The sequence below is a fragment of the Roseburia amylophila genome (genome assembly GCF_025567465.1).
GTDB classification, from domain to species: domain Bacteria; phylum Bacillota; class Clostridia; order Lachnospirales; family Lachnospiraceae; genus Roseburia_C; species Roseburia_C amylophila.
The window spans coordinates 1-115343 of the sequence record NZ_JAOQKI010000007.1 but is presented as its reverse complement, the minus strand read 5'-3'; the positions used below and the strand labels follow the sequence as shown (position 1 = coordinate 115343).

Sequence of the window (115343 nt, the reverse complement as noted above, 5' to 3'; positions counted from 1 at the left end):
GGCTATTGAAGAAGTAAAATTTTCACTGGTCAGTAACCGTGGCTGCTTTGGTGGCTGCAGCTTTTGTGCTTTAACTTTTCATCAGGGCAGAATTATTCAGACCAGAAGTCATGAATCCATTCTTGCAGAAGCAAAGAAGATGACACAGGATAAGGATTTTAAAGGATATATCCATGATGTAGGTGGTCCGACTGCTAATTTCAGGGCACCGGCATGTACGAAGCAGCTCACAAAGGGTGTTTGCAAGAACCGGCAATGTCTGTTCCCGACACCATGTAAAAATCTTGTTGCTGACCATAGTGATTATATCAGTCTTCTTCGTAAATTACGGAATATCAAAGGCGTGAAAAAAGTATTTGTCCGTTCCGGTATCCGTTTTGACTATCTTTTATGTGATACGAAAAATAATTTTCTGGAAGAACTTTGTAAATATCATGTCAGCGGACAGCTAAAGGTGGCACCGGAGCATATTTCAGACCCGGTATTACAGAAAATGGGAAAACCTCCGGTTTCCGTTTATAATGAATTTGTCCGCAAGTATCATGATATGAATGAACGGTTAGGATTAAAACAGTATCTGGTACCATATCTGATGTCCTCCCATCCGGGTTCGACCCTGCAGGAGGCAGTAGATTTGGCTGAGTATTTAAGAGATTTAGGTTATATGCCTCAGCAGGTACAGGATTTCTATCCGACCCCATCCACCATATCGACCTGTATGTACTATACGGGTTTAGACCCGCGGACCATGGAGCCGGTATATGTAGCAACCAATCCGCATGAGAAAGCCATGCAACGAGCACTGATACAGTATCGTAATCCGGAAAATTATGATTTGGTGCATGAGGCGTTAGTTAGGACGAACCGGACGGATTTAATCGGCTTTGATGCCCATTGCCTCATCCGTCCAAGAAAGCTTGCCAAAGAAGAAGTATTTTCGGGTAAGAAAAAGACGAAGCGGACACCGAATCAAAATCAGACAAAATATAAAGCTGGAAGTTCCAGAAATACTGAAAATTTTTCAAGAAAAACTTCCAGTCAGAATACGAAGAAGAAGCATACGATTCGAACCGTTCATAAAAAGAAATAGTAAGGATATGTTATGAAAACATTTATCATTAAAGAAAATGAAGCAGGACAACGTTTTGATAAATATTTAAAAAAGCTTTTAAAAGAAGCACCGTCAAGCTTTGTCTATAAAATGCTTCGGAAAAAGAATATTGTATTAAATGGAAAAAAGGCAGATGGATCCGAAAAACTGAATGCCAGAGATGAGGTAAAGCTGTTTTTAGCAGATGAAACTTATGATAAGTTTGCAGGAGCAGAGGTAAAAGAAAGTTTTCCAACCACAGCACTGGATATCGTTTATGAAGATGAAGATATTTTAATCATCAATAAACCTGCAGGAATGCTGTCACAGAAGGCACAGCCATCCGATATTTCTGCCAACGAATATATTATCGGATATCTTCTTCAAAGCAGAGCTCTTAAGGAAACGGATTTGCGGACCTTCCGGCCGTCCGTCTGCAACCGTCTTGACCGCAATACTTCAGGACTTCTGACAGCCGGAAAGACGTTAAAGGGATTGCAGGATTTATCCGAGACATTGAAAAAAAGAACCGTAAAGAAATATTATCTCTGCCTGGTAGCCGGATGCATTACAGCACCGCAGCATTTAAAGGGTTATCTTATGAAGGATGAAAGGCAGAATCGAGTATTTATTTCAAAGGAAAAAACAGCGGATGCACTCTGTATCGAGACAGAGTATGAGCCACTGGAAGTATATCAGGATGTCACACTGCTGCAGGTGCATCTGATTACCGGACGCAGCCATCAGATCCGTGCCCATTTAGCATCCATTGGTCATCCGATTATCGGAGACAGTAAATATGGTAATGAAAAAATCAATCATTTTTACCGGGAACGCATCGGCGTAAAACATCAGCTTTTACATGCTTACCGGATGATATTTGCAGATGGCAGATGTGTAGAAGCAGCTCCACCGGATGATTTTAATAAGGCTATTTGTTATGCAAATCAGAATGTCACAGAGCAGTAATTATTTTTAATGAAAGACTGTGGATGTTACAGGAAGGATAAATAAGTAAGATGAAAGTATATCTGATGCGGCATGGAGAAACCGATTACAATAAAAAAGGACTGATACAGGGAACCCTTGACATTCCATTAAATGAATTCGGACTGGAATTAGCCGAAAAGACCAAAGAGGGATTCAAAAAAGAAGGATTGACTTTTGACTACTGTTATTGCAGTCCGTTAATTCGTGCCAGACAGACGGCAGAGATTATTCTGCGAGGAACGGATACCCCTCTTTCCTATGATGAACGTATCCGTGAAATGAACTTCGGAGAAGGGGAAGGGCAGAAGCTTGCTGATCTCAGCTGGAATCCGGCCCTTAAAAATATTGATGCTTTATTTCATGCGCCGGAACAGTATCGTGCCACGGAACAGGGCGAAAGCTACGAAGCGTTACTTGCCCGGGTGGAAGACTTTTTAAAGCATGAAATTTTTCCGCTGGAAGAAAAAATGAAGCGTGTGCTCATCTGCTGTCATGGTGGAATCATCCGCGCATTTCTTGCATACATAAAAGGACTTGAAATCAAGGATTTCTGGAACAGCCACCAGCCAAACTGCAGTGTAAATATATTAGAAGTAAAGAATCAGAAAATAAGGATTCTCGAAGAACATAAAATTTATTACACACTGCCGGAAGAAAAGAAAGGAAGTATACTCTGATGCCAACTTGGAATTCCAGAGGATTAAGAGGTTCTACGTTAGAGGAATTTATCAACCGGACCAATGAAAAATATGCAGAGCATAATTTAGCAATGATACAGAAAATTCCGACACCGATTACACCAATTAATATTGATAAAGAAACAAGACATATTACCCTTGCCTATTTTGACCAGAAAAGTACCGTAGATTATATCGGGGCAGTACAGGGCATTCCGGTCTGCTTTGATGCCAAGGAATGTCACACCGATACGTTTCCTCTTGCCAATGTGCATGCTCACCAGATTCAGTTTATGCAGGATTTTGAAAATCAGCAGGGTATTTCCTTTATTCTGATATTTTATACCCAACGGGATGAATTTTACTATATGCCATTCCGACAGCTTTATGAATTCTGGGAGAGAGCCCAGAATGGCGGACGGAAGAGCTTCCGGTTAGAAGAATTAAATCCGGAATTTTTCCTGCCAAAGAAGTCAGGAATCCTGGTTCCTTATCTGGAAGGCTTGAAAAAAGATTTGGAGCTAAGGGATTGACAATTATTTCCAGGTAATATATACTAGGAAAAGCAATTCACCGTGGTAGCATGGTAGCACGCTAAAGTGTTTTGAGAAAAACTGGAGGTTTATATGAAAAATCAATTGTTACATACACCAGAGGGTGTCCGGGATATTTATAATGAAGAGTGTGAAAAAAAATTAGAGCTGCAGGATCGGCTGCATAAGGCTTTAAAACGACACGGATACCACAGTATTCAGACACCAACCTTTGAATTTTTCGATATATTTGGAAAAGAAGTTGGAACCATTCCATCCAACGAATTATATAAATTTTTTGATCGGGAAGGAAATACCCTTGTATTAAGACCGGATATTACACCATCTATTGCACGGTCTGCCGCAAAATATTTTATGGATGAGGATATGCCAATCCGCCTTTCTTATATGGGAAATACCTTTATCAATAACCATAGCTATCAGGGAAGATTAAAGGAATCTACCCAGCTTGGTGCAGAGTTAATCGGCGATGATACCGTAGATGGCGATGCAGAGATGATTGCTATGGCAATTGATGCATTAAAGAGCAGTGGTTTAAAGAATTTCCAGATTAGTGTGGGACATGTGGAATTCTTCCGTGGCTTAATGGAAGCGGCAGGGCTTTCCGAAGAACAGGAAGAAGTTATCCGGGAACTGATTGCTAATAAGAATTTCTTTGGCGTGGAAGAAGAGATTTCCGACTGCTCCATGAACCAGAATTTAAAAGAATTATTCGGAATGCTTGGAACCATTTATGATAATGCAGCTTCCTTTGAAGAGGCAAAGACCTATGCGGCTGATTATCCAAAGGTTTATAAAGCAATACGCAGACTGGAAGACTTAGATGCGGTGCTTAAAGTATATGACGTAGACAAATATGTGACCTATGAATTTGGTATGTTAAGCAGCTATCATTATTATACCGGAGTAATTTTTGCCGGTTATACTTATGGAAGCGGTGAACCGATTGTAAAGGGTGGTCGTTATGACAAGCTTCTTACTTATTTTGGAAAAGATGCAGCTTCCATTGGATTTGCGATAGTAGTAGACCAGTTAATGGCAGCAATTTCAAGACAGAAAATTGAGATTACCGTAAAACATGACAATCAGCTGATTGTATACAAACCGGAATACCGCAGGGAAGCAGTAAAGAAAGCCATTGCACTGAGGGCAAAGGACTGCAATGTGGAACTGATTGCCTGGGCAATGGATAAATCAAAAGCAGATTATGAAGCATATGCATTGCGAAATCAGATTGCAGAACTGACATTTATGGATGGAGAATAGAAATGGAAGATATGAGATATTTAACCTTTGCATTAGGTAAGGGAAGACTGGCAAATAAAACCTTAGAGACTTTTGAAAAAATCGGCATTACCTGTGAAGAAATGAAAGACAAGAATACCAGAAAACTTATTTTTGTCAATGAAGAATTAAAGCTTCGTTTCTTCCTTGCCAAGGGACCGGATGTACCAACTTATGTAGAATATGGTGCGGCAGATATCGGTATTGTGGGAAAGGATACAATTTTAGAGGAAGCAAGAAATATTTATGAAGTATTGGATTTGGGCTTTGGAAAATGCAGAATGTGTATCTGCGGTCCAAAAGAATCCAAAGAATTATTACAGCATCACGAACTGATCCGTGTGGCAACCAAATATCCGCGCATTGCAAAAGACTATTTTTATAATAAGAAACATCAGACTGTAGAAATTATCAAATTAAACGGTTCCATCGAACTTGCCCCGATTGTTGGACTTGCTGAGGTAATATGTGATATTGTAGAGACAGGCTCAACCTTACGTGAAAACGGACTTGAAGTATTAGAAGAAGTTTGTCCGCTTTCTGCCCGGATGGTCGTAAATCAGGTTAGTATGAAAATGGAACATGAGCGGATTACGAAATTAATTACAGATTTAAAATCGGTATTAAAGGAGGCATAAACATGCGTATTTTAGAGTTGACAGAAGAGACAAAGGGTAATATATTAGAGAATCTTTTAAAGAGAAGCCCCAACAGCTACGGCAAATTTGAAGCCAGCGTACAGGAAATCATCGAAACGGTACGTGCCAATAGAGATGCTGCATTATTTGACTATACAGCGAGATTTGATGGTGCAACGATTAATAAAGATAATATTTTAGTAACAGAAGATGAGATTAAGGAGGCTTATGATGCAGTAGATCCGAAGCTCCTTGAAGTCATCCGGAAATCTCTTGTAAATATCCGCACCTATCATGAAAAACAGCGTCAGAACAGCTGGTTTGACAGCCAGGATAAAGGTATTATCTTAGGTCAGAAGGTAACCGCATTAGCCCGTGTCGGTGTTTATGTACCGGGTGGAAAAGCCGTTTATCCTTCTTCCGTACTGATGAATATTGTTCCGGCCAAGGTTGCCGGAGTTGATGAAATTATTATGACAACACCGCCTGGAAAAGATGGTAAGGTAAATCCTTCTACCCTGGTTGCAGCAAGAGAAGCCGGTGCAGACCGCATCTATAAAGTAGGAGGCGCACAGGCAATTGCAGCTCTCGCCTTTGGTACCGAAAGCATTCCAAAAGTAGATAAAATTGTTGGCCCTGGAAATATTTATGTAGCTTTAGCGAAAAAAGCCGTATTCGGTTATGTCAGCATAGACTCCATCGCCGGACCAAGTGAGATTTTAGTATTAGCAGATGAAACAGCCAATCCAAGATATGTTGCAGCCGACCTTTTATCCCAGGCAGAGCATGATGAAATGGCTTCCGCAATTTTGATTACCACAAGCCGTGAACTGGCAGAGCGTGTTTCTGAGGAAGCAGCAAAATTTACTGCACAGCTTTCCAGAAAAGAAATCATCCAGAAATCCTTAGATAACTATGGATATATTTTAATTGCAGATAATATGGAGGAAGCCATTGCTGCAGTAAATGAAATTGCATCCGAACATATGGAAATTGTAACAAAGAATCCATTTGAAGTTATGACCAAGGTAAGAAATGCCGGAGCAATTTTCATCGGTGAATACAGCAGTGAACCGCTTGGAGATTATTTTGCAGGACCAAACCACGTTCTTCCAACCAATGGAACCGCAAAATTTTTCTCTGCATTATCCGTAGATGATTTCATTAAGAAATCCAGCATTATTTCCTATTCCAGGGAAGCATTAGAGGAAGTATATAAAGATATTGCCCAGTTTGCAGAGTGCGAACAGTTGACGGCACATGCAAATTCCGTTAAAGTAAGATTTGAAGACGAAAACTAAACGGAGGTTTGTTTCATGGAACAAAGACGTATTGCAGAATATACAAGAAAAACAAAAGAAACCGATATTTACCTTTCCTTTGATTTGGACGGCAGAGGGGATGCAAAGGCAGATACCGGAATTGGATTTTTCGACCATATGTTAGATGGCTTTGCAAGACATGGATTATTTGATTTAAATGTCAAAGTGACCGGAGATCTGGTGGTGGACTGTCATCATACCATTGAAGATACCGGAATCGTCCTTGGCAATGCCATTAAAAAAGCAGTCGGTGACAAAAAGGGTATCAAACGTTTTGGAAGCTGTATGCTTCCCATGGATGAGACACTGGTGCTTTGTGCGGTAGATTTATCCGGAAGACCGTATCTATCCTTTGATGCAGAATTTACCACAGACCGCGTAGGCTATATGGATACCGAAATGGTAAAAGAATTCTTTTATGCCATTTCCTATAGCGCCGGAATGAATTTACATCTTAAGGTCATTACAGGCGGAAATAACCATCATATGATTGAAGCCATGTTTAAAGCATTTGCAAAGGCATTGGATGAGGCAACCATCATTGACCCGCGTATTACCGATATATTATCAACGAAAGGCAGTTTATAGGTGAGCATATGAAACACAAGAATATAGTAGCAACCATTTATCTGAAAAACGGAGAGGCAGTAAAGAGCCCGAGTGACCTTAGTTCTGCAGGAGATTTAAAAGAACTTACCAAGCTTTATAATGACAGTGGAATTGATAAGATTTTAATCTATGACTTATCAACCGGTGATGAAGAGCATGAGAAAAATATTCATACGGTAAAAGATATTTTCCGTACTGTAGAGATTCCGATTTATGCAGGTGGAAATATCAACCGTCTGGAAGACATTAAGAAATTTATCTATGCCGGATGTAAACAGGTTGTTTTAAACGGTGCCAAATCTGTCAGCATGTCTTTGGCGGAGGAAGGTGCAAAACGATTCGGAAAAGACCGTATGATAGTTTCTGTAAAGAATATTGATTTCTTATTCAAACACAAAGATGAACTGGATGAATATTTCCATGAAATGATTGTTCTTGATCCATCCATGATGGACGGAGTAGAAAATATTACAAATCTGCCATATGTCGTTCAGTATGATAATTATGACAAGGATGCACTGGTGGATGTATTAAACCGTGAAAATGTCAGAGGAATCTGTGGTGCATTTATTAATGATACCAGGACAGATATCATGAAATTAAAGACAGAATTTGCAGCCAGCGGAATCCGTATGGACAATTTTGCTCCGGCATTAAAATGGAGTGATTTCAAATTGAATTCGGATGGAATGGTACCTGTTGTAGTACAGGATTACCGTACCGATGAAGTACTTATGGTAGCTTATATGAATGAAGAAGCGTTCAATACCACCATTTCCAGCGGAAAGATGACTTATTACAGCCGCAGCCGTAAGGCGTTGTGGATGAAGGGTGAGACCAGTGGTCATATCCAGTATGTGAAATCTTTAACGGCAGACTGTGATTTTGATACCATTCTTGCAAAGGTATCCCAGATTGGCGTGGCATGTCATACCGGAGCACCAAGCTGCTTCTTTAATGAAATTGTCAAGAAAGAATATGCTGAGAAAAATCCACTGCAGGTATTTGAGGATGTCTACTCCATTATTGCGGATCGTAAGATTCATCCAAAGGAAGGCTCTTATACCAACTACCTTTTCGATAAGGGAATTGATAAGATTTTAAAGAAGGTCGGCGAAGAAGCAACCGAGATTGTCATTGCCGCAAAGAATCCGGAACCGGAAGAGATTATTTATGAAATTTCAGATTTCCTTTATCATGCAATGGTATTGATGGTAGAAAAAGGCGTAACATGGGAGGATGTTACCCAGGAACTTGCCCAGAGATAACATACATAGTTCCTGCACTTTCTGCATAGATTACAGCAGAACAACAATCAGGCGATGATATGCAGAAAGGTGCGATTTATTTGGAACAGGATTATATTGCAAACAGACGGGAATATATTCTTCGTGCCAGAAATTCTTTTTCGGAATCACGGAAAGACACGGACGAGGAGTTAATAAACACAGGAAAAGCAGCCATTTGGAAAGTAAAATGGCTGCTTTGTATTTGTCTTTTTGTGGTGTTTGTTTTATGTGATAAAGGAAAGCTTCCTTTTCCGGGAACTGCCGGTGAAAAAGATACCAAATGGATGTACCGGCAATTAGAAGAAAACTATGATTATACAAAACTGCAAAAGTATGTTATGATAATTTCGGATTTTGCAAAAAATATATAAGCGTTATTTTTTTCACAAATCGGATTATGATATTTAAGAATGATTGAGGTACCAGATGAACACTTTAGCATTAAGTGATGAAATACTTTTAACAATTGATAAACCGGCCCGTTATATCGGAAACGAGCTGAACATGGTAAAGAAGAATCCGAAGGATGTTGACATCCGTTTTGCAATGTGCTTTCCGGATGTCTATGAAATCGGAATGTCTCACCTGGGCATTCAGATTTTATATGATATGTTTAATAAACGGGATGATGTATACTGCGAACGGGTTTATTCTCCGTGGCCGGATTTACACAAGATTATGAAAGAAAAAAATATTCCTTTATTTGCACTGGAAAGTCAGGAGCCGATTAAGGATTTTGATTTCCTTGGTATTACCATCCAGTATGAGATGTGCTATACCAATATTTTACAGATTCTTGATTTATCCCAGATTGCCATGCTGTCTTCTGAGCGAAAAGAAGATGACCCGATTGTAATCGGTGGCGGTCCTTGCAGCTATAATCCGGAGCCGATTGCCGATTTCTTTGATTTGTTCTATATCGGAGAAGGCGAAATTTCTTATACGGAATTATTTACGTTGTATAAGCAGTGCAGGAAAGAAAAGGTCAGCAGAAAGGAATTCTTACGCCGTGCAGCGTCTATTCCTGGAATCTATGTGCCTTCCATGTATGAGGTGGCTTATAAAGAAGATGGAACGATTGCATCCTTTACACCAAAATATGAGGATGTGCCGGCAACGGTAAAGAAACAGATTCAGATGGATATGTCCCATTCTGTTTACCCTGAGAAACCGGTTGTTCCTTTTATTAAAGCAACCCAGGATCGTGTGGTATTAGAGATTCAGCGTGGCTGTATCCGCGGCTGCCGTTTTTGTCAGGCAGGAATGATTTACCGTCCGGTCCGTGAAAAAGATGTAGAAGTCTTAAAACATTATGCTTACGAAATGTTAAAGAATACCGGACATGAAGAGATTTCTTTAAGTTCTTTAAGTTCCAGTGATTATTCGCAACTGGAAGAACTGGTTAATTTTCTGATTGATAACTTTAAGGATAAAGGCGTAAATATTTCTCTGCCATCTCTTCGTATCGATGCATTTTCCTTAGACGTTATGGGAAAAGTGCAGGATATCAGAAAGAGCAGCCTTACCTTTGCTCCGGAAGCCGGTTCCCAGCGTCTTCGTAATGTTATTAATAAAGGACTGACGGAAGAGGTGATTTTAAATGGTGCCGGAATGGCGTTTGAAGGCGGCTGGAATAAAGTAAAGCTTTATTTCATGCTAGGACTTCCGACCGAGACGGAAGATGATATGCGTGCCATAGCAGAACTTGCCAATAAAATTGCAGTCCGTTATTATGAGATTCCAAAGGAAGAGCGGAATGGAAAATGTCAGATTACTATCAGTACCTCTTTCTTTGTACCAAAGCCATTTACTCCATTCCAGTGGGCAAGAATGTATGATAAGGACAGCTATCTTGGCAGAGCCAAGGTGGTAAATGATGCTGTAAAAGAACAGTTAAACCGCAAGAGCATCAAGTATAACTGGCATGAAGCAGATGTTACGGTATTAGAGGGTATTCTTGCAAGAGGAGACCGCCGGATTGCCCCTGCCTTGCTTAAGGTTTATGAAAAAGGTGGTATCTTTGATGCCTGGACGGAATTTTTTGATAATAACCGCTGGGTAGAGGCTTTTGCGGAATGTGGCATCGATACCGATTTCTATACCATGCGGGAACGTCCTCTGGATGAAATTTTCCCATGGGATTTTATTGATGATGGCGTTTCGAAAAAGTTCTTAATCCGCGAATGGGAACGTGCCAGAAAAGAAGAAGTGACTCCAAACTGCCGGATGCAGTGTCAGGGCTGTGGAGCTGCTCAGTTTAAGGGAGGTGTCTGCTTTGAAAATAAGAATTAAATTTCGAAAATATGGTGTAATGAAATTTATCGGACACCTTGATATGATGCGTTATTTCCAGAAAGCAATGCGTCGTGCTGAGATTGATATTGCATATTCCGAGGGATTTTCCCCGCATCAGATTATGTCTTTTGCGGCACCGCTGGGAGTTGGAATCACCAGTGATGGAGAATATCTTGATATTGAAGTACATTCTACCAGAAGTTCAATTGAATCCGTTAAGGCTTTAAATGATACCATGGTGGAAGGTGTTGAAATCGTATCTTACCGGATGCTGCCAGAGCATGCCAAAACAGCGATGTCCATTGTTGCAGCAGCGGACTATAACGTATTTTATAAGAATAAAGGAAATTGTCCATTCACTTTGGATGAACTGAAAGTTAAAGTAAAAGCATTTTATGAAGATGCTCCGGAGATTCTGGTTACGAAAAAGACGAAAAAAAGCGAAAAAGTCATGGACTTAAAGCAGCTGGTATATGATTTTCAGGTTGAGGAAGCAGATGGCTGTCCATTCTTTTATCTTAAAGTATCTACAGGAAGCGTAGATAATGTAAAACCAGAGCTTTTGTTAGAAGCCTTTTACCGGTATCTGGAACTTCCTTATAACGAAATGCAGTTTCAGATTCATCGTGTGGACGTATATGCCCGAAAAGAAGACGGCACTCTGATTGCATTGGATGAAATGGGAGATGACATTCTTGAATAAATTTATCATTACAAGGCAGCATTATGTAGGCGACTCCTTTTTTACGGCACTGTTAGATGAAAAGGACAAGTTTAGGGAAATTGCATTTCATCCGTTATCCGAAGAAAATCAGGTTGTACCGGGAATAATTTGTATTGCCAGGGTAAAAAAGATTGCCGCGAACTTAGATGCCGCTTTTGTGGACATTGCAAAGGGAGTAACCTGTTATCTGGAAACAGCACATATAAAAGATGCCTGGTTTTCGAAGCAGTGCAGAAGCGGAAAGCTGACCGAAGGGGATGAACTTGTGGTGCAGATTACCAAAGAGGCAATCAAGACCAAGTATCCCATTGCAGATACTAAGCTTTCCCTTACCGGAAAATATTTTGTCCTGACAAATGAAAAACGTCCCCTTGCCATTTCTTCTAAATTAAGTGCGGATGAAAAAGAAAGGTTAAGCAGTCAGGTACAGCTTTTCGAACAGATGCAGCTTTTTGAAAAAGAAGCAGTTACTGATACAAAGCAGAATGCCGGACAGGAAGAAAAAAGAAAGCCGCATAGTCTTATCGTAAGAACCAATGCGGCAGGAGCTTCTCCGGAAGAATTAGAAACAGAATACCGGAAACTTTTATCTGACTATCAGAAGTTAGCTGCAACTTTTCATTTCCGTACCTGTTACAGCATTCTGATGCCGCCAAAGAAATTTTATGAAAATGCCATTAATCACCTTTACCAGGAAGAGCTTGGTGAAATTATTACGGATGATAAGAATATCTTTGAAGAGCTTCAACAGCTTTATGCCGGAAATCCTGATATTTTATCTAAGATACGGTTCTATGAAAATGATGCCATTTCATTAGGAACCCTTTATTCCTTTGAGACGCAGATACAGCGTGCAATATCGGAACGGGTCTGGATGAAGTCTGGTGCTTATCTTATCATTCAGCCAACGGAAGCTCTGACAGTTATCGATGTAAACAGTGGAAAGAATACTTCCGGAAAAAATGCAGAAGAATATTATTATAAGATTAATTTAGAAGCTGCTGCAGAGATTTCAAGACAGCTCCGGCTTCGTAATATTTCAGGAATTGTCATTGTGGATTTCATCAATATGGCAAAAGAAGAGCAAAGAAAAGAGCTGATGCACCAGTTCCGGTTATCCTTAAAAGAAGACCCGGTTTCGGTACGGCTTGTGGATATTACAAAGCTTGGCTTAGTGGAGCTGACCCGGAAGAAGGAACGTAAGAACCTTTTGGAGCAGGTGGCTCAGCTAAGATGATAGCAGCTGCAAAAGCCACATTAAGGTATATATCAAGATATGCAAAGAAATATCTGAATACAATACCCGAAAGTACCTGAAAAATAATTAAAATTATAGCGTAAAATAGTTGACGAATCCTAATTCGTGTGCTATGATATAACAGTATGCCGCACAGTGAGGTATAAGTCTATCGTAAGGATAGCACCACAACTGGCGAGTAATGATAATAGGAGGTGCCATATGTACGCAATTATAGCAACAGGTGGTAAACAGTACAAAGTATCTGAAGGCGATATCATTACCATTGAAAAGCTTGGTGTTGAGGCTGGTGAGAAAGTAACTTTCGATCAGGTTTTAGCAGTATCTGACAACGGATTAAAAGTTGGTGCAGACGCAGCTAACGCAACTGTAGAAGCTTCTGTAGTAAAAGAAGGCAGAGCTAAGAAAGTTATCGTTTACAAGTATAAGAGAAAAACCGGCTATCACAAGAAGAACGGTCATAGACAGGCGTTCACACAGGTGAAAATCGAAAAAATTAATGCGTAATCGATAGGAAATTGTTATGACAAAGATAACGATTTTTCGAAACCAGAAACAAGAGTATCTTGCTTTTTCCTGTGTCGGACATGCTGAATATGCAGATGCCGGAGAGGATATTGTATGTGCAGGAATTTCGGTTCTTGTGATTAATACAATCAATGCCCTTGGAATGTTCACAAAAGAACAGTTCAAGACCAATCAGGACGAAGAGACCGGATTGATTTCCGTATCTTTTGAGCAGCCGGCAGGACATGATGCAAAGTTACTTTTGGACACAATGGTTTTAGGCTTACAGGGAATACAAAACAATTATGGAAATGATTACATCATTTTAAACTTCAAGGAGGTGTAGAACATGTTGAATATGAACCTTCAGTTTTTTGCTCATAAAAAGGGAGTTGGTTCTACTAAGAACGGTAGAGATTCTGAATCCAAGAGATTAGGTGCAAAAAGAGCAGACGGACAGTTCGTTAAGGCTGGTAACATTTTATACAGACAGCGTGGAACAAAGATTCATCCAGGCGTTAACGTTGGTATCGGCGGAGATGATACTTTATTCGCATTAACAGACGGTGTTCTTAGATTTGAAAGAAAAGGCAGAGATAAGAAACAGGCTTCTGTTTATCCAGTAGCAACAAACGAATAAGATGCATGATAGACCCGACACGAAAGCGCCGGGTCTATTTTCACTTATAGGAAACTATATTTTAACTTGAAGTAATTTAGAAACAATTAAAGTTATCATTTGATTACAGTAACTGATATTTAATCACAATCAATAATGAGGTAGAAAATTATGTTTGCCGATAGTGCAAAAATTATTATAAAATCAGGAAAAGGCGGCAACGGTCATGTGAGCTTCCGCCGTGAAAAATATGTTCCGGATGGCGGCCCGGACGGTGGCGATGGTGGAAAAGGTGGCGATATCATCTTTGAAGTAGATGACAGCATGAATACATTAAATGATTTCCGTCATAAACACAAATGGACTGCAGAAAACGGAGAAGAAGGAAAAAAACGAAACTGCCACGGAAAAAAGGGTGAAGACCTTGTCATCCATGTTCCTGCCGGAACCATTATCCGTGATGCAGCTACCGATAAGGTAATTGCAGATATGTCCGGTGAGAATAAAAGACAGATTATTTTAACCGGTGGAAAGGGTGGACTTGGCAATCAGCATTTTGCAACCTCTTCCATGCAGGCACCGAAATATGCACAGCCGGGGCAGGAAGCATTGGAACTTGAAGTTCGACTGGAACTTAAAGTAATTGCTGATGTTGGTTTAGTCGGCTTCCCAAATGTGGGAAAATCAACTTTATTATCCTGTTCCACCAATGCAACACCAAAGATTGCAAATTATCATTTTACAACTTTAAATCCGATTCTTGGTGTCGTTGATTTAGGCGAAGGTGCCGGATTTGTCATGGCTGATATTCCGGGGCTGATTGAAGGGGCATCCGAAGGAATCGGTCTTGGACATGAATTCTTAAAGCATATAGAGCGAACCAAGGTTATCATTCATGTCGTGGATGCTGCCGGAACAGAAGGCAGAGATCCGATTGCAGATATTCATGCCATCAATCAGGAGCTGGAATCCTTTAACCCTGAATTGTTAAAGAAACCTCAGGTTATTGCAGCCAATAAAATTGATGCTATTTATGAAGGCAATAATGAAATAATTGAGAAATTAAAAGAAACCTTTGAACCATCCGGCATTAAAGTATTTCCAATTTCTGCGGTCAGCCGTCAGGGTGTACGTGAGTTAATGTTTTATGTGAAGAGTCTTTTAGATGAAATGGACGATACACCGGTTATCTATGAGCAGGAATTCTTCCCGGATTCGAGAGCATTAGAGGGTGAACCTTATACCATTGAGATTGATCCGGAAGATGGTGCTTATGTGGTGGAAGGACCTAAGATTGATAAAATGCTGGGTTACACCAATATTGATTCGGAGAAAGGTTTCCTTTTCTTCCAGAAATTCTTAAAAGAACAGGGTATCTTAAAGGAATTAGAGGCAAAGGGTATTCAGGAAGGTGATACAGTCCGTATGTATGGACTTGAATTCGATTATTATAAGGAGTAAATCATTATGGAATTAACGAGTAAGCAGCGTTCCCATTTAAGAGGAATGGCAAGTACGATAAATCCAATTTTCCAGATTGGAAAGGCATCTCTTACACCGGAAATTATTTCAGCAGTAGATGATGCCATTGAAAAACGTGAATTAATCAAGATTTCTGTATTAAAAAACTGTGCAGATGATCCTCGCGAATTAGGCGAAATGATTGCAGAGCGTACGCATGCACAGGTGGTTGCGGTAACTGGTAAAAAAATCGTTCTTTACCGTAAATCAAAGAAACATCCAAAGATTGAATTGTTATAAACGAAAGCTTTTATACCTTGGAAGGGTGGTAGAAGATTGAAGAAAGTGCGTATTGGAATTATTGGCGGAACCTTTGATCCGATTCATATCGGGCATCTGATTATTGCACAGAATGCGGTAACACAATATCATTTAGACCAGATTCTTTTTATTCCAACGGGACATTCGCCTCATAAGGATGATAAAGAGATTGAACAGTCTGCCCACCGGCTGGAAATGATTCGCCTGTCGATTAAAAATAATCCGGATTTTTATTTTTCGGCCATGGAGATTAATGCAGCCCGCACCAGTTATACGTATCTGACGCTGCAGGAGCTTCATCGGACCTATCCGGACTGGGAACTCTATTTCATTATGGGAGCAGATTCCCTTGATTATCTGGATAAATGGATGGAGCCGGCAGAAATTTGCCGTCTTGCAACGCTTTTAGTTGCCATCAGAGACGATTTGGATATGAACCGGATAAAGAATAAGGCTGCAGAGTTAAAGCGGCTCTATGAGGCAGATATAAGGCCGATTATCACACCAAATGTTTCCGTTTCTTCTCATAATATCCGGGAGCGGGTAGCAAAAGGGGAACCGATACGTTATCTTGTCACACCGGAAGTGGAAGAATATATTGCCCATCAGTGTTTATATCAGGAGGATGAAGGTCAGACACCAATGAACGAAAGATTAAATCAGATAAAAAAAACATTAAAAAAGGAATTGGATAAAGACCGTTACGAGCATACTTTAGGGGTCATGTATACTTCAGCCTGTCTTGCCATGGCAAATGGTTATGATATGGAAAAGGCTCAGCTTGCAGGTCTGCTTCACGATTGTGCCAAATGTATTCCAAACGAAAAGAAATTAAAAATCTGTGCGAAGAATAACATTCCTGTCACGCAGGTGGAAAAGGATAATCCTTTTTTACTTCATGCTAAAGTCGGTGCATTTCTTGCCAGAGTATTATATGAAGTAGAGGACGAAGAGATTCTTCATGCAATTTCTGTTCATACCACCGGGGCACCGGCAATGAATACACTGGATAAAATCGTATTTATTGCTGATTATATCGAACCAAAACGGGATAAAGCAGCAAACCTAAAAGAAATCAGAAAAACAGCCTTTGAAGATTTAGATGAAGCACTGAAAATGATTTTATGTGATACCATTCATTATCTCAATGGCAGTAAAAATGATAAAAATATCGATCCAATGACACTTGAAACATATCATTACTATACAGGAGGTTCTCATGAATAAACAGTCGAAAGAAATGGCGAAACTTGCATATCAGGCTTTATCGGAAAAGAAGGCAGAAGATATCCGTATTATTGATATCAGTGAAATATCTGTTATCGCAGATTATTTTATTATCGCCAGTGGAAGCAATGCCAACCAGTTACAGGCTATGCAGGACAGCGTAGATGAACAGTTATATAAAGCCGGTTATCATGCAAAACAGATTGAAGGAAATCAGCGTTCCAGCTGGATTCTGATGGACTACAGTGATATTATCGTTCATATCTTCTCAAAAGAAGATCGTCTCTTCTACGATTTAGAGCGCATCTGGAGAGATGGAAAAGATATTGACCCGGAAGAACTTTAAGAAATATATAGTTAAGAAGTATATTATGAAAAGGGATATATAAAAAGTTATATAATAAGATGTTCATATCAGGAAGGCACTATCGTACAAACACAGTCTGTATGGTAGCGCCTTCTTTCTAAAATATACTTACTTAATAAGCCTGAAATTATTACTAAGCCAGGAAACGGAATACGCCGAATACCTTTCCGAGAATAGAACATTCTTTCACAATAATTGGATCCATGGAATCATTTTCTGGCTGCAGGCGATAATAACCATCCTCCTTATAAAAGGTCTTAACCGTTGCAGAATCATCTACAAGAGCAACCACAATATCACCATTAGATGCAGTAGACTGACGCTTTACAAGAACATTATCCCCGTCGAAAATACCTGCATTAATCATACTTTCTCCCTTAACTCGAAGCATAAAGCTTTCTGCATTTGGCATAAACTCTGCCGGAATAGGAAAATAGCTGGTAATATTTTCTACTGCAAGAATCGGCTGTCCTGCAGCAACACTTCCTACCATAGGAACATTAACAACCTCACGTCTGGTTAAATTAAAGCTGTCATCAATGATCTCAATTGCTCTTGGCTTCGTAGGGTCACGTCTGATATATCCATTCTTCTCAAGAGTTTCCAGATGAGAATGAACCGAAGAAGTTGATTTCAGATTAACTGCTTCACAAATTTCACGAACAGCAGGTGGGTATCCTTTATTTAAAATTTCCTGTTTAATATATTCAAGAATTTCCTTTTGTTTTGAACTGATTTTTCCGTATGCCATCTCATTACCTCCTTTTTATATTCTAAGTCTAACATATGTTCACAGAAAAAGCAAACACATATTCCGAAAATTTGTTCGCTTTTCTTCTTGACAAACGAATGTTCCCTATATATAATGCATATATAAACAAATGTTCGCAACAGATGTTCGAAAGGAGATAGAACAATGAATCGTGATAATAGAGTATATGGATACAACGAATATAAAAAATACTACGGAAGGGGAAATAAAATAGACAACAGACGCAGAGATATGGATAGAACTCAGTATACATCGAATCGTACGATGGCAATTCGTGCAAACGGAAGAAGAAACAGAGCATATGTGTGCCAGATTCAAAGATATCTTATTATTTCTTTTCTGGCAGTGCTTTTAACCATCCTTGGTGTTATTTTAGGAAGCAACCTGCTTGCTTCTTCACAGAGCAAAGCTTCCAATGAGGTAAATACCTATAAATATTATACCAGCATTGAAGTACAGAAAGGGGATACTCTCTGGACTATTGCCCAGCAATATGCCGGTGATGACGCCGATTATGCATCCTATATCGAAGAAGTAAAAGAGATGAACCAGTTGACCAGTGATACCATCCATGCGGGAGAGTACCTTACTGTTTCTTATTCTTCCAGTGAATTTAAATAGGATTTCAGATATGACAGAACACAGACCGCTTTTAGATAAATTAGATACCTTTCTGGATAAATAAGATATGCAAGAAGAGATTTTGTTTTAATGCTATTTTAAATATTATTTTTAATTTTATATTGACTTTTCATAGTAACCATATTAATATAGTAGGAAATTAGAAAAAGTATTATTTTCAACTACATATATCAAATTACATTGTTTTAGACAAATGGAGGTTTACTATGAAAGAAATATTATGCTTTGGCGATTCAAATACTTACGGTTTAATTCCAGGCACAAAAGAGAGATATGGACGTGATACCAGATGGACAGGTCTTTTAGAACAACATTTATATGAAAAAGGTTATCGTATTATAGAAGAAGGTTTATGCGGTAGAACCACCGTCTTTGAAGATGAGCTAAGAGAGGGACGGAAGGGGGCTGCCTTACTTCCGACACTGTTAGAAAGCCACGCTCCAATTGACCGGGTTGTTCTTATGTTAGGAACGAATGACTGCAAAAGCTTATATAATGCATCAGCAGAAGTAATCGGACTTGGAATAGAACAATTATTAAAACAGATCCGGAAAATTGATTCAGATACCCGTATTTTGTTAATTTCTCCAATCCAATTGGGAGAAGGAGTTTGGGAGCCGGAGTTTGATCCTGAATTTAATCAAAAATCTGTTGAAGTATCTAAAAAATTAAAATCCGTTTATCAAAGAATTGCCCTAAAATACAACTGCGATTTTCTTGCTGCATCTGATATTGCAGCACCAAGCAGTGCTGATAGAGAACATTTAAATGAAGAGGGACATCAGAAGCTGGCAGAAGCAGTCCTTAAAGTGATTGCAGCATAATATGCTAAGAAATTTAAAATAAAAATTTATCAGAAAAGAAAGAATAGTTGTCGAATTTTCGGAATGTGGTATAATAGTTATGTATTATTTTATACATAGTACAAGATTAAAATATCAAGGAGTTAGAAAATGTTACGTTTTATATATGTTATTCTAATGAATCTTTTTCGAGCCCCATATATTATACCGAAAATGAGAAAGTGGGCAGATCATCCGGAAAAATATTCGGAAGAAGAACGATATAAACTGGTTCGTCATGTCATTTATTTAATGAAGCGTTCCGGTAAAATCAAGACTGTAGCCTATGGCGAAGAAAATCTTCCAAAAGAAGGTGGATATGTTATGTATCCGAATCATCAGGGTAAATATGATGCTCTTGGTATCATAAGCACTCATAAGGAACCGTGTTCCCTTGTTATGGACGAAGCAAAATCCCATACCATTCTGGTAAGTGAATTTGTTGACTTACTTCAGGGTAAGCGTTTAATAAAAGATAATGTCCGTCAGGCTTTGAAAATTATTACCGAAGTTTCAGAAGATGTAAAGAACGGAAAGAAATACATTCTTTTTCCAGAAGGTGGTTACGAATTCAATAACCGTAATCGTGTCTGTGATTTTAAAGCGGGTAGTTTTAAATCTGCAATAAAAGCACATGTACCAATTGTACCAATTGCGCTGATTGATTCCTACAAAGTCTTTAACAGTTTTTATCTGTGGCCGATTACTACACAGGTTCATTATTTGGAGCCGATTTATTACGAAGAGTATAAAGATATGAAATCCAAAGAAATTGCCGAATTAGTAAAACAGCGGATTCAGGATAAGATATCAAGTATTTTATAAGATTCCTTTTATTATCTTATATTAAAACAGTTTCCCTTCTGGTGATTATAAATATATTTCTACTTTTATAATACCGGAAGGGAAACTGTTTTTCTTATAAAATATTAATTATAATATAATGATAAGAATGCTTATTTTTATTCATCCCGCAAATGAATATATTTTGGAGCAGTTCTTCGACGTTCATCCTCTAAGGCCGCATAATGCTTTTTCGTGGTATTTACATCTTTATGGCCTAAGACATCAGCCACCAGGTAAATATCGCCTGTTTCGCGATATAGTGACGTTCCATAGGTACTTCTCAGTTTATGCGGTGTAATATTCTTCATCGTGGTAATTAATTTCGAGTATTTTTTTACCAGATTTTCTACTGCCCGGACACCGATTCGTTTCTTCTGCAGGGAAAGGAAGAGGGCATTGTTGCTTCCTTCCACAGCTTCAATGGTATTTCTTTCTTCCAGATAATTCAAAAGAGCAGTGCGAACCTCATCACCGAAGTATACAACGACTTCTGCACCACCTTTTCGATGTACTTTGATTCCGTTGTTACGAAAGTCTACATCTGTGATATCAAGTCCCACACATTCAGAAACACGGATTCCTGTTCCTAAAAGCAATGTCATAATTGCAAGGTCACGACATTTGGTCTGTTCATGAAACTTTTGCTGGCGTTCGGTTAATTTTTCACCAGATTCAACTTCATCTAACAGCATAGCAACTTCATCTACATCAAGTCTCGTTATGGTTTTTTCATGTTTTTTTGGCATCCGGACAAGCTGTGCAGGATTTTTTGTTATCATTTCTTTACAGAAATAGTAATTATAAAAGCTTCGTAAGCTTGCCAGTTTACGTGAAATGCCTCTTTCATCATTGGTATGCGCAACACCATCTTTTTCATAAACCCTTAAATAATCAAGATATTCCTCAATATCCATAGGCGAAATCTGGTCTAACAAATCGATGGTGAATTCATTTACCGGCTTTTTCGCACAAATGGGATTATTTTGATGTATAAAATCAAAAAATATACCTAAATCATATGCATAAGCCAATAGGGTCCGGGACGAAACAGACGCCTTCATTCCTATAAAAAACTCTCGGCAGAAGGGGGGCAGCTCCTTCTGAAGTTCACGTAACTTTAATTCATTTTTTGTATTTACCGATTCATAATATGCTTTTTCATTCATTAGCTGATTGCCCTCCAATCGGGAATATTCCCATTTATAATTGCTGTAAATAAACACTTCTTTACACCAGGATGCTCCTTATTAAGCTGCTGTAATAAATCCTTGGCATATTGGCGCTGCGTTTTTCCGTCAAATGCACATGAATTTTTGACTATAGGAAGATTGTAATGATTTTAAAAACCAATTACATCGACTTCCGGAACATACATCAACGGCCGGATAACATCAAGATTACTACGGTCGAGATGTGTAACCGGTGGAAATGCATAAAATCTTCCTTCAAACATAAGAGAAAGCAGCATCGTTTCTATGATATCATCCTTATGATGCGCATAAGCAACTTTGTTGCAGCCAAGCTCAATGACCGCCTGATTCAATGCTCCTTTACGAAGCTTTGCACAAAGAGAGCAGGGGCTATTCTTTTTGTTCTGCTCTTTTATAATTGCCCCAATCTGTGTTGGAATAATATGATATGGCACATCCAGTTTCTGACACAATGCTTTGATTTCTGTTAAATCAAAATCCGGATATCCCAAATCAACTGTTATGGCAGTAAGAGAGTAGTGCACCGGATAAAATCTGCGTAGACCAGCCAGGGCATATAGCAGCGTAAGACTGTCTTTTCCTCCGGAAATACCAACCGCAATAGAATCATTTTCTTTAATCATCTGAAAATCATCAATTGCCTTTCTAGTATAACTATATAATTTTTGAAGTTTCATGAATAGCCTCCAAGTTTTGTGTTTTACGAATACATTATACATGAAAACTACTGGAAAATCCATGTCTTTACATATATAATAGGATAAGAATATGTAATGAAAGGAATTTTAGAAGAATGAAATTCGTAATACAGCGTGTTACACATGCCAAAGTTGAAGTTGAACAGAAAATTATTGGTTCCATTCAGAATGGCTACCTGGTATTAATCGGAATTGCTGAGGATGATAATGAAGAAATTGCAGATAAATTAGTTAAAAAGCTATTGGGATTAAGGATTTTTGCAGATGAGAATGGCAAGACAAATTTAAGTCTAAAGGATGTAAATGGATCCCTCTTGTTAGTTTCACAATTTACATTATATGCAGATTGTCGTAAGGGAAATCGACCGTCCTTTGTAAATGCAGGTAATCCAGAAAAAGCCAATGAATTATATGAATATATCATTGAAAAATGTCGTGACGAAGTTCAGGACGTACAAACTGGTTCCTTTGGAGCCGATATGAAGATAACTTTGCTGAATGACGGTCCATTTACAATTATATTAGATTCAAAAGACTTGATGTAAAGGCTGCTTTGTGCGTTAGTATGGTATATATAGGGTGTGAGTTATTTATTCGCAAAACTCATGTTTTACGAATAAATACTGCCATTTTAAGCCGGTTAGCACCGACGCACGCATAAATGCCTTTGACCTATGCAGGCATTCCCTTATGGCTGTTTCAGAGCTTTTTATAGCCCCTTTGGCAGTTCTGCTTTATAGCAAATGAGGGAAAAATATGAATGAAAAATAAAAAGTGCATGAACTCTAAAGTTTCTTTTGAAATACTTTAAAAGTTCATGCGCTTTTTGGTTCTTATTTCATAAGATATAATGCACGATACTGTAAAATCATTTCTACACATTTATCAATGCCAAGAGCGCTGCTGTCTAAGGTCAGATGATAGCTTCTTGAGTCGCCCCATTTCTTGCTGGTATAGTAATTGTAGTAGCTGGCACGCTGTTTGTCCTTTTTCTGGATTGCATCCTTTGCTTTGGATTCATTTACCTGCAATTCAGCAGCTACACGTTTTGTCCGGAATTCCTTGTCAGCATGAATAAATACATTGATGCAGTTTGGATTTTCTGCCAGTGCATAGTCGGCGCAGCGACCAACAATGACACAGGATTCTTTTTCAGCAATTTTCTTAATGGTTTCAAACTGTGCTAAAAATACTTTATGATTTAAGGGCATATCTAAAAACGGTGCGGATGAATAGCCATTTATGGAATATGTATCCATAACTAAAGAATATAAGAAACTGTTCGTTGGCTTTTCGTCCTGATTTTCAAAAATTTCACGGCAGAAACCGCTTTCTTTTGCAGCTTCCTGTAAAAGCTCTTTATCATAAAACTTTATGCCGAGACGATCTGCAACTTTCTTGCCAATTTCTCTTCCGCCACTTCCAAATTCACGTCCGATGGTTATAACAACATTATTTCCCATAGCAATCACCTCTTTATGCAAAATATATAACTTGATAGATGAATTATAACATATTTAGTGCACTATTCCTAGTATTTTCTGAAAATAAATAAGATTTTTTAAAATTAAACACAGCCAAACACTAAATATTACCGAAAATAATACCGGAGAAAGCAAAAAAATTGAAGAAGATTCCCGAACTAATTCTTCCTCAATTTATTTAAAAGTTCTTCAAAATATTCCGGAATCGGTGCTTTAAACTCAACATATTCTCCGGTTGTCGGATGCACAAATCCAATGATATAAGCATGAAGGGTCTGTCCTTGCAGATGATATGGATTCTTCAGACTGCCATATACGGTATCGCCCAGTAAGGGATGACCAATACTTGCCATGTGAACACGAATCTGATGGGTACGTCCCGTTTCCAGTTTGAATTCCATATAAGTTGCATCTTTTAGACGCTCTATAACACGGTAATGGGTAATTGCCGGTTTCCCATTTCGTTCATTCATTGCCATTTTCTTACGGTCTTTTGGATGACGGCCGATTGCACCTTCAATGGTGCCGGAATCTTCTTTTACAATCCCCTTTACAATGCCGCGATAAAGCCGGTTAACGGAATGCACTTTAATCTGTTCTGCAATCAGACGATGGCTCTGGTCATTTTTGCAGATAATCAGTGAACCGGTGGTATCCTTATCAATTCGATGAACGATGCCCGGCCGGATTTCACCATTGATTCCGGAAAGATTTTCCCTGCAATGGTGCATGATTGCATTTACAAGGGTTCCGCTGTAATGTCCGGGACATGGATGTACAACCATATCTTTGGGTTTATTAACGATAATTACATCATCATCTTCATATAAGATGTCTAATGGAATAGCTTCTGGTAAAATTGTTGTCTTTACCGCATCTGGTATGGTCACAGAAACCATATCTTCTATATGCATCCGATAATTTGCTTTTGATTGCGGCACATCATTAACTGATACCAAACCATCCTTTATCAATTTCTGAAAGAAACTTCTGGACTGTTCCGGGTAGATAGCAGCCAGAAACTTATCCAGACGTTCCTCTTCATATTCATCCGTAACTTCAAAAGTTTCATTATGCATAAAAGAAATTCCCCCTACTCTTCCGCTTTTTTGCTTTTCATAAATGGGAAAATCTGACCTAATTCCTCTTCCTTATAATAAAACAGCATCAGCAGAATAAAGAGAATACATGCTACTACCACATAAATATCTGCAACATTAAAAATCGGGAAATTAATCAGCTTAAAATAAAAGAAGTCAATGACATACTGGTGTACAACACGGTCAATCATATTTCCAATAGCACCGGCAACAATCAGTACAGCAACAATGCGGATTGGTGTAAATCTTTTCGTCAGTGGAATATTATGATAAAGAATTACCACTATTACAAGGAAAATCAATGTCCCAATTACAAAAAGAGTTTTCTTTCCCTGCATAATACCAAAGGCTGCCCCTTGATTTTCAAGATACTGCAATTCAAAAACGTTCTTAATAATTGGAATCGCAGCCTGTCCTTTGAGATGAAGCACGGCTAAATATTTTACTATCTGGTCGAGAAAAAGTAATACTGCTGTACTCAATATAGTAACTATATACATGATCTTCTTATTCATAAATCTATCGCCTTTCGTCTTTTTATGAAACATACTGCTGGAAGTGGATTTTCATCATTAATCAAACATGCTGCCGGAAGTGGATTTCTTCATTAATCAAACATACTGCCGGAAACGGATTTTCATCTTACTTTTCTTTGTGGTGCCAATTTCCCCATCAAAAATAAATTTTCCGGTGCCGCGGATGGAAATCACATCATTTTGTTTACATAAGTATGTGTTATGTAAACACTCTGCACCATTGATAAAAATTTTACCGGATTGTATCAGCACAACCGACTGGCTTCTTGATTTTCCGCTCATGGCAGCTATCACACTATCTAAGCGATTCGATGCCACAATTTTTTCGAATTCTTTTAATTCTGGCCCCACTGCCATAGCTGATGGTTCTTCTAAAACACAATGTACTATAGTATGACATACCTGTTGAAGTTCCTCGGCTATGTAATCGGCAATTTCCCTTTTTACAAAAAGGTAAGCCTTATTATCCTTTATCAGAATGTCTCCAAGCTTCTCTCTTGCAATGCCAAGATTCATCAATGCTCCCAATACATCCCGGTGGGAAATTGTATCTGCAAATTTCGGATAAGCCGGTGCAATTTCAATACATTTAATCGGATAACTCCATTCATAATAAAGAGCATCAGGAAGAAAAGCTGCTATCTGACGCTCTGCATAAAAACAGCCGCCCGATAATTCATAGGTAATTCCCAATGATCCGGCGCAGCTATTTAAGATATTCTGTTCATTCAGGGTAAGAAAATCGCTGAAACAGACAATCCCCTTGCGTTGTGCCTGCTGGAACAAGTCCAGGAAGCGTTTTTTTATTAATTGTTCATCCTGCATCATAGCTATATCACATCATATATTTTGATTGTAATACTATTAACGAAAATCTGTCTGAATGGACGAACCGGAGAAGCTGTCTAAAATCTCCTGGAAGTCACCTGAAATATCAACAGATTCCGGTGTAATAATAAAGATATAATTGGATATCTTCTGCAAATTTCCATTGATTGCATAACAGGAACCAGAGGTAAAGTCAATAATTCTCTGGGCAATCTCAACATCCAGACCCTCTACATTCAATACAACGGTACGGTTCATAAGAAGAGTCTCAGTAATCTCTCTTGCATCCTCAAAAGAGGTTGGCTTAATCACACAGACTGCCATATTACCATTCTGCTTCCGGCTGCTGCGCATTGGAGTAATCTTGCTGACTGCTTTTGGTTTCTCCTTTACAACAGGCTCATCGAAATCGTCATCCTCTTCCTCATGCTTATGGAAAAGCTTTTTCTTTGGCTTTTCTTCTTCCTCATCATCATAATAATCGTCATCATAGAAATCATCGTCGTCATCATCTGAGTTCAAACGCATAACATCCATAAATTTATCAAAAAGACCCATTGTTCATTCTCCTAACTACTTATTTATTATAATTTCTTTCACCAAAAATTCCGGTACCGACACGAACCATTGTAGCACCTTCCTCAATGGCAACCATATAATCTCCTGTCATACCCATGGACAGGACATTCATAGATACATTATCAATGTTTTTTGCGGCTATGTCAACAGATAATTGGCGGATATTTCGAAAATATTGACGGTTATCTTCTGGATTTTCTACAAACGGAGCAATGGTCATAAGTCCTTTTATCCGTACATTTTCAAGCTGTGCAATCTGTTCTACCAGTGCAATGGCATCCTCTGCATGAACACCAAATTTGCTGCTTTCTTCAGCAATATTGACTTCCACAAGAATCGGAACTGTGATATTTTTCTTCTTTGCCTGAATATTAATTTCTTCAGCGAGACGGTAAGAATCTACAGAATGAATCAGGCAGACCTTATCAACGATATATTTCACTTTATTTCTCTGTAAATGACCAATCATATGCCATTTGATATCCTGTGGAAGCTCATCATATTTTTCTACCAGCTCCTGCACTTTATTTTCCCCAAAGTCACGGATGTTTTCATCGTAAATTTCCTGCAGCATTGGTACCGGCTTGGTCTTGCTGACAGCAATCAAAGTTACATCTTCCGGATTTCTTCCGGACTTTTCACATGCCTTTAAAATATTTTCCTGCACTTCTTTTAAGTTTTCTTTCAGCATTTTATACACCTCTTAATCTCATGATATCATTTTATGATAATGTTACTTTTTTACCAATATTAATTAATCAAATCATCCTCGGAAACAGCATCGCCCTCTAATGCAATGTGATCATAAATGGAGATTCCAAAATCTGTTCCAGCCTTTACAATGGTATATTCTTCATTCTGATACAAAATATCAATCTGCTTGAATACCGCATATCCCTTGTTGACATTGTATACACCCTGAAGTGTGGACTGCGCCTGCACCTCAAAAGTATCGTTGGAATCCGGCTTTTGAATGATACTGCCTGCAGTAATTTCTTCTTCGTCAATATAATAATCCGTTTCAGATTCCTGGAAAATAGCTGTTGCAACGAAATTAACAGCATTTGTCTTACTGTCCCTTACATATAAGCCTAAGGAGTTAGAATCGCCTCCACGGGTAAAATATTCCTTCGGAACAGTATAGAACGCCTTTTCTGTGATGGAAGAATTTGGAATCTTAAGTCCACTCCGCTCTGTCAGCAGTAATTCCACATCAGTAAAACGGTCTCCTGCAAAGCGAACCATGTTATTATGCAGAGATAATATCACATAATAATCATTCCCCTGGGCTTTTAATTCATAATTCACCCAGCAGCTCGTATTGTCTTTTTTAAATTTGATTTCAATAACATTGCTGTCTGTTAACCGGTCATAGGTTGCTTTCTGGACCGGAAGAATGATATTCCAGTTTTCACTGGTAATCTGCTTATAAATCGGGTCACCTGCAGCAATCGTACTGTTATTTTTAATGGTTGTCTTCTTATAATCCAGCGGCTGAATATCATCTGCCGTAAAATTATCTGTCGTGATATTTTCATAGCCATCGGTATAATAAGCAATCAGCCCCGGAGTCTGGGCATAACTGATATGGAAGGTATCACTTGCCGTTGCCCCGGATGCTGTCAAATCGGATAATGCACTCATATTTACCGATTCCATGACCTGAGAGCTTACATTTTCTTTAAAATCATATACATGATAAAAAGACAATGAATCATAGGACTGGGTAAACTGTGATACATTGGACTTCAGATTTTTAAAATAATCACTGTCAAGCCCCGTGGTATCTGAAGCAGCTGCGGCCGCCAACTGATCACTGACAGAGCCTGTCTCATCCACAGAACAGATAATATTGTTCCAGCCAGCCTGGGCATTGTCTGCAATGTAATAATTAAAGGTACCACTATAGTCGGAAGTATAAACACTTTCTGACCTTACAATCAATCCGGTATAAGTATTATTCTCGGCAATTGTACCCTGGGTCACTTCATATATTCCAATGTGTTTTTCGGTGAAATAAGAAAATACATAAAAAAGAATATATACAAGAATAATGACAAAAATGACAATCTCTATATTTAAATGAAATGGTTTTCGATACTTTACAATCTTTTTTGTTTCAGCCACAATCGTTCCGCCTTTATAAAGAATAAATAGAAACTGATGTATAATGTCATCCACTTTGCACCATACTACATAGTAAAGGAGGACTTTGGCTATGAGTTCAAAAGGATTAGATTATACATTACTAACACTTGTAATCATTGGAGCCATCAACTGGGGACTCATCGGATTCTTCCGATTTGACCTGGTGGCATTTCTGTTTGGTAATATGAGCTGGCTTTCCCGCATTATCTATGCACTTGTCGGAATCAGCGGTCTTTATCTGCTTTCTGCCTACGGACGAATCCGCTCTATCGAACAGGCTTAGTAAAAAAGGTGTCTTAAGCATTTTAAGGACTTAAGACACCGCTTTTACTGCCAATTCAGGCATTTTTAAAGTGCTGCAACTACTTTTGCTTTTGCACATTCTGGAAGTTTTGAAGCATCCATAGAAATACTTAAAATAAATTTAACTTTATACTTCTCACTGATGACATCAAGTTTTTCAATAGCATGAGTAAATTCTTCGTCCTTCATACCGGAAATCGTAAGAAAACTATCCAGATACATCTCATGTAAATCATGATCAGATGAAACGATACCACATATAAAACCTAAAAACTCATCACAATTGGATATTGGAAAATCTGCAACATTGACAAGTCTGACTTTATTGTCCAGCTCATACATATGTTTCTGGCTCTTATCCAGATATACAATGTTGCCACCGACTGTTTTTACAGCTTCGTTTACCTTATCCAGTAATACTTTTGTCTTTCCTTTACCCTTTTCTCCTGCAATTATTTCAATCATCGCATTTCCTCCCAGACATTATTTTCTTCAATGAAGAACTATATAAATTCATTATATAATATGTTGCTGCTTTATACAATGCCTAGTTACCACATCCGGCAAGTATTTCATTCATCATAAGATACAGATTGGATTTACAGTCTGCCTTTAATACAATGGATATCACCGGTTGTCCACCGGCATTATCCGTAAGTAACACAAGACAGAATCCTGCGTCCCCGGTGGTTCCTGTCTTCCCGCCCACCAGTGTAAATCCATCCGGTAATTTGGATTCACCGGTTTTATACTGATTGGTACTGCTCCAGTCCTGGGTCTTAGCACTGCCATCTGCCGCTGTATAATTGGTGGTATAGGAGCTGGTAGAAATCAGCTGGTAAAAGGTCTCGTCCTGTAATGCCTTTTGGAAAATCAGATACAAATCATAAACGGTTGTATAATGATTCTCATCCGGCAGTCCATTTGGATTCATAAAATGAGAACCGGTTGCACCAAGTTGCTGTGCTTCCTGATTCATCAAATCCACAAAAGCTTCTACGGAACCGGAAATATGTTCTGCAATTGCAATGGCTGCATCATTTCCGCTTCGCAGCATCAGACCATAAAGTAAATCCTGTAAAGTCATCTGGTCTCCCGCCTGCAATCCGCATTTAGAAGAATCAGATGCCAGATTTACGGCATTGTCACTGATTGTTACCACATCACTGAGATTTCCATATTTGATAGCAAGATAAGCGGTCAGTATCTTTGTTGTACTGGCCGGATACATCCGCTCATATATATTCTGGGCATATGTAATTGTATTAGTTGCCGTGTTAAATACTCCGGCGGCCTCTGCCACACTGTTATGTTCTACGGATTCCTGCCCGATATTTTCAGTTCCGCCAACACATAAATTGGCACCAAAATAAGAGCTGACCGTATCCTCTGCACCGGATAGCACATTTACGCTGCTGCTTTCTCCATATACCGGATAGCCATTCTCTACAACGCTTTTGGCTTTCCCACAACCCGTTACAGATACGAACACACATACAACAAGCAGACCTGCCAGTACACGTTTATTTATACATTTCACGCCACTCAAGGTCTCCTCTGTCTAATGATTTAATCAAAAGCTCTGCAGTAGCAAGATTTGTTGCCAGCGGAATATTGTGTATATCGCATAAACGAACTACACTGTTTACATCCGGCTCATGTGACTTCTGTGATAATGGATCACGCAGGAAAATCACAAGGTCAATCTCGTTATGCTCAATCTGTGCACCAAGCTGCTGTGCACCGCCTAAATGACCTGCGAGATATTTGTGGACATTCAGATTTGCTACTTCCTCAATTAGTCTTCCTGTAGTTCCCGTTGCAAAAAGTTCATTTTTACAAAGAATTCCCCGGTATGCAATACAAAAATTCTGCATAAGCTTTTTCTTCGCGTCGTGTGCAATCAAACCGATATTCATTCGTTTAGTCCCCCTGTCCATATTTTCTAGGCTGAAGCCCTACATTCAGTACCAGACCAATTCCCGCAAACAGCGTGACTAACGATGTTAATCCATAGCTTACAAAAGGAAGTGGAAGTCCGGTGTTTGGCATCAAACCTGTGACAACACATATATTTACAAAACTCTGGAAACCAATCAATGCAGCAATTCCGCTGGCAATCAACCGGCCTGCCATGTCTTTTGCACGTCTTGCAACCAACAGACATTCTATGGTAATAAGAAACAGTAATACGATAATAATAACACTGCCGATAAAGCCCATCTCTTCACCTACTATAGAAAAAATAAAGTCTGTCTGTGGTTCTGATATAAAGTTACCGTTTTTAACAGAAACAATATTCGTATTATTAAGTCCCTTGCCCCAGAGTTGTCCGGAGCCCACTGCCATAATCGAGTTCTGCTGCTGATATGCAATGTTAGGATATTTATCGGGTTCCAGCCAGCCTAAAATACGAAGTGCCTGATTTCCTGTCAAAAGTTTCTGCCCCGGCTGTAATACCAGCGTTAAGACCACAACCAGTGACGGAACCGCCACTGCCAGCACACCCATTACTATTTTATAACTTAATCCGGCAATAAACAAGAGGGATGCAAAAATTAATGCTGTAACAATTGTGGTAGAAAGATCCGGCTCCTTAAAAATCAGAAGAAGCGGTACGGCTGCCAATACCAGCGTGCAAAACAGCGTCCGGATATTATTCAGTTTATCTTTATTTTTGCTTAGATAATAGGCAAAAAACAGAACTAACAGAATCTTGCCTAATTCGGAAGGCTGAAAGCGGATTCCAAGCTTCAGCCAGCGGCGTGCTCCTTTTGTCTTTTCTCCAATGACAAAGATAGCTGCCAATAAAGCCACATTAATAAAATAGAATATCCAACTGAATTTCAATATAAAATTGTAATCAATCAGCGATACACCAACCATTACAATCAGACCTAAGATTAAACCTGCAATCTGCTTATTCTGTACGGAAGGCTTTGCACTGCCAACTACCATAATTCCAATGATGGTCAGTGCCACCACATAAAATACCAGTCGGAAACGGTAGTCTTTTAAGCGGTATTGTTTTAACATAAATCACTACTTCCAATCTGAAGTCTGTTATTTTCCGGAATGCTTCAAATCCTTAATCGGAATATTTGCAAACAATGCCGGAACAGCTCCGTTATTACCATCTGATTCGGTCTGGGTAATCTGAATATCAAGCCCTTCCGCATCAATTTCCATATATTTTGATATTACCTGGATAATATCATTTTTGATATTTTCCATTACATCCGGCGAGCAGTCAGCACGGTCTGAAATTAACAATAATTTCAGACGGTCTTTCGCTACATTACCGGAATTCTTTTTCTTAAAAAAATCCATGAATCCCATAATTATTATCCCCCTAGTTTTTCTTAAATAAACTTACGAATTTAGACCATACGCCATTTTTAGACTCTAAGTCAAGAAGCGGTACTTCTTCTCCCATGATACGTTTACAGATATTTAAATATGCCTGTCCTGCAAGGCTGTCAGAGCCTACTAACGGCTCACCCTGGTTGGTTGAGATTACAATCTGTTCGTCATCCGGAACTGCACCGATTAAATCGATAGCAAGAATCTCATGAACATCTTCAATGGACATCATATCGCCACGTTTTACCATATCCATACGCAGTCGATTTACGATTAACTCGATTTTCTTAATTTCATTTGCCTCTAAAAGACCAATGATACGGTCTGCATCACGGATTGCAGATACCTCCGGTGTGGTAACAACCAGTGCACGGTCTGCTCCTGCAATTGCATTTTTAAATCCCTGCTCGATTCCAGCCGGGCAGTCTAATAATATGTAATCAAATTCTTCTCTTAATTCTTCTACTAATTTCTGCATCTGCTCCGGTGTAACAGAGGTTTTATCTCTGGTCTGGGCAGACGGCAATAAGAAAAGGTTCGGATATTTCTTATCTTTGATTAATGCCTGTTTGATTCTGCAATTGCCTTCTACAACATCTACCAGATTGTATACAATACGGTTCTCAAGACCCATAACTACATCAAGGTTACGTAATCCGATATCGGTATCAATCAATACTACTTTTTTATTTAACTGTGCAAGACCGGTTCCTACATTTGCAGTAGTTGTTGTCTTACCAACACCGCCTTTTCCTGATGTAATAACAATTACTTCGCTCATGATTTATTCTTCCTCCTAAATCTTATATATTCATTAATAATCCACTTGTAATCGGTTCGATTAGTATGGAATCATCCATAACAACAGCTACCTGCGGTTCTAAAGTCTTCCGCCGGTTCTTAATGGCACTCAGTGGTCCGCGGTCAGAGCTTCTTCCAATTACATTACCTATTTTAATCTGTACCGGGTCCATATCAAGGGCAGCTACAAAGGTATGCTCATCTCCTGCCGCTCCAGCATAGGCATTGCCACGAAGCGAGCCTAATACCACAATATTTCCTTTTGCAATAATTTTTGCACCTGGGTTCACATCGCCAAGTACAACAATGCTTGTCTTACATTCAATGACCTGTCCACTTCGCAGAGTTCCCTTATAGAATTCACCGGTTCTTCCAGACTGACTTTCATCAAATTCCTGAATCTTTCGGGCACAGATTTCATCCCGCAGGGAATTATTATCTAAAATACATACCACATCAATGCTGGTATTTCGACTGATCAAATCAACGATTGCAAGTTCTTCTTCCTGACTTAATTCCCTGCCCTCAAAAGACAAGGCAATTCTGGCATTTTTAAAGAATTTGTCGGATTCTTTAAATTTATGAAGTATCTCGTCTAATAGCTCCTGAAATGGAATTCTATCATCTAAAATCAGATTGATTCCATGGGGATTACTCTTTAAAACAACTGGTTGCGACATATACTTCCCTCCTGACATTTAATCATTAAAGGCATTGGCAGCAGCTCCAACATCTTCTGCCTGACCATCTAACAAGGTAGATGTATCCTCCAAATGGAAATAATATTTATATACTGATGCAGCAAGTTCTGCAGTATTGGCTGATGTATATCCGTATGCAATACGGGTTGCAATGGAAATCTCAGGATCATTATATGGTGCATATCCTACATATAACGCATGGTTTGGTCTGGTTGGTACCTGCTGTGCGGTACCCGTTTTACCGGCAGAATCTACAGTAAGTCCATCAAACTGCTCATGGGTTTCTACCACCATCTTCATACCGGAATGAATGGCATCCCAGGTACTCTCTGAAATATTGTCCATCGTGTTCTTTATGGTCGGTTCATAGGTTTCTAATACGTTACCATCGGAATCTGTAACCTGTTTTAACAGGGTATAATTATATACGGTTCCACTGTTTGCAACTGCGGTTACATAACGGGATAACTGTACCGTAGTAAAACTGTTGTTACTCTGTCCGATTGCAGAAGTAATCGGGAACTCTGTGGTCTGCTTCGGTTTACTTTCTGCAATTTCAATTCCGGTTTTAGAATCAAGACCATACATGGATGAGTATTTATTAATCATTTCCACACCATGGTCTTCATTATAAGTTCCATTTACCATACTTAAATCGTAACCAACTTTATAAAAGAAATAGTTACAGGAATCTCTTAATGCCTCTGAAACATTGATGGAACCGTGACTGCTTGGATAAATCCAACATTTTGGTCCATTTGCCACTTCTTCAAACTGTCCTTTATCCAAAATAGTTGTACCAGGTGAAATAATACCCTCAGTAAGTCCTGCTGTTGCAGTAACCATCTTAAAGGTAGAACCAGGTGCCGTCGTCTGCTGTGTTGCATTATTATAGAACGGATTTGATAAATCCTGATACAGCAAATTATAATAATTACTGTCTACTGTATTTGCCAGACGGTTGGTATCATAGCCCGGATAAGTAACACAGGCCAACAGTTCGCCGGTCTTTACATCTGTAATGACACAGGAGCCGGAACAAGGATCCAGTGCAAGCTGTGCCGGTGTAATCTCAAGATTCTTCACCTTTTCTTTTACAAAATTAAAGGCACTGATGCTGCCGGACTGTAACCCACTTACTGCCGTGTCATCATAGTTTAACACTTTTTGGTCAAAAAGTGCAAGACAAAGCTGCGTTCCATTAATCAGGTCATCGTGAATCATGTACTTATACATAATCTTTGAAAATCCCTTATCTGATGCCAGTTCTTCTACAATATAGCTGACCAGTGCATCATAGATTTCGGAAGAATCAGAATACTTCTCGTCTACGGAAAACTTCGTGATATCAATCCATTTCTGGCTGATGGCATAATTTAAATATTCATTTACACTGATTTTATTACCTGCATAATTTTTATAGGTTTCATCCGATTTGTCAATGGAATCTGTAAGCAAAATTTTATTATTGACCAGCATTTTCGGAATATAGGTCATATAATTCTGCATTTCCTCAGGCAACTCATCCACTGGAGTTGCTGCTGAACTGCTAAGGCTGCTTTCCACCTGGGTTAATACTGTTTGCTGTTTACTTCCAAAGGCACTGAAAATCTGTTTTTCCACATCGGAAGCATCTTCAGTACTAAAGTGGTTTAAATCCAATACATTATTATTAATCAATGCAAAATACACATCATCAATTGGAATCAGAATATCGGACGCTGTTCCGGCTGCGGTATTATATTCTTTGATATTCACAATTTTAGAATATAAAATTCCGGCAATTTCCTGTTCCAAAAGATTATAAACCGCTTCCTGCAAATCTTTATCAATAGAAAGATAAACGTCATTTCCGGCCTGTGGCTCAATCCGTTCGGTTGTCTCCATTACTTTTCCGAGACTGTCGACATAAACGGTTTCACTGCCCTTTTTGCCCTGTAGTGTTTCGTCCATAACCTGCTCAATTCCGGATTTTCCAATGACATCATTTAAAGAATACTCATCATTATCAGCAGATAATTCATCATATTCTTCCTGGGAAATCTTTCCGGTATATCCGATAATATGGGAAAAATACTTGCTGTCTACATATTTTCGGATGGTATCTTCCGAGATATCCACACCCTGCAATGCATTCATATTTTCTGTAATATATGCTACGGTTTCATCACTAACATTTTGGGCAATGGTTGTGGAAATGTATTTCTGATAGCTGTTTTCTGCAATGGCACAACGCAATACCACAATCCGGTATAAGTCTTCTCTGGCATAATCATCTTCTGATAAATCATAGCCATTCTGTTTACTGGATCTGCAAAGGTAATCCATTACCTGCTTTGGGGTTGCTTCTGCTTCGTTATATTTCAGCTTCTTATTATAGGCTAAATCATCCGCAGAAGAATGTCCATAAGTGTCAGCAAGGAAACGCTTTAATGTGGTTCCCTCTACCGTATAATAATAGTTCCCGTCATCATCCAGTCCGATTTCAAAATCATTTTCAATGACATCGCCGTTTTTATCCAGCTCTTTGATAATATTGTAAAGTTCTGTATTAAGAGCCTCATTCTTTTCTGAAGTCTTGTCATAAGAACCATTATCCTCAATGGTTACGCTGTTTGCCAGTTCGTTGTAGGCTAAAAGATTACCATTACGGTCATAAATATTGCCACGGGAACCATTTAAGATACGTGGTTTCTGGATTTTTAAACTGTAATTATCCTGATACTCTTCACCTTTGATAATCTGAAGGTAAAATAGTCTGCCTATCAAAGTCGATGACAAAAGAATCATGACAACGCAGAGTACAAATATTCTTGATTTTGCAACTTTATGAAGTATTTCTTTCAGTGTATCAAACAAATTTCGCTGCACTCCTTTTTTCAATACGCTCTAACCGCTGGTTAATTTTCAAAATAATGAAATATAAAACCACAGAAATCAAAAGCGTGTATACAAGTTCCGGTATGATAATGTGTAACATATAATATCCAATTGCAAACTGCTTGCGGAATAAAAACCGGAAAAAGTAGATAAACAGATTATAAGATAAATCACTTCCGGCAATCAAAAGCATTGGAAGCTTAATATCGTCCGGGTAAAACATCTTCTTAAAGCATCCGTTTAAGAAGCCTGCATACATATATAAAAGGGCATAAAATCCAATCATCTCCCCAAAAAAGATATCTATCAGCAGTCCACTGAAGAAACCGATAAATATCCCTTCTTTTCTTCCGCGCATAAATCCAAAAGATGCACAGACCACAATCAAAAGATTCGGGGAAATAGACGCAAAGGATAACGCCTTAAATAATGTGCTTTGCAATAAAAAGCATACAACAATAATTAATGTAACGGTGATTTTTCTTCTCATCAATCAGACCCCGTTTCCTTTTTATCAAGTATTACCAAAACCTGCTGAAGATGTTCAAAGTCAACTGCCGGAGTAATGGTTCCTGATTTGGTCAGGTGGTTGGAATCTTCCGAAATACTGCTGACATATCCCACCAGAATGCCCTGCAGATATTTATCACTGACATTGGAGGTTACAATCTGATCTCCTATCTGAACCTTGTTTTCGCTGTCGTTTAATCCGGAGAACTCGATTACCTGGTCTTCATTCATACTCTGAAGATTACCATTTATAATACAGTTATCTGACGTATTTAATATCATGCCGTATACCTTGGCAGAATCATCAATCACAGAACGCACCTTTGCATAATGCGGTCCCACATCGATAACAATTCCTACCAGTCCGTTTCCGGCAATGACATTCATATCTACTTCAATTCCATCTTTGGAGCCTTTGTCAATGGTGAAGACGGAAAACCAGTTGCCCGGGTCCTTTCCGATAACATTTGCTCCGGTTTTCTTGTAATCCGAATACTGCTGGTCTAAAGCTAACAGTTCCCTTAAATTATCCAGTTCATACTGTTCTAATTTAATGGTGTTTAATTCGTTGGTCAGTTCTTCTACCTGTCCCTTCAACTGTTCGTTTTCTTCCATGACGTCATTCAGATTTTTTAAATTATCTGCCTTGTCAGAAAGCCATGTACCAGCATAATTGATTCCCTTCTGCATTGGTTCAAAAATTGCACCGGCAATCGAATTCAACGGTCCGCCACCAAGATTCAATGAAAAACTGACATACATTGCCAGAATACATAATGCGGTCATGGACAATAATATATACTTTGTTGGAATTTGATGTTTTGGTCTACGTCTCATTTTATGCCTCTATTTATATATTTTGGATTTCATACTGAATCCTAAATGTTTATATTTCTCATCTGAAACAATCTTATTCAATCCTCGAACTGCACATTCTTCCGGATTCTCGCAGGAATTTACCTTTATATTGGTAATCTCAGTAAATAATTTATCCAGATTATGTATTTTAGAACCGCCACCGGTAATATAAATACCGGAATGAATAATATCTTTTGCAAGTTCAGGCGGAGTCTTCTCCAAAATCATTTTAATAGAGTTACAGATAGAATTAAGATTATCCTTAATTGCAGCATAAATGACTTCTGCAGTAATCTCCATCTCAATCGGCAGACCACTGACTACATCACGGCCAACTATAACCATACTCTTTTCCATGCCAGGTGTACCGGAACCAAGTTCTTCTTTTAAAGTCTTAGCAGTTTTGCGCCCGATCACAAGATTAAAGTTCTTTTTGATATAACTGCTTATGGAGTCATCAATGCGGTTTCCACCAAAATGCAGTAAGTCACTTAATACAAGTCCACCCAGGGAAATTACTGAAATTTCTGTGGTATCTGCTCCGATATCTACAATCATGGCTCCGGTCGGCTCATTGACATCAAGTCCCAAACCAACAGCATCAGCCAATGGCTTCTCACATAAAAGGACAGACTTCGGTTTCATTTTGCTCTTATAAAAGATATCAAAGAAAGCTTTTTTCTCAACTTCCGTAATATCTGTTGGTACCGCAACGATAAATTCTGCACCACGGGTCTTGCCCTTTGCGTGTTTTTCTAAAAATTCCTGTATCATGGTCTGCATATTATTAAAATCTGCAATAACACCACAGATAATCGGAAAAGAAACCTGAATCTGCTCCGGTGCCTTCTCATACATTGCATACGCTGCATCACCATAAGCATACATCTGATTCTTATTTATGATGGCAATCGTATTTTTTTCATTTAGTATTTTCCCAGTTGCCTTGCAATATACCTTCATATTAGAGGTTCCAAGATCAATTCCATAAATGTTATTCGACATTTCTTTCTCCCTCCGGAAATCATAGCATTTCCTGTTCTTTAAAACTAAAATATTTTTTATCACCAATAATAATATGATCAGCAAGCTCAATTTCAAGAAGCCTGCCGCCTTCCACTATCTTTCTGGTAACTTCAATGTCCTGCCTGCTTGGTAGTGGATTTCCGCTGGGATGATTATGCACTAAAATCACATGTACTGCATGATATTCAAATGCTTTTAAGAAAATCTCCCTCGGGGAAATCAGTGAGGCATTTACTGTGCCGATTGAAAGAATGGAATCTGCAATCAGATGACACTTCGTATCAAACATGCAAAGCATCAGATGTTCCTTTTCTTCATGCCGAAGCTGCTCCATATAATAGTCTGCTACGGAAAAAGCATTCTGCATTACAACTGCCTGCTGGCGTCCGGTCTGTGCAATCCGCTTTGAAAGCTCTGCGATACACTTTAACTGGATTGCTTTTACTTTCCCGATACCCGGAACCTCCTGTAATTCCTTAAGACTCATCTGATAAAGCCCTAAAAGATTTCCGGTGCGTTTGCTCAATACATGCTTTGCTACTTCTGTTGAAGAACTTCCATTTGTGCCACAGCGGATAATTACCGCTAAAAGCTCTGCATCCGATAGGGATGCCGCCCCGGATTTCAAGCACTTTTCATAGGGCTGTTCGGAGACTGGCAGATTTTTTGCTGTCATATTATAACCTCTTTCTACTCTCACCGGTAACCCATTTCTTCCAAAAAGGCATATACTTTATATTAACACATCATATCTTCATTAACAAGTTTCTGTTCATAAAGTTTTTGTAAAGACATCAGGATTCCAAGTTTTGCATGATACCAGGTCAGTCCACCCTGAAAATATACGGCATACGGCTCTCTTAATGGACCATCGGCACTTAATTCAATGGAGGAACCCTGTACAAATGCCCCGGCAGCCATAATGACATCACTGTCATAGCCCGGCATTGCCCATGGCTCCGGTGTTACATAGCTGTCCACCGGCGCTGCAGCCTGAATTCCTTTGCAGAATGCAATCAGACCTTCCGGGCTGTTTAAGGTAACTGCCTGAATAATATCGTGACGGCTCTCTGTGCCATTCGGTACAACGGCAAAGCCCAGTCTTTCGTAGATATTTGCAGCAAAAATTGCACCCTTTAATGCACCTGCTGTAACTACCGGTGCCTGAAACAGTCCCTGATAGAAAGAAGAAATTACATTTAAGGAAGCACCCACTTCTTTGCCGAGACCCGGAGAAGTCAGGCGGTATGCTGCATTTTCCACACATTCTTTTTTGCCGACAATATAGCCGCCGATTGGTGCCAGTCCGCCCCCCGGATTCTTAATCAAGGAACCTACAATCATGTCTGCTCCTACATCCAGTGGCTCTCTTTCTTCTACAAATTCACCGTAGCAGTTATCTACCATACAGATAACGTCAGGTTTTATGGATTTGATAAAGGAAATCAGTTCTCCAATCCGCTCTACGGATAAGGTAGGTCTTGTCTGGTATCCCTTGGAACGCTGAATGGTCACAAGATGTGTTTTCTCATTGATTGCTTTTTTGATATTCTCATAATCAAAGCTGCCATCGGAAAGTAAATCTACCTGGCGATAAGTAATGCCATATTCTGCCAGTGAGCCTTTGGATGGTCGGATACCGATAACTTCCTCTAAGGTATCGTACGGTTTTCCTACCGGTGATAATAATTCGTCCCCCGGTCTTAAATTTGACATCAATGCCAGTGCCAGTGCATGGGTTCCGCAGGTAATCTGCGGACGGACCAGAGCATCTTCTCCATGGAAACAGCTTGCGTATACTTTTTCCAGTGTATCTCTTCCCAGATCGTTATATCCATATCCATTGGACATGGCAAAGCATTCTGCGGAAACTCTGTTTTTCTGCATGGCATCAATTACTTTCATCTGATTATATTCTGCTGTTGCATCAATTGCTGCAAAACGTTCTTTTAATTCATCCTCTATCTTTTTTCCAAAACGGTATACTTCTTTGCTGATACCCATTTCTTCATATTTCTTTTCAATCATTTCTTCTCTCATCATTTTCCTCGTCTTTCCGACTGCAATTTCTTTCTAAATTACAGCAAGTCTATCATATAATGTTCTCTTTCTTTTTGTATGAATAAAAACTTAAGAAATAATAGCTTTTTCCTTAAGTATCTTTATCATGTATGCAAGAATTGCCTCATTTTTATAATCAAACTCATTTTTGTTAAGCCAGATGACATCCCGTTCCCGTTTAAACCATGTAATCTGCCGTTTTGCGAAATGTCTTGTTTCCCGCTTGATAATATAAACTGCTTCTTCCAAAGAATAACCGCCATCAAGATAGGATAACATTTCTTTATAGCCAATTCCCTGCATTGCCACCATATCTTTGGTGCAGCCCATTTCCTTTAAGCGGCAGACTTCTGCTTCCAGTCCATCTTCTATCATTTTATCTACTCTGGCATCGATTCTTTTGTATAAGTGGCTGCGCTCATCATTTAATACAAAATAGGCAAAATTATAAGGTGAAGTCCGCATCTGCTCTTTTGCATTATGCTCAGAAATTTTTCTACCGGTCTCCTGATAGAATTCCAACGCACGGATGACGCGTTTTCTGTTATTCGGATGGATGGCTTCGGCAGATTCCGGGTCCACTTCCTTTAACCGGTCATGAAGATACTGATTGCCATGTTCTTCTGCCAGCGCTTCCAACTCTTTCCGGTATGCACTGTCACTTTCCTGTTCCGTAAAATCAATATCATTTAACAGCGCCTGGATATAAAATCCGGTGCCGCCGGCAATAATCGGAATCTTTCCATGGGCATATATTTCATTTAAATATTTTTTGGCATATTCCTGAAATTTTACCACATGAAATTCATCGAAAGGCTCTAATTCATCCACCAGATAATGACGTACACCATCCATTTCTTCCGGTGTGATTTTTGCGGAACCTACATCCATATGTTTATACACCTGCATGGAATCGGCGGAGATAATCTCTCCGCCAATGACCTTTGCAAGCTGAATGGATAATTCTGTTTTTCCTACCGCAGTAGGACCTGTCAGTACTACAATTGGTTTCTTCATCATCTTTTCCTACACAATCCGCTTGAATTTTTTCTCAATTTCATATTTTGACATGGCAATAATCGTTGGTCTTCCATGTGGACAATTATATGGATTATCAAGCTTCATCAAATCTTTCATAAGCTGTTCCATTTCCGGCAGGCTCAGTCTCTGGCTTCCCTTTACTGCAGCTTTGCAGGACATGGATGCGATTTTGTCTAAAATAACATCCGTCGTTGCCCGCTCGGATATGCCATCGGTAAGCTCGTCTAACATGTCAATCAATACATCCCTGGTATTCAGCCGGTAAAGATTACCCGGAACTCCGCAGATACTGTATTCTGCACCACCAAAGTGCTCAATTTCGAAACCTAGCTTCGTAAACTGTTCTTTGAATCGCTCCAGTACTTCTGCCTCACGCATGGATAATGTTATGACAATCGGCGGGCTGATAGCCTGAGAAGTAAACTCTTTCTTCTCAAACTGCTTTTTTAATTTTTCATACATGACTTTCTCATGGGCAGCATGCTGGTCTACAATAAACAGTCTGTCATTATATTCTACCAGCCAGTAGGTATCAAAAAGCTGTCCGATAATCTTCTGCTTTGCCATCTCCTCTTCTTTTAAGAAAGAACCCTGTTCATAGCTTCCTTCCGGCTTTGCTCCGTAGGTTTCTTCCTCCCGGAGGACATAGGCTTCTTTTGCCAGTTCTTTTTCCGTTTCTTTTTTCGATTGTTCCGGAAGCGGCTCTTTCCGGATTCCTTCCGGTTGTGTCAGAATCTGTTCTTCTGGTTGTTCTGGCTGATTCTTAATATCCGCTTCAGGTGTCTGCTCCGGCTGCATCGATTTTATCGTAGTAAGAAGCTTTTCCGCAGAGCTGACTGACCCGGTTCCCATTGGCCGGCTGACAGGATATTTTATTTCGTAAGGACTGTCTTTTCGTACTGCCTTCCGGATTTCTTCCAAACGTTTCTGCTCAAATGGCTCTGGCATTACCTTCTCTATCTTAGGAACTTCCATCTCGTTTTTCTTTGGTGTATCCACCGGAACTTCCGGTATAATATCACGGTGCACTAGCGCTGCCGATAAAATACTCTGCACTTCCCGGTACAGCTCCTGCTGGTTGGAAAAGCGAAGTTCCATCTTGGTGGGATGCACATTTACATCCAAAAGACTGCTGTCAATCTCAAAATAAAGTACCGTAAAGGGATACTGATGCTGCATCAGAAACGGTTTAAAGGCATCCTCTATAGCCTTGGATAAAATCTGGCTCCGGATAAATCTGCCATTGACAAAATATAATTCGTAGCCCCGGTTTCCTCTGGAAATCATCGGCTTTCCAATAAATCCACTGACTTTAAAAAGCTCGCTTTCATGTGCAATCGGAAGCAGTGCTTTTGTAATATCCCTTCCGTATAAATGGTAGATAATATCCTTGATATTTCCATTTCCGGATGACTGCAGTTTTACCTGATTATTCATAATAAATTTGAAAGCTACGTCTGGATGGGATAAAATCATCCGCTGCATCAGTTCATGAATATAGGTGCCTTCTGTCTGGGCGGATTTTAAGAATTTCTTTCTTGCCGGTGTATTATAAAAAAGATTCCGTATAATAAAAGTGGTTCCATCCGGCGCACCGATTTCTTCCAAAGAAACTTCCTTTGAGCCTTCAATGAGATAACGGGATCCGGTAAAATCACCATTCGTCTTTGTAATGAGTTCCACCTGGCTTACTGCTGCGATACTTGATAATGCTTCACCTCGGAACCCTAAGGATGTAACGGTAAACAAATCTTCTACGGATTTAATCTTACTGGTGGAATGACGCAAAAATGCCAAAGGAATCTGTTCCCTTTCGATTCCGCAACCATTGTCCGAAATACGGATAAAGGATACTCCACCTTCTTTGATTTCAACCGTTACTGCACTGGAACCTGCATCTATCGCATTTTCCACTAACTCCTTTACCACCGAGCTTGGTCGTTCGATGACTTCTCCTGCCGCAATTTTATCAATTGTTTCCTGACTTAACAGTGCAATCTGTGGCATAACGCCATCCACCTCCTTTACCATCTGTTTTTCACTTTATTCTGTAATTCGTATAACTTATTCATTGCTTCGATTGGTGTCATCTGACCCAAATCCAGTTCTTTTAATTCGTTTAATATCGTATCGTTGTCCATGGTATCAAGCAGTGATATCTGTTCTAAATCCACCTCGTCTAACTTCGGTTTGCTGCGTTTACTGCTTCCCTCCGCACTGATATTCTGAACGATTTCCGTAATATCATTATTACTTAATTCTTCTACAATTTCTTTGGCACGTTCAATGACATTATCCGGCACTCCCGCAAGCTTTGCTACCTGGATACCGTAACTCTTATCAGCTCCGCCTTTTACAATCTTGCGCAGGAAAACGATATCATCACCCTTTTCTTTTACTGCAATGCAGTAGTTATTTACGCTGTTTAATTTGCCTTCCAGCTCCGTCAGTTCATGATAATGGGTTGCAAATAATGTCTTTGCGCCAAGAAGCCTTGGATTACTGATATGCTCTACCACTGCCCAGGCAATACTCAATCCATCAAAGGTACTGGTTCCACGTCCGATTTCATCTAAAATCAAAAGACTGTTGGAAGTGGCATTCCGTAATATGTTTGCCACTTCTGACATTTCAACCATAAAGGTACTCTGTCCGCTGGCGAGGTCATCAGAAGCCCCTACTCTGGTAAAAATACGGTCTACAATTCCAATTTTGGCTGATTTTGCCGGAACAAAGCTTCCGATTTGAGCCATCAGGACAATCAACGCACTCTGTCGCATATAGGTAGACTTTCCTGCCATATTCGGACCGGTAATAATGGACACACGGTTGCTGCCATTATCAAGATAAGTATCATTTGCCACAAACATTTCATTCTGAATCATCCGTTCTACTACCGGATGTCTGCCGTCTTTGATGTCGATAAGACCTTTTTCGTTTAATTTCGGACGGCAGTAATTATTCTGTTCCGCTACCGTTGCAAGAGATGCAAATACATCAATCTGTGCCACTGCTTTGGCGGTCTTCTGGATACGGACCACTTCATCCGCCACCTTCTGGCGGACTTCCCGGAACAGTTCATATTCTAAGACAATCAGCTTGTCTTCCGCACCTAGGATAACATCCTCTAATTCTTTTAATTCCGGTGTGATAAAACGCTCAGCATTTGCCAGAGTCTGCTTTCTGGTGAAATATTCCGGCACCATGTCTTTAAAGGAATTGGTTACTTCAAGATAATAGCCAAATACTTTGTTATATTTGATTTTCAGATTCTTGATTCCGGTTTTCTCACGCTCTTTTGCCTCCAAATCAGCAAGCCAGCTCTTTCCATCGGTCTTTGCTTTCCGCAGGCGGTCCACCTCTTCGTTATAGCCCTCTTTTAAGATGCCGCCGTCATGAAGGGTAAGTGGCGGTTCTTCCGCAATGGAACGTTCGATTAATTCGTATAATTCATCCAACGTATCCAGCTGCTCATATAAACGTTTTAAAAGTGGTGACTGAAAATCACTCATCAGTGTCTTAATCGGTGGCAGCATATGTATGGAATTGCGAAATGCAATCAAATCCCTTGGATTTGCGGTCTGATAAGTAACACGGGTAATCAACCGTTCCAGATCATAGACCGGATTTAAATATTCCCGGATTTCTTCTCTTGTGATGGCATTGGTATTAAATTCGTCAATGGCATCATAACGCTCTTCTATTTCCGTACGCTCAATTAATGGCTGTTCCACAAAGCTTCTTAAGGTTCTTGCTCCCATGGCTGTCCTGGTCTTATCCAATACCCAAAGGAGAGAACCACGCTTTTGCTTTTCCCGGAGGGTTTCAACCAGCTCTAAGTTTCGTCTGGTAGAACTGTCAATAATCATGAATTTTCCGGTGGTATACGGATGAATTGCCACCAGATTGGAAAGGGTTGTTTTCTGTGTCTCGTAAAGGTATTTTAATAATGCACCGGCTGCAACGACGCCGCTGTCATAATCTGCAAGACCAAGTCCTTCTAAATCCCTGACTTTAAAATGATCCTTTAAAGTCATCTGTGCTGTCTCATCAGAAAAATACCATGCATCCAGAGAATAAATTACGATTCCCATACGGTTTTTCATATCATCGATATCAATTCCGCTGATATAAAATGCTTCATTACAGATGATTTCTGTCGGCTGGTATTTATTGACTTCGTCCAATAATTTCCGTTCCGAATCCACTTCTGTCACATAGTAATCTCCGGTGGTAATATCTGCAGAAGAAATACCATAATGGTCACCGATATATGCGATACACATGATATAATTATTTTTCGTTTCATCCAGTGCCTGTGCATTTAAGGTAGTTCCCGGCGTTACAACTCTTGTTACTTCACGCTTTACCATTCCCTTGGCAAGCTTCGGGTCTTCCACCTGCTCACAGATAGCAACCTTATAACCTTTTTTCACCAGTCTGGTCAGATAAGTTTCTGCTGCATGATATGGGATTCCGCACATGGGTGCCCGTTCCTCTGCACCACAGCTCTTTCCGGTTAAGGTAAGCTCTAATTCTTTTGATACAACCTTTGCATCATCAAAAAACATTTCATAAAAATCACCCAGACGGTAAAATAAAATACAGTCCTTGTATTCTTCATGGGTTTTTAAATAATGCTGCATCATTGGTGTATATTCCGTCAATGTTCTGTATCTCCTTTTCTATTTCAAAACACCTGTTGTTTTAATCTATTTTAAGTTTTGCATATTTTCCTGCAATTGCTTCCGCTACTTTCAATCCGTCCATGGCTGCTGACATAATACCGCCGGCATAACCGGCACCTTCTCCGCAAGGGTAAATGCCTGCAATATTACTTTCAAAGGATTCATCCCTTGTAATCCGCACCGGAGAGGAAGTTCGGCTCTCCACGCCGGATAAAATGGCATCCTCCCTGTTATAGTCCGGAATGTATTTCGGAAAGAGCTCCATTCCAGCCTGAAAAGATGCTGCTAATTCTTTTGGAAAAATTTCCCTGAGATTTGCAAATATATGTGCACCCTTTGTGGTACTTTCAAAAGCCCCATATCCTGTGGATATGCGATTCTCTTTAAAATCTCCGTAAAGCTGCTGCGGAATTGCTCCGTTTCCAATGCGGTAGGCATTTTTTTCCAATTTCCGCTGAAACTCAATTCCAGCTAACGGTCCATTCCCTTCAAAGTCATCCGGTCGAACCGATATGATAATGGCACTGTTGGCATTCTGCCCGGCTCTTGCATGATAGCTCATGCCATTGACTGCCAGCATACCTTCCTCCGAAGAAGCATTTACTACATAACCCCCCGGACACATACAGAAAGAATATACCCCGCGGTGATTCTCAAGATTTGCAGTCAGCTTATAGGATGCAGCAGGCAGCAGGGCATTTTTATGTCCGTTATACTGGCATGCATCAATCATCGCCTGCGGATGCTCTACACGAAATCCCACCGCAAATGCTTTGGCTTCCATCATAAGTCCCGCTTCCTGTAACATTGGGAAAGTATCTCTGGCGGAATGTCCGATTGCCAGCACCAGAACGTCTGTTGCTACTTCCTTTTCTCCGTTAATCCGGATGGCTTCTACTTTATCTTTCTTCCCATTCAGCGTAATGTCTGTAAGCTGGCTGAAAAAGCAGTAAGTTCCACCCATTCTTTCAATTTCCAGCCGGATGTTTTTTACGACTGTTTTTAAAATATCAGTTCCGATATGAGGCTTATTTATATATATAATTTCTTCCGGAGCGCCCATTTTCACAAAGATATCTAACACTTCCCGGTTTCTTCCTGCCACATCTTTTACCAGCGTATTTAATTTCCCATCGGAAAAAGTACCTGCTCCGCCTTCGCCAAACTGTACATTCGTCTTTGGATTTAAGATGCCGTCCTTCCAGAACCGTTCTACTTCAGCAGTCCTCTCTTCCACACTGCTTCCACGCTCCAAAATAATTGGACAATAGCCATGCTTTGCCAGTTCATAGGCACAGAACATTCCTGCCGGACCGCTTCCTACAATAACCGGTCTGTGGGACAGCTGTTTCTCTCCGGCATCCGGGAAATGATAATGTATATCCTTTGCTTTACTGATATTGGAATTTTTATTCTTATGTAAAATCATACTTTCCTGCTTCAATTCCACATCCACTGTGTATACAAAGGAAAGTTCATTTTTTCTTCTTGCATCAATGGATTGCTTTCGAATCTGATAACGGATCAGATCCTTTTCATTTTTTAGATGAAGTGTTTTGATAATCTGTCTTCTTAACATCTCTTCCGAATGTTCAATCGGAAGCTTTAACTGATTTACTCGTATCATGATAACTCCCTTGCCACATGTATCCCGGCTACTGCGCCGCTGCTCCATGCCCATTGCAAATTATAACCACCGCAGATTCCGTCAATATCCACCATTTCTCCGGCAAAATAAAGTCCCGGACAAAGCTTTGACTCCATGGTTTCTGCATCTATTTCATCAGTGTCTACGCCACCGGCAGTCACCTGTGCCGTATCAAAGGTATTCCAGTCAGTAATATCCACCCGGAGTCCCTGCACCGTATCTATAAATCTCTCTAATTCTTCTGTCTGCAGCCGGTTCGCATATTTTGCAGCTTTTATATGTGACTCTTCTAATAATACCGGAATTAATTTTTCCGGGAAAAAGCCGATTAAGGCTTCCCCGATGCGTTTTTCATCTGCTTTCTTAAATCTTTCCTTGAAATAGGTTAAGCACTGTTCTTTCTCCCATAATGGCACAAAATTAAGTGTCGCATAGACTTTTTTCTGTTCTGATAACGCTCTTGCGGCAACTCTTGAAAGCTGAAATACCGGAATGCCGGATATTCCATAATTCGTAAGCTGCAATTCTCCCTGTTCGCTGCATACATGCGTGCTTTCTATGTATAAATCGACCTTTACATCTGCACGAATTCCTGCAATATCAGCAAAAAATGACTGTTTTCCCTTCAATCCGATAAGCCCCGGTACTAAATCTATGATATGATGTCCCAGACTTTCAAGATATAGGAAACCGCTTCCGTCACTGCCACTTTTCTTTAAGGTCTTACCACCGGTTGCCATTATGCATTTTGTTGCATAAAAATCACCGCCCTTGGTATGAAAAGTGAAGCCCTTTGCGGTCTTTTCTATGCCTCTTATGCCACAGCCACAGACCACTCCAACGTTCTGTTTCTTTAATTCCATCAGCAACACATCCCTGATTGCAGTTGCCTGCTCGCTCTGAGGATAATATCCGCCGTTACGCTCCTTTGGATATATGCCAAGTTCTTTAAAGAACTGCAGTGTCTCTTCCAGTCCAAACTGCTCAAATACAGGTGCAACAAAAGCAGGGTTCTGTCCGTAATATTTGTCCACACCCTGCACTTTATTTGTATAATTACATTTACCGTTTCCGGTTGCTAAAATCTTCTTACCAGGTACTTCGTTGTGCTCTAAAATAAGAACTTTTGCACCGTTTCGTGCCGCCATAATGGCTGCCACCAATCCGGCAGCACCTCCACCGACTACAACGACACCTATGCGTTCTGTATGCTTACTCATGCCAGTTATTTACTCTTCTCTCTATTTCTTTTGGACTGCTATGCAATCAGACCCATTCAGCCTTTTAGATTGTATCATAACAGTCTGAAACAATCAACTTTTTAACTGGAATAGCTTTCTAAGAAACGGTATAAATCTTCCAGTGTATCAAAGGTTTTCCCATTGCTGATTTCTTTTTTCAATTCTTCCGGCAGTCCCTGATACGCAATTCCAGTATACATGTATAAGGCATCCTCTTCGCCGAAATAGACATTCAGGTACCCGTCCTCTTCCCGGATAACAAATGCTTTTTTATTCTGAATGTTTGCACTTTCTACGCTATCCTCGAATTGCTCCGTTTCAGCTTCCTGAATCTCTATTATTTTTTCCTGTTCTTTTTCATTCAGTTTCAGATAATACTGTCTTCCACCAATCCATGCAGAGATAGATAATACCAGTGCTCCAAGGAAAAAAGTGCGCATACGTTTTGTGTTTTTCATATTCATCACCACAAACAGTATGCGCAGGTTTTTTCTTTTTATACAATTTTTTCAAGAATTCTATGTTTTGCCCTTTTATTGCATTTTTATAATAAATGTAATTTCTTGGCAATACGGACGAAAAGGTATCCCTTCGGGAATTTCTTTAATTCTTCCTCACTTAAGCCTTTTAATAATAAAAGCATTGCACCGTATACAACAGCTCCGATTACAATTGCAAGTATAGCTGCAATGGCATTTACCTTAATAACAGCAAAAATTCCTTTGTAAACGCCAAAGACTACGACACCCATAATGGCAGAAGCTGCCACCGGGATTAAGAAAGTTTTCACAACTTCCTGACGATAACCACTGTATTTCCGTAAAGACATTGCGTTAAAGAGGCACATAAAGAATGCAAATAAAGCATTCGAATATACCACTGCATAAATACCAAGATGTAAACCAAACATCATCACTAATAGTGCAATCAGATGCAGTCCCAATGCGATAGCCGCATTTTTAACAGGCTCTCTCATCCGGTTAATTCCTTGTAACAATCCATTGGATAATGTAGAAAGGGAATAGAATAAAATTGCCACTGCTCCCGTTGTCAACATGGTTGCTGCGGTAGTTCCTGTACTGCCATAAAGATGAAGCAGCTTTAATATCGGTCCTGACAGCACTGCAATTCCAATGGTACAAGGGAATGCAATCACCATAATAAAGCGGATTGCAATATTAATCTGGCTTCGTACGGACTCTCTGTCCTTTCTCGCATACGCACCGGTAAGATTTGGTACACAGGAAGCCGCCATCGCAGAAGCAATGGAAATCGGAATATTGATAATGGTCTTATATTTTCCGGAAAAGATTCCCCACCAGACATCAATATCATCCGGCTTATAGCCCTGTAGTTCCGCTACGTTCTTATAGATACCCTGATCTAAAATTGCACTGATATTATAAATTGTGGTACTTAAAAGTACCGGAACAATGGTCATAATCAGTACACGAAAGACATTCTGATAGGATTCTGTTTTGCTGCTGGTATCCCGGCGCATCTGTCGTTTAAAAATACGTTTGTATGCCAGAAACAACATTCCAAGGAATAAAAGTGCAAACACTGCTCCCATATTGGTACCCAGTGTTCCACCTGCAGCACCGTAAGCAGAGCCATACTTTTCCTTATTTCCAAGCACTGCTCCGATTCTTGCCCCATATCCATAGAGGATATAGGCAGCTGCAATACTGACAATCGCATTGACAATCTGTTCGATAATCTGTGAAATGGCACTCGGCATCATGGTACCAAGTCCCTGGAAAAATCCACGTAAGACTCCTAATACAGCAACTACCAGTATCGTCGGTGCCAGAACCTTCAATGCAAAAATACTAAGGGGCGTATTCAGCATGTTTGTGAAGAATGACGCACCAAAGAAAAGAATCAAACTTGCAGTAAGTCCGGTACCGGTTGCTAAAAGCAGGGCCCCTTTTACAATTCGATATGCATTTTTTCTTTGCCCCTTCGAGACACGGGCAGATACCAGCTTGGATACCGCCAATGGCAGGCTGTATGCAGAAATAATCAGCAGGATATTATAAATTTCAAAGGCTGCACTGTAATAACTGTTACCGGTATCTCCAATGATATTGGTCATCGGGATACGATAGAGCAGACCGATTATCCTGCTGACTATAGAGGCAATTGCAAGAATGGAACCCTGTACTAAAAAGTTGGAGTCACTCTTTTTTCCTGAACTCATAAATTTACCTCAAGTAATTTTTGAAATAATTATTTTGCGGAAGGTGGTGTAAACTCATCTTCTGTTGCATAGATATTTAATTTCTTCTCCATATCATTTAACAATACACATACCATGGTTTTACCCTGGTTTAATGTGATTTCATTTCCGGAAGCGTCATAGTATCTGGTTGGCTCGTTTTCGCTTGCTTTCTTCCATGTCACATCAATTACTTTACCGTTAGTAATATATTTTCCTGTTCCTTCACCGGTGCTCTCAACATCCAGATAACCATGTGCATCATCTAACTTGGTATAATCGCAGTACTGAAGCAGAATGTTCTTAAAAGCAAGCTGTGTGCCTGTATTTTCATCCATATGCTCTTTTTTATACTGGAAACGATAGTATAAACCATCTTCACTGTTATATACAAACCAAGGATTGTTTACATAATATCCCGGCTGAACCACTGCTGCATCTGCTCCGTCTGTAAGTTCAATTTCTTTTTCATCATCTTCATTAAACTGATAATGTCCTTCATAATCGGAAGGCAGCTCGGTATCATAACCTTTTAATTCAATTCCGGCATCAATACCATCTGTGCTTACAAATGCATTGTGTGGAGCCTTTCTTGACTTGTCACGATAGAAAGTAGCAGAATCAATGGCACCCTCTAAACCGTTTAAGTCCTCAACTTTGCCACTCTCTAACAGCTCAGTTGCGTAAATTGCCTGTCCGTAATGAACATAAATTGCATCAAATTCCATTGCATAATATGCATAGTAGTGACGACAGCTTCTTACAGAACCAATCTTGTCTAATCCGGAGTAATCCTGGAAAATTGGCATCAGACGGGTAATTCCGCCTTCAGCAGGAGCTTCGTAAAGTACGTCTGCCTGCGACAGCCCATACTGTGGCAATGCATCATTGGTATTTCCAATCATGATTGCAACCGGTTTCTTCTTTGCTAAATCTGCATCAATCCATTCACCGGTCAGGTAACTTCTTGCCATACCATCTTTGCCGGTTTCGGTTTCGGTTTCCTCTGCTTCAGAAACGGTTTCTGTCGGTTCCGGAGCTTCCTCTTTTTTCTTACATCCAGCTAAAAGACTGGTTGCCATCAGTGTCATGCATAAAACAATACTTAATCTCTTTTTCATGATGTTCCTCCATTTTTATCTTAAAATATTTAAGCATTCTAAAATCTCGCGCTGCTTTCCTTCCATCACTGCAGCTTCCTGTTCTTCCATGTGGTCGTAACCAAACAGATGCAACATACTATGTACAATCAGAAATGCAAATTCTCTTTGCATGCTGTGACCATATTCCTCTGCCTGTTCCCTGACCTTGTCCACAGAAATAATAATATCCCCCAGCAGAATTTCCCCTGTATCCGGATTAAAGCAATCCTCCGTCTGATTCTCTATCTGGGAAAAATCTCCCGGTACATCATATTCTAACATTGGAAAGGATAAAACGTCCGTCGGGCGGTCTATCTCCCGGAACTCTTTATTAACCTTCCAGATACCTTCGTTATCTGTCAGCGTAAGGCTGATTTCTGCTTCAAAAGGAAAATGCTCATGTTCCATTGTAAACGATATTACATCTTTTGCAAGTGTTTCATAATCAAAATCGAAGGTAACCTCCGCTTCTTTCTCTATCGCAAGGCTCAAAATAAATCCGCTCCTTTCGTTAAAAACTCTCTGATTTTAATAAACTGGTTCATGCCAAGATTCGCTTCATCATATAATCCGGCAGCCGATTTTTCGTTTAATGTCTGATAAATAATAATATCATGATTCCAGCTGTTCTTCACGGTTTCCTTGTCCAAAAGTTCAAATTTGGTAACAATACTGTCCACAATATGTACGATTGCGGACTCTATGGAACTAATAGCATTTAATTCACCATTGTATTCACTTAGAATCTTAACCACGTTTTTCGGGAAACAGTTAATCTCAGCAAGACGAACTCCATTTTCTACAAACGGTTCTCCCTCCAGCTTGCCAATCCGGTAGTAAAATCCTGCCGCAGCTACCGTTTTATCATCTGCCCCAAGCTCCTTTGCACATTCTTCTGCCACACTCGAAACTTTACGGGCATGTGCATAATCAATTTCCGAATAGTTTTTAATCTCCTGTACCAGTGGAAAATTTTCTGCAATAATTTCAGCTAAAGTACGTTCTTTTTCATGCTTCGTATAATAATACAGCCTGTCTGCAAAAAAGTACGAAAAAACTGCAGTCAGTATCATGCTGCATCCTGCGGATAAGTACTGATGATAATTGATTTCAAAGCTGCTGATGTAATAGAAGATACTCGGAACAGCAAACGACAATGCAACGGTCATGATGCATCCATAAATTTTATATTTTTTCTGGCTGATTACCATAAGCAGAATTCCGGAAAGTACCGTCAGCATAGTATATGCCGCATATTCATAAAAACTGCCGCTGGAACACATGCAAAGCAGTGTATTAAAATAAATTCCGCCTAAAATACCAATCAGCTCATTTCCGCCACAGGAAAGAATCATGACCGGAATCATGACCGGTGCCATATATGCCGGCATAAAAAAGAAACCCACATAACAGGCTGCTGCTGCAAGAAAGCAAAGAAACAGCTGATGAAAATCACTTTTTTCATTCCGGTTCAGATGCCCTCTGATACGTTCCATTTCAATCACTGCAATCAGCAATGGCAGATATAAAGCATTTATAAAAACAAGCACCAGTACACGGTCTATGGTAAACTTGCAGATTATTGCCAGAAAAACAGAATAAATCGCAACGGAAATAAGGATTCCCAGCATACGAATCATTCTTTTGGGTGAAAATCTATCTTCCTTCATTTTTCGTTACTCTTTTCGTTCTTTTATTTGCTTTTGATTCATAATCGTCATAGGCTTTTACAATCTTCTGTACCAAAGGATGTCTTACTACATCAGCGCTGGTCAATTTGCAGACGGATATCTCATCTACATTGCGAAGTACACGTAATGCCACATCCAGTCCCGACTTCGTTCCCGGAGCCAGATCCTTCTGGGTAGCATCTCCGGTCACCACAACCTTGGAGCCAAATCCAATACGTGTTAAAAACATCTTCATCTGTGCCGGTGTAGTATTCTGTGCCTCATCCAAGATAATAAATGCATTATCTAAGGTACGACCTCTCATATAAGCCAATGGTGCGACCTCAATAAGCCCCTTTTCCATATTCCGCTGAAAGCTTTCTGCTCCCATAATCTGATACAGTGCATCATACAGCGGGCGAAGATACGGATCTACCTTGCTCTGTAAATCTCCCGGAAGAAATCCTAATTTCTCACCGGCTTCAATTGCAGGACGGGTTAAAATAATACGATTTACTTCTTCATTCTTAAATGCAGTAATTGCCATTGCCATGGCAAGATAAGTCTTTCCGGTTCCGGCAGGCCCGATTCCAAATACAATCATCTGCTTACGGATGGCATCCACATAAGCCTTCTGGCCTAAAGTCTTTGGTTTCACCGGTTTGCCGTTTATCGTATGGCAGATGCAGTCCTTATCGATTTCTACCAACGAGCCTTCTTTATGTTCTCCCAAAAGAGAAAGTGTATATGCAACCTTCTGCTCATCAATCATGTTTCCTCTCTCTGCCAGTTGTAAAAGTTCTGCAAACACCTTGCATGCACCCTCTACATTTGCGGTATCTCCAATGACTTTGATTCCTTCATTGCGGGGCACTACCGTAACATTTAAGGTCCGTTCAATCAATTTTATATTATGGTCAAATTGTCCGAAAATATTGGAAACATGCTCTGCCGGTATATCAATTCTTGTTTCATTCAAGCTCATTTAATACTAGCCCTTCCTCTGTGTCTTCTGTATCAGGTGCTGTAAGCTGTTCCGTTTCGTGCCTTAAAGCAGCTTTTGTGCGCACTTTGATGATTCCTTCCATGATACAGTTTTTATCGTCCATATCTATAATAACATTTTTTTCTAAAATTTGAATATTTTTTTCTGCTAAATGTGACAAATAAATATTAAAATTTTCTGTAGCAACCGCTTCTGCCTGCTCTTTCGTATAAATTTCCTGTTCTGTCCGATACTCTTTTAAAGTACTAGAATAGATTCCAAGTGGCAGATAAAAGTCCCCATGGAGGCAAAGCTGCTTATAATCCGTGGTTTTGTCTGCACATTCAAATTCACCGCTTAATGCCGGAAGTGTTATTATTTTTCCAAAGAAATCAATGGAATACCGTTTCTTTTCTGCACCGGTCATTCTTTTTTCTTCGTGGGCAAGGGAAAATTTATCATGGTAGGGATATTCCGTCAGTAGATATATATCCGCATCTGCATTGCAATATTCATAGGCATACCGTTCCCCACTGTCATTGGTCAAATCAATCCTACCACTTACTAATATATCTCCTGCCTTTACTGCATCGCCGTTCTTTACTAGTGGCGTTCCATTTCTTGTAATAATTGATTCCACTGTCGCATCCTCTTCTGCTATCAGGTCTGAAGCTTCATACGGCAATTCTTCCATTGCTTCCTGCTGTACCAGATTTTCCTTGATTAATACCGTCATTTTCGTTCCGTAAATCTGTACCGATGCCCAGATGATTTCCGGAAACTGTGCCCGCAGATCCCGTTCTAACTGTTCGCAGTCAATTGTACGAATCCGGTCTCCGTAACCACTATCCTCCTCATCAAGAAATGTTAAAACGGTTTCTGTCGTAACAGATGAATTACCATCTACCTCCACATTCCAGAGAAATCGTGATAAAAACCACACCAGACCAGCTGCGAGAATTACTCCCATCAGGAAGCATTTTCGTTTCCGGTAACGGTTCATCCAGAACGGAAATCCTATTTTGCGCAGAATCCGAATCCTGCATCCGGTCTTGCTTACGAACGGACGGATACTCCAAAATGCACGAATGCTGATAAAAAAGCGATAAACATCTTCCTCTTTTCGAAGATTCCAGATTAAAATATTGTGATTGCCACACAGATTTAAAAATCGTTCCGGGGCATAACCACTTAAGACTACCTCAAGGTAACCGCCTATATATTTAAGCAGGGAAAGTGTTGTCATAGAAAACCTCTATTCATACTCAATACTTTGGATGATTCCTGTTATTTTCATCTCTTCATTCGTATAATAGGAAATGTTGAGATTTTTCCCACGAACAAGAATCCGGCAGCTTTTCGCCTGAATCCTGATATATTCTTTCTCGTATTCTAAGATTCCCTTATAATTTTCCAACAGCAGTTCCCTGTTACCCATAACGGTTACAATTGCTGCCCGGTAGACTAAGTCTTTCGGCAGTTCTAAGGATTCCACCATATGATTTTTAAAATCTTTTTTTAACTCTTTCTTATTGTTTTTCCTCATATATAACTATATGAGTTTTTTTCTTTTCTATGCGGTAATATATTTTAAAACTGTTTCCGGTGCATCCAGTGGCTCTTTACTGAAAAGAAATGCATTTTGAACCAGTTCCTTTGCATCGTTGCATTTTGCTGCATCATTACCATATAATTCGGCCAGACATTCTCCTTTTTTTACGCTGTCTCCTATTTTTTTCTTGAGGCGGATACCGGCAGTTAAATCAATCTGACTCTCCTTTGTCTCTCTGCCGCCGCCAAGGCTCATGCAGGCAGTTCCAATTGCCATAGCATTTAAAGCTTCTACATATCCATCTTCCGGTGCGGTGATGGTCTCTGTAATTGCTGCTTTTGCCAATAACTGCGGATGATAAACCTGTTCCTTTCTGCCACCCTGTGCTTCTACAAAGTCTGCAAATTTATCCAGTGCTTTTCCGCTTGCAATGACTTTCTCCATCCTTGTTCTTGCTTCGTTTTCATCTTCTGCTACACCGGCAGCCTTTAACATAAGATACCCTAATGCATAGACAACATCCATCAGATCCTTTGGCCCTTTTCCATTCAATGCTTCAATGGCTTCCTGCACTTCCACAATATTGCCTACTGTATTGCCAAGAGGCTGTGACATATCTGTAATAACCGCATAAGTTTTCTTTCCTGCACTATTTCCGATGGCCACCATAATCCGGGCAAGTTCCTCTGCCTTTTCCACAGTCTGCATGAATGCACCGTTTCCGGTCTTTACGTCAAGGACAATGGCATCCGACCCGCTGGCTAATTTCTTACTCATAATGCTGCTGGCAATTAAGGATTTCTCCGCTACCGTAGCAGTGACATCCCGGAGTGCATACAGCTTCTTATCTGCTGGTGCAAGATTAGCAGTCTGTCCCGCAATTGCAACGCCAACCTCTGATACCTGCTTTAAAAAGGCTTCTTCTGATATGGAAGTGCTGAATCCTTCAAAGCATTCTAACTTATCAATGGTTCCGCCGGTATGACCCAATCCTCTTCCGGACATTTTTGCTACCGGAACACCCAGTGCAGCAATGATTGGTGTCAGAATCAGGGAGGTCTTATCTCCTACACCACCGGTGCTGTGTTTATCCACCTTTACGCCTTTAATACCGGATAAATCAAGCACATCTCCGCTATCCCGCATAGCAAGTGTTAATGCCAGTGTCTCATCGTGATTCATTCCCTGAAAACAGATTGCCATCAGCATGGCTGACATCTGATAATCCGGAATTTCACCGGTTGTAAATGCATTTATCATCCACTGGATTTCTTCTTTGCTTAAAGCAGCTCCTTCCTTTTTCTTTAAAATGAGGTCGTACATCCTCATAAAATCTCCTCCTTTTATCCGTTTCTTCTATTTATGATACGGTTGCTTATTTGTGATACGGTTCATGATTGATAATCCGATAGCTCCGGTATAACTGCTCCAATAAAATAACACGCATCAGCTGGTGCGGAAATGTCATCTTCGAAAAGCTTATTTTTTCATCTGCACGTTTTAATACTTCATCCGCAATTCCAAGGGAGCCTCCGATCACAAGAACGATATGGCTGTTGCCCTTTACCATCAAGTCACTGACTTTTTCCGATAAAGCAACAGAATCCAGCATTTTTCCGTTGATTGCAAGGGCAATGACGTAGCAGTTCTTTCCCTCTAAATATTTTAAAAGACGTTCCCCCTCTTTACGACGAATCTGCTGTTCCTCTGCCTCGGATGCTCCATCCGGTGTTTTCTCATCTGCCACTTCCACAATTTCAAGCTTACAGTATCTGCCCAGTCTTTTTTCGTACTCGGCAATGGCATCCCTGAAATATTTTTCTTTGATTTTTCCTACGCATAATATTGTTATCTTCATACTTGCAGTATACCTTATTTCAGAAATACAGACAAGGTTATTGTATCGTCGGATGAAATCACTTATAATAGTATTATTATAACGAAAGGTCAGGTACATAACATGGTATACAAGGAGAAAGATGCCCAGCTGGAAGATAATCGTTCTACCGCTTATACATTCCTTGGAGTTGGAATTGCCGGTCTGATTTTTGTCATTCTTTTTGCTCTGGACATCATCAAATTACCAATGGCTGATTATATGCGTGTTATTATGATTGTTGTAATGTCTGTTCTGTTTGTTATTTTTCTTGGAATCGGAATTACACATTTCCGTAAAATCAACCAGATGTCTGCGGATGCAGATATGGAAAGCAGACGCACCAGCGAAATTATGGAATGGTTCTCTTCAAACTATACTGCAGAAGAAATCGATCATGTCAGTGGTGCTGACAGCGAGCCTTCCATGGAGCAGCGTTACTTTATCCGTTCCGACAAAATTGCCGCACTTCTTCATGCTAAATTTGCCGGTCTGCCGGAGGATTATGAAGAACATATCTTAGAAAAGATTTATGCCGCTTACTATTCAGACAACAATGAATAAACAGCAGATTTCTGCTTAAATATAATACAATCAAAGGAGTAACAAAATGAAATTATTAGAAGACAAAATTCTTGCAGAAGGAATCGCAGAAAGCGAAAACATTTTAAAGGTTGACAGCTTTATTAATCATCAGGTGGATCCTGAATTAATGAAGAAAATGGGCAAAGATATTGCAGAACATTATAAAGGAAAAGGTATCACACGTATTGCTACCATCGAAAGCTCCGGTATTGCTCCGGCTCTTATGGCTGCAGAAGCATTAGGCGTTCCACTTGTTATTTTAAAGAAACAGCCTTCTAAAATTTTAAATCATGATTTATATCAGACTGTTGTAACTTCTTATACCAAAGGAACCAGCTATGAATTAACCATTTCCGCAAAATACATCAGCGAAAATGACCACATTCTTATCGTGGATGATTTCCTTGCCAACGGCGAAGCTGCTACCGGTGCTATCCGCCTAATCCGTAAAGCACATGCCACCATCGCAGGTGTCAGTGTCTTAATCGAAAAAGCATTTCAGCCTGGTCGTGAAAAATTAGAGGAACAGGGCATCGATGTTTATTCTTTAGCAAGAGTATCCAGACTTGACAAGGGTGTCATTGAATTTGTAAAAGAAGACTAATTTTAAAAGCTCCGCGAGGATGCGCACTGCGGCGTATAAGGTAGATGTCGCAAGCGACCGCCGCAGGCGCAAGAATGTGTCAAGACACATTCTTTGTTCATCCGCCATAGCTTATTCCGGGAGATAAATGTAATTATATCTTATCACCGGGCTTGCCAGTCCATGGTCATCTACCACAAGAACAGACAACACATTATTGCCCTGTGGCATTTCAAGTGGTTCACTGTATACATCAGAATCCTGTGTTGGTGTTGAGCCATCCCAGGTATAGTAAGCAGTGGAACCGGCGGGAACCTGTATACTGATGCTCTGCGCATCATAATATGTTCCGGCAGCAGGTGTTACATTAGCAGAATCTGGAGCTTCAAAAGTAATTTCATAATCTGCTTCTGCAATCTCACTATAAAAGCCTCTTGCGTCCTTTGCTACTGCTTTGATGGTATATTCTTTCTCATCCTCTAAAGAAATCGGTTCTGTATATTCCATTCCCTTTTCAATCGGAGAATCACCGTTTAACGTATAATAAATAGTACAGTCTGAGTCTGCCATCAGTTCGATTTCTATCGTATCATTGTATTCCCCGGCTTCTTCCGAAAACTCCGGAGCCTTTACTTCATAATTATCAAACAGCGCTTTTATTTTATCAGAGTCTGATTGTTCATATAAATCCTGTAGTTTATCATATTCCTTTTGCTTATCATATAAGGCAATCAGCATCTGATACGCTTCTTCATTGTTCTTATCAAGGGTAAGTATCTGTAACAAATACGCTTCTTCTGATGTTTCATCTTTTCGGAGACGGTACAAATCAGCCATCCGGAGTAATACATCCACATTATCCGGCTGCAATTTCTCAGCCTGTTCAAAATAGGTCAATGCCTTGGTATAATTCTTCTCTTCCGTGTAACTGATTCCCTTCTGATACTGATAATCAAAAGATTTCTTATGGCTGTTCTGCACCAGAAGCACAATGATAACACCAATGATTGCAATAGCAATCAGAACTGATACTGTAATCAGAAGTCTTTTCTGTTTCTTTTTCTGTTCTGCCTCTTTCTTTTTCTTCTGGCTGTTTTTCAATGATTTTTTCTTCTTTCCGTTGGAAGAGGTATTCTTATTCGGTTTATCGTCTTCTTCTAATAATTCTTTTAAAATATCCTCTTCCACATTATAATCCGGAACAATCTGTGCTTCTTTTCCACATACAGAACAGTACACACAGCCTAATTTTATTTCTGCTCCACAATTTGCACACTTCATAGCCTTCTCCTATTCATGTCTCATAGCTTCCACACAATTGTTCATTAACATTGCAATGGTCATTGGTCCGACTCCACCCGGAACCGGTGTAATCGCACTACAAAGCTGCTCTACTTCATCAAATTTTACATCACCGGAAAGTTTATTGTTCTCATCACGATGAATTCCTACATCAATGACAACTGCACCATCTTTTACATAGGATGCATCAATAAATTCTTTTTTCCCAATTGCAACAATCAGAATATCTGCCTCTTTACAGATTTCCTTTAAATTACGGGTTTTTGAATGCGTTACTGTAACAGTTGCATTCTCACGCAGCATTAAGATTGCCATCGGTTTTCCAACAATATTGCTTCTTCCAACGATAACACAGTGTTTTCCCTCAATATCAATGTCAGAACGCTTCAGAAGCTGGATGATTCCGGCAGGTGTGCAGGAAATATATCCTTTCTGTCCAATCATCAATGCGCCGACATTTTCCGGATGGAAACCATCTACATCCTTCTTCGGAGAAATGGCACGGATTACCGCATCCTCATCAATGCCCTCTGGCAATGGAAGCTGTACCAAAATGCCTTTTACATGTTCTTCTTTATTCAATTTATCGATTAAAGCCAGTAATTCATCCTGGGAAGTCTCTTCCGGAAGCTCATAAGAAAGAGAATCTATCCCAATATATTCGCAGGCACGCTTTTTGTTTCTGACATATACACTGGATGCAGGGTCATTTCCCACCTGGATTACAGCAAGTGCTCCTGTGATTCCCTGTTCCTTTAACTGTGCTACTTCTTCTTTTAATTCATCTTTTATTTCAGCAGAAATTCTTTTTCCATCAATTAATAATGCCATGATACCTCCTAAAATAATCCTGTAATTACGCCGTCATTAGTTACATCAATATTATTTGCAGCCGGTACTTTCGGAAGTCCAGGCATGGTCATAATAGAGCCGGTAATAGCTACTACAAAGCCTGCTCCGGCAGATACATATACTTCACGGACATTTACGGTAAAGCCAGTCGGTCTGCCAAGTTTTGATGCATCATCAGAAAGAGAATACTGGGTCTTTGCCATACATACAGGGAAATTGCCCATTCCCATTTCTTCAATATGTTTTAATTCTTTTAATGCAGCCTTACTGTAAGTTACATCATCTGCTCCATAAATCTCAGTTGCAATCGTCTTAATCTTATCCATAAGAGACATCTCATCCTCATACAGAGGTTTGAAATGTGCCTCTTTATGCTCTAAAGTATCCAGTACTTTCTTTGCAAGTTCGATTCCGCCTTCGCCACCTTTTTCCCATACTTCAGATAATGCGAATTCACAGTTTCTTTCCTTACAGAAGTTCTCTACAAATGCAATTTCTTCTTTGGTATCGGTTACAAATGAGTTTAAGGTAACTACTACCGGTACACCAAATTTTTGAAGGTTCTCGATATGTTTCTCTAAGTTTACAATTCCCTTCTTTAAGCTTTCCAAATCATCCTTTGCAAGGTCTGCCTTTGGAACCCCACCGTTATATTTTAATGCACGGATGGTTGCTACCAGTACCACTGCGTCCGGTTTAAGTCCAGCCTTACGGCACTTGATATCAAAGAATTTCTCAGCACCAAGGTCAGCACCAAAACCGGCCTCTGTAATTGCAATATCACCTAATTTTAAAGCTGTCTTTGTAGCACGGACACTGTTGCATCCATGAGCAATATTTGCAAATGGTCCACCATGAACAATGGCCGGATTGTGCTCTAATGTCTGAATCAGATTTGGTTTGATGGCATCTTTTAAGAGTGCTGCCATAGAACCGGTTGCATGTAAATCATCTGCCGTAATCGGATTTCCGTCAAAGGAATAGGCAACTATGATTCTGCCCAGACGGCGTTTCAAATCTTCCATATTGTCCGCCAGACATAAAACAGCCATAATTTCAGATGCCACTGTAATGATGAAATGGTCTTCACGTACCATACCATCCATCTTGCTTCCAAGACCGATTACAATATTTCTAAGTGCACGGTCATTCATATCCATACAACGTTTCCATACTACCTGACGTGGGTCAATTCCAAGCTGGTTGCCCTGCTGGATATGATTATCTAATAATGCTGCCAACAGGTTATTTGCGGATGTGATTGCATGGAAATCTCCGGTAAAATGCAGATTTAAATCTTCCATCGGAACTACCTGCGCATATCCACCACCTGCAGCTCCACCTTTGATTCCAAAGCACGGTCCTAAAGACGGCTCACGAAGTGCAAGTACCGCTTTTTTACCAAGTAAAGCCATCGCCTCACCAAGTCCGATACTTGTTGTGGTCTTTCCTTCGCCGGCAGGTGTCGGGTTAATAGCTGTTACAAGAACCAGTTTGCCATCTTCCCTGTCTTTTACAGACTCCCATAATTCATCGGAAATCTTTGCTTTGTATTTTCCGTAAAATTCCAGCTCATCCTCGTTTATTCCGAGCTTCTCAGCCACTTCCTTAATATGTACCAGTTCTGCTTCCTGTGCAATTTCAATATCTGACTTCATCTTCATTTCCTCCTCATGGATTGTATTCTATAAATCTTTCTTAATTACCCTCTTCAATAAATGCTTCCAGCTGTTCCGGAGACATTAACACCTGTCGCGGCTTGGTCCCTTCATCCGGTCCTACTACACCAGCTTCTTCCAGCTGATCCATAATTCTTGCCGCCCGGTTAAAACCAACTTTAAAATAACGCTGAATCATTCCAATGGAACCTTTATCTTTATCAATCAAAAGCTTTGCAGCATCCAAGAAATAAGCATCTCTGTCATTTCCATCACCAGATGCCGCATCAGCACCAGTGCTTGCGGATACAGAAATATTGTTCATCCGCTCTTCAATATCACTGCTGTAGCCTTCCCCCTCATTGTGTTCCTTTAAGAATTCAACCACATCTGATACCTCTTTATCGGATACAAACGCACCCTGTACACGAAGCGGTTTCTGTAAGCCCTGCGGATAATAAAGCATATCGCCTTTTCCTAAAAGCTTTTCCGCACCGTTCATATCAAGAATGGTTCTTGAATCCACACCGGACGTTACAGAAAATGCGATTCGGGATGGCATATTTGCTTTAATCAGTCCGGTAATGACATTTACGGAAGGACGCTGTGTTGCAATGACAAGATGGATTCCTGCGGCTCTTGCAAGCTGCGCCAACCGGCAGATAGCATCTTCCACATCCCCCGGTGCAACCATCATCAAATCCGCCAGCTCGTCCACAATAATTACAATCTGCGGCATCTTCTTTGGCTTATCCGGGTCATCAATATCTTTGATTCCTTCTATTTTCTGGTTATAGCCCTTCAGATCACGGACACCGTATTCTGCAAATTTCTGATAACGGTCTGTCATTTCAGCTACCGCCCAGTGCAATGCACCTGCCGCCTTCTTCGGATCTGTAACAACCGGAATGAACAGATGTGGGATTCCATTGTATACACTTAACTCAACCACCTTCGGGTCAATCATGATAAGCTTTACATCCTCCGGATCTGCCCGGTACAAAATACTCATAATAATTGTATTGATACAGACAGATTTACCGGAACCGGTAGCTCCTGCAATCAATAGATGCGGCATCTTTGCAATGTCTGCAATCATGACCTTTCCGGCAATATCTTTTCCGGCTGCAAAAGCAATCGGTGATTTATTGGCATGAAATTCCTCTGACTCTACTAGATCACGGAACATAACCGGAATACTTTCTTTATTCGGCACCTCGATACCAATGGCTGCTTTGCCCGGAATCGGTGCTTCAATCCGGATATCTGCCGCTGCAAGATTCATCTTAATATCATCAGATAAGTTTACAATCTTGCTAACCTTTACACCCATTTCCGGCTGGAATTCATATCTCGTTACTGCTGGTCCGCAGTTGATAGCCGTAATTGTAATATTAATTCCAAAATTCTTTAAGGTCTCTTTTAATTTTGCTGCTGTCTGATTCAGATAATCTCTGGTATCACCGGATGCACCGGCATTTCCCTTTTTCAGTAAATTCACCGGAGGGAATACATATCTGCCACCGGAATTTTCCTGTTTTACGATAGATTCTTCTACAGCCGCCACTTCATCTTCGATTTCCATCTTGTCCTGCTTCTTATTCTTCCTTGGCTTTTCTTCTTCCATTACAGGATGCGCCGGTTCTTTTGGCAGATTGCTTTCTGCCTTTTTCTCTGCAATTGGTTCCGGCTCAAACGCAGGTTCAGATGCAGGCTGAATGATCGGTTCTACCGGTTTTACCTCTGCTCTGTGTATCGTTGCCACCGGCTCATTCATCGTATGAATTACCGGCTGTTCCATTTTCTGGCTGCCGTTGGTTGCCGTAAGCACAACTTTATTTTCTTCCTGTACCACCGGCATATCTTCGATATCACTCAAAGTAATTTCATTAATATCATCTGATTTGACTTTCTTTTTATCCGGGGATGGTAATTTGGTATCCAATGCCACACCGCTTACCTTCTTTTCCATCCGTCGTCTTGCCTGCTCTTTTTCTCTTTCTTTCTCCCGCTCTTCCCGGCGTTCCTTTGCAGCATCCATACGACGGATTGCATCATCCTTTGCTGAATCGTAAATGACTTTTCCGCCTTTTTGCATGCCCTTCATAATAGAGCGTTCTGTAATCAGCACCAGCGATATTATCAAAACAATAATATCAATGACATAAGTACCCGGCACACCAAAATTCGGACACAGAAGCTGTTCTAATAATCCGCCGATAATACCGCCACCGGCTTTATTGTCAAAGCCATATTGGAACGCAGATATTGCTCCGGCTTCCTTGCTGCTGTCTGTTACCATCTGCACAAACAGGCATAAAAAGGATACAAATAATACCGCCGCTACAATTTTGACTGCTGCTACTTTATTTTCCCGGTTAGACACTGCGAACACCACTGCTAAAAAGAAACAGATTGGGAATACATATGCCATTAATCCAAATATTCCAAAGAAAAAGGAACTGACTCCGCTTCCGATTTTTCCGCCGATTCCAAAATTAGCAAGCAGCAAAACAATACAGACTGCCAGTGCAATCCAAAGAATCACTTCATTCCGGAAGGATTCCTGCTGTTCCCGCTGTTTTCTTGCCTTTGATGCTGTTGTTCCCATTGTTTTCTTCTTCTGAGTTGTCTTTTTTCTAGTTCCAGTTGCCATTTCAATCTCCCGTTTACATATAAAAATATCCTCCAATTGATACCAGTCCCATTATGAGACAGTAGATGGAAAATATCGTGAATTTCTTTTTGCGCACTACTACCAGCATGGTCTTAATGCAGATATAACCGACTACCGCTGCCACCAGCGTTCCAACTATGTAATTTAAAATATCTGCAGACTGTAATGCTGCAAATTCAACATCCTTAATCTCTACTACCAGTGCTCCAAGTATTGCCGGAATAGACATGATAAAAGAATATTTTACCGCAAATTTGCGGGTCATTCCGGTAGAAAGACATGCTGTGATTGTGGTTCCTGACCGCGATAAGCCTGGCATGGTTGCGATTCCCTGACTGATACCGATTAAAAATGCATTGGTATAAGTTACCTGCTTTGGTGTCTTGCCGCCATCCGGAATCCGGTCTGCAATAAATAAAAGCACTGCCGTAATAATCAGGCAGATTCCAGGAACCAGTAAAATCTGCTCTGCCGCAGACACCAGATCTTTCGCTGCAATTCCAATAATTCCGGTTGGAATCGTGGAAACAATGACAAGCATCACAAATTTCCGGTAACTATTATGCACGATTTTACGGTATGGTAAATCTTCTTTTGTTATCACACGTTTAAAAAAGGTTGCCACATTTACAAAAGAATCACCAATAATGGCAAAGCCTTCTTTAATCATGCGGAATATATCCTTATAATATACAATAAATACGGCAATCAGCGTTCCGATGTGAAGCAGAATATCAAAAAACATTCCGCCGGTTTCTATTTGAAAAAACTGTTTAAATATTGCCAGATGACCGGAACTGCTTACCGGCAGAAATTCGGTTAATCCCTGTATCAGACCTAATAAAACAGACTGTAATAATGACATAGCTGCCTCCTTGGTATCTCTCACTACAGTTACTTGTATAAAATTATCAACACTGTGCATTAGTATACCATATTTTGATGCGTTTGTCATTACAGGCATTCGTTTTTCTGTTCTCGTATAATCTCATGCAATTTATGAAGTGCCTGGTCGATTCCCCCCACTTCGTCAATCAGTCCTTCTTTTACTGCATCCGCTCCTACAAGAATGGTTCCAAGATCCTTTGTCAGCATGGCGGTATTCATCATGAGCTGCTCTAATCTTTTTTCATCCGCTCTGCTGTGAGATGCTATAAAATGAATAATCCGATTCTGCATCTGCTGGAAATAATCATAAGTTGGCGGTGCTCCGATTACTGTCCCGCTCATACGCACCGGATGGATGACCATGGTTCCCGATGGCACAATAAAAGAATAGTCCGTTGAAACCGCCAGCGGCACACCAATGGAATGACTTCCGCCTAAGACAAGGGACACTGTCGGTTTACTTAAGGAAGATAGCATTTCTGCAATGGCAAGTCCGGATTCCACATCACCGCCTACTGTATTCAAAAGCACAAGAACACCATCCACCTGATCAGAATCTTCTATTTCTGCAAGCTTCGGCAGTACATGCTCATATTTCGTTGTCTTGGTATTGGAAGAAAGACATTCATGACCTTCAATCTCACCAATCACCGATAATAAATGAATCTTCTGATGCCATCGGCTGTCAGATAAGGAAATCTGCCCGGATTCCCTGATCAGTTCTTGTTCGTCTAACTGTTCCTTTTTCGATTCATCTTTTTTCCGTTCTTTGTTTTCTGTTTTTTCTATTTTTGATTCTGTATTTTGTAATTCTGCATTTTTGTTTTCTGCATTTTTCAATTCCACATTTGGGACTTTTTTCTTTGGCAGCACTTTGTTTTCTTTCTGCTCCATATCAGATGCTCCCTTCTTTCTTTCTGGATTATTTCTCGCTACTCGCGAAAAAATAAGACAGGCAGTTTTACACTGTCTGTCTTATTATCTACATGATATTCTTTTTTATACCGGCCAGCCTTTTAAATAATTGTAAAGGTTCTCATAACGGCACTTAGAACTCTTCCAGGAGAAGTCTTTTGCCATGCCACGGTCAATAATCTGGTTCCACTGTTTCTTCTTGTCAAAGAAAATGTGTTTGGAATAATTAATGACAGAAAGCATTTCCTCCCCATTGTAATTACTGAATGAGAATCCGTCTCCGGTATTCTCATATTCATTATATGGAATAACAGTATCTTTTAATCCACCAGTCTCGCGGACGATTGGCACTGTTCCGTAGCGGAATGAAATAAGCTGTGTCAGTCCACATGGCTCAAACCGGGATGGCATTAAGAAGGCATCGGCAGATGCATATAACTTATGTGCCAGGTCATCGGAGTAACAGATATTTGCAGATACACGATCCGGATATTTCCATGCATAATAACGGAACATGTTCTCATACTGGCCTTCACCGGTTCCAATTACTACAAGCTGTGTAAAGTCATCTACAATACGGTCGATAACGAAGTTAATCAAATCTAAACCCTTCTGGTCTGTCAGACGCGAAATAAGACCAATCATATATTTCTTCTTATCTACGGTCAGTCCTAAGTCTTCCTGCAATTTCAGCTTGTTATTGACTTTCTTCTTGCGGAATGACTCAGCATCATAGTTACAGTAAATCTTATTATCTGTTGCCGGGTTGTAAACCTGATAATCGATACCGTTTACAATTCCCTGCATATCATAATGACGGGCGGAAAGCAGACCATTTAAACCTTCCCCATAATATTCTGTCTGAATCTCATTGGCATAAGAATCACTGACTGTGGTAATGTAGTCTGCATAAACCAGACCACCCTTTAACATATTAGCATCTTTCTTATATTCCAGCTTATCCGGTGTAAAAAGTGATGCCGGAAGTCCGGTTAACCCCTGCATGGTCTTAATATCCCATACACCCTGGAATTTTAAGTTATGAATAGTCATAACAGATTTCATACCCCAGAAGAACATATCTCCCTGAAACTCGTTTTTCAGATATACCGGAATGAGACCTGTTTCCCAGTCATGACAATGGATAATATCCGGCTGGAAGCCGATAACAGGAAGCATAGATAATACTGCCTTATCAAAGAAACAGAATTTTTCGATATCCTGTCTGATATTTCCATAAGGTGAAAAACAGTCAAAATACTCTTTATTATCAATAAAGTAATATGTAATTCCATCTAATTCATATTTTAATACGCCCACATATTTGCTTGGGATATAAGAACCTGTTCCCATGTAAAAATGTGTTACATATTCAAACTGGCTCCGGAAATGTTCCGGTATACAACTATAGTTTGGAATTACCACACGAATATCCCAATACTGAGGGTCAAATTCCTTTGGCAGTGCACCACACACGTCCGCAAGCCCTCCGGTTTTAATAAATGGTACACATTCTGATGCTGCAAATAGAATTTTCTTCATTTTGCTACCCCTTTCTGCTTATACATTCTCCAATGCCTGTTCCAGGTCTGCAATGATGTCTTTTACATTTTCTGTTCCAACGGAAAGCCGGATTAAATCCGGTGCTACACCTGCTTCAATTAACTGCTCATCTGTCATCTGACGATGTGTATGGCTGGCAGGATGCAGGACACAGGTTCTGGAATCTGCTACATGTGTTACAATTGCAGCTAATTTCAGATGATCCATAAAGGATACGGATACTTCCCTACCACCCTTTAAGCCAAATGCAATAACACCACAGGTGCCATTTGGCATATATTTTTCTGCCAGTGCATGATATTTGTTATCCCTTAAGCCCGGATAATCTACCCATGCCACTTTATCATTTGCATTTAAATATTCTGCTACTTTCTGGGCATTTTCACAATGTCTTGGCACTCTTAAATGTAAAGTTTCCAGCCCGACATTCAGTAAGAAAGAATTCATTGGGGATGGAATGGAACCAAGGTCACGCATAAGCTGTGCTGTTGCTTTTTCGATATAAGCCAGCTTACCAAATTTCTGAGTGTATATAATTCCATGATAGGATTCATCCGGCTGTGTCAGCCCCGGATATTTATCCTTATATTTTTCCCAATCAAAATTACCACTGTCAACGATACATCCACCCACTGCCATGGCATGTCCGTCCATATACTTGGTAGTAGAATGAGTTACGATATCTGCTCCCCATTCAAAAGGTCTGCAGTTAATCGGTGTTGCAAATGTATTATCTACGATAAGTGGTACCCCATGTGCATGGGCAACATGTGCAAACTTCTCAATATCAAGTACTACAAGGGATGGATTAGATAAAGTCTCCGCAATCACCGCCTTGGTATTTGGTAAAAATGCCGCTGAAAGCTCTTCTTCCGATGCATCCGGATCCACAAAGGTACAGGAAATTCCCTGTTTCTTAAGTGTGGTTCCCAGCAGATTAAAGGTTCCACCATATAAGGAGCTGGATGCCACAATATGGTCTCCTGCTTCACAGATATTAAATACTGCAAAATAGTTGGCTGCCTGTCCGGATGAGGTCAGCATTGCTGCTATACCACCCTCTAAATCTGCAATCTTTGCAGCTACTGCATCATTGGTCGGATTCTGAAGTCTCGTATAAAAATATCCGGCTTCCTCTAAATCAAATAACCGTCCCATCTGGTCACTGGTATCATACTTAAATGTAGTGCTCTGGTAAATCGGTAATACTCTCGGTTCCCCCTTGGTTGGTTTCCAGCCAGACTGAATACATTTTGTCTCAATCTGATAATTCTCTTCCATCTTTCCTTCTCCTTTATACCATATGTAATATATTATTAGAAAATACCTGCATCTATCTATCATTGTCTCTGATAAATGCAGGTATCAGTTTTATTCCTCCCAGTTGTGATATACTTCCTGTACATCATCATCTTCATCCAGAAGATCTAGGATTCTCTGGATATTGGTAATATCTTTCTCGTCTGTTAAAGAAACATAAGTCTGAGGAATCATGGTAACCTCAGCACTTGCCATTGGAATATTTTCTGCTTCCAAAGCTTCACGTACTGCACTGAAATCATCCGGTGCTGTAATTACTTCAAAGCTGTCTTCCTCTTCTGAGAAATCCTCTGCTCCGGCATCCAATGCCATCATCATCAAATCGTCTGCATCCATATTGCAGTCTTCCTTGGCAATGATAATCTGACCCTTCTGGTCAAAAAGGTAAGATACACAACCCTGTGTTCCGATATTTCCCTGTCCCTTTGTAAATGCATTCCTTACATTTGCAGCGGTACGGTTCTTGTTATCGGTTAATGCGTCTACAATAATTGCAGTTCCGCTTGGACCGTATCCTTCATAAGTAACCTGTACATAATTTACGGAATCACCGTCTCCGGCTGCTTTTTTAATACCACGCTCGATGGTATCGTTTGGCATATTATTCGCCTTTGCTTTTGCAATTACGTCTCTTAATTTACTGTTGTTAGCAGGGTCTGCTCCACCCTCTTTTACCGCAATTGCAATTTCACGTCCTATAATTGTAAATATTTTTCCTTTTGCCGCATCATTTTTCTCTTTCTTATGTTTGATATTGGCAAACTTGGAATGTCCTGACATAATAAATCCTCTTTTCTATCCATATTTCGTGTATTATTCTACCATTTTTTCATCCTGCTGACAAGTCGCAGTGTCAGACTCGGCAGATTCTGACCTTTCTGGAACAACATGTACATATTTTATCATCTTATCTTCCACGGAAAGTACTTCGAAAATATAGCCTTTGTATTTTACTTCAAAGACTTCGTGCTCCGATGGAATTTTATCAATAAGCGAAATCAGAAGACCATTTAAGGTGTCATAATCCTCATCTTCAAAATCAAGATTCAGCGCTTCCCCTACTTCCTCTAACGGTGTCATTCCATTCATTACAAATGTTCCGTCCGGTTTCTTCTCTATATAGGTATCTTCCTCATCATGTTCATCTAAAATATTTCCGACGATTTCCTCTAAGATATCCTCCATGGTGACCAGTCCGGCTGTCTGACCATATTCATCCACAACAATTACCATATGCTCTTTTGCCGACTGCATCTCCTGAAACAATGCATTGATGTTGCGTGTCTCCGGTATGAAATCCACCGGACGGATTAACCCGTCAATTTCCTTAATCGGCTTCTTTAAAAGCTCCGGTTGTCTGCTGTAGGATAAGGTCTCTTTGATATGTAATACTCCGATAATATTGTCTATGGTATCAGAGTATACCGGCATTCTCGAATAATGGCTGTCTATCACCAGAGTGATTACATCTTCAAAAATGTCATTTCCATCCAGTGCAGAAATATTTTTACGGTGTGTCATAATATCACCGGCTTCTTTATCACCAAATTCAAAGATATTATGTATCATCTCCGCTTCATTTTCCCGAAGGACTCCCTGCTCATGGCCTTCATTTACCATGGAAATAATTTCTTCCTCTGTTACATCCTCGGAATCTTTGAATGGAAGTTTATGAAAAATTTTTTTAAAAAATCCTGTATTCGGACTCCCTCCGTCATCCATTTTTGAATACTCTCCTTTTTATACATATTTCTGAAAAATATAACATTTTAGGCAAAAATAGTCAAGTTATGTATATAATTCCAGACTAATCTTCAGTGCTTTGTCGATTTTCGACAGAATTTTTCCATCCAGATGACACACCTTATCTTTTAATCGTGTCTTGTCAATGGTACGAAGCTGTTCCAATAAAATAACCGAATCTTTTACAATGTCATATTCATGACAGGACAGCTCCACATGGGTCGGCAGCTTCGCTTTATTCATCTGTGATGTGATTGCGGCACAGATAACCGTAGGACTGTGCCGGTTTCCTACATCATTCTGTATAATCAGAACCGGTCTGATTCCGCCCTGTTCCGAGCCTACTACCGGTCTTAAATCCGCATAATAGATATCTCCTCGTCTGATAATCATAATATACACTCCATAGAATAGGTTTTACTGAAAGTATTACCAATTTTATCGAGTGTATACTGTTCTAATCCTGAAAATAATCTTTCTGTTCTACTTCTTTGTTGTTTTCGAAATAGATTCTTGGAATACGTTTACCAAGACAGCAGACAAATTCATAATTGAATCTGCCGGATAAATCCCCGATTTCTTCCGCTGTAATGATTTCATCGCCGTCTCTGCCAAGAAGTGTTACCTCTGTTCCAACGACAACATCCGGCACATCAGTAACATCCACCATAAACTGATCCATGCAGACTCTGCCAAGAATCGGTACTCTTTTTCCCTGAATCAGTACAGAACCTTTGTTAGATAAAGTTCTCGGATAACCGTCTCCATAACCGACCGGAATCGTTGCCACCTTCGTCTCTCTGGTTGTGGTATAGGTTCCACCATAGCTGATTTCCCTTCCAGCCGGCAGTGTCTTTACATAAGAAACATGACTCTTTAATTCCATTAACGGGTGCATTGGCAGTCTGTCTTTTTGCACTTCATCCGATGGCCAGAGTCCGTATAATGTAATTCCCGCTCTTACAATGTCCATATTTGCTTCCGGCAAATCAATAATTCCTGCACTGTTTGAACAGTGTGCATGATGGAAAATAACGCCTTCTTCTTTGCACATTGCAATCATTTTCTGAAACAGTTCAAGCTGCTTATGGGCACCCGTTTTGTCTTTTTCATCTGCCCTTGCAAAGTGGGTAAAAATCCCCTCCATTATTATATGTGGCAGCTTACTGATTTGCGCTATCTCTCCTGCATTTTCTTTTTCCACCTGATAACCAATCCGGCTCATTCCAGTATCCACTGCAATGTGAATTGCCACATCCTGATTTTTCTTTGTTGCAGCTTCAGAAAGTGCAACTGCCATATCATACGTAAATACGGCAGGCTCTAATTTCTGTTCTACAATAATATCATATTCATCCGGGAATGCAAAACCAAGAATCAGAATCGGCTTCTTAATTCCATGATTTCTTAAAATTACGCCTTCTTCCACTGTGGCCACACAGAAGCCATGGAGATACGGAAGCGGTTCTAATACACGGGCAAGTTCCGTTGCACCATGTCCGTATCCATCTGTTTTAATTACCGCAAACATGCTGGTATCTTTCTTTAAAAGCCGGTGCATTGCCTCCATATTCTCAATGGCCGCATCCAGATTCACGCTGGCATATACCCTGCTATATCTTTTCATTTCATTCACCTCAAATTATTATTATGACAACACATCGGATAATCCGTTTATAATTTCGCCTGCAGTCAGTCCATGCTTTGAAACTGTTTTGCTCCGTTCATCTGCTGCCGCCGCATGTACATATACCCCAAGCGGTGCCGCCTGCTCTGCAGATAAGCCCTGCGCCATCAGACTTCCAATAATTCCGCTCAGTACATCACCACTTCCCGCAGTAGCCATTCCGCTGTTACCGTTCCGGTTAATAAATGTTTTCCCATAAGGAATTGCCGTTACCGTTCTGCTGTCTTTCAAAACACAGATTACATTATATTCCCTTGCGAAATCTTCCGCAACCTGCTCAATATTTTCTTTGATATAGGAAACGGCAAGCTGTTTTAACCGGGACATTTCCCCCAGATGTGGCGTTAATACCAGTTCTGTATGCGGGCGAAGAAGCTGTTCGGTCTGCTCTGCTATGATATTTAATGCATCGGCATCTACTACCATTGGTACTGCCGCATTCTTAAGTACCGTCTTTACAATACTGTGTGCCACATCACTTTTGCCAATTCCAGGTCCTAAAATAATAACATCTGCCCAGGACAGACATTCTATCAGTTGCTGTGTATCAGCCTTTTTTGCAGAATAGGTAGTAAGAATTGCCTCCGGCACTGCTGTCTGTAAGATAATACGGTTTTCTTCCGGTGTATATATTCTCACCAGACCACAGCCACTGCGATAAGCTGCCTTTGCTGCAAGAACCGCCGCACCTGCCATATTCACGCTTCCGGCAACCAGAAGGACTTTTCCAAAGGTTCCCTTGTTCGAATCAGCAGCACGATTATTTAAAAAATTTAAATCTTCCTTTGTGATTGCATAAGCTGCAGGTCTTTTATCTAACCAGCTTTCTTCTCCAATTCCGATATCCTTAACCGTAATATTTCCGCAGTATTCTGCACCAGGAAATAACACCATTCCGGTCTTGCAGTAAGCAAAGGTTACAGTATCATCTGCTTTGAATGCACCACCTAATACAGCTCCATTATCTGCCGAGACACCGGATGGTATATCCACTGCCAGCCTGTGGGCACTGCTCTGGTTTAGCCGTTCCATCAAATGCACCAGTTCATCATCTAATTTTCGTGATAATCCTATACCAAATAACGCATCAATAATCAGGCTGTAGGAATTTGCATCCTCCATTTCATCAATAAATGGTACACCATATGATGCCAAGATTTCATACTGTTCTTTTGCCTGCTTTGAAAAATGCGTTTTATTTCCATAGAGATATACTTCAACCGGAATGTGGGATAAGTATAACAATCTTGCAATTGCCATACCATCGCCGCCGTTATTTCCGGTTCCACACACTACCAGCACGCGGTTACATGAAATTTCTTTTTCCTGTATTACTTCTATCGCAGAAAGTGCTGCCCGCTCCATTAGAACCATGGATGGCACTTTAAAATGTTCGATTGTATTGGTATCACATGTTTTCATTTCCCGGGAATTTACAAGATATTCCATAAATTAATTCCTTTCGTCCGCATTTTCCACCGCTTTTTTTCCCTGCAGTCGGTCTTCATCTTCCTGCCGCAGATCAAATATATTTAAAATATCCACACCAAAAATATCATGCATATAAGAATAAATCTGCCGGTTGTTGATTTCACGATTCTGTTTTTTGATGATATTTTTCTTAAGTTCTACCCTTACCTTATCAATCCAGGCCGTAATTTCATCTGCTTCTTTGCTGTTCTGTCTTAGTCTCTCATAGCAATAACGCATGCTTTCTAACATAAGTTCCTGATTTGCACTGTTTATATTTCGTGGAAGTTCAATTAATTCATCCTCAATTTCTTCCATTTTGACATTGACTTCATCAATCAGTCTCTTGTCTTCATCTAATTTTCTGGAAGAAATATCCCCCTCATTTTCCTCATGAGTTCCTTCCATGTTGACAACAATGCTTTTCATCAACCGATTCTTTGTCTTTTTCAGTTCTTTCAAATCATTATTAAGCTTTCCCTGCTGTTCTAACAACTGATTTACCTTTTCTTCCAGCTGCTTGATTTCACTGGTTTTTCCACTTAAAGCAAAAAGCCTGTGCCATTTCTGATCCAATACAAGTATTGGTACTTTTCTGCTTTCTAATGCTTCCAGAAATTCCTTGTCATCTTTCATGCAAAACACCTCTATTCCAGCGTTTCCTTTTCCCTTTTGTTCTTTGTCATATTATAGGATAACTGCATCAGGCTGTCTGATAAATGTACATTTTCCACTACAACATTTTCATCCAACACTTCCAGATCCACATGGGCAAAATTCCAGATTGCATGTACACCAAGGCTTACCAGCTGGTTTGCCACAGCATCTGCCTTTTCTTTCGGCATAGTCAGTGTAGCAATATCTACCTTATGTGTCTTTACAAATTCTTCCAGTTTATCAATCATTTCGATTTTATTGCCACGAATGGATTTTCCGCATAACTCCGGATTCACGTCAAACAATCCTACTATGACGAAACCGAGTTTTTCAAACTTCACATAATTAGCAAGCGCCTGTCCTAAGTTACCAGCTCCAATAATAATAATATTATGCTGTTCATTTAATCCCATAATCTTTCCGATTTCTTCATACAGAAATTGTACATTGTAACCATATCCCTGCTGTCCAAAACCACCAAAATTATTTAAATCCTGTCTGATCTGCGATGCGGTCACTTTCATTCTTGCACTCAGTTCATTCGATGAAATACGTTCTACCCCTTCATCTAAAAGTTCCCCCAGATATCGGTAATATCTTGGCATTCTACGAATTACTGCCTGTGATATTTCTTTGCTCATTCTGCCAGTTCCTCCTGCTCTCAATACCCTACAATAATTATAGTTTCTTGCCGAAAGGATGTCAATGTGTTACAACTTTAACAATCTTTCTGTAAACTTAATTCTTCCCATTTTGCATAGAGTTCTTCCAGCGCTGCCTCTTCCTGCATCTGCTCCTCATGGATTTTGTTTAATTCATAGGAATTTGATGCTACCTCCGGCTTTGACAGTTCATCATTTAATGCTTCTATCTTTGCCTCTCTCTTAGCAATTTCATCTTCTGTACGCTTTAATTCATTTTCCAGCTTACGTTTTGCTGCCTGCTGTTTCTTCATTTCTTCCCAGCTTAACTTCTGTTTTCCTCCGCCGGATATCTGCTCTGTTCCATTTTTTTCTCCAGTTCCATCAGAAACAATGACATTTCCTTTTGCTGCTGAATTGTCTGCACGATCCTGTGTGGCTGTGCCAAACGCCGCTAACTCCTGAACTTCCTTTTTCTCCAGATAATAATCATAATTTCCAATATAATTTAGAATTGTTTCATTCTTTAAATCAAGAATTCTGCTGGCAGTTTTATTAATAAAATAACGGTCATGGGATACATAAAGCACCGTTCCGGTATAGGAATTGATGGCTGACTCTAAAATTTCCTTTGACATAATATCAAGGTGGTTGGTCGGCTCGTCTAAAATTAAGAAGTTCGCATTGGATAACATCAGTTTTGCCAGTGAAACACGACCTCTTTCTCCACCACTGATATCACGAATCCGCTTAAACACATCATCATCCGTAAATAAAAATGCCGCTAACACATTTCGAATCTTCGTTGCCTTCAGATTCGGATAAGCATCTGCAATTTCATCAAATAACGTCTTATCCGGGTCTAAGTTCTGATGCTCCTGATCGTAATATCCGATTTCCACATTGCTTCCAAGCTTTATCTCCCCGGCATCTGCGTCTACAATTCCATTGATAATCTTTAAAATGGTGGTTTTCCCGGTACCGTTATTTCCGATTAAGGCAACTTTTTCCCCTCGCTTAATCTGAAAATCAATGTTTGAAAACAGTTTATGCTCATAAGATTTTGAAAGTCCTTTCACCGAAAGTACATCATTTCCACTGGTAATTTCCGGCTCCAATGTAATATGCATATCTGTTTTTTCATCGATTGGCTTCTCAATACGTTCTATTTTATCCAATGCCTTCTCACGGCTTTCCGCACGCTTAATGGACTTTTCCCGGTTAAAGGATTTTAACTTGGATATTACTTCTTCCTGGTGCTTGATTTCCCGCTGCTGGTTATAATACTGTCGCAAAAGACTTTCCCGCTGTATTTCCTTCTGCCTCGCATATGCGGTATAATTTCCCGGAAATACCGTTGCCGTATGGCGGGATATTTCCACTACCTTCGTAACAATCCGGTCTAAGAAATAACGGTCATGGGCTACGATAATTACGGCTCCTTTATAATTCAAAAGATAGTTTTCAAGCCATGCAATCGATGCCATATCAAGGTGATTGGTCGGCTCGTCGAGCATGATAATGTCAGGCTTGGTTACCAGAAGTCTGCCTAATGCAACTCTGGTCTTCTGTCCTCCGGATAACTCTGACATTTTCTTTCCGAAATCATTTTCCGAAAAACCAAGTCCCTTTAACACACCGTTTATCTCACTGCGAAAAGTCAGTCCGCCCTCTAATTCAAAGGCATGGCTGAAACGGTTATACTGCTCCATATATTTTTCTAATTCATCTGCGCTTACATGCTGCATGTCTTCTTCCATTTTACGAAGCTTTTCTTCTTTTTCGATTAATGCATCGCAGGCATGAAGCACTTCATTATAAATGGTCTCGTTGCTGTCTTTATCCTGATATTGGGCAAGATAACCGATGGTTTTTCCTTTTGCAACGGTTACCTCGCCACTGTCCGGTGCCAGCTCTCCCACTATAATTTTCAATAACGTAGATTTGCCGGCACCATTGATGCCGACAATTGCTGTTTTCTCATTATCTTCTACATGAAAAGAAACATTCTGTATTATGGTGTCTGTCCCAAAGGATTTACTGATATTCTGACAGGCTAAAATCATGGAAGTCTCCTCACTTTTTCTCTTCACCCCATAAGTAAAGCATTCTTTACAAGGGCTTTTTATAGCTGAAAATTCCGGGACGGCACACTATTCTGCCCTCCCGGAGTATAAAATTTATAACATTTTCTCTAATGTAGCACGGATTGCCTTGATAAAGTCTTCACTGTTTAATACAGTCGGATTTTCAATTGTAGTAATCAGTGCAAGGTCTTTGGTCATCTTTCCGGATTCAATCGTATCTACACAGGCTTTTTCCAGTTTATCGGCAAATGTGCTTAACTCCTGGTTGCCATCTAATTCACCTCTCTTACGGAGTGCTCCGGTCCATGCAAAAATAGTTGCTACGGAGTTGGTGGATGTTTCTTCTCCCTTGAGGTGTTTATAATAGTGACGCTGAACTGTTCCGTGTGCAGCTTCATATTCATAATATCCTGCCGGTGATACCAGTACGGAAGTCATCATGGCAAGGGAACCAAATGCAGATGATACCATATCACTCATAACATCTCCATCATAGTTCTTACATGCCCAGATAAAGCCGCCCTCTGCTTTCATCACACGGGCTACCGCATCATCGATTAAGGTATAGAAGTAGGTAATTCCTGCTTCTTCGAATTTTTCTTTATATTCTGCATCAAAGATTTCCTGGAAAATATCTTTGAAAGTATGGTCATATTTTTTGGAAATGGTATCCTTGGTTGCAAACCATAAATCCTGTCTGGTAGAAAGTGCATAGCTAAAGCAGCTTCTTGCAAAGCTTTCGATAGAATCATTTAAGTTATGCTGTCCCTGGACAACACCTGCTCCGGTAAAGTTATGAATCAGCTCTCTTGTTTCTGTTCCGTCCTCTGCTGTATAAACCAGTTCACATTTTCCCGGTCCCGGAATCTTCATTTCAGAAGCCTTGTATACATCACCGTAAGCATGTCTTGCAATGGTAATCGGTTTCTTCCAGTTCTTAACACATGGCTCAATTCCCTTTACAACGATTGGTGCACGGAATACCGTTCCATCTAACATTGCACGGATAGTTCCATTCGGACTCTTCCACATTTCCTTTAAGTTGTACTCCGTCATACGTGCTGCATTTGGTGTAATGGTAGCACATTTTACTGCAACACCGTATTTCTTTGTTGCATTTGCAGAATCTACAGTTACCTGATCATCCGTTTCATTACGATGTTCAAGACCCAGGTCATAATATTCTGTGTTCAAATCAATAAATGGTAATAACAGTTCATCCTTAATTATTTTCCAAAGGATTCTTGTCATTTCGTCTCCGTCCATTTCAACCAAAGGGGTAGTCATTTTAATTTTGTCCATCTTTCTATCCTCCATTTACTATTTCAGCAGATTGTCCCAGCCATAATTATCCATATTTTCAATAGTATTTAACATATGACTTGTCGCAAGCAGTTCTGCTTCTTTTGCATTGCGCTGCTTCAATGCTTCTACAATCTTTTTATGTTCATCATTTGATTTTACCACACGATCCGGCATTGACAAAGTGATTTTTCGAACTCTTTCCACATAATGATGAAATGCAGACAATTCATGCTTTAACATTTTGCTTCCGGAAGCTTCATAAAGCACCTCATGAAACTTATTATCCAGCTCCAATATCTGTGCATAATTTTTCTTCTTAGCATGAAATTCCACCAGAAAAATGTTTTCTTCCAGTTCTGCTATCTGATCCTTGGTAATTCTGTCTGCCGCCCACTTTGTGCAAAGTCCCTCCAGCCGTGCACGGATTTCATAGATATCTTTTACATCTTCTTTCGTAATTCCCTCTACGAATGCTCCGCGGTTTGGAATGATTCTGACAAGGCCTTCCAGTTCAAGCTGCCTTAAGGCTTCTCTTACCGGCGTACGGCTGACACCAAGTTCATCACCCAGGTTTTTTTCTTTCAATTCTTCATCGCACTTGTATTTTCCGGATAAAATATTTTCACGAATCGTATGAAATACTCTTCCGCTTAAAGAATATCCTTCTTCACCCACGATAAAGCCTCCTTAATTTATAATACAATTCCGAGTTTTTTACAACAGTCAGTTATCTGTACTACAAGTTCGTTATCTGTAATTACAGTTACACGTCCCTCATCATACTGCTCGTCTACCCATTGTTTGATGGTCTTTACCAGTTCCGAATTCTTATCTACTTTGCGGTCATCACTGAGACGGTAATAGGTATTAATCCAGTGTGCAATTCCAGCAAGTCCTGATGTATTGGAAACAGATACCAGTGCCGGACGATTTAAGAATTTTTCGGTATCAAAAATGTTATAAATTTCTTCATTTTTCAAAAGTCCGTCTGCATGGATACCTGCTCTTGTAACGTTAAAATTACTTCCGACAAACGGTGTACGGCTTGGAACCTTATAATTCAATTCCTTCTCATAATATTCTGCCAGTTCTGTGATAACTCTGGTATCCATTCCATCCAGGGTACCCTTTAACTGCGCATATTCAAATACCATTGCTTCCAGAGGTGTGTTACCGGTTCTCTCACCAATACCAAATAAGGAACAGTTTACGCCGGATGCACCGTAAAGCCATGCTGTGGTCGAGTTATTGACTGCTTTATAGAAATCATTGTGTCCATGCCATTCAATCAATTCAGAAGGAACTCCTGCATGTGTGGTAAGTCCGTAAATGATACCCGGTACACTTCGCGGAATTACTGCTCCCGGGAAGTTTACACCATATCCCATGGTATCGCAGGCACGAATCTTAATCGGAATATTGTATTCTTTCATTAACTTCATCAGCTCTAAGCAGAACGGAATTACAAATCCGTAAATATCAGAACGTGTAATATCCTCCAAATGACATCTTGGACTGATTCCAGTCTCTAAGCATTCACGAATCACACTTAAGTAAAGATTCATAACTTCGCTTCTGGTCATTTTCATTTTATAGAAAATATGATAATCGGAGCAGCTTACCAAAATACCGGTTTCACGCAGTCCCAAATCTTTTACAAGCTGGAAATCCTGTTTGCTGGCACGGATCCAGCTGGTGACTTCCGGGAATTTATAACCACGCTCTAAGCATTTATATACGGCATCACGATCCTTCTTGCTATATAAGAAGAACTCGCTCTGACGAATTTTACCCTTTGGTCCGCCTAATTTATGTAAGTAATCATAGATGGTTACAATCTGTTCTGTGGTATATGGTGCTCTTGACTGCTGACCATCACGGAATGTTGTATCAGTAATCCAGATATCCTCCGGCATATTATGCGGAACGATTCTGTCATTAAATGCAATTTTCGGAATTTCCTCATATGGAAAAAGATTGCGGAATACATTTGGTTCCTCAACATCTACAAGCTGATAAAAATGCTCTTCCAACTGTAATAGATTAGTTTTTTCATTCATAACGACTTCTCTCATGGAACACACTCCTTTTGATTCACAAATATTCTTGAATAATTGTATACAATTATACTTGTATGTGTCAAGAGCTTTTTCAAGATTATTCCAAAAAAGTGAATATTTATTAGTATTATCCTTTTTTATCGGTAGATAATAGTATTGTAACCATTCGGTTATATACAAATGCTAAGGAGGAAATTTACTATGTCTAATCGTTCGAAAAAATCTTCTGTTCCAGAAGCACAAAGTGCATTAAACCGTTTCAAATTCGAAGTTGCAAGTGAGTTAGGTGTACCACTGTCTGAGGGATATAATGGGGATTTAACTTCCCGTCAGAATGGTTCCGTAGGCGGTTATATGGTAAAGAAAATGATTGAGGCGCAGGAAAAGCAGATGGCTGAACGTTAACGCATCTTTTTCATTGCACGCTTAGATGTCAGAAGAGGCTGTCCACCGGAATCGGTGAACAGCCCCTTTCTCAGGTTCCCCCTTTTCTTTCTATATCATTTTTCTATCATGACACATGCAGTAACACTTATTACAATACGAATTTTCCGACAACCTCTTTTAATTCTCCGGCAATCTTTTCCTGCTGGGAAGACATTTCAGACACTTCTCCAACAACTGCAGATACTGAATTTACAGACTGCATAATCTGTCCACTATTATCCACTGTATTCTGGGAAGATTCCGCTACACTGGATACTGCCTGGCTGACTTCATGAATGATTGTCTCGATGTTTACTGCCATCTGGGCAATATCATTGGAAAATTTTTCGATTGCCTGGGCATCATCTCCATACTGCTGTGCTACATTGACAAAAGTATCGTAGTCCGGTGCAACCGTATCTGTCACGAAGTTTAACATAGACTGTGACTGTTCCACAATTCCGCTAAAGGCATGTTCTACTTCGCCAATTGTTTCTTTAATCTTATTAACTGCAGCTGTAGTCTCACCTGCCAGATTGCCAATTTCTCCGGCAACAACTGCAAATCCCTTTCCCTGTTCTCCTGCCCGGGCGGCCTCAATGGAAGCATTTAAGGACAGTAAGTTAATCTGATCTGCGATTTCAGAAATCACTTCTGCCAATGCGCCAATGGATTTTACAACATCTGCATTCTTAATACTCTCCTCCAGACCAGCTCTGTTCTGCGCTGCAAGCTTATTGGCAAGTTCATAAGCATTGCGGCTGGTATCTTCAATTCCATTTGCACGCTTCTTAATTTCTCCTGCCAGTTCCAGACTCTTTTCTGTCTCAGAAGCCAGCATATTAACAGAGGAATTCACTTCCTCTACCGCAGCATTTACTTCTTCCGTCGCTGCACTGGAAGATGTCATATCGGAATTAACCTGATTCATCAGTGACTCTATCATCTCATAATCCTTCTTTAATTCCTCTACCGAACGCTTCAGTTCAATGCTGGAATCACTCAGAAGTTTTGCATGACCACTGATTTTTGAAATCATGTCCTTATTATTTCCATACATTTCATTTAAAGACTGTCCCATTGCTCCTAGTTCATCACTGCGTCTGCTCTCAAGCGACTGTACTTTAAAGTTACCCTCTGCCAGCTGTACAGCAAAGTTCTTAACTCTATTAATCTGTCTGGAAACTGATTTTACCTGTGATAAAATCACAAGTATCATAATAATAAGAATCACTGCCGCAATGATTGCCAGCTTAATTCCAAGGCTGATAACCGGTGCATTCAGTTCTGAATTTTCAATCGCAATTCCAAGCTTCCAGTCCAGATCCGGAATTGTCTCATAATATACCGTATATCCGGTAATTCCTTCTGTAAAGCAGGCTTTTCCACTATCAGAATCTAACATTTTTGTTCCTACTTTAGCAAGAGAACTATTTTTAGAATCCGTTATTTTCTCATTCATGATTTTACCGGAATCCTGTGTATAAAGATAGGTTCCATCCGACGAAATCAGAAATGCTTTTCCTGTTTTTCCTACTGACATCTGGCTGACCAGATTCTGAATCTCATCCAGCGTAATATCAACAGTTACGCATCCCATATAAGTTCCATCTGCATTATACATCGGTGCAGAACAGTTTACCATATCACAGTCTAAAACCTCATCATGATATGCCTTTGTAAACTTTGGTTCTGTTTCACCATTCGAAACAATCTTGTAGAAATCCCTGCTTACATAATCATAAGAGGACTGGCTCCTGTCATAAGTCAGAATCGGCGTATCTCCATCCTTATATACATAAGGTCCTACAAAACGCTGTTTGGAGTCATACTTATTCGGTGCAAAATAAATTCCGGCACCATAAATAAAATCCTCCTCATAAATCATGGTATTTAAGAAATTAACATATGCCAGCAGTTCCTCATTTTCATAAGTAATCCCAACAATTCCAGCCATATGTTTTGCAAGGCTTGCCGCAGACTGCATCTGTGACTCTACCTCTGTCTTCTCGTTTTCCAGACTCAGCGTCATTTCCTTCCCAATCTCATCGTCAATAATCTGCTTACTGGAAAATACACTGACTGCCCCTAATACAGCCATACCAAGAATCAGTACCGGGAGCATTGCACTTAACATTTTCGTGCTAATTTTCTTCCCTTTTTTCTTCTTAGCCATAAAAATATATCCCCCGCTTTCACTAAATTGTAATTTTGTACTTATTGTATCAACATTTAGGCAATTTAGCAATAAAAACGAGGGATTTTGCGTTAATTTTCGTAAATATTTCACAAATTGTTTCTTATTTTTCGAAACTTTCTAAATATTTGTGCTATATTCTGTCATTTTATACGCATTTTTCAGTGTTGTTTCAAGTCTCATGTCTTTTTCGCAATCGTTTAAGTTACACTTTTCGACATATTCTTTTGCTTCTTCGGATGCAATAGAAAGCATATCGGCATCCGAAAAGACATCTGCAATTTTAAATTCCATCAAACCACTCTGACGTACCCCGAAGAAATCTCCTGGTCCACGCATTTTCAAATCTTCACTGGCAATATAGAATCCATCATTAGAGCCCGCCAGAATATTCAATCTCTCTTTGGCATTCTTTCCATTGGAAGAATTCATAAGAATACAATAGGATTGTGCATTTCCTCTTCCGACACGTCCCCGCAGCTGATGGAGCTGTGCCAGCCCGAAACGCTGTGCATCCTCAATCATCATAACGGTGGCATTCGGCACATTTACACCTACTTCCACTACCGTTGTAGAAACCAGAACCTGGATTTCACCAGTGACAAAGGCTTCCATTACTTTATTCTTCTCTGCCGGGCGCATTTTTCCATGAAGTAATCCTACGCTGATTCTGTCTCCATAATATTGTTCTAATTTCTTTACATATGAAGTAACATCCTGCAATTCCAATTCCTCATTTGCTTCTACCAGAGGACAGATGATATATGCCTGATGTCCTTTTTGAACTTCATCTAAAATAAAATTCCAGGATTTCTCCCGCATTTTTGGTCCGACGACACAATTTTTGACCGGAAGACGTTCTGCCGGAAGTTCATCTACTACCGAGATGTCCAGATCTCCGTAAAGAATTATTGCAAGGGTCCGCGGAATCGGAGTCGCACTCATAACCAGTACATGTGGCAGCCGGCTGCTCTTATCTGCCAGTGTCTCCCTCTGTCTTACCCCGAAACGATGCTGTTCATCCGTTACTACCAGCGCCAGCTTCTGATAAAGTGCCTTTTCCTGTATCAATGCATGGGTTCCAATTATCATGGCATTCTGTTCTGTTTCCATTCTCGCATATGCTTCACGTTTTTCCTTTGTGGTCAACGAACCAGTAAGAAGAATAACAGGAAAGTCCAGTTCAAACATGGCAATCCATTTCTGAAAAGTGTCATAATGTTGTCTTGCCAGAACCTCAGTTGGTGCCATAATAGCAGTCTGATAACCTTCATGAGCAAATTTTGCCATAATTAGGAATGCAAGAATGGTCTTACCGGAGCCTACATCCCCCTGTATCAACCGCTGCATGGCATAAGGACTGTATATATCTTTTTCCAGATCTTCCAGTGTTTTCTTCTGGGCATTTGTCAGTGGAAACGGAAGCTGTTCTGCCACCACTTCAATAAATTCATCCCTTACTACCGGAAATCCATTCGGCGTCTGCTCATGATGTTCCTTAAACCGCTGTATCTGTAGCAGAAATAAGAAAAATTCGTCAAAAGCAAGACGTTTTCTTGCTCCGGTCAGTTCTTCTAAATCTGTTGGAAAATGCACTTTTTCCAATGCCTCTCTCAATCCCATAAACTGATGGCGGGCTAAGATTTCTTCCGGAATATATTCACCATCTTCTTTTACACTGTCAAGGGCTGTATGTACAAGTTTACCAAACTGCTTGCTGGATATTCCCTTAGTCAGAGAATATACCGGTTGCAGGGATATCTGCATTTTCCTGTATTCATCCGGCTTCCACACTGCCGGCTGTTCCATGACATATTTCTTATTTTTTAAGGTCAGCTTTCCATATAATATTACTTCCGGTTCCCGGTTCAGCTGATTACAGATATAGGGCATCCGAAACCAGACCGCCTCTACTTTCCCTGTTCCATCGCTAAACTGCGCAGTAGATATCTGCATGGCTCTGGTATTTCTCGTTACCGGAGAAGAACACAGCCGTACATGAAAAGCATAGACTTTCTCCGGCTCTGCCACACTGATATGCTCCGGCTCCGGCATCCGCTTATAATCCCTTGGAAAAGCAAGGAGTATATCCCCAACGGTATATACTCCAAGTTTTTGCAATATTTTTTCAGTTTTTGGTCCAACTCCATTCAATTCCTGAATGGGTGCATTTCTGTCCATAAACACTCCTGTTACTCTACTGATATTACATAATAGTAAATTGGCTGTCCGCCAAAGTGAATCTCCACTTCTACCTCCGGATACTTCTCTTCTAAAGCAGCACCTAATGCATTGGCATCTTCTTCTGTTACTTCTTCACCATAATAGATACAGATAATCGCAGATTCTTCATCTACCATCTCAGCAACCATATCTTCTGTAGTGCTCTTGATATCCTTACCAACAGCAAGGATGCTCTTGTCGCCAATTCCCATATAATCGCCCTGTTTAATCTCTTTGTCATCGATTACGGTATCACGGACTGCATAAGTTACCTGACCGGTCTTTACATTTTCTAATTCCTCGGTCATACGTTCTGCATTTTCCTCTGCCGACTGATCCGGAATAAAGTTAATCAGTGCTGTAATTCCCTGTGGAATTGTCTTGGTTGGAATAACAATAATCTTCTTATCTTCTACTAAAGATGCTGCCTGATTTGCAGCCAGTACAATATTCTTATTATTTGGAAGAATAAAGATGTTATCTGCATTCACATGGTCGATGGCATTTAACATATCCTCGGTACTTGGGTTCATGGTCTGACCACCTTCGATGATATAATCCACGCCAAGTCCGTTGAAGATTTCATTGACACCTGCACCTATGGATACGGAAATGAAGCCCATTTCTTTTCTTGGTTCCTCTGTCTTTTCTTCTTTGGTTTCTTCCTCTTTCTGCTCTTTTGCGAGTTTCTCAGCATCCTTGATTAGTTTTTCCTGATGCTCTTCACGCATATTATCAATCTTGATTTTGCTTAATGAACCATGTTTCAATGCTTCCTGGATGGCAAGACCAGGGTCATTGGTATGTACATGGGTTTTCACAATCTCATCATCTGCCACAACAACGATAGAATCACCAATGGACTCTAAGAAGTTTTTATATTCATGCTCCTGCTTCTCTGTTAATGGCTGATTTAATACAATGATAAATTCGGTACAATAACCAAACTTAATATCAGCTTCTGTCTCAGCAGTAATCTTCATAACACCTGCAGATGCTACAGAACCTTCAATGCTGTAATCAATTTCTTTGCCAATCAGGGAATCATAACCGCCCTTTAATACCTGAACCAGTCCCTGTCCGCCGGAATCTACTACGCCAGCCTGTTTTAATACAGGAAGCATATCCGGTGTCTTGCTTAACACATGGTCTGCTTCTTTAATAACTTCATCTACAAAGAATACAATATCATCAGTATCATCACAAAGTTCTAATGCTTTGTTGGCTGCCCCCTTAGCAACAGTAAGAATCGTTCCTTCCTTTGGTTTCATAACTGCCTTATATGCAGTCTCAACAGCCTTCTGCATAGCTTCTGTCAGAATCACTACATCAAGCTCATCATATTCTGCAATCACCTTGGTAAATCCACGGAATAACTGGGAAAGGATAACTCCTGAGTTTCCTCTTGCTCCTCTTAATGAACCCGAGGAAATTGCCTTTGCAAGTTCCTTCATGGTCGGATTTTCAAGCTCGCTTACTGCCTTTGCTGCTGACATAATTGTCATAGACATATTGGTTCCTGTATCTCCATCCGGTACAGGGAAAACATTCAGTTCATTAATCCACTCTTTTTTTGCTTCGAGATTCTTTGCTCCGGCCAAAAACATTTTAGCAAATACCGCAGCGTTTATTGTACTTACTTCCACTTCAACAGTTCCTCCTTAATCAATCACTCTGACGCCTTCAACTAAAATGTTGACTTTCTTAATCTGCATTCCGGTAAACTCTTCCACTTTATATTTTACCGTATGAATCAGATTGTCTGCTACTGTCTCAATACTTACGCCATAGGCAACAATTACATGGAAATCAATTGTAATTTTATTATTTTCATCCACATCCACATTTATACCATGTGTCAGATAATCTCTCTTTAATAATTTAACCAGGCCATCTTTCATATTAACTGCAGCCATTCCCACAATGCCAAAGCACTCAACTGCAACAGAACCGGCATAGGTTGCAATTACTTCATTATCAATTACGACTTTACCTAATTCGTTTTCCATTTTACCTGTCATTCTATAACCTCCAATTAAAATTAATCTTCTCGCATTTCCGCCAGTATATACATAACATGAACTATATTATAACCTCTTTTTCTGAAAAAAGAAACAGTATTTTTCTTTATTTTCAAAAAATGCAATTTTTTTCTTGCATTCTGTCTGTATTTCTGTTAAGATAGCTTTGTTGTGAGCTTGTGTCATAACAGGCTTAGTGAAGAATTTAAAGGAGGTGCTATCATGGCAAAATGTGCAGTTTGTGGAAAAGGCGCTCATTTCGGTAACAATGTGAGCCATTCTCATAGAAGATCTAATAGAATGTGGAAATCAAACATCAAATCTGTAAAATGTAAAGTAAACGGAACTCCAAAAAGAATGTACGTATGTACTTCCTGTTTAAGATCCGGATCCGTTGAAAGAGCTTAATTAGCATTTTCTATCTGGACTGTCCTTTTGGACAGTCCTTTTTTTACTTTACAGGAAATTGCTTTCCTGTAAAGTAAAAACGCTCCGCGAGGATGCACACTGCGGCGTATAAGGTAGTTGTCGCAAGCGACCGCCGCAGGCGCGAGAATGTGCCCAAGGCACATTCTTTGTTCTTTTACAGGAAATTGCTTTCCTATTACTTACAGCAGAAAAGATTATACCCTATCAACAGCAATATCAATATAATAATAATCCCAATCACGTCACTTGGAATAATAAACATAAAAAACATACCAAATCCCACCATGAAAAAGGAATACCCCATCAAGCGTTTCATGTTTTTTCTCCAATCAAAAAGACATATACCATTATAGTATATGCCCTTCTTTTTCACTTAGCACGCTGTACGTTCTTCTGTTACTATTCTATACTGTTCTTATTCTTCATCCTTATTTACTGCATCAGATAAAATTTCATTCATCTCAGACTCTGCTGCTTTCTTGGATTCTTCATCTAACTTTGCAGTTGCTGCCTCATCCTTCTTTCCCCTGGATGCAAACTTATTTACGAAATCTGGTACCATATCAAGAATTTTGGTCACACCATCCTGATTCTTAATATTTACAAGCTTGGTGGTGCCATTCTGAATGACAAGAACCGCACTCGGTGTAATCTTTCCACCCATTCCTCCTGCTCCGTTGTTCTTCTTCTCCTGGGAAAATGCACCTGCGCCTACACCAAAGGATACATCCACTAATGGAAGAATGATGGTATCTCCGATATGAATGGCATCTCCTACAACCGTCTTGGTTGTAATGAAACTGTCCATTCCTTTGAATAAAGATTCTACCGTATTGCGAAATGTGTTATTACTGTCTGACATAATAATTCCTCCTGATTCTACTTCATATTGATTCTGTTAAAATTGCTTTATAAAGTGTTTCACATCCGGATTTCTCCAGATTTGAATTGCAGCCTTTAATAAATGAATCACCTGTATCCGTCCCCTTATATCCCAGCTGCCTTCGATATAAAAATGTTCTGCCTCAAAATCCGGCATAATAGATACCTTATCATAATATAAAAATGGTAATACGCTGAGCACTGCTAAAACCTGCCCTGTGGCTGCCGGATCTTCCATACCATAAGCAACATCTGCCTTCATATGCTTTGGTCCGTATTTTTTTAACAGCCTTATTACAGCACCCAGGACAAAACGGACGGCACTTCTATTCTGCTCATCCTGTATCCACTGATTCACTTTTTTTATTTTACTGCCGATATTTTTAAATTTCTGCGGAATTGCTTTTATCTTTTCTACTATCGAGCGTATTGTCTTGCTGATTTTACCAAATACGGAAACAAACTTTTTCTTATATGTCTTCTTATGGTGTTTCTGTTCATACTGTTTTTCCGTCTGTTCTTCTTGTACTTCAGCCGGTGGATTCTGTTCTTCCAGCCCCGTTACATCTATCTTTTTTTCAATCGCCGGTGCTGTTTGTTCTTCCGGCTTCTGACGTTTCTGCACTAAGTCTTTTTCCGGTTCCTTATGGGATTTTTCCCCGGATTTCTTTTTCGGCTTTTTCTTTACTTTCTTTTTCTCTAATTTCTTTTTGGATTTTTCATCCGATGGATACTTCCATGCTTTTATGCCAAAAATCTTTAAAACTGCAAGCTGCTTTCCCTGCTCCATCAGAAAGGAAAAACGCAAAGCCATAAGACACCATGCTCCATGCACTTTTAACGTAGTCTGTCCCTGCCTTGTCTCTCCACGAATCCGGTAAGATACCGGAGCAAACAGCAAAAGCATGATAAGTAAAACCAGTAAACCTAATATGCATAATAATATTATGCCCAGGATTTTCAAAATAGATAACAGCACTGTCATCCTCATGTCTCCATTTCAGTATTTTTACGAGTCTGCTGTTTCAGTACAAATTTACGCACTTCAAATGTTCCTGTTTTATGATAAATATCATTCACAATTGCTGCTGACATCTCTAATGCTGCGTCATATCCTTTTTCCAGACCGATAATAAAAAGTTCTTTCTTCGGATATGCCTTTTGTAATAAATCTGTTGCCGGTATAATATCCAGAAGATTCTCTTCATTTGACGGAAGGGTCAGAAGATAAAGCGACGGCTGTGGCACATTCCGCTCCACTCTGCTTTTTACCTTTGCTTCCTGATTTTTCAACCTTTCTCCCAGATATAAATTAGAATACCAATGCATGCTACACCTCATATCTGATTTAAAAAAGCAGTCAGATGGCTGCTCTAATAATATTTGTGGGTTCCCCACAGATTACACTTTTTCAAATCCAGATATTCATTATAAGCTTTTTCCAAAATCTGCTTCTCATTGGCAAATTTTAAAAGATGATAGGCTTCATGATATTTATAATATCCGGAATCTACAAAGAACTCTTCACGTTGTGGCTTACTGTAATAACTGTCTGCCATCATCAGATACCAATGTACCTGTTTCTCCACCGTATCTTCTGGCACAGTAAAGCTATACTGGCTCTTCCCGACATATTTGATTATGGATGCATCTACGCCCGTTTCCTCCAATACCTCTCTTGCTGCGGTATCTTTGAATTCTTCCCCGGGTTCTACTGTTCCCTTTGGAAGCACCCAGCCTTCGTACTTATTCTTATAATTCTTATAAAGGACAAGCACCTTACCCCGAAATATTACCACACCACCACAACTTGTTGCTTCAATCATTGCAATACCTCCTGATGTGGTCACTACCTTTTGTTTAACAAACAGTATACCCCTTTTTTCATAAGGATGCAACAATCCATTTCAGAAGTCCCGGATGATTCCTGACGCAGCATGTCATCCTATCTGCTTTCATTTATCTGTAATATACATCAAAAACCTGTTTTGCTGCTGGAACTGCAACGGTACTGCCTGCACCTGCACCTTCTGCAATTACAACAACTGCAATATCTTCCTTATCCTCCCGGTGTGCATATCCAACAAACCAGGAATGGCTTTCTCCCTTATTGTTATTAAACTCTGCGGAGCCAGTCTTGCCGTATGCAGTATAACTCTGCCCATTTAACTTGGATGCAGTACCATCTGCAACTACACCTGCCATAAATTCCTGCATGGTCTTTGCTTCTTTTTCCGAAAGAAGCTGCTTGCTTGCAGCCGGCTCATATTTCTTTACTTCTATACCATTTTCATTTTCCGTATGGTCTACCACATAAGGTTTCATCAGAATTCCATCGTTGGCAATTGCACTGGTAATCAATAACATATGGAGTGGTGTTACCAGCGTCTCTCCCTGTCCGATTGACGTCTGCATTTTCATACTTTCCGGGGATTCATCTGTTAATTTAAACTGACTTTTACTTGTTTCAAAGTTTCCCGGCAGTGTCTTATCAAACATCAGATCTGAACAAAGGTCCGAAAGAGAATCTGTGTCCAAAGATAATCCGATATTGGCATAAGATGAATTACAGGAATTTGCAAAGGACTGCTTCAAATCCTGCGTTCCATGCACGGCATTATTATAACAGTGTATTGTAAAATCATTCTCTGTAATACTTCCGTTACAGCTATAGCTGTAATTCTCATAATCCGGATTTTCCCGGATATATTCTAAAGTTGTAATTATTTTAAAAGTAGAGCCAGGCGGATATAATCCCTGGGTCGCCCGGTTTAAAAGAACCGAGTTATTATTATCTTCTGAAATAATGGAATCCCAGTCTGCCGCAATAGTATTCGGGTCAAAATCCGGTTTGGACACCATGGCAAGCACTTTTCCGGTGGAAGGCTCCATCACAACAACTGCACCATCATAATTACCCAATGCCTGATATGCAGTTTCCTGCAAAGTGGAATCCAACGTGGTAACCACATTGTCTCCCATGCTTTTTTCATCTTTAATCTCGTTAAACATACGCTCTAATACAAAAGAATGGGAACGTAAAAGATTAAAGTTCATATTGGATTCAATACCTGACTTTCCATTGGTGGAAAAACCGACCACATGCGCATACATATTACCATAAGGATATTTCCGGGTTTCATTACCGGCAGCATCCACTACGGTCTCGGCCAAAACTTTGCCATCTGCTGACATAATCTTTCCTCTGACCACACGGTCTGCAAAAGTATCCTGTCTGCTATTATATGGACTATTGATAAAATCTTCGCTTTTTACCGCCTGAAAATATACCATATATCCCATCAGGCAGATAAAGATAGCAAGGAAAAGATAAGTAATCACTGCAAATTCTTTATTCTTACTAACTGAGGTCCCTGACTTCTGTTTCGAATCCCGATTTTGCTTTCTTTTTTGCTGGTTTATATTCTCCTTTTTCATTATGTGACACTCCTTCGTCTTCCCGCAAAATATATAATCCCTGAATAATGCCAAATATAATCAATGTACTTAACATGGAGCTTCCTCCATAGCTGACTAACGGAAGGGTTACTCCGGTGGATGGAATAAATTTTGTTACTCCGCCAATGGTTAAGAATACCTGAAATCCGTAAATCGTTCCAAGTCCAAGTGCCACCAGCTTATAAAAGGAATCCTTTAACTGCATGGCAATATTTAAAAACATCAGGAAACAGCTTACACAGACCAGAATCAGACACAGAGCAAACATTCCACCCAGTTCTTCTGAAATTGCTGCAAAAATAAAATCCTGCTCTACTACCGGAATTTTATTTGGCATGCCTTGATATAACCCCAGACCGAAAAAGCCTCCGGTCCCGATTGCAAAAAGCGACTGGCAGATCTGATAGCCCTCTTTGTCAATTACTTTTAGTGGTGTTTTCCATGCCACCACACGGACTCTGACATGATTAAATAATTTATAGGCAATTACTGCCGCTACACTTCCCGCCAGCAGTCCACCGGCAAAATAGAGTGGTTTTCTCGTTGCCACATAAAGCATTGCCATATAAGCCACAAAGAAAATCAATGCGCCACCTAAATCCCGGGATAATACCAGAATCAATACATGCAGTGCTGCAATCAAAGTGGTAATTACCACCTGACGGAATTCCGTTGATTTATGATACATGGCAGCCACAAAAAACACAAAAAGAATCTTAATAAATTCAGACGGCTGTACCGTAATTCCTGCTATGGTAAAGGAAATCTTTGCTCCATAGCTGGTGCTTCCTGCGATACATACAATACCAAGTCCCACAATACCGATTGCCGCATAAATCCAGGTGAGATTCCGGAAAAATCCCATCCTCCGTATCATCACCGGAATCACAAGGGAAATCACACAGGATACCGCTGCAATCGCAAACTGCTTGATAGCATGTCCAAAATTCAGGCGGGTCAGAATAATAAACCCGATAATCATAAGCATACACATATTATTAACCAAAAGTCTTGAAGCCTTCGGATAACATAATTTGTACACATTCCGTACCACAACAAGAAGAATTATCTGCGCCAGATAAAAAATAAAAGTATATGCATCCTCTGTCACCGCAAATATGACTACATATGCCGTAAAATGAATCGCATACAAAATCCTTGCCTGCCGTTTAAATTTCTTTTCCTGTTTTCGTTCTGATATATTCCGGAATACCGAAAAACATTCATATGTATACACAGAAAACAGAATAATAAGTGCATATTTTGATAATTCCACAATCAAATGAACCATAAATACCTCTGCTTTATTCTACGCCTCGTTTAAAATGTCCATTGGTGCATTCCATTGGCATCTGCCCCAAAATGCCACCATTTTTATAAATATCGCCATAAATTGTTAAAATCTGTTCTGTCTCTTCTTCAGTTTCTGTCGTAAAGGAAAGCCTTACGGCAGCCGGTGCAATCTTTTTCACGGTTACGTCTTCCTTAAAGAGACAGACCGGAAGCGAATTATAAATTACGTTATAACATTCCGAGCAGAAATTTTTCACCGGAAAATGTACAGAATAACGGTCTTTTAAGTTCAGCACCTTGTGCTGATGCATACAGCCTAACATGTTCTTATGAATACACTGCGCCGTTATCATAAGTGGAAGTCTGCCATAGATAATCATTTCAGACCGGCTGTTTTCTCTTCTTAAAATCTCCTTCCGGTTCAATTCCACCGGAATTGTATCCTGTATCATTCCAAGACGATAAAAATATTCTGCCGCTTCATTGGAATAGGTATATAAATTACTGTCGGATACCATCTGCCAGTTTTCATTGCCCCATTCCTTTATAAACGCAATCTCATCAAGACTCCGCACCATAATACCATTTAATGGAAGCTTTTTTAGCTCCGGCATGATTTTTTCATAAAAAAGACTGGTCTGCTGCCGGAAAATAAACGGGAATACATAAAATACTTTCTTACCGGATGCATGTACCCTGTCTATATCCTCACTTAACTTGTGGATCAGATTTTCTCTTGTATACAACATACAATCAAGATAAACCGTATCCACGAAATCGGCTTTTAATACTGCCGGAAGCTGTTCTGCGTCTTCAATCAGTACCCGGACTTCTGTGGATGAACCGGCGGATTGTTGTCCAGAAGTCTGTGATAATGACTGTCCGGAAATCTGCTTTTCTTTTATGGCATTTCCTGTTGTCTGCCTATCTGTTTCAGCGGAAGAAGTTTCCACCAATTCTGGAAGCGTTCTTTCATAAGGTTTCAACAACGCTTCTTCTAATGCTTCCAACGCACCTCTTCGCAACTGGTTCAACTGGTTTACCGGCATAAAAATATCATCATCCATTGTAACTTCAAGATTTTCAAAAACAAATGGTGTATTCCCGGTCTTTGTAATCTTTTCTGTTACAACTTCTTTCGTCAACGGACGATTCTGCGCTACAAGAACCATATCTCCCTGATAAGAAACTTTTATTTTTCCATATTGCACTTCTATCTTAGCAGGGCATTCTTTATTTAATATTAACTTTCCTTTAATCTTTTCTTTTAATTCGGTGTCTACATATTCTCTACGGATGTTATCCTGAAGAACACCTTCGCTCTTATTATGGGAAGCACTCTCTCCGCTTAGCATATCACTGTCATTATGATGATAGTAATATCCGTTGGTAAAGCCACCACGGTTTCCAAGCTCTAAAAGTGCCCTGATATCCTTTTTTTCCACTGGGATACGGCTTCCATCCAGATAGGAATCCATATATTTCCGGTAAATACTTACTACACCGGCAGCATACTCCGGTGTCTTCATCCGTCCTTCTATCTTAAAGGAATATACCCCATGGTCAGCCAGTTCATACAAAAATGGCAGTGTACACATATCCTTAAGGCTCAAAATCGGTGTTGCATGATGTCCGGTAAGACTTTTTTCTCCCTGCAATACTTCATAGGAAAGGCGGCATGGCTGTGCACATCTGCCACGGTTTCCGCTTCTTCCGCCGATGATACTACTGAAAAGGCACTGTCCGGAATAACAGTAACACAATGCGCCATGAATAAAGCTTTCCAGTTCCACGCCTACTTCATCATGGATTCTTTGAATTTCTTCTAAGGACATTTCTCTCGCTGTCACCACACGCTCAACGCCCTGTTCCTTTAAAAGCCTGGCTCCCTCTACATTGGTAATGGTCATCTGGGTACTGGTATGTATCGGAAGATTTGGAAAATGAGTTTTGATAAACTCCATAACGCCCATATCCTGCACGATGACAGCATCTACTCCCGCTTCATAATAAGGGCGCAGATAATCATAGAGCTGTCCTAATTCATATTCTTTTAACAGGGTATTCACCGCAAGAATAATTTTGCGTCCATGAATATGTCCGAAACGGATTGCTTCTAATAATTCTTCTTCGTTAAAATTATTGGCATATGCTCTTGCGCCGAACATACTTCCGCCAAGATATACGGCATCTGCTCCGGCATGAATGACTGCCTTTAATGTTTTCAAGGAACCTGCCGGTGCTAAAAGTTCTAACTCTTTCATCTTTCCTCATCTCCTATGGCAACAAAAGGGACAGATAAATGTCTGCCCCCTTTCATAGTTTTTATTCTCTATTACGCTTTCTTTCCGGAAGGCTTTTCCTCTTTCTTTTCTTCCGTATGGTCTGCTTTCTTTTCCTCTGGTTTTTCAGTTTTTTCCGGTTTTTCAAGTTTATCTACTTTACCAAGTAAAGCATCTTCTAAGGTTGCTTCTAATCTGGTCTTATTTAAAAGCAGCTCTTTATTTTCTTTTTCCAGATCCTTTAAAGATTTGGCATCACTTTCCATGCGGATCTGGTTGGAAATCAGTTCATGCTTTAAATCATAGATTTCACGGTCTTTTACCTCTAAATCCTGCTCTAATTTTTCAACCTGATTTTTCGCTTTGAAGTAATCATCTGCAATGTTCAATGCCAGCAATGTGGAACGCATATCACTTGGAATTCTCTTATATTCATCCAGCATTTTAAATTCTGCAATCTTATCATTGATATAAGTTGCTACCTTCTGTAAATACTCCTGACTCTCATATCCGCTTAAAGTATATACTTTTCCATCAATAATCACTTCTGTATTATTTTTTGCTGCCATTTTCATTTCCTCTCTGCGTATCTGCCTAAAATATTCTCTGACTACTACATATAGCATATTATAGCTATAAATCTGTCGAAAAACAACTATTTTCTTAGCCCTCTATTCCAAAGTGATGATATGCAAATTCTGTTGCGACCCTTCCCTTTGGTGTCCGGTTGATAAATCCATTCTTTACAAGATATGGTTCATAAACATCCTCTATGGTTCCAGCATCTTCCCCAATCGCTGCCGCAAGGGTATCCAGCCCTACCGGGCCACCCTGGAATTTTTCAATAATCGTAAGCAAAATGTTCCTGTCATTCTGGTCTAAGCCCATCTTGTCTACTTCCAGTAAATCCAGTGCAAAGGATGCTACTTCTTTGGTAATTTCACCATTGTACTGCACCTGTGCAAAATCACGCACCCTCTTTAAAAGGCGGTTGGCAAGACGCGGCGTTCCTCTGGAACGGCGTGCCAATTCGATTGCACCTTCCTCATCAATCTTTACCTCTAACTTTTTTGCAGAATGGACAATAATTGTCTTAAGTTCCTCCACATTATAAAATTCCAGATGATGTACCACTCCAAATCGGTCTCTTAAGGGTGCCGATAAAAGTCCGGCCCTGGTAGTGGCACCAACCAGCGTAAAATGCGGTAAATCAAGGCGGATTGAACGGGCAGTTGCGCCTTTTCCCACCATAATGTCAATGACATAATCCTCCATGGCAGGATATAATACTTCCTCTACCTGCCGGTTCAGACGATGAATCTCATCTACAAATAAAATGTCACCTTCTGCAAGATTACTCAAAATAGCTGCCATTTCTCCCGGCTTTCCAATTGCCGGACCGGAAGTGACTTTCATATGTACGCCCATTTCATTGGCAATAATGCCGGCAAGAGTAGTCTTACCAAGTCCCGGAGGACCATAAAACAATACATGGTCTAAGGACTCTCCACGCTGTTTTGCAGCCTCTATATACACTTTAAGATTTGCTTTTGCTTTCTCCTGACCAATATATTCATCCAAGGTCATCGGACGCAGTGTTTTTTCGATTTTGATATCTTCATCCTGCATCTGCGTTGAAATTACACGTTTTTCCATTTTCTGCTCCTCTTATAAGAATGCCATCTGCTTCAAAGCCAGTTTTAAAATATCTTCTACCGAACTGTCTTCCGTAATTTCGATATCCCGCAGCACCTTCAAAGCCTCTGTGGAAGAATAACCCAGTGAAACCAGTGCCTCTACTGCTTCATTGCGGATTCCTTTTAAGCCGTTACCAGAAACAGCTTCCTGTGTATGGCTTAATTTCTGTTCAAAGGCATCCTCCAAACTAAGCTTGTCTTTTAATTCTATAATCAACCGCTGTGCCGTCTTATTTCCAACACCCGGAGCTTTTGCAATTGCTTTTGCATCATCAGACAATACTGCAAAACGCAAATCATCCGTTGACATGACAGAAAGAATTGCCAGTGCACCCTTTGGTCCGATTCCGGATACACCAATCAGCAATTTAAATACATTCAAATCATCTCTGGTAAGAAAACCATATAAAATAAATGCATCCTCTCTGACACAAAGATAGGTATAGATTTTTACTTCTTCGCCAACTCCCGGTAGCAGAGATAATACCTGTCCCGGAATATAAATATTATAGCCGATTCCGCCATTTTCAACGACAATATGATTCTCTGCCACTATTTCGGATAATTCGCCTTTGATATATGAATACATAATCTTCCTCCTACTTCCTTTGCCACAATTCCAATCAGTGCACCCGTCACAAAGCCTGCAATCAATAAAACCGGCATATAGTAAATGACATAGTATGAGCTTACCAGAAATCCTGCTACGATAAGCTGTCCCATATTATGTATGATTCCGCCACAGATACTGACCGTAACTACATGAAAACAGTTCATCCGAATCAGAATAAACATAAGTACAAAGCTTAATAATCCGCCGGCAAGTCCATAACAGATGCTGACCAAATTTCCAAATAAAATTCCGGTAAGCACAATACGAAGCACCGATACACAAAGAGCCTCTCTCCAGCCAATCAGATACAGCATCAGCACCGTAACAAGGTTGGCAAGTCCAAGCTTTACTCCCGGTATTCCAATGGCAAAGGGCAATATTGCTTCTACATAACTTAATATCATGGCCAGTGCCAAAAACACGCCAAGATATGCTACACTTTTCTTCATGCTTTCACCTACCCTGCCACATCATCCAATGTATTTTTCTGCTCACTTTCTACGGTTACTACAACCCGGTTTGGCAGACAGATAATGGATTCTTTATCTTTGGAAATTGCGTTCTGATGCATACACAACTGATCCGGGCAGTCCGCCTCAAGCATATAGGCAGTCCCATTTTCAATCGTTACGATATTAGTAACTTTTCCATCTATTTTAATTGGAATCTCTTTATTTTCTGTCAGGGAATATCTGCCATATTCGCTGCCATTTACCGTAATGATAATACTGTCACCGCTTTGTAATGCAGAGGTCATTCCAACATAGAAAACTAAAATAACTACTGCAAGCATTCCCAGCAACAGGATATCATTTTTTCCAAAACGACGGTTCATTTACTCTGCAACCTCTCCCATATAATAAAAGCCTTTGCATTCTTTTAAATGTACCGGTACGATAGTTCCAATCATGGATACGTCACCCGGCAGATGTACCACTGAGTTATTGGATAATCTTCCGGTTACAAGGCCTTCCTGCTGTTCATCTAATTCTTCGACTAATACATCCTGCACGCTTCCGGTTAATGCTCCGGCTTTCTTTGCGGAAATATCCTGTACCAGTTTTAACAGCCGGTCAAAACGGTCTTTTATCACATCTTCCGGAATCTGATTTTCCATTTTGGCAGCAGGCGTTCCGGTACGTTTTGAATAAATAAAAGTAAACGCGCTGTCATACTCTACCTGTCTTACCACATCCATGGTCTCTAAGAAATCTTCTTCAGTTTCTCCCGGAAATCCTACAATAATATCTGTTGTAATTGCCAGATCCGGCATTGCTTTTTTGATTTTTTCAACCAGTGCAAGATAATGCTCCTTGTCATAGTGACGGTTCATTTCTTTTAACACTCTGCTGCTGCCGGACTGAAGCGGCAGATGAAGATGTCTGCAGATTTTTTTAGAATTCTTCATTACTTCAATCAGTTCATCGGATAAATCCTTTGGATGGGATGTCATGAACCGGATTCTTTCCAGACCTTCAATCTTTTCTACTTCCTGTAAGAGCTGTGCAAAGGTCACTGGTGTATCTAAGTTCTTTCCATAGGAATTGACATTCTGTCCTAAGAGCATAACCTCTACTACACCATCTGCTACCAATTTTTCAATTTCTCTTATGATATCCTGCGGTTTTCTGCTGCGTTCTCTTCCTCTTACATATGGCACAATACAGTAACTGCAGAAATTATTGCAGCCAAACATAATATTAACACCGGACTTAAAGCTGTATTTCCGTTCTACCGGAAGTTCTTCTACAATTTCTTTCGTATCATCCCAGATGTCAATCACCATTTTCTGCTCTTCAAAGCAGCGCACCAGAAGTTCTGCAAATTTAAAGATATTATGGGTTCCGAAAACCAGGTCTACAAAACGATAGCTCTGTTTTAATTTTTCCACAACCTCCGGTTCCTGCATCATACAGCCGCATAATGCAATCATCATATCTTTATTCTTTTTCTTAAAGCCGCTTAAATATCCCAGACGTCCATAAACCTTATTGTTAGCATTTTCACGTACGGTACAGGTATTATAAATGACAAAATCTGCTTCCTCGGAATCAATCTCTTCAAAACCTACGGTCTCTAAAATTCCACATAACTTTTCGGAATCTCTGGCATTCATCTGGCACCCAAAAGTTGTCACATGAAAGGTGAGCGGTCTGCCTTTCTTCCTGGAAATCTGCGTCACATACTGCTTTGCAAGGTCCATAAAATAAAATTGTCTCTGCGGTTCCATTACCGGAACTTCACCGGTGTGATTTATCTTTTCTATTTCTCTCATTTCTTTTCCTGTTTTCTTAATATTTTTCTTATTATTCTCTGATCTGGCCATCCCCATAAATGATATATTTGGTGGTCGTCAGTGCTTCTAAGCCCATCGGTCCTCTGGCATGCAGCTTCTGGGTACTGATTCCGATTTCTGCCCCAAAGCCAAACTCAAATCCGTCGGTAAAACGTGTGGATGCATTCACATAAACAGCCGCAGCATCAATCTCATTTAAGAACTTCTGCGCATGCTCATAATTATTGGTAATGATTGCTTCCGAATGTCCGGTATTATATTTATTGATATGTGTAATGGCTTCATCAATATCTGAAACTGTCTTTGCAGAAATAATATAATCCAAATATTCGGTGCCCCAGTCTTTTTCTGTTGCAGCCACTGCATCTTTTGTAGCTTTCTGAACTCGCTCATCCCCACGGATTTCTACATGGCTTTCGGATAATTTTGCAGAAAGGCGTGGCATCAGTTCATCTACGATGCTCTCATGCAGCACTAAAGATTCACAGGCATTGCATACACCGATGCGCTGTGTTTTGGCATTATTAATGATATTCACCGCCATATCAAGGTCTGCGGTTTCATCCACATAAATGTGGCAGTTACCGGTACCGGTCTCAATCACCGGAATTGTAGCATTGGCTACCACAGCACGAATCAGTCCGGAGCCACCTCTTGGAATCAGTACATCCACATACTCATTCATTTTCATAAATGCAGTAGCAGTTTCCCGGCTGGTATCTTCGATTAAAGAAAGCACTCCTTCCGGCAGCTGGTTATTACTTAAAGTTTCATTGATGCTCTTTACGATTGCCATATTGGAATGAATGGCATCACTTCCACCTTTTAAAATCACGGTATTTCCAGTTTTAAAGCACAAAGCAAAGGCATCTGCTGTTACATTTGGACGTGATTCATAAATAATTCCAATGACACCTAATGGTACACGCTTCTTTCCAATCATAAGTCCATTCGGGCGCTGTTTCATGGAAAGGACTTCTCCTACCGGATCTTCTAATTCTGCTACCTGGCGGATTCCTTCTGCCATCTGTGCAATACGCTCTTTATTTAACATCAGACGGTCTAAAAGTCCCTGATGCATTCCGGCTTCTCTTCCTGCATCCATATCCTTCTGGTTTGCTGCTAAAATAGCATCGCTATCTTCCACTAAATGTTCTGCAACTTCAAGCAAAATATTTTCTTTTTCTTTCATGCCCAAATTACGCATGATAATTTCTGCTGCTTTTGCTCTCTTACCTAATTCCTGTAATTCCATATTTTCCTCCTTCTACTTATTTTCGTCTCTGTTATCCGTCACTTTATAAATCTTCTCCGGTGTTACAAGATAATCCATCGAAATATCATGGGTCTCCATGGGCACCTGCTCAGCCAACTGACAGGAAAGTGCAATCCCAACCCGGATTACTTTCTTATATTTCTGAAAAAAACGATCATAAAAGCCCTTACCATATCCGCTTCTTCCACCGTTAATATCAAAGACCAGTCCCGGTGTGAATACAATTGTTTTCTCCTGCTCAAGTTCTGCTAAATCCATCGCCGGTATCTCATCCTTTGGCTCCATCACATGAAAATACCCTTCCTGAAAATCATCTGTACTATTGACTTCACAAAAGTCCATTTCTTCTCCACGCACCCGGGGAAAAGCTGCTCTTTTTTGAATACTTTCTTTAAAAAAAGGCAATAAAGAAGCCTCTTTCCCAAGGGGATAATAAAAGAAACAATTTTGTGCTTTCTGAAAGATTTCCCAGGTACTGATATTCTGACAAATCCTTTGGGATTCTTCTCTTACAATATTCTCTGGCATTGCATTTCGCAGTGTCTTATACTTAGTTCTGATGCTTGCCTTTGTTTCCATATTTTTCTCCCAGATTGGTTACCGTTCCATCTGCATTTACCATATCAATATTATCTAACTGTCCCTTCAGATTCCGCTTTACACTTGCTATGTATTCCTTGCGAAGTGCTGCCTGTTCTTCCTTTTCTTCCGGTGTCAGTCCTTCTTTCTGGGATTTATGATATAATTCATTGATTCTTGCTATTGTATTTTCAATCATCTTTTTACTCCATGCTTTCTTCTACATAATCTGCAATATAGAAATCATCATTTTTATTGGCTTTGAAAAAGGTTCCCACCTGTTTTCCTTCGAAAATCTGATGCAGAACTCCCACATCCTTTGCATTGGCAATAATCATATCTGCTCCGGATAAGGTTGCAATCCTTGCTGCCGTTAATTTGGTGGTCATTCCACCGGTACCAACATCACTACCTACTGTATCTCCTGCCATGTTTTCAATCCGATTATCAATTTTTTCTACTACCGGTATCAATTCTGCTTTTGGATTCTTTCTCGGATCATCCGTATACAACCCGTCAATATCAGATAAAAGAATCAACAAATCTGCTCCTACCAATGAGGCTACAATAGCCGACAGGGAATCGTTATCACCAAACTGCATCTCATAAGTAGATACGGTATCATTTTCATTTACAATTGGTATAATTCCCATTTCAAACAATTCTTCAAAAGTATTCTGGGCATTTTTTCTCGACACGTTATCAACCATAGTTTTTTTTGTCATAAGAACCTGTCCCACATTCTGGTGGTACTCTGAAAAAAGCTTTTGATAAGTCATCATAAGTCTCGCCTGTCCCACTGCCGCACATGCCTGTTTTACAGCTATTTTCTCCGGTCTTTCTTTTAATCCCATGGACTGTCTTCCTACTGCAATAGCCCCGGAGCTGACCAGACATACATCCATGCCCTGATTCTTAATATCACATAATTCTCTTACCAAACGTTCCAGTTTTAAAAGATTTAATTTTCCGGTCTCTTCATGTAAAAGAGATGAAGAACCGATTTTTACAATTACACGCTTCTTATTCTTTAATGTTTCACGCAACTGTGTATCCATTTTTCCGCCTCTTAATCATCTACGGCATATTCACTATCTGAATGCCGGTTATAATTTTTTATTAATATGCATACATTTTATACTTTATCATACCTTTCGAAAAAAATCATCTGTAAATTTTATCTTCCTTGTGCTATGCTTGTGCTATATGATTTTAAAAGAACCGGAGTATACATGATGAAAACAAAAAAGACGATATTTTCTTATAAATTAACCTGCAGTTTACTTGCTTTCTTTCTCTTCTTCTGCTCCTTCTCCTTCGTGGGATGCGGACGCAGCAAAGAACCCGTTTCCAAATCTGATTTTTATTTTAATACAGTCATTACTATTACACTATATGGAGAAGAAAATGCTTCTTATATTGATGACTGCTTCAAGCTTGCTTCCCATTATGAGAACCTTTTCAGCAATACCATCGCAGACAGCGATATCAGTAAAATAAACAATGCTGGTGGCACACCGGTTACTGTGGATGATGATACGATTGAATTATTACAAAAAGGTATTTATTATGGTGATTTAAGCCTGGGACAGTTTGATATCACCATTGGTAAATTGTCTTCCCTCTGGGACTTTCCAAATAACAGCGGTACTGTTCCATCTGAATCTGATATTGAAGCCACACTTTCCACCATCGACTATCATGCGATTGTTATTAATGGAAACGAAGTTAGTCTTTCCAATCCGGATGCCATGATTGACTTGGGAGGCATCGCCAAAGGTTATATTGCTGATAAAATGAAAGATTATTTAAATGAAAAAGACATTACCTCCGGCATGATTAACCTTGGAGGCAATGTCCTTACGCTGGGTGATAAACCAGATGGAAGCAACTATAATATCGGTATCCAGAAACCATTTTCCGATGACGGCACTGCCATTGCCAGTGTTGAAGTCTCTGATGAAACGGTAGTAAGTTCCGGTGTTTATGAACGTTATTTCTATGTGGGTGATAACTTCTATCACCACATATTAAATCCGAAAACCGGTTATCCTTATGACAATAACCTGCTGGGTGTCACCATTATCTGTCCGAAATCCGTAGATGGTGACGGACTTTCCACCACCTGTTTTGCTTTAGGATTAGAGGACGGCATGAAGCTGATAGAATCCTTGGATGACACGGAAGCCATTTTTATCACCGACGATTACGAACTTCATACCACTTCCGGCATCGGCAGCAATATTCCATTTCATGAAATGTAAACATAATCCTATTGCTGCTCCATAACCATATTGTTGACCCAGATTTTCTTCTTTACCATAACATATCCGATGATGCATTTTATAATCTCTATCAACTGACAGGATAAATAAATAGATACAATCGGAACTCCTGTAAATCTGGTTAACACAAATGCCAGTGGAATATCTACCACCCAGATATAGACACTGTCAAAAAGAAAGGTAATGACTGTCCTGCCACCGGAACGCAGTGTGAAATAGGTTGCATGCATAAATCCATATAACGGCATGCAGGCTGATGCAATCCGGATAAATTGTTTTGCTAGTCCACGCACTTCTTCTGTCGTATTGTATATTCTTGGAAAGAACGGAGCAATCGCAAACATGCAGGCTCCTATAACAAAACAACAAAATACAGAAAATACAATCATCTTGCGGTCCGTATCCACCGCCTCTTCCAATCTACCAGCACCAAGCTGCTGTCCTACAATGATGGATATCGCACTTCCCAACGCAATAAATACAACATTAAAAAGATTGGCTACTGTATTTGATATATTAAATCCAGCTACAACAGCAAGACCTCTTGTGGAATAACACTGCATCAGGACTGCCATTCCTCCAGCCCATAAAGTCTCATTTAAAAGCAATGGCGTTCCTTTTATGATAATCTGTCGTACCAGTGTTCCCGGTATTTTAAAATCACGGTAAGCTCCTACAATAAAATGATTCTTATCTGCTCTCGCATGGGTCCACAAGACAACAATAATGCATTCCACAACTCTTGCCAATACGGTTGCTGCCGCTGCACCTCTTACTCCTAATGCAGGCAGTCCAAATGCACCAAATATTAATACATAGTCAAACATCAGATTTACTGCTACAGAAGCAATTCCGGCTTTCATCGGAAGAACCGTTTCTCCTGTTTCACGTAATGTCTGGGCATATGCCTGAATCAATGCAAAAGGAACCATGGATGGCATTACCGTCTGTAAATACTGTTTTGCATACAATAATGTAGCTTCAATATCTCCCGTGCTTCCTCCTTCATGCAAAAACAGCCGAATTAACGGTTTATTTGCAAAACCCAATATCAGCATCCATATGACTGCTAAGAAACCACAGGCTACAATTTTAAAACGGAAGGCATCCCGCACTCCTTTATGGTCCCCTTTTCCATAAAACTGTGCCCCAAAAATGCCTGCACCGGATACTGCTCCAAAAATACAGATATTGTAAACCAGCATCAACTGATTGATGATTGCGACACCGGACATCTGCTCCGTTCCAACCAGTCCTACCATGATATTGTCCAAAAGACTCACAAAGTTAGTGATGGCATTCTGTATCATAATTGGAATAGCTACCAGCAGAACCATTTTATAAAAATCCTTATTTCCAATATACTTTTCTCTAAATTTTCTCATATCCAATCCTCATATAACATCAACTACGCAAAACGGGACTGCCAAATCAATGACAATCCCGTTCTTTCTATCACAGAAACGATTATAAAATAATCTTCTTCGGACATTTCTCGGCACAAATGCCACATCCGGTACATTTCTCCTGGTCGATATAAGCCACATTATCTACGACATGAACTGCATCATTTGGACAGTTCTTCTCACAGAGATGACAGCCAATACAACCTACGGAGCAGGCTTTCATAACGTCTTTGCCTTTATCCTTGGAACTGCACTGTACCAGATGCTTTGCTTCATATGGAACCAGCTCTATCAAACGCTTTGGACAGGCTGCAATACATTTTCCACATGCTTTACAAACTTCCTTATCCACCTTTGCAATACCGTCTACAACATGAATTGCATCAAACGGACATGCCTTTACACAGTTTCCAAAGCCAAGGCAGCCATAGCTACAGCTCTTTGCTCCGCCGCCCGGAATAAATGCCATAGCAGCACAATCTTCTACTCCGGTATATTCATAATCATGACCGGCTTTTTCACAGGTTCCTGCACATTTTACAAAGGCAACCTGCTTTGTGCCTTCTTCTGCAGCAACACCCATGATTTCACCGACTTTTGCTGCAACCGGCGCACCACCAACAGGACATCCATTGACCGGGGCATCACCTTTTACAATAGCAGCTGCAAGACCGGAACATCCGGCATAACCACAACCACCACAGTTATTTCCAGGAAGAACACCAACAATTGCTTCTTCCCTTTCATCTACTTCTACTTTGAACTTTTCTCCGGAAACGCCGAGGAAAAATCCAATAAAAAGTCCTACGCCACCTACAATAACGGCTGCAATAATAATTGCCTGTACACTCATCTTTTCTTTCCTCCTAAATCATTCCTGAGAAGCCCATAAATGCAATGGACATCAGACATGCTGTAATTAATACAATTGCTGTTCCTTTAAATGGCTTAGGGATATCATTATATTCAATTTTTTCACGAATTCCTGCCATAATTGTAATAGCAATAAAGAATCCAAATGCGGTTGCAAAACCGTTTACAACGCCCTCTAAGATACCATACTCTTTGGTTACGTTGGTAAGTGCTACACCTAATACTGCACAGTTGGTTGTAATCAAAGGAAGATACACTCCAAGGCTCTTATAAAGAGCAGGCATGGATTTCTTTAAGAACATTTCTACAAACTGTACCAGCGCTGCGATTACAAGGATAAATACAATAGTCTGTAAATACTGTGTTCCCGTCGGAATCAGTATAAACTTATAAATCAATGAGGTAACAAAGGAGGATATCGTTATGACAAAGATAACGGCTCCACCCATTCCAGCAGCGGTCTCTGTTTTCTTTGATACACCCAAGAAAGGACAGATACCAAGGAACTGGCTTAATACTACGTTATTTACAATGGCTGAACCAATTGCAATCAATAATAATGTCTGCATCTGTCATATTCCTCCTATTCACTTTTTTCCTCTGCATCTGCAGCTTTCTTCTCTTTTTCGCTGCAGGTTGCAGACATGCTGCATCCGGCACAGTCTCCACTGATACAGCCGGCAGGCTCTGCCAGCGGTTTGCCTTTTGCTTCCATCTTCTGACGAACAATACTCATTAAAGCAACTAAGAATGCCAGTACCAAGAATGCACCCGGTGCCATAACAAAGATATTGATTGGTGTATACCATTTCAGTGAAAGAATCTGGAATCCAAACAACTGTCCTGCACCTAAAATCTCACGGACAATACCGATACAGGTTAATCCGAAGGTAAATCCAAGTCCCATACCAACACCGTCTAAGATAGACAATACAGGTGGATTTTTAGATGCATAGCTTTCTGCTCGTCCAAGGATAATACAGTTAACAACAATAAGAGGGATATATACACCAAGCTGTTTAGCCAGTGCCGGTGTATAAGCCTTCATAATAAATTCTACAATGGTTACCAAAGATGCTACGATAACAATGTATGCCGGCATTCTGACACCATTTGGAATTGCTTTACGGAATAAGGAAATCAACAGGTTAGAGAAAATCAATACCACTGTTGTAGATAACCCCATTCCCAGTGCATTCATTGCTGATGTTGTTACTGCCAGTGTCGGACACATACCAAGCATCAGTACAAAGGTAGGATTTTCTTTAATCAATCCGTTATATACGCGTTCTAAATACTTATTCATTATTCAGCGCCTCCTTCCAATTCATTCTGGAAGTATGTAATGCAGGCATTTACACCATTGGTCATTGCTTTTGATGTAATGGTTGCACCGGAAATTGCTTCAATCTCGTTATCAGCAGATGGTGCCTGTTTCACAACGGTAAAGCTGTCTACATTCTTATTCTTATACTGTTTGGAGAAGTCTTCTGTCTTTGCCTTGTCTCCAAGTCCAGGTGTCTCTGACATACTGGTAACGGAATAGCCGTTTACGGTTCCATCATTCTTTATGCCAACAGAAAATGTGATATTACCCTGGCTTCCGTCTTTAGCTGTTACAGTAATCACATAGCCTAATACATTGCCATCTTTATCTAATGCTTCCTGCACACCATTGATTTCATCACTGTAACCATTCTGCTCTAACAGGCTGGCTGCGGCTTCTGCATCAAAATCATAGGTGGAAAAAGAATCTGCATCTTCAAACACTGCTTTGTATGCAGCCTGTGCAGTTGCCTCTTCTGCCTTTGCAATCGGATCCTTGGTAATCTCATATACCAGTCCGAGAATAAATCCGATTACTACGGTAAATACGGTTAAAATCAACGCGTCATGTACAATCTTCTTATTCATGCTGCTTTGCCTCCTTTACCTGTCCAAAGGCCTTTGGAATTGTAATCCTTTCAATCATAGGAACCAGAAGGTTGCTTAAAATAATTGCAAAGGATACACCTTCTGCGTTTGCTCCAAAGATACGGAATAATCCGGTAAGAATACCTAAAAGAATTCCATATAAAATCTGTCCCTTCGGTGTGATCGGTGATGTTACATAGTCGGTTGCCATAAAGAATGCACCAAGCATTAATCCACCACCACAAAGCTCAGCAACGATATAGTCGATGTCAAAGCCATGTCCACCGAACAAGCTGATAAATATTACAAATGTAATGATATAGGTTCCCGGAATCCGAAGTGTAATGACACCCATCAGGATTAAGAACATTGCTCCAATTAAGATAGCAATAGCGGATGTCTCTCCGATGGTTCCGGCGGTCTTACCAATTAACATATTCATGGTATTAACAGCTCCAACGCCCTGTTCTCTAATCAGAGCCAGTGGAGTTGCTCCTGAATATCCATCTACGGTAAAGTTTGTCATGTCTGCGGCAAATGCTATCAGTAAAAAGCATCTTGCACCCAGTGCCGGGTTCATAAAGTTCTGTCCCAGTCCGCCAAACATCATTTTAACAATAACGATTGCAAATACACTGCCGATTACAGCTTCCCACCATGGAAGGGATGCCGGCAGGTTTAATGCAAGTAACAGTCCGGTAACTACCGCACTTAAATCACTGACGGTATTCTTCTTATGTACAATCAGATTGAAAATCCACTCTGATGCAATACAGCTTGCAACAGATACCAAAATCAATACTGCTGCTTTATATCCAAAATTAACAATACCAAATATACTTGTTGGAAGCAGAGCTATAATTACATAAAGCATGATTCTGCTTGTTGTATCTTTGGCTCGTACATGTGGTGATGATGATACATGATATAACTCACTCACAATAGTCCACCTCTTTCTTTGTTATTTATTTTTTTTCTTTTCAGCAAGAACCTGTTTTTTCATTGTCTTAATAAGCTGTGCTAATGGACGTTTTGCCGGGCAGATAAAACTACAGCTTCCACATTCCACGCACTCAAGACCATGCCATTTTTCAAATTCTGCCATATCTCCATGCTCTGAGAATTTAGATAATCTGGATGGAACAATCTGTTCCGGACATGCTTCTACGCAACGACCACAATTGATGCATGCTGTTGCATCTGCATCTGCTTCTGCCACTTCATCTTTGGTCATACAAAGGAGTGCTGAAGTAGTCTTGGTTGTCGGCACATCTAATCCGAACATGGAAAAGCCCATCATTGGTCCACCGGAAATAATTTTCTCCGGCTGCTCTTTAAATCCACCGGCAGCATCTAAAAGTTCCTGGAAACTGGTTCCGATTAAGAACTCAAAGTTACCCGGCTCTTCTACTGCATCACCGGTAACTGTAAAGATTCTGCTTGTAACAGGTTTTCCTTCTTTTACTGCATGGTATACAGCAACCATGGTTGCAACATTATCTACGATACATCCTGCATCTGCCGGAAGCATCTTGGAATTAATTGCACGTTTGGTTACTGCATAAATAAGCTGACGTTCACCACCCTGCGGGTATTTTGTCATAAGAGGTGCGACCTCCATACGAGGCTCATCTTTCGTTAATTCTAATAATTTTGCGATACAATCCGGTTTATTATTCTCGACTGCAAATACACCCTTGGCATGTTCAAACATACTGAGAATGATACGCATGCCTTCTACCAGTTCTTCCGTGTGGTCTAACATGATGCGGTAATCAGATGTCAGATATGGTTCACACTCTGCACAGTTGGCAATAATATAGTCGATTTTTTCCGGTTCCTTCGGAGATAATTTTACGTGGGTTGGGAATCCTGCTCCACCCATACCAACAACTCCCGCTTCTTTTATACGGTTAATAATTTCTTCTTTGGAAAGAGCACTGACGTCTTCTACTGCCTGATACTCTACCTCCTTAAATTCACCATCGCTTTCAATTACAATGGAGTTCACCATATCACCTGTTGGAACTCTTCTTGGCTCAATTTTCTTAACAGTTCCGGATACGGACGCATGGATTGGTGCAGATACGAAGCCGCCTGCTTCTGCTATCTTCTGCCCTTTCAAAACGGAATCTCCTACCGCTACGATTGGTGTTGCCGGTGCTCCAATATGCTGCGATAACGGATATACCAGTTCACCTTTGGGTAATAATTCACGTATTGGCTTATCTTTTGATAAATCCTTTCCTTCAAAAGGATGGACGCCACCTTTAAATGTCATTAAACCCATCTTATGTGCCCCTCTTTCTATGATAGTATTGCACTGCATATGCAATGCATTTAACATAAAATGTATTATAACACAAATTAGATTTTTTTGACACACTAAAAAGATTTTTTCTCAATATTTTTGTCGATTTTTAACAAGGCATGATTACTTTTTGCCCATACATCGTGTATAATAAAAAAATAACAGGAGGACAGATATGAAAACAATTGTACATGAAATTCCATATAGTCCGGCTTCGAATTTAGATGAGGAAATATTCACTGCTTCCTCTGTCTTTTTCGATATCGAAACTACCGGATTTTCCCCGGCTCATACCAGTCTTTATCTGATTGGATGTGCCTATCACATAGAACAGATGCTTTATATCAAACAGTTTTTTGCCGAAACACCGGAAGAAGAAAAAGAAGTACTTGAGCAGTTTCTTTTGCTATTAGACGGTTTTGATACAATTATCACTTTCAATGGAATCGGCTTTGATATTCCTTATCTGAAAGCAAAATGCAATACTTATGAATGTAACGAGCACTTTGCTGATTTTACTTATGTGGATATTTTCAAATCCATTTCCCAGATAAAGCATATTCTCCAGCTGCCAAATTACAAGCAGAAGACCATCGAAGCTTTTCTTGGTATTGTCAGGGATGACTTATATTCCGGCGGTGAATTGATTGAGATCTATCATTCGTATACCAAGGAACCACGTCCGGATAAATTGGAGATTCTTCTGCTCCACAACTACGAAGATGTTCTGGATATGCCTGCATTACTTCCCGTCTTATCCTATGTCCATCTGTTTTACGGACAGTATTTATCCTGCAGTGCTTCTGTTTCTGAATATACAGATTATAAGCAACAGGAAAAGAAAGAACTGATTCTTTCTATTGAGCCGGAATTTCCATTTCCAAAGCATATTTCCTGCCGCATGGGTTCTGTTTATTTCTATGCAAAGGGCAAAAAATGCACCCTCTCTGTCCGTTTAGAAGAGGATGCCCTGAAATATTTCTTTCCAAATTATAAGGATTATTATTATCTTCCGGCTGAAGATACTGCAATGCACAAAAGTGTAGCATCATATGTCGATAAAGAACACCGCAGACAGGCTACCGCTGCCACCTGCTATACCCGGCATAAAGGAAGCTTTCTTCCACAGTACGAAGAGCTTATTTCTCCTTCTTTTAAACACGACTATAAGGAAAAAATATCTTACTTTGAACTTACGGAAAAATTTCTTTCATCGCCGGAGCTTATCAAAAGTTATGTAAACCACTTGTTAGAAGCTATAAAAAACAAGAAAATCAAGTGATACCTACCTTATACGCCGCAGTATACATCCTCGCGGAGCGTTTTTTAGGGTTATAGGACAAAACGTGTTGATGGCTAATCCCATTCTGTAAAAGATTTATCCATCTTATGGAGGTCACTCC

The 115343-nt window shown here is 40.0% G+C and carries 115 protein-coding genes and 2 pseudogenes (1 of these 117 running past the window's edge); 32 read left to right on the top strand and 85 right to left on the bottom strand.

Annotation, left to right across the window (positions count from 1 at the left end; all coding sequences use genetic code 11):
* The 21 genes and pseudogenes from OCV43_RS06125 to rsfS form a co-directional block, all read left to right on the top strand.
* A protein-coding gene (locus OCV43_RS06125) for a YgiQ family radical SAM protein (RefSeq protein ID WP_262623645.1) crosses the window boundary here: on the top strand, nt 1-1090 show its 3' portion. The gene continues 881 nt to the left of window position 1, outside the view; only the last 1090 of its 1971 coding nucleotides appear in the window; the start codon falls outside the window, past its left edge; the stop codon is at nt 1088-1090.
* A 12-nt stretch (nt 1091-1102) separates the two neighbouring features.
* A complete protein-coding gene (locus OCV43_RS06120; RefSeq protein WP_262623644.1) occupies nt 1103-2059 on the top strand; it encodes an RluA family pseudouridine synthase in 957 nt (318 codons plus the stop codon).
* Between the two features lie 50 nt (nt 2060-2109).
* Nucleotides 2110-2757 (top strand): histidine phosphatase family protein, encoded by a 648-nt coding sequence (locus OCV43_RS06115; protein ID WP_262623643.1) that lies wholly within the window; start codon nt 2110-2112, stop codon nt 2755-2757.
* Nucleotides 2757-3290 carry a Holliday junction resolvase RecU gene (locus tag OCV43_RS06110; protein ID WP_117698628.1) on the top strand — a complete coding sequence of 178 codons (534 nt, stop codon included), beginning with the start codon at nt 2757-2759 and terminating at the stop codon, nt 3288-3290. The genes OCV43_RS06115 and OCV43_RS06110 overlap by 1 nt, the downstream gene beginning before the upstream one ends.
* Nucleotides 3291-3383: 93 nt before the next feature.
* Nucleotides 3384-4577 carry an ATP phosphoribosyltransferase regulatory subunit gene (gene hisZ, locus OCV43_RS06105; RefSeq protein ID WP_262623642.1) on the top strand — a complete coding sequence of 398 codons (1194 nt, stop codon included), beginning with the start codon at nt 3384-3386 and terminating at the stop codon, nt 4575-4577.
* 2 nt (nt 4578-4579) lie between these two features.
* The gene (gene hisG, locus OCV43_RS06100; RefSeq protein ID WP_022243846.1) at nt 4580-5233 is read left to right on the top strand and encodes an ATP phosphoribosyltransferase; all 654 of its coding nucleotides are present in this window, start codon (nt 4580-4582) and stop codon (nt 5231-5233) included.
* Nucleotides 5234-5235: 2 nt separating this feature from the next.
* Nucleotides 5236-6534: a histidinol dehydrogenase gene (gene hisD / locus OCV43_RS06095; RefSeq protein WP_118665038.1), complete on the top strand. Its 1299-nt coding sequence runs from the start codon at nt 5236-5238 to the stop codon at nt 6532-6534.
* Nucleotides 6535-6549: 15 nt separating this feature from the next.
* Complete coding sequence (gene hisB, locus OCV43_RS06090; protein ID WP_117946965.1) at nt 6550-7143, top strand: imidazoleglycerol-phosphate dehydratase HisB; 594 nt, start codon at nt 6550-6552, stop codon at nt 7141-7143.
* Between the two features lie 8 nt (nt 7144-7151).
* The gene (gene hisIE / locus OCV43_RS06085) at nt 7152-8432 is read left to right on the top strand and encodes a bifunctional phosphoribosyl-AMP cyclohydrolase/phosphoribosyl-ATP diphosphatase HisIE (RefSeq protein WP_117841069.1); all 1281 of its coding nucleotides are present in this window, start codon (nt 7152-7154) and stop codon (nt 8430-8432) included.
* 59 nt (nt 8433-8491) lie between these two features.
* Nucleotides 8492-8824: a hypothetical protein gene (locus OCV43_RS06080; RefSeq protein ID WP_262623641.1), complete on the top strand. Its 333-nt coding sequence runs from the start codon at nt 8492-8494 to the stop codon at nt 8822-8824.
* A gap of 55 nt (nt 8825-8879) precedes the next feature.
* Nucleotides 8880-10745 carry a TIGR03960 family B12-binding radical SAM protein gene (locus OCV43_RS06075; protein WP_262623640.1) on the top strand — a complete coding sequence of 622 codons (1866 nt, stop codon included), beginning with the start codon at nt 8880-8882 and terminating at the stop codon, nt 10743-10745.
* Entirely contained in the window at nt 10729-11451 is a 723-nt protein-coding gene (locus OCV43_RS06070; RefSeq protein ID WP_262623639.1) for a TIGR03936 family radical SAM-associated protein, read from the top strand. Before OCV43_RS06075 ends, OCV43_RS06070 begins: the two co-directional genes overlap by 17 nt.
* Nucleotides 11444-12709 (top strand): ribonuclease E/G, encoded by a 1266-nt coding sequence (locus tag OCV43_RS06065; protein WP_262623638.1) that lies wholly within the window; start codon nt 11444-11446, stop codon nt 12707-12709. Before OCV43_RS06070 ends, OCV43_RS06065 begins: the two co-directional genes overlap by 8 nt.
* Nucleotides 12710-12931: 222 nt before the next feature.
* Nucleotides 12932-13237 (top strand): 50S ribosomal protein L21, encoded by a 306-nt coding sequence (gene rplU, locus OCV43_RS06060; protein WP_022243838.1) that lies wholly within the window; start codon nt 12932-12934, stop codon nt 13235-13237.
* A gap of 16 nt (nt 13238-13253) precedes the next feature.
* Nucleotides 13254-13583 (top strand): ribosomal-processing cysteine protease Prp, encoded by a 330-nt coding sequence (locus OCV43_RS06055; protein WP_022243837.1) that lies wholly within the window; start codon nt 13254-13256, stop codon nt 13581-13583.
* A 3-nt stretch (nt 13584-13586) separates the two neighbouring features.
* A complete protein-coding gene (gene rpmA, locus OCV43_RS06050; RefSeq protein ID WP_022243836.1) occupies nt 13587-13877 on the top strand; it encodes a 50S ribosomal protein L27 in 291 nt (96 codons plus the stop codon).
* Between the two features lie 150 nt (nt 13878-14027).
* Nucleotides 14028-15317, top strand: coding sequence for a GTPase ObgE (obgE, locus tag OCV43_RS06045; protein ID WP_262623637.1), 1290 nt, complete (start codon nt 14028-14030; stop codon nt 15315-15317).
* A 6-nt stretch (nt 15318-15323) separates the two neighbouring features.
* Complete coding sequence (gene yhbY, locus OCV43_RS06040; protein WP_022243834.1) at nt 15324-15617, top strand: ribosome assembly RNA-binding protein YhbY; 294 nt, start codon at nt 15324-15326, stop codon at nt 15615-15617.
* A 45-nt stretch (nt 15618-15662) separates the two neighbouring features.
* Nucleotides 15663-16250, top strand: a pseudogene (gene nadD, locus OCV43_RS14000) (nicotinate-nucleotide adenylyltransferase); the annotation flags it as partial.
* 30 nt (nt 16251-16280) lie between these two features.
* Entirely contained in the window at nt 16281-16865 is a 585-nt protein-coding gene (yqeK, locus tag OCV43_RS13995; protein ID WP_227709568.1) for a bis(5'-nucleosyl)-tetraphosphatase (symmetrical) YqeK, read from the top strand.
* Nucleotides 16858-17211 carry a ribosome silencing factor gene (gene rsfS, locus OCV43_RS06025; RefSeq protein ID WP_022243832.1) on the top strand — a complete coding sequence of 118 codons (354 nt, stop codon included), beginning with the start codon at nt 16858-16860 and terminating at the stop codon, nt 17209-17211. Before yqeK ends, rsfS begins: the two co-directional genes overlap by 8 nt.
* A gap of 154 nt (nt 17212-17365) precedes the next feature.
* On the opposite strand, the gene lexA is transcribed toward rsfS, so the two are convergent.
* Nucleotides 17366-17983 (bottom strand): transcriptional repressor LexA, encoded by a 618-nt coding sequence (gene lexA, locus OCV43_RS06020; protein ID WP_022243831.1) that lies wholly within the window; start codon nt 17981-17983, stop codon nt 17366-17368.
* Nucleotides 17984-18148: 165 nt separating this feature from the next.
* Here lexA and OCV43_RS06015 point away from each other — a divergent pair, with 165 nt between their 5' ends.
* From OCV43_RS06015 to OCV43_RS06005, 3 genes are all read left to right on the top strand, one after another.
* Nucleotides 18149-18625: a LysM peptidoglycan-binding domain-containing protein gene (locus OCV43_RS06015; protein WP_262623636.1), complete on the top strand. Its 477-nt coding sequence runs from the start codon at nt 18149-18151 to the stop codon at nt 18623-18625.
* Nucleotides 18626-18852: 227 nt separating this feature from the next.
* Complete coding sequence (locus OCV43_RS06010) at nt 18853-19470, top strand: SGNH/GDSL hydrolase family protein (protein WP_022243829.1); 618 nt, start codon at nt 18853-18855, stop codon at nt 19468-19470.
* 129 nt (nt 19471-19599) lie between these two features.
* Complete coding sequence (locus OCV43_RS06005) at nt 19600-20313, top strand: lysophospholipid acyltransferase family protein (RefSeq protein WP_022243828.1); 714 nt, start codon at nt 19600-19602, stop codon at nt 20311-20313.
* Nucleotides 20314-20450: 137 nt separating this feature from the next.
* On the opposite strand, the gene OCV43_RS06000 is transcribed toward OCV43_RS06005, so the two are convergent.
* Both OCV43_RS06000 and OCV43_RS05995 read right to left on the bottom strand, forming a co-directional pair.
* Entirely contained in the window at nt 20451-21500 is a 1050-nt protein-coding gene (locus OCV43_RS06000) for a tyrosine-type recombinase/integrase (RefSeq protein ID WP_262623635.1), read from the bottom strand.
* Nucleotides 21500-22222, bottom strand: a pseudogene (locus OCV43_RS05995) (tRNA lysidine(34) synthetase). The gene OCV43_RS06000 and the pseudogene OCV43_RS05995 overlap by 1 nt, the downstream one beginning before the upstream one ends.
* A 116-nt stretch (nt 22223-22338) precedes the next feature.
* On the opposite strand from OCV43_RS05995, the gene dtd reads away from it, so the two are divergent.
* On the top strand, nt 22339-22788 hold the full coding sequence (gene dtd, locus OCV43_RS05990; protein ID WP_022243825.1) for a D-aminoacyl-tRNA deacylase: 450 nt from the start codon (nt 22339-22341) through the stop codon (nt 22786-22788).
* Nucleotides 22789-23076: 288 nt separating this feature from the next.
* On the opposite strand, the gene OCV43_RS05985 is transcribed toward dtd, so the two are convergent.
* The 7 genes from OCV43_RS05985 to OCV43_RS05955 form a co-directional block, all read right to left on the bottom strand.
* A complete protein-coding gene (locus tag OCV43_RS05985) occupies nt 23077-23706 on the bottom strand; it encodes a cytidylate kinase-like family protein (protein ID WP_022243824.1) in 630 nt (209 codons plus the stop codon).
* 179 nt (nt 23707-23885) lie between these two features.
* Entirely contained in the window at nt 23886-24806 is a 921-nt protein-coding gene (locus OCV43_RS05980) for an RluA family pseudouridine synthase (protein ID WP_227700087.1), read from the bottom strand.
* 14 nt (nt 24807-24820) lie between these two features.
* Nucleotides 24821-25342 carry a signal peptidase II gene (gene lspA, locus OCV43_RS05975; RefSeq protein ID WP_227700088.1) on the bottom strand — a complete coding sequence of 174 codons (522 nt, stop codon included), beginning with the start codon at nt 25340-25342 and terminating at the stop codon, nt 24821-24823.
* A gap of 96 nt (nt 25343-25438) precedes the next feature.
* Nucleotides 25439-26191, bottom strand: coding sequence for a YlmH family RNA-binding protein (locus OCV43_RS05970; RefSeq protein WP_262623634.1), 753 nt, complete (start codon nt 26189-26191; stop codon nt 25439-25441).
* A 36-nt stretch (nt 26192-26227) separates the two neighbouring features.
* Complete coding sequence (locus tag OCV43_RS05965; RefSeq protein ID WP_117699220.1) at nt 26228-26749, bottom strand: cell division protein SepF; 522 nt, start codon at nt 26747-26749, stop codon at nt 26228-26230.
* Between the two features lie 19 nt (nt 26750-26768).
* Nucleotides 26769-27461 carry a YggS family pyridoxal phosphate-dependent enzyme gene (locus OCV43_RS05960; RefSeq protein ID WP_227700089.1) on the bottom strand — a complete coding sequence of 231 codons (693 nt, stop codon included), beginning with the start codon at nt 27459-27461 and terminating at the stop codon, nt 26769-26771.
* Nucleotides 27462-27520: 59 nt separating this feature from the next.
* Nucleotides 27521-28897, bottom strand: a complete 1377-nt coding sequence (locus OCV43_RS05955) for a biotin/lipoyl attachment domain-containing protein (protein WP_022243818.1) — start codon at nt 28895-28897, stop codon at nt 27521-27523.
* Between the two features lie 91 nt (nt 28898-28988).
* Here OCV43_RS05955 and OCV43_RS05950 point away from each other — a divergent pair, with 91 nt between their 5' ends.
* Nucleotides 28989-29201 carry a DUF378 domain-containing protein gene (locus OCV43_RS05950; RefSeq protein ID WP_022243817.1) on the top strand — a complete coding sequence of 71 codons (213 nt, stop codon included), beginning with the start codon at nt 28989-28991 and terminating at the stop codon, nt 29199-29201.
* A gap of 65 nt (nt 29202-29266) precedes the next feature.
* Here OCV43_RS05950 and OCV43_RS05945 read toward each other — a convergent pair whose 3' ends face one another.
* The 28 genes from OCV43_RS05945 to rlmH all read right to left on the bottom strand — a co-directional run bounded on the left by OCV43_RS05945 (nt 29267) and on the right by rlmH (nt 59467).
* Nucleotides 29267-29686, bottom strand: coding sequence for a twitching motility protein PilT (locus tag OCV43_RS05945; protein ID WP_227700091.1), 420 nt, complete (start codon nt 29684-29686; stop codon nt 29267-29269).
* 82 nt (nt 29687-29768) lie between these two features.
* Nucleotides 29769-30761 carry a D-alanyl-D-alanine carboxypeptidase family protein gene (locus OCV43_RS05940; RefSeq protein ID WP_022243815.1) on the bottom strand — a complete coding sequence of 331 codons (993 nt, stop codon included), beginning with the start codon at nt 30759-30761 and terminating at the stop codon, nt 29769-29771.
* Nucleotides 30745-31140: a methylglyoxal synthase gene (locus OCV43_RS05935; protein WP_022243814.1), complete on the bottom strand. Its 396-nt coding sequence runs from the start codon at nt 31138-31140 to the stop codon at nt 30745-30747. Before OCV43_RS05935 ends, OCV43_RS05940 begins: the two co-directional genes overlap by 17 nt.
* A 4-nt stretch (nt 31141-31144) precedes the next feature.
* Complete coding sequence (locus OCV43_RS05930; RefSeq protein WP_262623633.1) at nt 31145-32257, bottom strand: FtsW/RodA/SpoVE family cell cycle protein; 1113 nt, start codon at nt 32255-32257, stop codon at nt 31145-31147.
* A gap of 27 nt (nt 32258-32284) precedes the next feature.
* Nucleotides 32285-32560 (bottom strand): cell division topological specificity factor MinE, encoded by a 276-nt coding sequence (minE, locus tag OCV43_RS05925; protein WP_117698374.1) that lies wholly within the window; start codon nt 32558-32560, stop codon nt 32285-32287.
* A 13-nt stretch (nt 32561-32573) separates the two neighbouring features.
* Nucleotides 32574-33365 (bottom strand): septum site-determining protein MinD, encoded by a 792-nt coding sequence (minD, locus tag OCV43_RS05920; protein ID WP_022243811.1) that lies wholly within the window; start codon nt 33363-33365, stop codon nt 32574-32576.
* A 22-nt stretch (nt 33366-33387) separates the two neighbouring features.
* A complete protein-coding gene (gene minC / locus OCV43_RS05915; protein WP_022243810.1) occupies nt 33388-34065 on the bottom strand; it encodes a septum site-determining protein MinC in 678 nt (225 codons plus the stop codon).
* Between the two features lie 18 nt (nt 34066-34083).
* Complete coding sequence (locus OCV43_RS05910) at nt 34084-36945, bottom strand: penicillin-binding transpeptidase domain-containing protein (protein ID WP_262623632.1); 2862 nt, start codon at nt 36943-36945, stop codon at nt 34084-34086.
* Nucleotides 36938-37456, bottom strand: coding sequence for a rod shape-determining protein MreD (mreD, locus tag OCV43_RS05905; RefSeq protein ID WP_117946950.1), 519 nt, complete (start codon nt 37454-37456; stop codon nt 36938-36940). Before mreD ends, OCV43_RS05910 begins: the two co-directional genes overlap by 8 nt.
* The gene (mreC, locus tag OCV43_RS05900) at nt 37456-38313 is read right to left on the bottom strand and encodes a rod shape-determining protein MreC (protein ID WP_117946949.1); all 858 of its coding nucleotides are present in this window, start codon (nt 38311-38313) and stop codon (nt 37456-37458) included. Before mreC ends, mreD begins: the two co-directional genes overlap by 1 nt.
* 9 nt (nt 38314-38322) lie before the next feature.
* A complete protein-coding gene (locus OCV43_RS05895) occupies nt 38323-39339 on the bottom strand; it encodes a rod shape-determining protein (protein ID WP_022243806.1) in 1017 nt (338 codons plus the stop codon).
* 19 nt (nt 39340-39358) lie between these two features.
* The gene (gene radC / locus OCV43_RS05890) at nt 39359-40036 is read right to left on the bottom strand and encodes a RadC family protein (protein WP_262623631.1); all 678 of its coding nucleotides are present in this window, start codon (nt 40034-40036) and stop codon (nt 39359-39361) included.
* Nucleotides 40037-40098: 62 nt separating this feature from the next.
* Nucleotides 40099-41400 carry a methionine gamma-lyase family protein gene (locus OCV43_RS05885; RefSeq protein ID WP_117841050.1) on the bottom strand — a complete coding sequence of 434 codons (1302 nt, stop codon included), beginning with the start codon at nt 41398-41400 and terminating at the stop codon, nt 40099-40101.
* Between the two features lie 90 nt (nt 41401-41490).
* On the bottom strand, nt 41491-42441 hold the full coding sequence (miaA, locus tag OCV43_RS05880) for a tRNA (adenosine(37)-N6)-dimethylallyltransferase MiaA (protein ID WP_262623630.1): 951 nt from the start codon (nt 42439-42441) through the stop codon (nt 41491-41493).
* Between the two features lie 6 nt (nt 42442-42447).
* Nucleotides 42448-44469: a DNA mismatch repair endonuclease MutL gene (gene mutL, locus OCV43_RS05875; protein WP_262623663.1), complete on the bottom strand. Its 2022-nt coding sequence runs from the start codon at nt 44467-44469 to the stop codon at nt 42448-42450.
* Nucleotides 44470-44486: 17 nt separating this feature from the next.
* Complete coding sequence (gene mutS, locus OCV43_RS05870) at nt 44487-47111, bottom strand: DNA mismatch repair protein MutS (RefSeq protein WP_262623662.1); 2625 nt, start codon at nt 47109-47111, stop codon at nt 44487-44489.
* 58 nt (nt 47112-47169) lie between these two features.
* On the bottom strand, nt 47170-48777 hold the full coding sequence (locus OCV43_RS05865; protein WP_262623629.1) for an NAD(P)/FAD-dependent oxidoreductase: 1608 nt from the start codon (nt 48775-48777) through the stop codon (nt 47170-47172).
* Nucleotides 48774-50018: a BaiN/RdsA family NAD(P)/FAD-dependent oxidoreductase gene (locus tag OCV43_RS05860; RefSeq protein ID WP_262623628.1), complete on the bottom strand. Its 1245-nt coding sequence runs from the start codon at nt 50016-50018 to the stop codon at nt 48774-48776. The genes OCV43_RS05865 and OCV43_RS05860 overlap by 4 nt, the downstream gene beginning before the upstream one ends.
* A 101-nt stretch (nt 50019-50119) precedes the next feature.
* Entirely contained in the window at nt 50120-50497 is a 378-nt protein-coding gene (locus OCV43_RS05855; RefSeq protein ID WP_117841045.1) for a hypothetical protein, read from the bottom strand.
* 86 nt (nt 50498-50583) lie between these two features.
* The gene (locus OCV43_RS05850; protein WP_022243797.1) at nt 50584-52242 is read right to left on the bottom strand and encodes a putative polysaccharide biosynthesis protein; all 1659 of its coding nucleotides are present in this window, start codon (nt 52240-52242) and stop codon (nt 50584-50586) included.
* Between the two features lie 29 nt (nt 52243-52271).
* Nucleotides 52272-53381, bottom strand: a complete 1110-nt coding sequence (locus OCV43_RS05845; RefSeq protein WP_262623627.1) for a DUF3048 domain-containing protein — start codon at nt 53379-53381, stop codon at nt 52272-52274.
* 15 nt (nt 53382-53396) lie between these two features.
* On the bottom strand, nt 53397-53894 hold the full coding sequence (ybeY, locus tag OCV43_RS05840) for an rRNA maturation RNase YbeY (RefSeq protein ID WP_022243795.1): 498 nt from the start codon (nt 53892-53894) through the stop codon (nt 53397-53399).
* Nucleotides 53891-55072, bottom strand: a complete 1182-nt coding sequence (locus OCV43_RS05835; RefSeq protein WP_022243794.1) for an HD domain-containing protein — start codon at nt 55070-55072, stop codon at nt 53891-53893. The genes ybeY and OCV43_RS05835 overlap by 4 nt, the downstream gene beginning before the upstream one ends.
* The gene (locus OCV43_RS05830) at nt 55059-56057 is read right to left on the bottom strand and encodes a PhoH family protein (protein WP_022243793.1); all 999 of its coding nucleotides are present in this window, start codon (nt 56055-56057) and stop codon (nt 55059-55061) included. Before OCV43_RS05830 ends, OCV43_RS05835 begins: the two co-directional genes overlap by 14 nt.
* The gene (locus OCV43_RS05825; protein ID WP_227709522.1) at nt 56044-57303 is read right to left on the bottom strand and encodes a sporulation protein YqfD; all 1260 of its coding nucleotides are present in this window, start codon (nt 57301-57303) and stop codon (nt 56044-56046) included. The genes OCV43_RS05830 and OCV43_RS05825 overlap by 14 nt, the downstream gene beginning before the upstream one ends.
* Before the next feature lie 9 nt (nt 57304-57312).
* The gene (locus tag OCV43_RS05820; RefSeq protein WP_227700104.1) at nt 57313-57603 is read right to left on the bottom strand and encodes a YabP/YqfC family sporulation protein; all 291 of its coding nucleotides are present in this window, start codon (nt 57601-57603) and stop codon (nt 57313-57315) included.
* 27 nt (nt 57604-57630) lie between these two features.
* Nucleotides 57631-58938, bottom strand: a complete 1308-nt coding sequence (locus OCV43_RS05815; protein ID WP_262623626.1) for a pyrimidine-nucleoside phosphorylase — start codon at nt 58936-58938, stop codon at nt 57631-57633.
* Nucleotides 58939-58984: 46 nt separating this feature from the next.
* Nucleotides 58985-59467 carry a 23S rRNA (pseudouridine(1915)-N(3))-methyltransferase RlmH gene (rlmH, locus tag OCV43_RS05810; RefSeq protein ID WP_022243789.1) on the bottom strand — a complete coding sequence of 161 codons (483 nt, stop codon included), beginning with the start codon at nt 59465-59467 and terminating at the stop codon, nt 58985-58987.
* A gap of 102 nt (nt 59468-59569) precedes the next feature.
* Here rlmH and OCV43_RS05805 point away from each other — a divergent pair, with 102 nt between their 5' ends.
* Together OCV43_RS05805 and OCV43_RS05800 are read left to right on the top strand one after the other, a co-directional pair.
* Complete coding sequence (locus tag OCV43_RS05805) at nt 59570-60049, top strand: hypothetical protein (RefSeq protein WP_022243788.1); 480 nt, start codon at nt 59570-59572, stop codon at nt 60047-60049.
* A gap of 46 nt (nt 60050-60095) precedes the next feature.
* Entirely contained in the window at nt 60096-60674 is a 579-nt protein-coding gene (locus OCV43_RS05800) for a xanthine phosphoribosyltransferase (protein WP_117698389.1), read from the top strand.
* Nucleotides 60675-60785: 111 nt separating this feature from the next.
* Here OCV43_RS05800 and OCV43_RS05795 read toward each other — a convergent pair whose 3' ends face one another.
* From OCV43_RS05795 to OCV43_RS05705, 19 genes are all read right to left on the bottom strand, one after another.
* Nucleotides 60786-61934 (bottom strand): chitobiase/beta-hexosaminidase C-terminal domain-containing protein, encoded by a 1149-nt coding sequence (locus OCV43_RS05795; RefSeq protein WP_262623625.1) that lies wholly within the window; start codon nt 61932-61934, stop codon nt 60786-60788.
* Nucleotides 61935-61943: 9 nt separating this feature from the next.
* On the bottom strand, nt 61944-62786 hold the full coding sequence (gene folD / locus OCV43_RS05790) for a bifunctional methylenetetrahydrofolate dehydrogenase/methenyltetrahydrofolate cyclohydrolase FolD (protein WP_117841038.1): 843 nt from the start codon (nt 62784-62786) through the stop codon (nt 61944-61946).
* 8 nt (nt 62787-62794) lie between these two features.
* Entirely contained in the window at nt 62795-64465 is a 1671-nt protein-coding gene (locus OCV43_RS05785) for a formate--tetrahydrofolate ligase (protein WP_262623624.1), read from the bottom strand.
* Nucleotides 64466-64505: 40 nt separating this feature from the next.
* Nucleotides 64506-67121 carry a DNA translocase FtsK gene (locus OCV43_RS05780; RefSeq protein ID WP_262623623.1) on the bottom strand — a complete coding sequence of 872 codons (2616 nt, stop codon included), beginning with the start codon at nt 67119-67121 and terminating at the stop codon, nt 64506-64508.
* A gap of 13 nt (nt 67122-67134) precedes the next feature.
* Entirely contained in the window at nt 67135-68007 is an 873-nt protein-coding gene (locus OCV43_RS05775) for an undecaprenyl-diphosphate phosphatase (RefSeq protein ID WP_262623622.1), read from the bottom strand.
* A gap of 89 nt (nt 68008-68096) precedes the next feature.
* The gene (locus OCV43_RS05770; protein WP_262623621.1) at nt 68097-68924 is read right to left on the bottom strand and encodes a ClpP family protease; all 828 of its coding nucleotides are present in this window, start codon (nt 68922-68924) and stop codon (nt 68097-68099) included.
* 105 nt (nt 68925-69029) lie between these two features.
* On the bottom strand, nt 69030-70487 hold the full coding sequence (gene glgA / locus OCV43_RS05765) for a glycogen synthase GlgA (protein WP_262623620.1): 1458 nt from the start codon (nt 70485-70487) through the stop codon (nt 69030-69032).
* Nucleotides 70488-70505: 18 nt separating this feature from the next.
* A complete protein-coding gene (locus tag OCV43_RS05760; protein ID WP_118540653.1) occupies nt 70506-71789 on the bottom strand; it encodes an O-acetylhomoserine aminocarboxypropyltransferase/cysteine synthase family protein in 1284 nt (427 codons plus the stop codon).
* A gap of 90 nt (nt 71790-71879) precedes the next feature.
* Nucleotides 71880-72608 (bottom strand): YebC/PmpR family DNA-binding transcriptional regulator, encoded by a 729-nt coding sequence (locus OCV43_RS05755; protein WP_118172601.1) that lies wholly within the window; start codon nt 72606-72608, stop codon nt 71880-71882.
* A gap of 33 nt (nt 72609-72641) precedes the next feature.
* Nucleotides 72642-73550 (bottom strand): hemolysin family protein, encoded by a 909-nt coding sequence (locus OCV43_RS05750; protein WP_022243777.1) that lies wholly within the window; start codon nt 73548-73550, stop codon nt 72642-72644.
* Nucleotides 73551-73616: 66 nt separating this feature from the next.
* The gene (locus OCV43_RS05745) at nt 73617-73964 is read right to left on the bottom strand and encodes a type II toxin-antitoxin system PemK/MazF family toxin (protein ID WP_022243776.1); all 348 of its coding nucleotides are present in this window, start codon (nt 73962-73964) and stop codon (nt 73617-73619) included.
* A gap of 64 nt (nt 73965-74028) precedes the next feature.
* The gene (gene alr, locus OCV43_RS05740) at nt 74029-75198 is read right to left on the bottom strand and encodes an alanine racemase (protein ID WP_262623619.1); all 1170 of its coding nucleotides are present in this window, start codon (nt 75196-75198) and stop codon (nt 74029-74031) included.
* A 21-nt stretch (nt 75199-75219) separates the two neighbouring features.
* The gene (locus OCV43_RS05735; protein ID WP_227700112.1) at nt 75220-76707 is read right to left on the bottom strand and encodes an NAD(P)H-hydrate dehydratase; all 1488 of its coding nucleotides are present in this window, start codon (nt 76705-76707) and stop codon (nt 75220-75222) included.
* 3 nt (nt 76708-76710) lie between these two features.
* Nucleotides 76711-77364 (bottom strand): hypothetical protein, encoded by a 654-nt coding sequence (locus tag OCV43_RS05730; protein WP_022243773.1) that lies wholly within the window; start codon nt 77362-77364, stop codon nt 76711-76713.
* A gap of 11 nt (nt 77365-77375) precedes the next feature.
* Nucleotides 77376-78026 (bottom strand): redox-sensing transcriptional repressor Rex, encoded by a 651-nt coding sequence (locus OCV43_RS05725; protein WP_118172605.1) that lies wholly within the window; start codon nt 78024-78026, stop codon nt 77376-77378.
* 77 nt (nt 78027-78103) lie between these two features.
* Nucleotides 78104-80092 carry a ribosomal protection-like ABC-F family protein gene (gene abc-f / locus OCV43_RS05720; protein WP_262623618.1) on the bottom strand — a complete coding sequence of 663 codons (1989 nt, stop codon included), beginning with the start codon at nt 80090-80092 and terminating at the stop codon, nt 78104-78106.
* A gap of 114 nt (nt 80093-80206) precedes the next feature.
* A complete protein-coding gene (locus OCV43_RS05715; protein ID WP_227709513.1) occupies nt 80207-81415 on the bottom strand; it encodes an NADP-dependent isocitrate dehydrogenase in 1209 nt (402 codons plus the stop codon).
* An 18-nt stretch (nt 81416-81433) separates the two neighbouring features.
* Nucleotides 81434-82093, bottom strand: a complete 660-nt coding sequence (locus OCV43_RS05710; protein ID WP_262623617.1) for a GntR family transcriptional regulator — start codon at nt 82091-82093, stop codon at nt 81434-81436.
* 17 nt (nt 82094-82110) lie between these two features.
* Nucleotides 82111-83493 carry an isopropylmalate/homocitrate/citramalate synthase gene (locus OCV43_RS05705; protein ID WP_022243768.1) on the bottom strand — a complete coding sequence of 461 codons (1383 nt, stop codon included), beginning with the start codon at nt 83491-83493 and terminating at the stop codon, nt 82111-82113.
* A 186-nt stretch (nt 83494-83679) separates the two neighbouring features.
* On the opposite strand from OCV43_RS05705, the gene OCV43_RS05700 reads away from it, so the two are divergent.
* Nucleotides 83680-83883: an alpha/beta-type small acid-soluble spore protein gene (locus OCV43_RS05700; RefSeq protein WP_022243767.1), complete on the top strand. Its 204-nt coding sequence runs from the start codon at nt 83680-83682 to the stop codon at nt 83881-83883.
* A gap of 130 nt (nt 83884-84013) precedes the next feature.
* Here the strand turns inward: OCV43_RS05700 and OCV43_RS05695 are convergent, their stop codons facing one another.
* The 4 genes from OCV43_RS05695 to OCV43_RS05680 all read right to left on the bottom strand — a co-directional run bounded on the left by OCV43_RS05695 (nt 84014) and on the right by OCV43_RS05680 (nt 90345).
* Nucleotides 84014-86080 carry a methyl-accepting chemotaxis protein gene (locus tag OCV43_RS05695; protein ID WP_262623615.1) on the bottom strand — a complete coding sequence of 689 codons (2067 nt, stop codon included), beginning with the start codon at nt 86078-86080 and terminating at the stop codon, nt 84014-84016.
* Nucleotides 86081-86221: 141 nt separating this feature from the next.
* Nucleotides 86222-88282: an ATP-dependent DNA helicase RecG gene (recG, locus tag OCV43_RS05690; protein WP_262623614.1), complete on the bottom strand. Its 2061-nt coding sequence runs from the start codon at nt 88280-88282 to the stop codon at nt 86222-86224.
* An 11-nt stretch (nt 88283-88293) separates the two neighbouring features.
* The gene (locus OCV43_RS05685; RefSeq protein ID WP_262623613.1) at nt 88294-89970 is read right to left on the bottom strand and encodes a DAK2 domain-containing protein; all 1677 of its coding nucleotides are present in this window, start codon (nt 89968-89970) and stop codon (nt 88294-88296) included.
* Between the two features lie 15 nt (nt 89971-89985).
* Entirely contained in the window at nt 89986-90345 is a 360-nt protein-coding gene (locus OCV43_RS05680; RefSeq protein WP_022243764.1) for an Asp23/Gls24 family envelope stress response protein, read from the bottom strand.
* A 222-nt stretch (nt 90346-90567) separates the two neighbouring features.
* Here OCV43_RS05680 and rpmB point away from each other — a divergent pair, with 222 nt between their 5' ends.
* On the top strand, nt 90568-90753 hold the full coding sequence (rpmB, locus tag OCV43_RS05675) for a 50S ribosomal protein L28 (RefSeq protein ID WP_117698403.1): 186 nt from the start codon (nt 90568-90570) through the stop codon (nt 90751-90753).
* A 436-nt stretch (nt 90754-91189) separates the two neighbouring features.
* Here the strand turns inward: rpmB and OCV43_RS05670 are convergent, their stop codons facing one another.
* From OCV43_RS05670 to proB, 17 genes are all read right to left on the bottom strand, one after another.
* On the bottom strand, nt 91190-91636 hold the full coding sequence (locus OCV43_RS05670) for a GerW family sporulation protein (protein ID WP_022243763.1): 447 nt from the start codon (nt 91634-91636) through the stop codon (nt 91190-91192).
* A gap of 36 nt (nt 91637-91672) precedes the next feature.
* On the bottom strand, nt 91673-92641 hold the full coding sequence (locus OCV43_RS05665; protein ID WP_262623612.1) for a DUF2953 domain-containing protein: 969 nt from the start codon (nt 92639-92641) through the stop codon (nt 91673-91675).
* 2 nt (nt 92642-92643) lie between these two features.
* Nucleotides 92644-92985: a hypothetical protein gene (locus tag OCV43_RS05660; RefSeq protein ID WP_022243761.1), complete on the bottom strand. Its 342-nt coding sequence runs from the start codon at nt 92983-92985 to the stop codon at nt 92644-92646.
* A gap of 44 nt (nt 92986-93029) precedes the next feature.
* Nucleotides 93030-93482, bottom strand: a complete 453-nt coding sequence (locus OCV43_RS05655; RefSeq protein ID WP_022243760.1) for an NUDIX hydrolase — start codon at nt 93480-93482, stop codon at nt 93030-93032.
* Between the two features lie 133 nt (nt 93483-93615).
* Nucleotides 93616-95094 (bottom strand): peptidoglycan D,D-transpeptidase FtsI family protein, encoded by a 1479-nt coding sequence (locus OCV43_RS05650; RefSeq protein ID WP_262623611.1) that lies wholly within the window; start codon nt 95092-95094, stop codon nt 93616-93618.
* On the bottom strand, nt 95018-96406 hold the full coding sequence (locus OCV43_RS05645) for an FtsW/RodA/SpoVE family cell cycle protein (RefSeq protein ID WP_262623610.1): 1389 nt from the start codon (nt 96404-96406) through the stop codon (nt 95018-95020). Before OCV43_RS05645 ends, OCV43_RS05650 begins: the two co-directional genes overlap by 77 nt.
* Before the next feature lie 13 nt (nt 96407-96419).
* Nucleotides 96420-98672, bottom strand: coding sequence for a U32 family peptidase (locus OCV43_RS05640; RefSeq protein ID WP_262623609.1), 2253 nt, complete (start codon nt 98670-98672; stop codon nt 96420-96422).
* Between the two features lie 71 nt (nt 98673-98743).
* Nucleotides 98744-99259: a cell division protein ZapA gene (locus tag OCV43_RS05635; RefSeq protein ID WP_227700122.1), complete on the bottom strand. Its 516-nt coding sequence runs from the start codon at nt 99257-99259 to the stop codon at nt 98744-98746.
* 94 nt (nt 99260-99353) lie between these two features.
* Nucleotides 99354-100346, bottom strand: a complete 993-nt coding sequence (gene ruvB / locus OCV43_RS05630; protein WP_022243755.1) for a Holliday junction branch migration DNA helicase RuvB — start codon at nt 100344-100346, stop codon at nt 99354-99356.
* A gap of 12 nt (nt 100347-100358) precedes the next feature.
* Nucleotides 100359-100976 carry a Holliday junction branch migration protein RuvA gene (gene ruvA, locus OCV43_RS05625; protein ID WP_117841022.1) on the bottom strand — a complete coding sequence of 206 codons (618 nt, stop codon included), beginning with the start codon at nt 100974-100976 and terminating at the stop codon, nt 100359-100361.
* Nucleotides 100940-101449: a Gx transporter family protein gene (locus OCV43_RS05620; protein ID WP_117698410.1), complete on the bottom strand. Its 510-nt coding sequence runs from the start codon at nt 101447-101449 to the stop codon at nt 100940-100942. Before OCV43_RS05620 ends, ruvA begins: the two co-directional genes overlap by 37 nt.
* A gap of 8 nt (nt 101450-101457) precedes the next feature.
* Nucleotides 101458-101835, bottom strand: coding sequence for a NusG domain II-containing protein (locus OCV43_RS05615; protein ID WP_022243752.1), 378 nt, complete (start codon nt 101833-101835; stop codon nt 101458-101460).
* The gene (miaB, locus tag OCV43_RS05610) at nt 101836-103275 is read right to left on the bottom strand and encodes a tRNA (N6-isopentenyl adenosine(37)-C2)-methylthiotransferase MiaB (protein ID WP_262623608.1); all 1440 of its coding nucleotides are present in this window, start codon (nt 103273-103275) and stop codon (nt 101836-101838) included.
* Between the two features lie 31 nt (nt 103276-103306).
* Nucleotides 103307-104551, bottom strand: a complete 1245-nt coding sequence (locus tag OCV43_RS05605; RefSeq protein WP_022243750.1) for a glutamate-5-semialdehyde dehydrogenase — start codon at nt 104549-104551, stop codon at nt 103307-103309.
* 12 nt (nt 104552-104563) lie between these two features.
* On the bottom strand, nt 104564-105151 hold the full coding sequence (locus OCV43_RS05600) for a 5-formyltetrahydrofolate cyclo-ligase (RefSeq protein ID WP_262623607.1): 588 nt from the start codon (nt 105149-105151) through the stop codon (nt 104564-104566).
* Nucleotides 105123-105350 carry a DUF896 domain-containing protein gene (locus OCV43_RS05595; protein ID WP_117946917.1) on the bottom strand — a complete coding sequence of 76 codons (228 nt, stop codon included), beginning with the start codon at nt 105348-105350 and terminating at the stop codon, nt 105123-105125. Before OCV43_RS05595 ends, OCV43_RS05600 begins: the two co-directional genes overlap by 29 nt.
* A gap of 4 nt (nt 105351-105354) precedes the next feature.
* A complete protein-coding gene (gene proB, locus OCV43_RS05590) occupies nt 105355-106209 on the bottom strand; it encodes a glutamate 5-kinase (protein ID WP_022243747.1) in 855 nt (284 codons plus the stop codon).
* Nucleotides 106210-106383: 174 nt separating this feature from the next.
* Here proB and OCV43_RS05585 point away from each other — a divergent pair, with 174 nt between their 5' ends.
* Complete coding sequence (locus OCV43_RS05585) at nt 106384-107415, top strand: FAD:protein FMN transferase (RefSeq protein WP_317246657.1); 1032 nt, start codon at nt 106384-106386, stop codon at nt 107413-107415.
* Nucleotides 107416-107423: 8 nt separating this feature from the next.
* On the opposite strand, the gene OCV43_RS05580 is transcribed toward OCV43_RS05585, so the two are convergent.
* From OCV43_RS05580 to rsxC, 7 genes are all read right to left on the bottom strand, one after another.
* Nucleotides 107424-108821: an MATE family efflux transporter gene (locus OCV43_RS05580; RefSeq protein WP_262623606.1), complete on the bottom strand. Its 1398-nt coding sequence runs from the start codon at nt 108819-108821 to the stop codon at nt 107424-107426.
* A gap of 82 nt (nt 108822-108903) precedes the next feature.
* Nucleotides 108904-109695: an RnfABCDGE type electron transport complex subunit B gene (locus tag OCV43_RS05575; protein WP_262623605.1), complete on the bottom strand. Its 792-nt coding sequence runs from the start codon at nt 109693-109695 to the stop codon at nt 108904-108906.
* Nucleotides 109696-109708: 13 nt separating this feature from the next.
* Nucleotides 109709-110284 carry an electron transport complex subunit RsxA gene (gene rsxA / locus OCV43_RS05570; RefSeq protein ID WP_022243743.1) on the bottom strand — a complete coding sequence of 192 codons (576 nt, stop codon included), beginning with the start codon at nt 110282-110284 and terminating at the stop codon, nt 109709-109711.
* A 14-nt stretch (nt 110285-110298) separates the two neighbouring features.
* Complete coding sequence (rsxE, locus tag OCV43_RS05565; RefSeq protein ID WP_022243742.1) at nt 110299-111021, bottom strand: electron transport complex subunit RsxE; 723 nt, start codon at nt 111019-111021, stop codon at nt 110299-110301.
* Nucleotides 111021-111629 (bottom strand): RnfABCDGE type electron transport complex subunit G, encoded by a 609-nt coding sequence (locus OCV43_RS05560; RefSeq protein ID WP_117841015.1) that lies wholly within the window; start codon nt 111627-111629, stop codon nt 111021-111023. Before OCV43_RS05560 ends, rsxE begins: the two co-directional genes overlap by 1 nt.
* Entirely contained in the window at nt 111622-112569 is a 948-nt protein-coding gene (locus OCV43_RS05555; protein WP_262623604.1) for an RnfABCDGE type electron transport complex subunit D, read from the bottom strand. Before OCV43_RS05555 ends, OCV43_RS05560 begins: the two co-directional genes overlap by 8 nt.
* 21 nt (nt 112570-112590) lie before the next feature.
* On the bottom strand, nt 112591-113919 hold the full coding sequence (rsxC, locus tag OCV43_RS05550) for an electron transport complex subunit RsxC (protein ID WP_262623603.1): 1329 nt from the start codon (nt 113917-113919) through the stop codon (nt 112591-112593).
* 196 nt (nt 113920-114115) lie between these two features.
* Between rsxC and OCV43_RS05545 the strand changes: the two genes are divergently transcribed.
* A complete protein-coding gene (locus OCV43_RS05545) occupies nt 114116-115222 on the top strand; it encodes a ribonuclease H-like domain-containing protein (protein WP_262623602.1) in 1107 nt (368 codons plus the stop codon).
* Nucleotides 115223-115343: the final 121 nt, after the last annotated feature.

What these genes read in the sequence shown, in the direction of transcription:
- OCV43_RS06075 (WP_262623640.1), top strand. Translation starts at nt 8,880, where the DNA reads ATGAACACTTTAGCATTAAGTGATGAAATACTTTTAACAATTGATAAA.
- OCV43_RS05935 (WP_022243814.1), bottom strand. Translation starts at nt 31,140, where the DNA reads ATGAATATCGGTTTGATTGCACACGACGCGAAGAAAAAGCTTATGCAG.
- OCV43_RS05945 (WP_227700091.1), bottom strand. Translation starts at nt 29,686, where the DNA reads ATGATTGAAATAATTGCAGGAGAAAAGGGTAAAGGAAAGACAAAAGTA.
- OCV43_RS05715 (WP_227709513.1), bottom strand. Translation starts at nt 81,415, where the DNA reads ATGGACAAAATTAAAATGACTACCCCTTTGGTTGAAATGGACGGAGAC.
- rpmA (WP_022243836.1), top strand. Translation starts at nt 13,587, where the DNA reads ATGTTGAATATGAACCTTCAGTTTTTTGCTCATAAAAAGGGAGTTGGT.
- folD (WP_117841038.1), bottom strand. Translation starts at nt 62,786, where the DNA reads ATGGCATTATTAATTGATGGAAAAAGAATTTCTGCTGAAATAAAAGAT.
- mreC (WP_117946949.1), bottom strand. Translation starts at nt 38,313, where the DNA reads ATGAGACGTAGACCAAAACATCAAATTCCAACAAAGTATATATTATTG.
- OCV43_RS05735 (WP_227700112.1), bottom strand. Translation starts at nt 76,707, where the DNA reads ATGGAATATCTTGTAAATTCCCGGGAAATGAAAACATGTGATACCAAT.
- OCV43_RS05700 (WP_022243767.1), top strand. Translation starts at nt 83,680, where the DNA reads ATGTCTAATCGTTCGAAAAAATCTTCTGTTCCAGAAGCACAAAGTGCA.
- rsfS (WP_022243832.1), top strand. Translation starts at nt 16,858, where the DNA reads ATGAATAAACAGTCGAAAGAAATGGCGAAACTTGCATATCAGGCTTTA.
- OCV43_RS05680 (WP_022243764.1), bottom strand. Translation starts at nt 90,345, where the DNA reads ATGACAGGTAAAATGGAAAACGAATTAGGTAAAGTCGTAATTGATAAT.
- OCV43_RS05785 (WP_262623624.1), bottom strand. Translation starts at nt 64,465, where the DNA reads ATGAAGTCAGATATTGAAATTGCACAGGAAGCAGAACTGGTACATATT.
- OCV43_RS05545 (WP_262623602.1), top strand. Translation starts at nt 114,116, where the DNA reads ATGAAAACAATTGTACATGAAATTCCATATAGTCCGGCTTCGAATTTA.
- OCV43_RS05725 (WP_118172605.1), bottom strand. Translation starts at nt 78,026, where the DNA reads ATGAGCAAAGAAATATCACAGGCAGTAATTCGTAGAATGCCAAGATAT.
- OCV43_RS05850 (WP_022243797.1), bottom strand. Translation starts at nt 52,242, where the DNA reads ATGAGTTCAGGAAAAAAGAGTGACTCCAACTTTTTAGTACAGGGTTCC.
- lspA (WP_227700088.1), bottom strand. Translation starts at nt 25,342, where the DNA reads ATGAATAAGAAGATCATGTATATAGTTACTATATTGAGTACAGCAGTA.
- rsxE (WP_022243742.1), bottom strand. Translation starts at nt 111,021, where the DNA reads ATGAATAAGTATTTAGAACGCGTATATAACGGATTGATTAAAGAAAAT.
- OCV43_RS05770 (WP_262623621.1), bottom strand. Translation starts at nt 68,924, where the DNA reads ATGGAGCAGAAAGAAAACAAAGTGCTGCCAAAGAAAAAAGTCCCAAAT.
- abc-f (WP_262623618.1), bottom strand. Translation starts at nt 80,092, where the DNA reads ATGATTTTAGCCTGTCAGAATATCAGTAAATCCTTTGGGACAGACACC.
- yqeK (WP_227709568.1), top strand. Translation starts at nt 16,281, where the DNA reads ATGAACGAAAGATTAAATCAGATAAAAAAAACATTAAAAAAGGAATTG.
- minC (WP_022243810.1), bottom strand. Translation starts at nt 34,065, where the DNA reads ATGTCGCAACCAGTTGTTTTAAAGAGTAATCCCCATGGAATCAATCTG.
- OCV43_RS06015 (WP_262623636.1), top strand. Translation starts at nt 18,149, where the DNA reads ATGAATCGTGATAATAGAGTATATGGATACAACGAATATAAAAAATAC.
- minD (WP_022243811.1), bottom strand. Translation starts at nt 33,365, where the DNA reads ATGAGCGAAGTAATTGTTATTACATCAGGAAAAGGCGGTGTTGGTAAG.
- rsxA (WP_022243743.1), bottom strand. Translation starts at nt 110,284, where the DNA reads ATGCAGACATTATTATTGATTGCAATTGGTTCAGCCATTGTAAATAAC.
- OCV43_RS05895 (WP_022243806.1), bottom strand. Translation starts at nt 39,339, where the DNA reads ATGTCGAATAACATTTATGGAATTGATCTTGGAACCTCTAATATGAAG.
- glgA (WP_262623620.1), bottom strand. Translation starts at nt 70,487, where the DNA reads ATGAAGAAAATTCTATTTGCAGCATCAGAATGTGTACCATTTATTAAA.
- lexA (WP_022243831.1), bottom strand. Translation starts at nt 17,983, where the DNA reads ATGGCATACGGAAAAATCAGTTCAAAACAAAAGGAAATTCTTGAATAT.
- OCV43_RS05960 (WP_227700089.1), bottom strand. Translation starts at nt 27,461, where the DNA reads ATGCTGAAAGAAAACTTAAAAGAAGTGCAGGAAAATATTTTAAAGGCA.
- OCV43_RS05760 (WP_118540653.1), bottom strand. Translation starts at nt 71,789, where the DNA reads ATGGAAGAGAATTATCAGATTGAGACAAAATGTATTCAGTCTGGCTGG.
- OCV43_RS05645 (WP_262623610.1), bottom strand. Translation starts at nt 96,406, where the DNA reads ATGGTTCATTTGATTGTGGAATTATCAAAATATGCACTTATTATTCTG.
- OCV43_RS05750 (WP_022243777.1), bottom strand. Translation starts at nt 73,550, where the DNA reads ATGGATGACGGAGGGAGTCCGAATACAGGATTTTTTAAAAAAATTTTT.
- hisD (WP_118665038.1), top strand. Translation starts at nt 5,236, where the DNA reads ATGCGTATTTTAGAGTTGACAGAAGAGACAAAGGGTAATATATTAGAG.
- OCV43_RS05980 (WP_227700087.1), bottom strand. Translation starts at nt 24,806, where the DNA reads ATGCATAATGAAACTTTTGAAGTTACGGATGAATATGAAGAGGAACGT.
- OCV43_RS05560 (WP_117841015.1), bottom strand. Translation starts at nt 111,629, where the DNA reads ATGAATAAGAAGATTGTACATGACGCGTTGATTTTAACCGTATTTACC.
- OCV43_RS05830 (WP_022243793.1), bottom strand. Translation starts at nt 56,057, where the DNA reads ATGAGCTTGAATGAAACAAGAATTGATATACCGGCAGAGCATGTTTCC.
- OCV43_RS05930 (WP_262623633.1), bottom strand. Translation starts at nt 32,257, where the DNA reads ATGTTAAAACAATACCGCTTAAAAGACTACCGTTTCCGACTGGTATTT.
- OCV43_RS06000 (WP_262623635.1), bottom strand. Translation starts at nt 21,500, where the DNA reads ATGAATGAAAAAGCATATTATGAATCGGTAAATACAAAAAATGAATTA.
- OCV43_RS05885 (WP_117841050.1), bottom strand. Translation starts at nt 41,400, where the DNA reads ATGAGAGAAGAAATGATTGAAAAGAAATATGAAGAAATGGGTATCAGC.
- OCV43_RS05660 (WP_022243761.1), bottom strand. Translation starts at nt 92,985, where the DNA reads ATGCATTGGTATTCTAATTTATATCTGGGAGAAAGGTTGAAAAATCAG.
- OCV43_RS05705 (WP_022243768.1), bottom strand. Translation starts at nt 83,493, where the DNA reads ATGAGAGAAGTCGTTATGAATGAAAAAACTAATCTATTACAGTTGGAA.
- rlmH (WP_022243789.1), bottom strand. Translation starts at nt 59,467, where the DNA reads ATGAAGATAACAATATTATGCGTAGGAAAAATCAAAGAAAAATATTTC.
- OCV43_RS05865 (WP_262623629.1), bottom strand. Translation starts at nt 48,777, where the DNA reads ATGATACGAGTAAATCAGTTAAAGCTTCCGATTGAACATTCGGAAGAG.
- OCV43_RS05860 (WP_262623628.1), bottom strand. Translation starts at nt 50,018, where the DNA reads ATGAGTAAGCATACAGAACGCATAGGTGTCGTTGTAGTCGGTGGAGGT.
- miaA (WP_262623630.1), bottom strand. Translation starts at nt 42,441, where the DNA reads ATGATGAAGAAACCAATTGTAGTACTGACAGGTCCTACTGCGGTAGGA.
- OCV43_RS06110 (WP_117698628.1), top strand. Translation starts at nt 2,757, where the DNA reads ATGCCAACTTGGAATTCCAGAGGATTAAGAGGTTCTACGTTAGAGGAA.
- OCV43_RS05605 (WP_022243750.1), bottom strand. Translation starts at nt 104,551, where the DNA reads ATGGAATTACAGGAATTAGGTAAGAGAGCAAAAGCAGCAGAAATTATC.
- OCV43_RS05855 (WP_117841045.1), bottom strand. Translation starts at nt 50,497, where the DNA reads ATGAAAAACACAAAACGTATGCGCACTTTTTTCCTTGGAGCACTGGTA.
- OCV43_RS05815 (WP_262623626.1), bottom strand. Translation starts at nt 58,938, where the DNA reads ATGAGGATGTACGACCTCATTTTAAAGAAAAAGGAAGGAGCTGCTTTA.
- mreD (WP_117946950.1), bottom strand. Translation starts at nt 37,456, where the DNA reads ATGAGAAGAAAAATCACCGTTACATTAATTATTGTTGTATGCTTTTTA.
- OCV43_RS05795 (WP_262623625.1), bottom strand. Translation starts at nt 61,934, where the DNA reads ATGAAGTGTGCAAATTGTGGAGCAGAAATAAAATTAGGCTGTGTGTAC.
- OCV43_RS05825 (WP_227709522.1), bottom strand. Translation starts at nt 57,303, where the DNA reads ATGACAACACTTTCCCTGCTTAAATATATAGGCGGTTACCTTGAGGTA.
- rplU (WP_022243838.1), top strand. Translation starts at nt 12,932, where the DNA reads ATGTACGCAATTATAGCAACAGGTGGTAAACAGTACAAAGTATCTGAA.
- OCV43_RS05595 (WP_117946917.1), bottom strand. Translation starts at nt 105,350, where the DNA reads ATGATTGAAAATACAATAGCAAGAATCAATGAATTATATCATAAATCC.
- rsxC (WP_262623603.1), bottom strand. Translation starts at nt 113,919, where the DNA reads ATGGGTTTAATGACATTTAAAGGTGGCGTCCATCCTTTTGAAGGAAAG.
- radC (WP_262623631.1), bottom strand. Translation starts at nt 40,036, where the DNA reads ATGACAGCAAAAAATCTGCCAGTCTCCGAACAGCCCTATGAAAAGTGC.
- OCV43_RS05655 (WP_022243760.1), bottom strand. Translation starts at nt 93,482, where the DNA reads ATGATTGAAGCAACAAGTTGTGGTGGTGTGGTAATATTTCGGGGTAAG.
- OCV43_RS06005 (WP_022243828.1), top strand. Translation starts at nt 19,600, where the DNA reads ATGTTACGTTTTATATATGTTATTCTAATGAATCTTTTTCGAGCCCCA.
- OCV43_RS05805 (WP_022243788.1), top strand. Translation starts at nt 59,570, where the DNA reads ATGGTATACAAGGAGAAAGATGCCCAGCTGGAAGATAATCGTTCTACC.
- minE (WP_117698374.1), bottom strand. Translation starts at nt 32,560, where the DNA reads ATGGGATTCATGGATTTTTTTAAGAAAAAGAATTCCGGTAATGTAGCG.
- recG (WP_262623614.1), bottom strand. Translation starts at nt 88,282, where the DNA reads ATGGACAGAAATGCACCCATTCAGGAATTGAATGGAGTTGGACCAAAA.
- obgE (WP_262623637.1), top strand. Translation starts at nt 14,028, where the DNA reads ATGTTTGCCGATAGTGCAAAAATTATTATAAAATCAGGAAAAGGCGGC.
- yhbY (WP_022243834.1), top strand. Translation starts at nt 15,324, where the DNA reads ATGGAATTAACGAGTAAGCAGCGTTCCCATTTAAGAGGAATGGCAAGT.
- OCV43_RS05835 (WP_022243794.1), bottom strand. Translation starts at nt 55,072, where the DNA reads ATGAAGGAAGATAGATTTTCACCCAAAAGAATGATTCGTATGCTGGGA.
- OCV43_RS05985 (WP_022243824.1), bottom strand. Translation starts at nt 23,706, where the DNA reads ATGGGAAATAATGTTGTTATAACCATCGGACGTGAATTTGGAAGTGGC.
- OCV43_RS05600 (WP_262623607.1), bottom strand. Translation starts at nt 105,151, where the DNA reads ATGGAAACAAAGGCAAGCATCAGAACTAAGTATAAGACACTGCGAAAT.
- hisG (WP_022243846.1), top strand. Translation starts at nt 4,580, where the DNA reads ATGGAAGATATGAGATATTTAACCTTTGCATTAGGTAAGGGAAGACTG.
- OCV43_RS05615 (WP_022243752.1), bottom strand. Translation starts at nt 101,835, where the DNA reads ATGAACCGTCGTTTTGGAAAAAATGATATCCTGTTGCTGGGAATGCTT.
- OCV43_RS05780 (WP_262623623.1), bottom strand. Translation starts at nt 67,121, where the DNA reads ATGGCAACTGGAACTAGAAAAAAGACAACTCAGAAGAAGAAAACAATG.
- OCV43_RS05620 (WP_117698410.1), bottom strand. Translation starts at nt 101,449, where the DNA reads ATGAAGAAAAGTGTAGCATATCTTGGCGTGTTTTTGGCACTGGCCATG.
- OCV43_RS05950 (WP_022243817.1), top strand. Translation starts at nt 28,989, where the DNA reads ATGAGTTCAAAAGGATTAGATTATACATTACTAACACTTGTAATCATT.
- OCV43_RS06080 (WP_262623641.1), top strand. Translation starts at nt 8,492, where the DNA reads ATGCAGAAAGGTGCGATTTATTTGGAACAGGATTATATTGCAAACAGA.
- hisZ (WP_262623642.1), top strand. Translation starts at nt 3,384, where the DNA reads ATGAAAAATCAATTGTTACATACACCAGAGGGTGTCCGGGATATTTAT.
- OCV43_RS05755 (WP_118172601.1), bottom strand. Translation starts at nt 72,608, where the DNA reads ATGTCAGGACATTCCAAGTTTGCCAATATCAAACATAAGAAAGAGAAA.
- OCV43_RS05800 (WP_117698389.1), top strand. Translation starts at nt 60,096, where the DNA reads ATGAAATTATTAGAAGACAAAATTCTTGCAGAAGGAATCGCAGAAAGC.
- mutL (WP_262623663.1), bottom strand. Translation starts at nt 44,469, where the DNA reads ATGCCACAGATTGCACTGTTAAGTCAGGAAACAATTGATAAAATTGCG.
- miaB (WP_262623608.1), bottom strand. Translation starts at nt 103,275, where the DNA reads ATGAGAGAAATAGAAAAGATAAATCACACCGGTGAAGTTCCGGTAATG.
- hisIE (WP_117841069.1), top strand. Translation starts at nt 7,152, where the DNA reads ATGAAACACAAGAATATAGTAGCAACCATTTATCTGAAAAACGGAGAG.
- proB (WP_022243747.1), bottom strand. Translation starts at nt 106,209, where the DNA reads ATGGATACACAGTTGCGTGAAACATTAAAGAATAAGAAGCGTGTAATT.
- OCV43_RS05695 (WP_262623615.1), bottom strand. Translation starts at nt 86,080, where the DNA reads ATGGCTAAGAAGAAAAAAGGGAAGAAAATTAGCACGAAAATGTTAAGT.
- dtd (WP_022243825.1), top strand. Translation starts at nt 22,339, where the DNA reads ATGAAATTCGTAATACAGCGTGTTACACATGCCAAAGTTGAAGTTGAA.
- rpmB (WP_117698403.1), top strand. Translation starts at nt 90,568, where the DNA reads ATGGCAAAATGTGCAGTTTGTGGAAAAGGCGCTCATTTCGGTAACAAT.
- OCV43_RS05745 (WP_022243776.1), bottom strand. Translation starts at nt 73,964, where the DNA reads ATGATTATCAGACGAGGAGATATCTATTATGCGGATTTAAGACCGGTA.
- OCV43_RS05845 (WP_262623627.1), bottom strand. Translation starts at nt 53,381, where the DNA reads ATGAAAAAGAGATTAAGTATTGTTTTATGCATGACACTGATGGCAACC.
- OCV43_RS05665 (WP_262623612.1), bottom strand. Translation starts at nt 92,641, where the DNA reads ATGACAGTGCTGTTATCTATTTTGAAAATCCTGGGCATAATATTATTA.
- mutS (WP_262623662.1), bottom strand. Translation starts at nt 47,111, where the DNA reads ATGATGCAGCATTATTTAAAAACCCATGAAGAATACAAGGACTGTATT.
- OCV43_RS05585 (WP_317246657.1), top strand. Translation starts at nt 106,384, where the DNA reads ATGATGAAAACAAAAAAGACGATATTTTCTTATAAATTAACCTGCAGT.
- OCV43_RS06120 (WP_262623644.1), top strand. Translation starts at nt 1,103, where the DNA reads ATGAAAACATTTATCATTAAAGAAAATGAAGCAGGACAACGTTTTGAT.
- hisB (WP_117946965.1), top strand. Translation starts at nt 6,550, where the DNA reads ATGGAACAAAGACGTATTGCAGAATATACAAGAAAAACAAAAGAAACC.
- OCV43_RS06115 (WP_262623643.1), top strand. Translation starts at nt 2,110, where the DNA reads ATGAAAGTATATCTGATGCGGCATGGAGAAACCGATTACAATAAAAAA.
- OCV43_RS05965 (WP_117699220.1), bottom strand. Translation starts at nt 26,749, where the DNA reads ATGGGTCTTTTTGATAAATTTATGGATGTTATGCGTTTGAACTCAGAT.
- OCV43_RS05575 (WP_262623605.1), bottom strand. Translation starts at nt 109,695, where the DNA reads ATGAGTGTACAGGCAATTATTATTGCAGCCGTTATTGTAGGTGGCGTA.
- OCV43_RS05580 (WP_262623606.1), bottom strand. Translation starts at nt 108,821, where the DNA reads ATGAGAAAATTTAGAGAAAAGTATATTGGAAATAAGGATTTTTATAAA.
- OCV43_RS05670 (WP_022243763.1), bottom strand. Translation starts at nt 91,636, where the DNA reads ATGTCAGACAGTAATAACACATTTCGCAATACGGTAGAATCTTTATTC.
- OCV43_RS05820 (WP_227700104.1), bottom strand. Translation starts at nt 57,603, where the DNA reads ATGAGGAAAAACAATAAGAAAGAGTTAAAAAAAGATTTTAAAAATCAT.
- OCV43_RS05775 (WP_262623622.1), bottom strand. Translation starts at nt 68,007, where the DNA reads ATGTCATTATTACAGTCTGTTTTATTAGGTCTGATACAGGGATTAACC.
- OCV43_RS05640 (WP_262623609.1), bottom strand. Translation starts at nt 98,672, where the DNA reads ATGAAAGAGTTAGAACTTTTAGCACCGGCAGGTTCCTTGAAAACATTA.
- OCV43_RS05970 (WP_262623634.1), bottom strand. Translation starts at nt 26,191, where the DNA reads ATGATGCAGGATGAACAATTAATAAAAAAACGCTTCCTGGACTTGTTC.
- alr (WP_262623619.1), bottom strand. Translation starts at nt 75,198, where the DNA reads ATGAAAAGATATAGCAGGGTATATGCCAGCGTGAATCTGGATGCGGCC.
- OCV43_RS05730 (WP_022243773.1), bottom strand. Translation starts at nt 77,364, where the DNA reads ATGAAAGATGACAAGGAATTTCTGGAAGCATTAGAAAGCAGAAAAGTA.
- ruvA (WP_117841022.1), bottom strand. Translation starts at nt 100,976, where the DNA reads ATGTATTCATATATCAAAGGCGAATTATCCGAAATAGTGGCAGAGAAT.
- OCV43_RS06010 (WP_022243829.1), top strand. Translation starts at nt 18,853, where the DNA reads ATGAAAGAAATATTATGCTTTGGCGATTCAAATACTTACGGTTTAATT.
- ruvB (WP_022243755.1), bottom strand. Translation starts at nt 100,346, where the DNA reads ATGGAAAAACGTGTAATTTCAACGCAGATGCAGGATGAAGATATCAAA.
- OCV43_RS06055 (WP_022243837.1), top strand. Translation starts at nt 13,254, where the DNA reads ATGACAAAGATAACGATTTTTCGAAACCAGAAACAAGAGTATCTTGCT.
- OCV43_RS05650 (WP_262623611.1), bottom strand. Translation starts at nt 95,094, where the DNA reads ATGAAAAAGGAGAATATAAACCAGCAAAAAAGAAAGCAAAATCGGGAT.
- OCV43_RS05635 (WP_227700122.1), bottom strand. Translation starts at nt 99,259, where the DNA reads ATGGCAGCAAAAAATAATACAGAAGTGATTATTGATGGAAAAGTATAT.